General features: G+C 43.8%; 80 protein-coding genes, 4 tRNA genes, 1 pseudogene and 1 riboswitch. Of the genes and pseudogenes, 23 read left to right on the plus strand and 62 right to left on the minus strand.

Annotated features, from left to right (window positions below; all coding sequences use genetic code 11):
- Positions 1-78: 78 nt before the first annotated feature.
- Both D1136_RS11045 and D1136_RS08385 read right to left on the minus strand, forming a co-directional pair.
- Positions 79-204, minus strand: a pseudogene (locus D1136_RS11045) (type II toxin-antitoxin system HipA family toxin); the annotation flags it as partial.
- Between the two features lie 3 nt (positions 205-207).
- Positions 208-528, minus strand: a complete 321-nt coding sequence (locus D1136_RS08385) for a helix-turn-helix domain-containing protein (RefSeq protein ID WP_202623102.1) — start codon at positions 526-528, stop codon at positions 208-210.
- A gap of 688 nt (positions 529-1,216) precedes the next feature.
- On the opposite strand from D1136_RS08385, the gene D1136_RS08390 reads away from it, so the two are divergent.
- Positions 1,217-1,840 carry a CatA-like O-acetyltransferase, family 2 gene (locus D1136_RS08390; RefSeq protein WP_161877189.1) on the plus strand — a complete coding sequence of 208 codons (624 nt, stop codon included), beginning with the start codon at positions 1,217-1,219 and terminating at the stop codon, positions 1,838-1,840.
- Here D1136_RS08390 and D1136_RS08395 read toward each other — a convergent pair.
- Complete coding sequence (locus tag D1136_RS08395) at positions 1,837-2,733, minus strand: AraC family transcriptional regulator (RefSeq protein WP_161877190.1); 897 nt, start codon at positions 2,731-2,733, stop codon at positions 1,837-1,839. The genes D1136_RS08390 and D1136_RS08395 overlap by 4 nt on opposite strands.
- Before the next feature lie 184 nt (positions 2,734-2,917).
- Between D1136_RS08395 and D1136_RS08400 the strand changes: the two genes are divergently transcribed.
- Positions 2,918-3,733, plus strand: coding sequence for a carboxymuconolactone decarboxylase family protein (locus tag D1136_RS08400; RefSeq protein WP_161877191.1), 816 nt, complete (start codon positions 2,918-2,920; stop codon positions 3,731-3,733).
- Between the two features lie 122 nt (positions 3,734-3,855).
- Here the strand turns inward: D1136_RS08400 and D1136_RS08405 are convergent, their stop codons facing one another.
- Both D1136_RS08405 and D1136_RS08410 read right to left on the minus strand, forming a co-directional pair.
- Positions 3,856-4,893: a quinoprotein amine dehydrogenase gene (locus tag D1136_RS08405; protein ID WP_161877192.1), complete on the minus strand. Its 1,038-nt coding sequence runs from the start codon at positions 4,891-4,893 to the stop codon at positions 3,856-3,858.
- Between the two features lie 30 nt (positions 4,894-4,923).
- The gene (locus D1136_RS08410; protein WP_161877266.1) at positions 4,924-6,996 is read right to left on the minus strand and encodes a hypothetical protein; all 2,073 of its coding nucleotides are present in this window, start codon (positions 6,994-6,996) and stop codon (positions 4,924-4,926) included.
- 225 nt (positions 6,997-7,221) lie between these two features.
- On the opposite strand from D1136_RS08410, the gene D1136_RS08415 reads away from it, so the two are divergent.
- Positions 7,222-7,293 (plus strand) — tRNA-Thr (locus D1136_RS08415).
- Positions 7,294-7,338: 45 nt separating this feature from the next.
- Positions 7,339-7,410: transfer RNA gene (locus D1136_RS08420), tRNA-Glu, on the plus strand.
- A 10-nt stretch (positions 7,411-7,420) separates the two neighbouring features.
- Here D1136_RS08420 and D1136_RS08425 read toward each other — a convergent pair.
- The 6 genes from D1136_RS08425 to D1136_RS08450 form a co-directional block, all read right to left on the minus strand.
- Complete coding sequence (locus tag D1136_RS08425; RefSeq protein ID WP_202623103.1) at positions 7,421-9,787, minus strand: BamA/TamA family outer membrane protein; 2,367 nt, start codon at positions 9,785-9,787, stop codon at positions 7,421-7,423.
- Complete coding sequence (locus D1136_RS08430; RefSeq protein WP_161877193.1) at positions 9,787-14,487, minus strand: hypothetical protein; 4,701 nt, start codon at positions 14,485-14,487, stop codon at positions 9,787-9,789. Before D1136_RS08430 ends, D1136_RS08425 begins: the two co-directional genes overlap by 1 nt.
- 101 nt (positions 14,488-14,588) lie before the next feature.
- Positions 14,589-15,305, minus strand: coding sequence for a nucleotidyltransferase family protein (locus D1136_RS08435; RefSeq protein WP_161877194.1), 717 nt, complete (start codon positions 15,303-15,305; stop codon positions 14,589-14,591).
- Between the two features lie 7 nt (positions 15,306-15,312).
- The gene (locus tag D1136_RS08440; protein ID WP_161877195.1) at positions 15,313-15,978 is read right to left on the minus strand and encodes a response regulator transcription factor; all 666 of its coding nucleotides are present in this window, start codon (positions 15,976-15,978) and stop codon (positions 15,313-15,315) included.
- Positions 15,979-16,039: 61 nt separating this feature from the next.
- Entirely contained in the window at positions 16,040-16,981 is a 942-nt protein-coding gene (locus D1136_RS08445; RefSeq protein ID WP_161877196.1) for a sensor histidine kinase, read from the minus strand.
- A gap of 19 nt (positions 16,982-17,000) precedes the next feature.
- Positions 17,001-19,289, minus strand: a complete 2,289-nt coding sequence (locus D1136_RS08450; protein WP_237567034.1) for a BamA/TamA family outer membrane protein — start codon at positions 19,287-19,289, stop codon at positions 17,001-17,003.
- A 97-nt stretch (positions 19,290-19,386) separates the two neighbouring features.
- Between D1136_RS08450 and D1136_RS08455 the strand changes: the two genes are divergently transcribed.
- Positions 19,387-20,160, plus strand: coding sequence for an RNA methyltransferase (locus D1136_RS08455; RefSeq protein WP_161877198.1), 774 nt, complete (start codon positions 19,387-19,389; stop codon positions 20,158-20,160).
- A gap of 11 nt (positions 20,161-20,171) precedes the next feature.
- Positions 20,172-20,759, plus strand: a complete 588-nt coding sequence (locus tag D1136_RS08460) for a porin family protein (protein WP_161877199.1) — start codon at positions 20,172-20,174, stop codon at positions 20,757-20,759.
- 94 nt (positions 20,760-20,853) lie between these two features.
- On the opposite strand, the gene D1136_RS08465 is transcribed toward D1136_RS08460, so the two are convergent.
- A complete protein-coding gene (locus D1136_RS08465) occupies positions 20,854-23,019 on the minus strand; it encodes an alpha-N-acetylglucosaminidase (RefSeq protein ID WP_161877268.1) in 2,166 nt (721 codons plus the stop codon).
- Between the two features lie 196 nt (positions 23,020-23,215).
- A riboswitch (SAM riboswitch) is annotated at positions 23,216-23,321 on the plus strand.
- A gap of 269 nt (positions 23,322-23,590) precedes the next feature.
- Between D1136_RS08465 and D1136_RS08470 the strand changes: the two genes are divergently transcribed.
- The 6 genes from D1136_RS08470 to D1136_RS08495 are packed head-to-tail and all read left to right on the plus strand — an operon-like array spanning position 23,591 to position 31,262.
- Entirely contained in the window at positions 23,591-24,730 is a 1,140-nt protein-coding gene (locus tag D1136_RS08470) for a homocysteine biosynthesis protein (RefSeq protein ID WP_161877200.1), read from the plus strand.
- A 48-nt stretch (positions 24,731-24,778) separates the two neighbouring features.
- Positions 24,779-25,189, plus strand: coding sequence for a 4Fe-4S binding protein (locus tag D1136_RS08475; protein WP_161877201.1), 411 nt, complete (start codon positions 24,779-24,781; stop codon positions 25,187-25,189).
- A gap of 3 nt (positions 25,190-25,192) precedes the next feature.
- A complete protein-coding gene (locus tag D1136_RS08480) occupies positions 25,193-25,945 on the plus strand; it encodes a UPF0280 family protein (RefSeq protein ID WP_161877202.1) in 753 nt (250 codons plus the stop codon).
- A 25-nt stretch (positions 25,946-25,970) separates the two neighbouring features.
- Entirely contained in the window at positions 25,971-29,522 is a 3,552-nt protein-coding gene (gene metH / locus D1136_RS08485; protein WP_161877203.1) for a methionine synthase, read from the plus strand.
- Between the two features lie 29 nt (positions 29,523-29,551).
- Positions 29,552-30,508, plus strand: coding sequence for a methylenetetrahydrofolate reductase [NAD(P)H] (metF, locus tag D1136_RS08490; protein ID WP_161877204.1), 957 nt, complete (start codon positions 29,552-29,554; stop codon positions 30,506-30,508).
- Position 30,509: 1 nt separating this feature from the next.
- Positions 30,510-31,262, plus strand: coding sequence for a sulfite exporter TauE/SafE family protein (locus D1136_RS08495; protein WP_161877205.1), 753 nt, complete (start codon positions 30,510-30,512; stop codon positions 31,260-31,262).
- A 44-nt stretch (positions 31,263-31,306) separates the two neighbouring features.
- On the opposite strand, the gene D1136_RS08500 is transcribed toward D1136_RS08495, so the two are convergent.
- The 21 genes from D1136_RS08500 to D1136_RS08600 form a co-directional block, all read right to left on the minus strand.
- Positions 31,307-31,379 (minus strand) — tRNA-Trp (locus tag D1136_RS08500).
- 67 nt (positions 31,380-31,446) lie between these two features.
- Positions 31,447-32,496, minus strand: a complete 1,050-nt coding sequence (gene mnmA, locus D1136_RS08505) for a tRNA 2-thiouridine(34) synthase MnmA (RefSeq protein WP_161877206.1) — start codon at positions 32,494-32,496, stop codon at positions 31,447-31,449.
- A complete protein-coding gene (locus D1136_RS08510) occupies positions 32,496-33,725 on the minus strand; it encodes a nucleoside recognition domain-containing protein (protein WP_161877207.1) in 1,230 nt (409 codons plus the stop codon). Before D1136_RS08510 ends, mnmA begins: the two co-directional genes overlap by 1 nt.
- Before the next feature lie 43 nt (positions 33,726-33,768).
- A complete protein-coding gene (gene folD / locus D1136_RS08515) occupies positions 33,769-34,641 on the minus strand; it encodes a bifunctional methylenetetrahydrofolate dehydrogenase/methenyltetrahydrofolate cyclohydrolase FolD (protein WP_161877208.1) in 873 nt (290 codons plus the stop codon).
- 36 nt (positions 34,642-34,677) lie between these two features.
- Complete coding sequence (ffh, locus tag D1136_RS08520) at positions 34,678-36,003, minus strand: signal recognition particle protein (protein ID WP_161877209.1); 1,326 nt, start codon at positions 36,001-36,003, stop codon at positions 34,678-34,680.
- 44 nt (positions 36,004-36,047) lie between these two features.
- Positions 36,048-36,707, minus strand: a complete 660-nt coding sequence (locus tag D1136_RS08525; protein WP_161877210.1) for an aspartate kinase — start codon at positions 36,705-36,707, stop codon at positions 36,048-36,050.
- Between the two features lie 80 nt (positions 36,708-36,787).
- Positions 36,788-37,537: a 23S rRNA (guanosine(2251)-2'-O)-methyltransferase RlmB gene (rlmB, locus tag D1136_RS08530; RefSeq protein ID WP_161877211.1), complete on the minus strand. Its 750-nt coding sequence runs from the start codon at positions 37,535-37,537 to the stop codon at positions 36,788-36,790.
- A 20-nt stretch (positions 37,538-37,557) separates the two neighbouring features.
- The gene (abc-f, locus tag D1136_RS08535; RefSeq protein WP_161877212.1) at positions 37,558-39,501 is read right to left on the minus strand and encodes a ribosomal protection-like ABC-F family protein; all 1,944 of its coding nucleotides are present in this window, start codon (positions 39,499-39,501) and stop codon (positions 37,558-37,560) included.
- Positions 39,502-39,693: 192 nt separating this feature from the next.
- Positions 39,694-41,595, minus strand: a complete 1,902-nt coding sequence (locus D1136_RS08540) for a Calx-beta domain-containing protein (protein WP_161877213.1) — start codon at positions 41,593-41,595, stop codon at positions 39,694-39,696.
- 38 nt (positions 41,596-41,633) lie between these two features.
- Positions 41,634-43,532, minus strand: a complete 1,899-nt coding sequence (locus tag D1136_RS08545; RefSeq protein ID WP_161877214.1) for a discoidin domain-containing protein — start codon at positions 43,530-43,532, stop codon at positions 41,634-41,636.
- Positions 43,533-43,541: 9 nt separating this feature from the next.
- On the minus strand, positions 43,542-44,516 hold the full coding sequence (locus tag D1136_RS08550) for a PorV/PorQ family protein (RefSeq protein ID WP_161877215.1): 975 nt from the start codon (positions 44,514-44,516) through the stop codon (positions 43,542-43,544).
- An 11-nt stretch (positions 44,517-44,527) separates the two neighbouring features.
- Positions 44,528-47,338 carry a subtilase family N-terminal domain-containing protein gene (locus tag D1136_RS08555; protein ID WP_161877216.1) on the minus strand — a complete coding sequence of 937 codons (2,811 nt, stop codon included), beginning with the start codon at positions 47,336-47,338 and terminating at the stop codon, positions 44,528-44,530.
- A gap of 14 nt (positions 47,339-47,352) precedes the next feature.
- Positions 47,353-48,993, minus strand: coding sequence for a Calx-beta domain-containing protein (locus D1136_RS08560; protein ID WP_161877217.1), 1,641 nt, complete (start codon positions 48,991-48,993; stop codon positions 47,353-47,355).
- A gap of 24 nt (positions 48,994-49,017) precedes the next feature.
- Positions 49,018-50,937, minus strand: a complete 1,920-nt coding sequence (locus D1136_RS08565; protein ID WP_161877218.1) for a sialidase family protein — start codon at positions 50,935-50,937, stop codon at positions 49,018-49,020.
- Between the two features lie 17 nt (positions 50,938-50,954).
- A complete protein-coding gene (locus D1136_RS08570; protein WP_161877219.1) occupies positions 50,955-52,481 on the minus strand; it encodes a RagB/SusD family nutrient uptake outer membrane protein in 1,527 nt (508 codons plus the stop codon).
- 20 nt (positions 52,482-52,501) lie between these two features.
- The gene (locus D1136_RS08575; protein ID WP_161877220.1) at positions 52,502-55,312 is read right to left on the minus strand and encodes a SusC/RagA family TonB-linked outer membrane protein; all 2,811 of its coding nucleotides are present in this window, start codon (positions 55,310-55,312) and stop codon (positions 52,502-52,504) included.
- 30 nt (positions 55,313-55,342) lie between these two features.
- On the minus strand, positions 55,343-56,788 hold the full coding sequence (locus tag D1136_RS08580) for a fasciclin domain-containing protein (RefSeq protein ID WP_161877221.1): 1,446 nt from the start codon (positions 56,786-56,788) through the stop codon (positions 55,343-55,345).
- A gap of 27 nt (positions 56,789-56,815) precedes the next feature.
- Entirely contained in the window at positions 56,816-58,315 is a 1,500-nt protein-coding gene (locus D1136_RS08585) for a RagB/SusD family nutrient uptake outer membrane protein (RefSeq protein WP_161877222.1), read from the minus strand.
- A gap of 21 nt (positions 58,316-58,336) precedes the next feature.
- Positions 58,337-61,624: a SusC/RagA family TonB-linked outer membrane protein gene (locus D1136_RS08590; protein WP_161877223.1), complete on the minus strand. Its 3,288-nt coding sequence runs from the start codon at positions 61,622-61,624 to the stop codon at positions 58,337-58,339.
- A gap of 11 nt (positions 61,625-61,635) precedes the next feature.
- Entirely contained in the window at positions 61,636-63,666 is a 2,031-nt protein-coding gene (locus D1136_RS08595; protein ID WP_161877224.1) for a fasciclin domain-containing protein, read from the minus strand.
- Positions 63,667-63,686: 20 nt separating this feature from the next.
- On the minus strand, positions 63,687-64,805 hold the full coding sequence (locus tag D1136_RS08600) for a discoidin domain-containing protein (RefSeq protein WP_161877225.1): 1,119 nt from the start codon (positions 64,803-64,805) through the stop codon (positions 63,687-63,689).
- Between the two features lie 449 nt (positions 64,806-65,254).
- On the opposite strand from D1136_RS08600, the gene D1136_RS08605 reads away from it, so the two are divergent.
- Positions 65,255-66,760: a lipopolysaccharide biosynthesis protein gene (locus D1136_RS08605; RefSeq protein WP_161877226.1), complete on the plus strand. Its 1,506-nt coding sequence runs from the start codon at positions 65,255-65,257 to the stop codon at positions 66,758-66,760.
- 46 nt (positions 66,761-66,806) lie between these two features.
- Here the strand turns inward: D1136_RS08605 and D1136_RS08610 are convergent, their stop codons facing one another.
- Positions 66,807-67,367, minus strand: a complete 561-nt coding sequence (locus tag D1136_RS08610) for a cob(I)yrinic acid a,c-diamide adenosyltransferase (protein WP_161877227.1) — start codon at positions 67,365-67,367, stop codon at positions 66,807-66,809.
- Positions 67,368-67,380: 13 nt separating this feature from the next.
- Positions 67,381-67,953, minus strand: a complete 573-nt coding sequence (locus D1136_RS08615) for a hypothetical protein (protein WP_161877228.1) — start codon at positions 67,951-67,953, stop codon at positions 67,381-67,383.
- 143 nt (positions 67,954-68,096) lie between these two features.
- On the opposite strand from D1136_RS08615, the gene recG reads away from it, so the two are divergent.
- Entirely contained in the window at positions 68,097-70,196 is a 2,100-nt protein-coding gene (gene recG / locus D1136_RS08620; protein ID WP_161877229.1) for an ATP-dependent DNA helicase RecG, read from the plus strand.
- A 5-nt stretch (positions 70,197-70,201) separates the two neighbouring features.
- On the opposite strand, the gene D1136_RS08625 is transcribed toward recG, so the two are convergent.
- The 20 genes from D1136_RS08625 to D1136_RS10970 all read right to left on the minus strand — a co-directional run bounded on the left by D1136_RS08625 (position 70,202) and on the right by D1136_RS10970 (position 91,396).
- On the minus strand, positions 70,202-70,768 hold the full coding sequence (locus tag D1136_RS08625; RefSeq protein ID WP_161877230.1) for a DUF3332 domain-containing protein: 567 nt from the start codon (positions 70,766-70,768) through the stop codon (positions 70,202-70,204).
- Positions 70,769-70,937: 169 nt separating this feature from the next.
- Entirely contained in the window at positions 70,938-72,350 is a 1,413-nt protein-coding gene (gene aspA, locus D1136_RS08630; RefSeq protein WP_161877231.1) for an aspartate ammonia-lyase, read from the minus strand.
- Positions 72,351-72,660: 310 nt separating this feature from the next.
- Entirely contained in the window at positions 72,661-73,161 is a 501-nt protein-coding gene (locus tag D1136_RS08635) for a DUF4494 domain-containing protein (RefSeq protein ID WP_161877232.1), read from the minus strand.
- 63 nt (positions 73,162-73,224) lie between these two features.
- A complete protein-coding gene (locus D1136_RS08640; protein ID WP_161877233.1) occupies positions 73,225-74,337 on the minus strand; it encodes an acyltransferase family protein in 1,113 nt (370 codons plus the stop codon).
- A 3-nt stretch (positions 74,338-74,340) separates the two neighbouring features.
- On the minus strand, positions 74,341-74,661 hold the full coding sequence (locus D1136_RS08645; protein WP_161877234.1) for a DUF3467 domain-containing protein: 321 nt from the start codon (positions 74,659-74,661) through the stop codon (positions 74,341-74,343).
- Positions 74,662-74,850: 189 nt separating this feature from the next.
- Positions 74,851-79,104 (minus strand): DNA-directed RNA polymerase subunit beta', encoded by a 4,254-nt coding sequence (rpoC, locus tag D1136_RS08650; RefSeq protein ID WP_161877235.1) that lies wholly within the window; start codon positions 79,102-79,104, stop codon positions 74,851-74,853.
- Between the two features lie 73 nt (positions 79,105-79,177).
- Positions 79,178-82,990 (minus strand): DNA-directed RNA polymerase subunit beta, encoded by a 3,813-nt coding sequence (gene rpoB, locus D1136_RS08655; protein WP_161877236.1) that lies wholly within the window; start codon positions 82,988-82,990, stop codon positions 79,178-79,180.
- Positions 82,991-83,082: 92 nt separating this feature from the next.
- Positions 83,083-83,460, minus strand: a complete 378-nt coding sequence (gene rplL, locus D1136_RS08660) for a 50S ribosomal protein L7/L12 (RefSeq protein WP_161877237.1) — start codon at positions 83,458-83,460, stop codon at positions 83,083-83,085.
- Positions 83,461-83,507: 47 nt separating this feature from the next.
- Entirely contained in the window at positions 83,508-84,026 is a 519-nt protein-coding gene (rplJ, locus tag D1136_RS08665; RefSeq protein ID WP_161877238.1) for a 50S ribosomal protein L10, read from the minus strand.
- A gap of 29 nt (positions 84,027-84,055) precedes the next feature.
- Complete coding sequence (gene rplA, locus D1136_RS08670) at positions 84,056-84,751, minus strand: 50S ribosomal protein L1 (RefSeq protein WP_161877239.1); 696 nt, start codon at positions 84,749-84,751, stop codon at positions 84,056-84,058.
- 24 nt (positions 84,752-84,775) lie between these two features.
- A complete protein-coding gene (rplK, locus tag D1136_RS08675; protein ID WP_161877240.1) occupies positions 84,776-85,213 on the minus strand; it encodes a 50S ribosomal protein L11 in 438 nt (145 codons plus the stop codon).
- Between the two features lie 19 nt (positions 85,214-85,232).
- Complete coding sequence (gene nusG / locus D1136_RS08680) at positions 85,233-85,784, minus strand: transcription termination/antitermination protein NusG (RefSeq protein ID WP_161877241.1); 552 nt, start codon at positions 85,782-85,784, stop codon at positions 85,233-85,235.
- An 18-nt stretch (positions 85,785-85,802) separates the two neighbouring features.
- A complete protein-coding gene (gene secE / locus D1136_RS08685) occupies positions 85,803-85,991 on the minus strand; it encodes a preprotein translocase subunit SecE (protein ID WP_161877242.1) in 189 nt (62 codons plus the stop codon).
- A gap of 51 nt (positions 85,992-86,042) precedes the next feature.
- Positions 86,043-86,115 (minus strand) — tRNA-Trp (locus D1136_RS08690).
- A gap of 44 nt (positions 86,116-86,159) precedes the next feature.
- Entirely contained in the window at positions 86,160-87,347 is a 1,188-nt protein-coding gene (gene tuf / locus D1136_RS08695; protein WP_161877243.1) for an elongation factor Tu, read from the minus strand.
- A gap of 255 nt (positions 87,348-87,602) precedes the next feature.
- Positions 87,603-87,902, minus strand: coding sequence for a ribosome hibernation-promoting factor, HPF/YfiA family (gene hpf, locus D1136_RS08700; protein WP_161877244.1), 300 nt, complete (start codon positions 87,900-87,902; stop codon positions 87,603-87,605).
- Between the two features lie 19 nt (positions 87,903-87,921).
- Positions 87,922-88,842 carry a tyrosine-type recombinase/integrase gene (locus D1136_RS08705; protein WP_161877245.1) on the minus strand — a complete coding sequence of 307 codons (921 nt, stop codon included), beginning with the start codon at positions 88,840-88,842 and terminating at the stop codon, positions 87,922-87,924.
- A 173-nt stretch (positions 88,843-89,015) separates the two neighbouring features.
- Entirely contained in the window at positions 89,016-89,207 is a 192-nt protein-coding gene (rpsU, locus tag D1136_RS08710) for a 30S ribosomal protein S21 (protein WP_161877246.1), read from the minus strand.
- Positions 89,208-89,470: 263 nt separating this feature from the next.
- Complete coding sequence (locus tag D1136_RS08715; RefSeq protein WP_161877247.1) at positions 89,471-89,743, minus strand: tetratricopeptide repeat protein; 273 nt, start codon at positions 89,741-89,743, stop codon at positions 89,471-89,473.
- A 6-nt stretch (positions 89,744-89,749) separates the two neighbouring features.
- The gene (locus D1136_RS10970; protein ID WP_305081005.1) at positions 89,750-91,396 is read right to left on the minus strand and encodes a M23 family metallopeptidase; all 1,647 of its coding nucleotides are present in this window, start codon (positions 91,394-91,396) and stop codon (positions 89,750-89,752) included.
- Positions 91,397-91,496: 100 nt separating this feature from the next.
- On the opposite strand from D1136_RS10970, the gene D1136_RS08725 reads away from it, so the two are divergent.
- From D1136_RS08725 to rny, 3 genes are all read left to right on the plus strand, one after another.
- Entirely contained in the window at positions 91,497-91,787 is a 291-nt protein-coding gene (locus D1136_RS08725) for a hypothetical protein (protein WP_161877249.1), read from the plus strand.
- A gap of 2 nt (positions 91,788-91,789) precedes the next feature.
- Positions 91,790-92,059 (plus strand): cell division protein ZapA, encoded by a 270-nt coding sequence (locus tag D1136_RS08730; RefSeq protein WP_161877250.1) that lies wholly within the window; start codon positions 91,790-91,792, stop codon positions 92,057-92,059.
- Between the two features lie 370 nt (positions 92,060-92,429).
- Positions 92,430-93,899, plus strand: coding sequence for a ribonuclease Y (gene rny / locus D1136_RS08735; protein ID WP_370461327.1), 1,470 nt, complete (start codon positions 92,430-92,432; stop codon positions 93,897-93,899).
- 110 nt (positions 93,900-94,009) lie between these two features.
- Here rny and D1136_RS08740 read toward each other — a convergent pair whose 3' ends face one another.
- The 3 genes from D1136_RS08740 to D1136_RS08750 are packed head-to-tail and all read right to left on the minus strand — an operon-like array spanning position 94,010 to position 95,698.
- Entirely contained in the window at positions 94,010-94,408 is a 399-nt protein-coding gene (locus D1136_RS08740) for a DUF1573 domain-containing protein (protein WP_161877252.1), read from the minus strand.
- 8 nt (positions 94,409-94,416) lie between these two features.
- On the minus strand, positions 94,417-95,475 hold the full coding sequence (locus D1136_RS08745; RefSeq protein WP_161877253.1) for a BF3164 family lipoprotein: 1,059 nt from the start codon (positions 95,473-95,475) through the stop codon (positions 94,417-94,419).
- Position 95,476: 1 nt separating this feature from the next.
- Entirely contained in the window at positions 95,477-95,698 is a 222-nt protein-coding gene (locus D1136_RS08750; RefSeq protein ID WP_161877254.1) for a hypothetical protein, read from the minus strand.
- 399 nt (positions 95,699-96,097) lie between these two features.
- Here D1136_RS08750 and D1136_RS08755 point away from each other — a divergent pair, with 399 nt between their 5' ends.
- Both D1136_RS08755 and D1136_RS08760 read left to right on the plus strand, forming a co-directional pair.
- The gene (locus D1136_RS08755; protein WP_161877255.1) at positions 96,098-97,150 is read left to right on the plus strand and encodes a sensor histidine kinase KdpD; all 1,053 of its coding nucleotides are present in this window, start codon (positions 96,098-96,100) and stop codon (positions 97,148-97,150) included.
- Positions 97,147-97,842, plus strand: coding sequence for a response regulator transcription factor (locus tag D1136_RS08760; RefSeq protein ID WP_161877256.1), 696 nt, complete (start codon positions 97,147-97,149; stop codon positions 97,840-97,842). The genes D1136_RS08755 and D1136_RS08760 overlap by 4 nt, the downstream gene beginning before the upstream one ends.
- Before the next feature lie 20 nt (positions 97,843-97,862).
- Here the strand turns inward: D1136_RS08760 and D1136_RS08765 are convergent, their stop codons facing one another.
- Both D1136_RS08765 and D1136_RS08770 read right to left on the minus strand, forming a co-directional pair.
- Positions 97,863-99,953, minus strand: coding sequence for a hypothetical protein (locus D1136_RS08765; RefSeq protein ID WP_161877257.1), 2,091 nt, complete (start codon positions 99,951-99,953; stop codon positions 97,863-97,865).
- 1 nt (position 99,954) lies between these two features.
- A complete protein-coding gene (locus tag D1136_RS08770) occupies positions 99,955-101,811 on the minus strand; it encodes an O-antigen ligase (protein ID WP_161877258.1) in 1,857 nt (618 codons plus the stop codon).
- A gap of 140 nt (positions 101,812-101,951) precedes the next feature.
- On the opposite strand from D1136_RS08770, the gene D1136_RS08775 reads away from it, so the two are divergent.
- From D1136_RS08775 to tpx, 4 genes are all read left to right on the plus strand, one after another.
- On the plus strand, positions 101,952-102,842 hold the full coding sequence (locus D1136_RS08775; protein ID WP_161877259.1) for a nucleoside phosphorylase: 891 nt from the start codon (positions 101,952-101,954) through the stop codon (positions 102,840-102,842).
- A gap of 55 nt (positions 102,843-102,897) precedes the next feature.
- Positions 102,898-103,383, plus strand: coding sequence for a DUF4293 domain-containing protein (locus tag D1136_RS08780; protein WP_161877260.1), 486 nt, complete (start codon positions 102,898-102,900; stop codon positions 103,381-103,383).
- A 63-nt stretch (positions 103,384-103,446) separates the two neighbouring features.
- A complete protein-coding gene (locus D1136_RS08785) occupies positions 103,447-105,141 on the plus strand; it encodes a dipeptidase (RefSeq protein WP_161877261.1) in 1,695 nt (564 codons plus the stop codon).
- Between the two features lie 130 nt (positions 105,142-105,271).
- Positions 105,272-105,772 carry a thiol peroxidase gene (tpx, locus tag D1136_RS08790; protein WP_161877262.1) on the plus strand — a complete coding sequence of 167 codons (501 nt, stop codon included), beginning with the start codon at positions 105,272-105,274 and terminating at the stop codon, positions 105,770-105,772.
- Positions 105,773-105,828: 56 nt separating this feature from the next.
- Here tpx and lepB read toward each other — a convergent pair whose 3' ends face one another.
- Both lepB and D1136_RS08800 read right to left on the minus strand, forming a co-directional pair.
- Positions 105,829-106,671, minus strand: coding sequence for a signal peptidase I (gene lepB, locus D1136_RS08795; RefSeq protein ID WP_161877263.1), 843 nt, complete (start codon positions 106,669-106,671; stop codon positions 105,829-105,831).
- Between the two features lie 30 nt (positions 106,672-106,701).
- The gene (locus tag D1136_RS08800) at positions 106,702-107,436 is read right to left on the minus strand and encodes an ATP-binding protein (protein ID WP_161877264.1); all 735 of its coding nucleotides are present in this window, start codon (positions 107,434-107,436) and stop codon (positions 106,702-106,704) included.
- Between the last annotated feature and the right edge of the window lie 404 nt (positions 107,437-107,840).

Raw genomic sequence — 107,840 nt, forward strand, 5'->3', positions numbered from 1 at the left:
CCGATGAACAACTTTACACTTTTTTGAAGGAGGAACTTTAGGTGGTCACCTTCATCCGTTTTTAAGGGGGCAAGTTTTCCGTTTTTTCCACAAAAACGTAAAGCAATAGCTGTTCGAACCACGAAGTGATTCATAACCCAGCTCACCAATTAGTTCTACTTCCTTGAGCCAGTCAAAATCGGCATATACATATAGGGTCTTCATCGTTTACTCCTTTTTTGATGCACGTTCTCTTGTCTTCAAACTCAAATCCTGTAATGTTTTCCCTAGTTTGTCTTCTTTGGCCAACCACAGAATATCATCGTCAAGTTGTAAAGCATACAACACACGCAAATATATTCCGATTGCCACTGTCGGTGCACCTTTCTCTATTCGTGATACAGTCAACGGAGAACAGGTTGCACGTTCTGCCACCTGAGCCACACTCAGATTCCTGCGTAAGCGAGCCAGTTTAATCTGTTCTCCTACAATCGACATCTTCTGCTCCAATTTTCGGGGCAACTTAGTTCCCATTGTATTCTTTGCCATGTCAATACATCATATAATATGCAAAGATGCTACTTTTTATTTATTTAATGATATATTATACATGAAAAATCGCATCAAAACCATATAATTAGTCATAGACATAGCCATTTGGAATAGAATTTCAAAATTAAATGCCATCATATTATTCATAAGCACCGTATACATCTATTCCGAAATAAAATACTATTCGTTATACAGGCCTAACAAACACTCCTTGCTGTGTCTGTGTTAATATTAGTTTGCCCATTCAAACGAAAAGTAACTTTACTTTATCCTGTATTCATATATACACGCATTAAAGTAAAACTAAAAGAGGGAAGAAAAGAAATAGCTCTACCAAAATCGAAAGCCACCCAATTATAAGCTAAAAAATCCGTGAACTCATCTACGATTTTGCATCCATAATCGGCGAAATAATCACAGATAAGCTTTATCTTTGCGAACCGTAAGTTTCAAAGCAAACGAGGATTATTTTTCTCTTTTCCCTTCGTTTGAAGACAAACTAAGGTTAAAAACGTTAAATCTTCAATTTTCGGCGAAAAAACAAGTAAATTTTTGAGCAGTCTATCTTTTAAACCATAAACTACTGATAATCAAATATCATAATATGCTGCATCGGTTCTATACCCCAAACAAGACCTACAAATATTATATTTGACATTCTCCTATTACTTACACCCAAAAGCCCATGAAAGAAATTGATCCCCGAAAAACCACGCGTGCCTATGCATTTGAGATGTGGATGAAAGCTCCGATGCCGATGGTGACGTTCTTCAAGACGCTTGACGTGTCACGCCTCGTGCGGTTAAGCCGGAAGAAAGGTTTAAAATTTAATATGCTGATGTGCTGGTGCATCGGACAGGCGGCCAACCAGGTGAAAGAATTCTATACGCTTCCCGTGGGTGATAAGTTGATTCAGTACGACACCCTGGCCGTAAATACGATTGTAGCCAATAAAGCCGGAGAGGTCAGTTCGTGCGATATTCCCTTCTCCAAAGAACTATCCGCATTTAACGCCGACTATCTGCGCCTCACCCGTCAGGTAGTCGAAAGTTGCCAGAACCACGACCTCACTGAAAGTATGGTCATCGGCACTTCAGCGCTCGCTCAATATGACATAAACGGAGCGGTAGGTATGTATAGCGGCATTTTTAACAATCCATTTATGATTTGGGGAAAATACAAGAAAAGACTGTTCCGGACCACACTGACCGTGTCTTTCCAGTTCCACCACACACAGATGGACGGTGCTCATGCCGCCCGTTTCCTCAACTTGCTGCAAGAAGAGATAAAAAAGAAGTTTCCCGATTAATTGGTCAATCGGTATTCATGGGGTGACGTACCGGTCATTTTCCTGAACCACCGACTGAAATGTTGCGGGTACGGGAAACCAAGCTCGTAGGAAATTTCGCCGATTGTCTTCCGGCTGCCGACAAGGCGGTTTCGGGCAACATCTACCATCTTTTGCTGGATGTGCTTCAAAGCCGAGAAACCGGTTTCCTTTCGCAGCAAATCACTCAGATAATTTGCCGACATACAGAGTTTTTCAGCGCAATATTGGACAGTCGGAGAGCCATTTTCAGCAGGGACATCAGACGCAAAATAATCGTCGAGCAATTCTTCAAACCGCGCCAGCACATCGCTGTTAGCCTTCTCCCGCGTGATAAACTGACGGTCATAAAAACGGACACAGTAATCCAGCAAAAGTTTCAAATTGTCAACAATCAGTGACTTGCTATGCTTGTCTGCGGGATGCCGCAACTCGGCCCGGATTTTCGTGATACATTCAATGATGGTACAACGTTCCTGTTCGGAAAGGTGTAATGCTTCGTTTGCATTATATGAAAAGTAAGAATATTCCCTGATTATCTCAGACAGGAGAGTCCCATGCAAAAATTCCGGATGAAATGCCACAATCCAGCCCTGGGGTTGATGTAGCCGGTCATCATCTGCCGAACCCATGATTTGTCCCGGAGCCACGAAAAGCATTGTACCCTGCTGATAATCATATATACTGCGCCCATATTTCAAAATGCCACAATCAATGTCTTTTATAAATATACAAAAAATCAAAAAAAATTTAACGCTCAGACGCAACGGCTTGGCTTCACTTCCGTCTATCACGGTCATTAAAGGATGAAGAGTTTCCACCCCGAAATAATCATTGTATTGCTGTACGGAATCTATACGTTCTATTTCACTCATAGGGCAAAGTTATTCTTTTTCTGAAAAATCAGGTTATGCCACAAAAGAATCACCGATATAGATAAAATTGGTCATTTTATCTATAATTCTGATACACTGTATCAAAACAATCAGTTTTAATTTTGTTTCAGATAAAAACAAATCACGGTTCTAAAAAGGAAAAGCATTTATAATGTAACGGACTATGGACAGAATTTTTTTATTTACAATTTTCAGTTTGTTAACACTTCATGTTATGGCACAGAAAAAGATAGTACAGACGGCAGGGCGCGACCAACTCGGTGAGTTCGCCCCCAAATTCGCGGAACTCAACGATGATGTCCTTTTCGGAGAGGTATGGAGCCGCAACGACCTGTTGAATCTCCGCGACCGCAGTTTGGTAACCATCACATCGCTCATCAGCCAGGGCATTACAGACAACTCCCTGACATTTCATTTACAATCGGCAAAAGAAAACGGTATCACCCGAACAGAAATAGCCGAGACCATCACTCACATTGGCTTCTATGCGGGATGGCCAAAAGCATGGGCCGCGTTCAACCTGGCAAAAAAGGTGTGGGCAGAAAACATCACCGGAGAAGATGCCAAAGCCGCATTTCAACAGGAAATGATTTTCCCCATCGGCGAGCCCAATACGGCATATGCCCGATATTTCACCGGCAACAGCTACCTGGCCCGCATATCAGAAACACAGATACCTTTCTCTAATGTTACCTTCGAACCCGGTTGCCGCAACAACTGGCATATACACCATGCCACCGAGGGGGGCGGCCAGATGCTTATCGGCATAGCCGGACGGGGCTGGTATCAGGAAGAGGGGAAACCTGCGCAGGAGATTCTGCCCGGCACAGTCATCCACATTCCCGCAGGTGTAAAACACTGGCACGGTGCAGCTGCCGACAGTTGGTTCTCACACCTCGCTTTTGAAATCGCCGGCGAACATACATCAAATGAATGGCTTGAACCGGTAACGGAAAAGGAATACAATAAATTAAAGTAAACACTCCACTCATACAACCCCATTCCAGGCAGGCACCAGCAAACTTTCTACCAAAAAAAGAAGCCCGTCTGCTGATACAGACGGGCTTAAAATATCCATTCAATCAGTTGCAACTACAAACATTATTCGCGTATCTCTCCCTTATATACCGCCATTTTAACCAATGTACGCTTCGTATTATGCATGTCTGAAACCCAAAGTACGGAATCACACTGCGCATAGATACGCACGGGTTGGGAGAACGCATACCCTTTGATGGTTTTCAACTCTTTCACCCATTCTTTCTGCCAGCAGTCGTATATATTGATGGCATTATTATCGCCTGTGGCATACCAACGTTCATCACATAAGGCAAATGTTTTGGGCTTAAAACCGGAAAAAAGAATCTGGTCATCCACATCAATGGAAGTGCCATCCTGGAAATCATCATTGACCAATGCCGGATTCAGTACACGTATTTTCCTGCTTTCATAGTCTGTAAGCAGAATATTGCCTGCGGCGTTGACTTGCATATAGTGGGGTGCAAAAGCATTGTTTCCCGGACTGCCACTACTGGAAGCCTGATGGTAACGTTGTATTTTCTGGTAGTTTTCCGGCGTAACATCCGACTCTTTATAAATGCTGACATTTCCGTTTTTATCGCGTGCATAGATAAGCCCATCCTTCACAGCAAGCGCCTGGACTTGAAACACAGGCCCGAACCATTTCCCGTTGCCGATACAAGTAATATAAGTCAGGTCCGGCAATTGGAACACATGAATGCGGGACTGGCGTTCAGCAACGTACAATCGGTTGCCTGCCGGAACAATAGCCTCTATCTGACTGCTGAAAGTCTTTTCCTCGCCATTGAACTGCCACGATTTCAGTGCCCCGAATAATTCTTTTTTCTTTTGGCTGAACATCAGCAAATTGTTACCTGCTTTTCCGGTGTTTGCAATAAAAAGAGTATCTCCCAGATGAGCTACGGTATAAGGAAGAAAATCTTCCGCAGTTTCCATACCCAAAGTTTCTGCATCAAGCAACATGGCAGCTTCATATGAATAATACCAAAAACTGTTGTATTTTCCGTCATCGAAACCAGGTACGTGACCATCTTTTTTACTACATCGGATAGTCAGGCCTAAAAACAATATCAGCAGGATATAAATATATACTTTCATGTTCATATTCTTTTTTAAAGCGACTGTATTTTATTTCAATTTACTCATAGGGATAGCATAAACACACGGTCCGTTAATGGTCCGGTCAGTAATGAACAATGTATTGCGGCGGATACAAAACTTCTCCGGAGATTGTAAGGTAATGTCTCCGATAACCGTATGGTTTTTCAGAATATCCCCCGTTTCGGGATGAATTTCACAAAATTTCTCCTCTCCGCCAGAACTGACAAACAGTCTTCCGTTGCAGAAATCCAGATCATAAGGAACATTTTTATAAGCCATCTGCCTCATGCGCATGAGGGACATGCCTTCGCGGATTGTGGTAAGGTCAAACACATCTATACGCTTTGCAGGATGAACAGCATAGAGCCATCCGGATTGTTCGTCCACAGCCATGCCATAAGTACCTCTGGCTTCACCCACCCCTTCAAAACGGAGGTATATACGCGGTGCCTTCCCGGCTTCCAGAATCCGCTCTTCCACAGCAACGACACAGCGTTTGTCATGAATCAGAACAAGCCCTTTATAAAGCAACACATCAAAAGCGTGAACAGTTTGAAAAGGTCCCGTACCCCATGCGCCATTGCCAATACAAGTAAAGAACCGATGAGTGGCCGCATCAAAAATCTCTGTGCGGCTGTTTTCATGAGTAACAAAAAGTTTGCCATTGGCCCGGGTAACCCCGTTCGGGCGACCGGAGAACTTCTCTGTCTCCTCTCCCCGCTTCCATTCCCTAATACTTGCCACATGTTTTTTATTCCCGGATGCCACATTGAATATTTCTAAACTATAATGATTATCAGCATCATTCACAACATAGAGGGTATCTCCGTAAACATACACATCTTTAGGCCGAAATGTTGCCGCCGTAGCTCCGGGCACATCCGTATAGTCCAATCTGAATGTAAGTGGGCCTCCGCCATTTCCTCCCTGGTCCGTTTTTCCCTGCAACGGGGACAAGCCACCGTCCAGAGCATCCAGTTCCGGATCTTCAATGACGTGTTTTGAAGTCACATATATATCATCGAAATATCTGTTTTTATTTCTGCGGGTGTGTATGAAACGGCGGGAATAAACGGGAAGTTCCTTATCCAGCGACAAATCAACATACACATTATTGCACAGGGTAACCCATCCCGGCCCGGTTTGTTCGTATGTCATATTTCCGTTATGGCCATAGCCCACACAATGCGCAAATTCATGGAAAATAGTTTCCGTAATACTTCTATCGTCGGCATAATGTTCCAGATAACAAGACTCATGTATACCGAAAGTAGTTCCACCGCCCAAGCCCATCACTCCTGTCGTGTAGCCGAAAAGCAACCCGCTATGGTTCAACACTCTTGTCAGCAAAGCATTTTTATCAATAACTGTCTTGTTATTGTCACTATGCAGGGGACCGAAATCGTGCAATGCCCTTTCAAACCGTTCTGACGAAAACATATAACTCATATTCAGGGCGATTGCCACAGCTTCACGCGTATGTGACGCCATCATCTTGTACCGCCAGTTCTGATGGGTATCACTGTACCTGCCAAAAGCAATATACCATTTGCAACGGATGGATTGCAGGCGTTTCCAATAAGGGTCGTTACATTCAATGGTAAATGTCATATTCTCTTTCATCAAATGCGGATTTGCCATAATCTGAATCTTTTTCCCGCTACGGGTGTAAGCTGTCATGTCTTTAGTAGCAAAAGGAATATGTACCCGAAGTTGCTGGAACGGCATCACCTTTTCGAGCGACATAAACCTGAACTCTTCCTCATAGCCATCTATAGTTGCCCAGATCGTTACATTCCTCAAAGCCCTGGGACTGTAAAAACGGAGTTGAAAGTTGTGCTCGTCGTCCATCTGGATTTGCAACGGCTGAGTAACATAAAAGCTCCGCTGGCCGGCATCAAAAAAAACATCCGGAGATTCGTTGTCGTTCAGCAAATAATACGTGTTTTCCGAATTGTAGTCTGCCTCTGTCAAGGTAACGGGAAAGGCCTTGATATCCTTTTCCCCCTCTGGCGCCAATTCCTTATCTTTCTGACAACTGACCGCCAATAAAAAAATACCAGCCAAAACAAACAGGCCGGTAGAAAAAAATCTTTTCATCATTCCTCTTCGTTTAGAAAATATCATTTTAAATCATTCTTTTTTTTGAGGGGGCAAAGATATACATATCAAAAAATATAAACAAAGATGTCTTTCCCATATTAGCAGAGAAAAATCATCACATAAAAAAATTTAATACAAAAAATTTGTATTGTATCACAAAAGCATTACATTTGTACCGCTTTTCGATAGGATGTTTTCCTAAAGAAAACATTCGATGCAAATGCTGTTATAGCTCAGGGGTAGAGCACTTCCTTGGTAAGGAAGAGGTCGTGAGTTCAAATCTCACTAACAGCTCAGGATGGAAGTCTGCAAAAGCAGGCTTTTTTCAATAGACACTACGGCGCTATCGTCTAGGGGTTAGGACGTAAGATTCTCATTCTTAAAACAGGGGTTCGATTCCCCTTAGCGCTACAAATTCCCCTTAAAAAGGATATCCGATAGCCAGGTTCAATACCAGTCCTTTCCAAAAACTTCCCCGAATATTATAATAACCGCTTTTTCCGGTATCATAAGGTGCATGGAGAGGTATTCCCAAATCTGCCCGGATAACAATATAAGAAAAATCATACCGGATTCCTGCACCAGTACCAAGTGCTATTTCTTTTCCCAGACCTTTCAGCCTGAATTCTCCTCCCGGTCGCTGTGTTTCTTTTTTCAAGAGCCAAACATTACCGGCATCTACAAACAAAGCTCCTTTAAACCGTTCGTATATCTCAAAACGATACTCCATATTCCCTTCTATTTTGATATCTCCGGTTTGGTCGAGGTAAGCGTATTTACTTTCCACCGGATGATAACTGCCCGGCCCTATCGACCTGATGTGAAAAGCACGGATGCTATTTGACCCTCCAATATAGAATTGTTCGCTATACGGCATCACTTTGGCATTGCCATAGGCATAACCAATGCCTCCCATAATCCGCATAGCCAGCTGATTTTTCCTGTTTACGGTCTTATATCCTATCACTTCCGAAGTCAGTTTCAGAAATTGAGAATAACGGTTATTCAGGATTTTCTTCCCTTCTCCCTGATGATTTCCGGCCAGATATTGAATACCGGAAATGATATTGCCGGCCTGTGTAACAGAAGTCTGCCAGAACAAACGGTTCGGATTCCGGTAAGTGGCTTTCCGGTCATAAGTATAAGTATAGGACATGGAAGGGATAAACTGATTCCGGAAACTTTGGGCCACCGAAGGATTATGCATAGTAACTGAATCAAAAGCATGGGAAGTCCGAAGCAGGTAGGTATAATTCAATTTAAAGGGGACAACGGAATGATAATTCCGGTAGGAAGAATTAAAATCATAAGTAGCACTTCCCCAAAAAGAAACCATCCGGAAATAATTATGCCGGTTCAATAAATCGGTTCCTATCTGGAAATGCGTCTGTTCCCGTTTATCCCGCCCGGATTTCATAAAACGAGGAAGCAATAAACGGGGTACGGAGAGAGTAAAATTCAATCCCAATTCATAAGAATTGATTAATCCGGTATTTCCTGTAGTGCTTTTATTACCACCGACCTGCCACTCGTAAGACCCGGTAAGACGTACGGCAAAGGTTTCGGCCCGTTTAAACATATTCCGGTTTGTAACCCCCAGGGTCAATCCGGGTCCTAAAAGGTTATTGGATTTGGAGGCAACATCCACTTCCACTTCAGTTTCTATAGGCAAAGCAAACTCACCATTGATTTGCATATCCAGCACTTTGGGACCTGGCGTCGCCGGAGCATTAATCGAGAGATTGGCAAATTTAAAAACCCCCAGCTGAACAAAACTGGCCTGGGTCCTGCTTTGCAAGAAAGCCGAATAAGTCTGCCCCGGCCGCACTTTAATGGTTCTCAACAAAACATTGGGTTTTAAAGTAACTGGAGGCTGGAATAAAATTTTAACACTGTCCATCAGAACAGAATCCATTTGGCCGGTACCATCATTCCCACTCAAAACGACCTCCACATTCCGTACAGAATAGGGATAAAAAGCATTATCCGGAATGCCTTGTTTCAATCCGATACGGACATCTGCAACCTTCTGTCCGGCAGTCGTATCTACCAGATACTCTATATAATCGGGCTGAAAAAAGTAATATCCTTTATTCCGCAACAAATCCGAAATCTTCTGCCGTCCTTCATTCAAAAGATTCACATCATACTGGTCTCCGGTTTTTAGCCCCATATATTTCAGAAAAGGACGCACAATGCTGTCCAGTTCGGATTTCCATCCCCACAATTCAATGGTCCCGTAACGGAAAGGTTCGGGCAATTCCATCCAGTAACTAATTCTGGCTTTTTGGGGATTTCGTTTAGGAATAACTTCGTAACGGCTCCGGACGCCAAAGAATCCGAAATCCTTCATGGCATTCTCAGCCATTTTCAACCGCAATTCCGGTTGTACATCACTAATCAGCACCGGTTTCTTGGCCAATTTACGGTACAACCACCATTTTATCCCTTTCTCCTTTTTAATATTCCAATTATAAACCCATAACCCAACCGGAAAAGGTGAACGGATATAAGGGGAATACAGAGGATTATTCGGTTTGACCGAAAGAGGCCCCGTAGCTGCCGATTTCTGGTTACCCGTCAATTTCATTTTTTGAGGAACCTCTATCTTCATTTTTTTCACTCCGGTATAGAGTATTTCTCCTTCTGTCAGTTTCCGGGTAGTGGAACAGGACATTACCAGAAAAATACAAACCATAGGAAAGCAACAGGGAAACAAACGTTTCCATTTACCGGGAGTAATCTGCCGGTTTGCGTTTCTATTCTTTGTATTCCAGTTTTGTTTCATCACTTTTCCTCATTTTCTGTATCTTCTGTCATCCCCCCATCCGCTTTTTCCTGCCCACGGCGGTATTTATTTTTAAATAAGTCTTTAAATTTACGAAAATCTTTCCGCCAGACGACACCAACCCCTGTTTGAGTAACCTCTCCGTCCAAAACACTCTCATAATTAGAATGCCGGAATACTTTCAGAAACAGGTTCCTTTTTTTGGTAAACACATATTCTATTGAAATATCATCAACCAAATTATCCTGCAGATTCCCGTTATTGGAAGGATTATCACTGTTATCGGTGGAAATCCGGCCTCCGATTTTTATCCGGATCCTGTCATTAAAAAACTGTTTCGAAAATTCATACGTAACATCTGTCCGGACTGTATTTTCATCTGTATTATAGGAATCCATACCGACTGTCAGCCCAACCTTCCGGGTATATTTGTTCAATTCATTCTCTACGAAATTATATAAGGCATTGTTGGCTACCTGATTCCCTCCCTGTGATTTTGCCGCACCCGGAGCCGTGTAAGTATTATATATCATCAGGTTCAGGGCCTGGCGTGTTCTTTCCTCTTTTGAAAAAGTGTTCAGCTGATTCTGAATCACCATATCGTTGGGAGCAGAGAGGTCGAAAGTGATATCCGGCTGGTTCAAGGTATTCTGAATGCGGATAATCGACTCAAAGGTCACCAAACGGTTGCGGTCGCCATCTTCCACCGTAGCTTTCACTGCTTCTGACGCAGAAATATTCAGAATGGGATTGGCAACATTACCGGTCCACTCGACATAACTGCCGTTCCGGATGGAAAATTCCTTTTTCCCGGCAATAGGGACATTATACACAACCGTACCGCCGGAAAGGATATATCTTCCCGTCAAAGTCATACCGCTTTCAGGGCCTGTCACCAGCACCAGATTTCCTCCCCCCTGGATGGAAACGTAATTACTGCCGTCCTCCGACAAGGCAACGGTCGCACTCACCTGACTCCCGATTTCAATCAATAACCTCAATGAAAAACTTCCGGTTTCGACACGGTTAGTCAAATCGTCGGCTTCATTCAGGGTAGTATCCCGAAAAGAGACAAAACGCACCAAACCTTCACTATGTTCCGCCAGCTGAGGATCAGAATTCCGAAGAGTATAGACAATCGCCGTACGGTCTTGCAAACTGATGTTGCCCGACACGCTTAAATCGGAAAAAGTACCGGCAATTTGCATATCAATATCGGTATAGGCTTTACCATACACCAGAGATTCGGTGTTTTTCTTTACATTCACCGCTTCAAAATCCGCAGCTTTCACCGTGATGTTCATTCCCATACGGTCAAACGGTGTCAATGCCATATCTCCGTTGACTGCTAAACTGCTGCCATTGGGGGCCAGGAAGCGATAGCGGCGAAACAATACCTTGCCGTCTTGCACTTTCAAAGGAACAGAGTCCATACTGAAAGTAGTGCCAAGCATCAGCACATTGGCTTTTCCGTTGCGAAAGGCCAATTCTCCATTCAGTAAAGGCCTCTCCAGGGTTCCCCTCAAGTGCAGATAGCCGTTTACTTCCCCGCCTAACTTCAAAATACCGGAAGGCATAAAGGCATTTGCCACATACAACGGAAGGGAAGGAATATCCACATCCATCTCTAAACCACTTCCGTTTTCAGACGTAGAAAATGTCCCTTTGGCAACTGCCCGGCGGACACTGTCTATTTTCAGTTCAAAATCAACAGCATGTTCTGTGAAACGGTTCTTTCCGGCATACTCCAGTCCCAAATCCAGGGTACCAACCCTTTGTCCCCGGTAATACAAATCCCGCACTCCGACCTCTCCGGCCACTCCCATCAGATTCTCCCGGAAATACAACATCAAATCCGTATTCACGACACCGGCCAGTTCAGGCATAAAAGGCAGCATGCGGGACAGATTTTCCAATTGAATCCCCCGAATCTCCATTTGCAAACGTTCTTTTCCGTCCTCCTCAGGTTCCAGAGAACGAATCCCGACCAACTTATCCCGGTAAGCCATACGTAAATCGGCATTGACTTTCAAATCCTTACCCACCACGATTTTATTACCGGCATTCACCATCCAGCGGCTATACCCCAGTATCGGATTTACCGGAAAGAAACTGACAGCAAAAGCACTATCCAGCAAAGTAAGATTCAACCCCAGATCAAAACCGGTTTCTCCCTGGTTGTTCTTCTGCTTCAACTCCACCCGCAACTGATTTTCCTGTATTCTCCCGGTGAGGTTGATGTTAAACAAGCCCTTCCAACTCTCGGCCGAACTGCGCGCATTCAAATGATAGGCCAATCCCTTCCCTGTCTGCCAGGCCCCCAACTGTACGGAATCCAGGCGGACTTTTCCGAAATAAGGAGCTTCGGCCTCAAAACCCAGACGCACTCCCTGACGCCTTCTTGAAACTGCGTCAAAATAAATGTTTTTAAAACCAATATTCCGGGATTTCAAAAAACCGGCCACAGCATTCTCCCGGCCTCCCGTCAGTGAAAAGTTAAAAGGAGGTAACTCTTTTTTCACCCGGTTCATATCCACCTCTTTCTTCCCGACCAATTCATCCATCAACTGTACGGTTTTCTGAACCTGGGCAATAAAACCCATCAAAGCGGTATCAGAACGGAATTTCAGGTTCAGGTCACCGGACGTCAGAGTCAACCCGACCTTCTCCCTATCGCTTTGCATATCCAGTTCCAGACGGCCTAAAGCATAATTACGTTGCCTGTCCGTCATCCGCAGACTATCCAGGGACAAATTCAGATGATAAGCATTCTCAGGCGCCATTTCCGCCTGTACATGCAGGTTCATCCCTACCTTTAAAGGTTCCGCCACCAGGTGCAGTGCCTCCAAATCCACTTCATCAATCCTTCCCGTGACATCCATCCGATAGGCCGTTTCCACAGAATCCCCCCGAAAGAGCAGTTCTACTGGTGCCAGGCTATCTTTCGACTCAAGATAACCGCGAAGACGGGTGTGGTCCAAAGACATTTGCAAATCGATACCGTTATACGAATGTCCCCGGTAAAAAAAATCATCTATCCGGGCAATAACTTCCGCCCGCGCCTGAGGCCAGGAAAAACCTGTTCCCTTAAGGTGCATGCGGGCAGACACTTCGCCTAAGGAATCCCGGGGTAAAAAAGAAGATAACGGGAAATCAGCCCACTCGATTTCCCCTTCATAACGCTCTGGTTTCATCTGATAATTGCCGGAAAAATGTAACAGTCCATGCCTGCATTTCAAATCGGCACGGGCTGCCAAATCCCCCCGGTCGGCTTTCAGGGAAGCGGTAAGATTCATCTGCCGGGGAATATGAATCCCCTCCCTTTGCAAGTATTCCTGCATAAAAGTAATATCCTCCAATTCCGCCCGCAGGTCTACTTTTCCCCGTAGTCCGGACAATTGCCGGTAGGAAGCAGCCCTCCCGTTTCCTGTCACTTTAAAATGTCCCGGCATATCCAGAATCAACTGACCAAGCTGAATCCGTTCACCGGACAAAGCAAAAGAAGCATTCACCCCCATTGTTTTCTGCCGGATAACAAGCGGAATATTCTCATAAAAAGGAAGTATATCCTGCATACCTATACGGGCACTCAGACTAACAGTCAGAGGCATCTTTCCCATCAAATGCTGCAAGGAAGTATCCGCTTGAGCCTCGAGGCGAAGCCAGCTATAGGGAGTCTGCACATACATTCCGTGCAAAGCAGTGACAGCAGTATCAAGGTCAACCGCAGCCCTCATTGCCGTTACCTCAATTCCCCCTTCCTGCACGGCTTTCAAGTCTTTTAAAAGTGCCTTGATTATGCTTCCCCGGTTGTATATGCTATCCAACTGAATCCCAATACCTGCCAGAACTAAATGTGTTTGCGGCAGGTTCTGTCGCTCCATCTGAAATGCACTATTCTCCAATCGTACGGTACCTGCCCGGATAGTCCAGGGTACAGCCGGCACTTCCGGGGTCCAGGAGACTTGTCCGTCCCCGGCAACTTTTTCCCCGGACCTCATCCGGCACCACCCGCCCGACACAAAAACAGAACCGACACTGACAGCATTGCCTCCCAACACAACAATCCCTTCAGTAACCCTTCCTTCTTTTAAACCCGTATAAAAAAAAGAAAGGGAATCCTTTCCCATCCTGTAAGCGATTTGATTTAAATCAATATGGTCTATTTCAAATGTCCAGTCCGGTATTTTCGATGTAGCGGTGTCCTGCTCTGAATTGCTCCCGGGAAATAAATCAACTTCTCCCTCTTGCAGACGGATATAATCCACCATTACTTTTTTTTCGGACAGATTCACGCTCCTTGCCTCCAGACTCAACTCGCCAATTCTGGTGTCCAGCCGCATTCCGGTTGTATCATTCTCCACAACCATCCTGGCCTGTTTCAGCACCAACCCGTCAACCGAGAGTTCTCTCCGCAAAATCTTCTTCAATCCGATATTCACCTTCAGGGATTGTGCTGCCAGAAGAGTATCTGCCCCGGACTTCCTCGCAAAAACATTTTCCAACTCCAGTTTTAAAGGGAATCCCAACCGAAACTTCTCTGCTTCCAACGACAATCCATAATGAGAAGAAGCATAATCCAGAACCTTGTCAAAAACCATTTTCTGGACAGGAGGCAGGTAAATCAAAAAAACGACAAGAAGAAGCAACAAGAAAATTGCGCCTGTTATCCTCCCCAAATATTTCAGAATTCTCTTCATATTGCCGTTTTACACTTTCCGAAGATATGAAAAATATACTAAAAGAAAGTTATCTAATAACGCAAAAAGCCAGAAGAGGGTTGCGGGGAAATGGATGCTTTCTATAAAAAATTCTTCTCTACTTCACCCAAACTCCGGGGAGTTCCCAAATCCCGGAAAAGGCCTTCATAAAGATACATCCTGACGGGATGCAAACGCGCCTGTGAAAGATATTCATCTATAATGGAAAAGGCTCCTTCTCTTTCTATCCGGTGCAGGAATTCCGGACCTATCACCTGAACACCACAAAAACTGTAAATTTCCGCCCTCCAGAAATCTTCATCTACAATCTTCCGCTCGCAGAGCGACACGTTTTCCCATCCTTTCAGCAGACCTTCCGCATTAAATCTCAGCCCCCTGCCCCCGGAAAACGGACTGACCACCAAAGTGGCATCCGCCTTGCTCTGCCGGTGACAGGCCATAAGGTCTTTCAGATTGATTTGTGAAAAAATATCGACATTATGAACCAACACATCTTCTCCCGCCGTAAAAAGAGAAGAGGCCTTACGCAATCCCCCCCCCGTATCCAGCAAACCATCCCGCTCATCTGAAATCAAAATTTCTCCTTCCGGAAAGGGATAATGTCTCAGGAAATCTTCTATCTGACCGGCAAAATGATGCACATTCACCACAATCCGCCGGATGCCTGCCTCTCTCATGTTCTCAATCGCGTAAGCCAACAAAGGTTTCCCTTTCAGTTCCACCAACGCTTTAGGACGCTCATCAGTCAAAGGCCGCAACCGTGTTCCCAATCCCGCAGCAAATATCATTCCTTCCATAACAACACTATATGTTGATCATTTTATTTTTTATGGCATACATCACCAAAGCCGCCGTATTGCGGCAGCCCGTTTTGCTAAGCAAATTTGCCCGGTGTTTATCCACTGTCCGCTTGCTGATAAAAAGTTTATCGGCTATTTCCTGATTAGAAAGCCCCAGACAAACATGGTAAAGAATCTCCAGTTCCCTGCCGGAAATTTCATTATCGGGTACTTCCGGCTCCGGTTTTCCCCCTTCCCGCATATGATTCAGTATATTAACCAAAAGTTCCTCCGAGAAATAATTTTCTCCCGCAGCAACCCGATGAATGGCTTCTATCACTTTTTCAATACCCGAATTCTTTAAGACAAATCCTTTCACGCCGGCATCCACCATTTTATAATAGTACTGCTCATCCCCATACATCGAAAGCACTATCACTTTCAGCCCCGGCTTCACGCGCAAAGCAGCCCCGGTAGCTTCAATCCCGTTCATCTCCGGCATTTCAATATCCATCAGGACAATGTCACAATCCACAAATGAAAGGTTTTCAATAAACTCCTTTCCATTGGAAGCCTCGTAAATATGCCTCACAAATTCCTGATTAGACAATAAAAGTTTCAATCCCTCCCGAAACAATTTGTGGTCATCAACGATGTAGATTTTCAGTTTCTGTGAAGATTTGGTATCCATGAACTGTTATTTTAGTCGGATTTATCAACAAAGATATGGGTTTCTTTTTAATAAAAAGCGTTTACACCCGCATATATACATTTGCCCGCATTCCTTTCCCCTGTTCGCTTGTAATCTCAATATCCCCGTTTCCGGATTGCAGGCGGTAACGCATATTTTTCAGTCCCATACCTTCATGTGCAGGCAAAGTACCCAGGTCAAAACCGATTCCATTGTCTGTATATTCCAGATAAAGTACCTCCTCATCCAATTGAAGGTCTATGGTCACTTGTGTGGCATTGGCATGCCTCAAGGTATTGTTTATCAATTCACAGACCACCCGATAAAGCACCACTTCCACATTATATCCGAACCGTTCTTTTACCAGGTTTGTAGTAAAACAGACGTGAAAATTTTCGGACTGCCGCAACCGCTTTATAAAAGCCTCTATCGCATCTTTCAAACCGAAATGGTTGAGGATATGGGGACTGATATTGGCCGAAATATCCCTCACACTGCTAATAGCCTCATCCACAGCCTGCCGGAGATTACCCCGGATTTTCCCGTTCACTTCCACCGTATTCTTAGCATCAAGGCCGGAAACCAGCATCTTAATCACACTCAGCAAGGGACCCAAACCATCATGAAGGTCCTTTGCAAAACGCTGACGTTCCTGTTCCTCCGTTTTGATGACAGCGGCCAAAACCCTTTTCTCCGTTTCCCGGCGCAATTCATCCACCCGACGCAAAAACTGGAATATCTTCCGGATATAAAAAACTCCGGTCAGCAATACCAATGAAACGATAAAAGCCAGCCAACGCTGAATAATTTGCATTTGATCTTCCATTTCGGGATAAATCATCGGCCATAGTTCAAATACCCGGGAAACAGCCATCAATAAAAAACCGGTAGAAATTAATATCCACGAGGCATTGAACTTCGTCCGTTTGAACAAACTGATAGCAATAGCAGCCGCAGCTACCTGTAAAAAAAGAGAAATATACTCGACAATAATAGAAAGCATAAGCGCAACATTTAATGAATCAGAAAGGATAGCCTATGGCAATGTTAAATACGGATTCCCGGAAACCGCCATTATGATTCAACAACACAAACTTTTGCCCCCGGGGCAAGGAAGGGTCACGCATTTTCACCCCTAAATCAAACCGAAGCAGAAAAAAATTGGCATCCAACCGCAAACCAATTCCGGTACCCACCGCCAACTGTTGGTAAAAATCAGCGTTCAAGTGCGCACCGGGACGGTTTTCATATCTATTAATGTTCCAGATATTACCGGCATCCAGGAACAAGGCACCTTCCAACAGCCAGAACAGTTTAAACCGGTATTCTATATTTGCCTCTAACTTAAAATCTCCGACATTGTTAGGATAACTGTCCCCAGAGGAATAAGCCCCCGGTCCGAGCGTACGGGACTGCCAGGCACGGATACCATTGGCACCGCCGCAAAAATAAGCCTCCTCAAAAGGCAACGCCTTCATATTTCCGTAAGGATAACCACAGCCTAAAAACAAACGGTAAACTACTGTATTGGCTTTATTCACATAATGAGAAAAACGGTATTCTCCGTCTGCTTTTACAAACTGTGCATAACGGACCCCGAGCATTTTGTGAAACTTTTCCCCGTTCTGTACGGTCCGGGGACTGCCCAGTAAACGGTCAATACCCAACAGGAAATTACCGGAAGTTTCCACATTTCCCCTGAAATAATTATAGCTTGCAGAGGTATTAACCACCTGGTCCGTATAAGTAGCAGAAAAATTAGCAGACAGAATCATGTGGTCGGTATAAGCACTTTTTACATATTCGTTCTTGAGCTCGCTGATAAAACTGGCATCCATATAAGGCATCAAAACGTAATTCAAATCAATCAGGTCGAAATTATAATGCCATTTGTTGTCTGCTCTCCGCCAAAAATATCCGAATTTCGCACTGGCAATCCTCCGGCGGTAGAATCGTGTATTTTCCTGGCTGTAAGACAAGGAAACAGAAGTTTTGGGAGCAAAATTCCGCCGGAATTCCGCCATCCGGAATACAGGCATCCAGAATTGGGGGGAAATCAGTTTTAACTCCGTTCCCACTTCGGTTGCACTGAACATTTCGTTTTCTTTTAGCCTCTCCTTTTTCAAGGCACCCCAGAAACTCCACGTAATGTTCTCCCCTCCATGAAAAAGATTGCGGTGATTATAGGAAAAATTCCCCCCCACCCCGATATTACCGGAATTATTGGTTCCTTCCAGAAAAACATTATAGGACTGCCGTTTCATCGGTGTCAACTGAATCTCGCAATCTAAGGCAGGCATACCCTCCTCATCCCAGTGTTCCTTGAAAACAATATTGATAAATTTAAACAGATTCAAAGCTTGTAAGCGGGCGTAGGAACTGGATACTTTCTGAATGTTGTATAAATCCCCTTTTTCAAACTGAAGGGTTTCGAGGATAACCTTCGGTTTAATCTTCATCCTGTCAAAATAAACAACCTCATAACCTTCACAAGGGATAATCCGGCCCAAGGAATCCTTTCCTCCGGCTATCCGTAAGGGATCATAATCCAGATTCACCCGGATATGGTTAATTCTGTACTTCCGGAAACTCATCGTATCATAAGCATTACTCACGATACTCATGAGCAATCCGGCATGGTCGGAAAAATTGCCATTGAGGGTATCTGCATAATAATGGATAAATTTTTTCGAAAAATTAAAATACCCGTTTTTACGAAGCATATAAGCTATCCGTTCACGTTCATCCTCGAGCACCTCCACATCCAACGGCATCTCCTTTTTCACCAAACTGTTCGCACTATCGTTCAATATCATCTGAACCAAGCGATAACGGTCTCTTTTCCCACTGCTGAGCCAAACGGAATCCACCTGAAAATCAAACTCACCGATTTTGGTAACAGGTCCAGGTACAACCCGGTATTCCACATACGCCTTTTTCTTTTTAAACCAGACCGAGTCTGTGACCCGGGCTTTATAATACCCTTTATTATTCAGGTAAAGCTGCAATTGCGTTTTACTTTGTTCCGTCAGGAAAGGACTGTAAATGACAGGAGCCTCACCGATAGACCTCAACCACCTGTTCAGCCATTTTTCTTCTTTTTTACCACTGAGATTATACAAACCCAAATGGAAACGGGCCACCCCCAGGATACGGGTATTGGGACGTTGCCGGATTGCTTTTTTCAGACCGGAGGTATTGATACCCTGCTCTTCTACCTTCACTTTCACGCGATTCAGCAGAAATTCATCCTTACCGACATAACGAGTGGGCGAACACGCAGAGAAAAAAACAAACAGGCACAGAATCAAAAATATCTTATATGGAACGTGCTTCTCCAATTACCAAAAATGTTACTATTTTTGCAACTCCAAACTTAACCACACTGTCATATAGCCATCTATTCGCATGCTAAGCAAACAGGTAACAAAAATAGTCCAAAACCTTGAAAAAAAGAAATTCAGGGAGAAATATAATCTTTTTAAAACAGAGGGAGAAAAATTGGTGGATGAGTTGCTTCACTCTTCTTTGAAAATCCATACAATCATAGGTTCTCCCGACTGGATTGCCGCCCATCAATCCCTGTTGTCCGGCATCCCCGTCCACGAGGCCGACGAACGGGAAATGCACGGCATCTCCAATTTCCAATCTTTACCGGAAGTCATCGCACTGGCAGAAATTCCCCGGTACACGTTTCAGGAACCGGAAATCTGCCGTTCCCTTTCGCTGGTTTTAAACGGAATACAGGACCCCGGTAATCTGGGCACTATTTTAAGGGTAGCGGACTGGTTTGGCATACGCCATGTTTTTTGTGACCGGGATTGTGCCGGGGTTTATAATTCCAAAACCGTACAGGCAAGCATGGGAGCTGTATTCCGGGTCAAAACCTTTTATACGGACCTTTCCGTATTATTGAAACAATTCAAGGGAAAGGGAAACTTCTCCATCTTCGGCACATTTTTAGACGGAGAAAATATATACCGGGCTCCTCTTGCCAGACAAGGATTTATTGTCATGGGAAATGAAGGAAAAGGGATTTCTGCGGAAATGGAAGCTTTAACAGACTGTAAACTGACCATTCCAAGTTTTGCCAACACCCCGGAATCCACCGAATCCCTGAATGTAGGAGTAGCCACCGGCATTATCTTATCAGAATTTAAAAGAAGAACTATTGAACAATAAATGATGTAATTATGAAAAAAATTCTACTCTTTTTGTTTCTCTGTACCTGCGGGTACGGAGCAATGGCCCAGCTCCCCGTCAATGTCGGGATACACGGAGGCATATCCAGCAATCGCATTAAAGTAAAAGACATTCCTAATACACTGGGAACCCGTGCCCATTCCGGTTATATGGTAGGAGCTTTTGCACGGTTGAACTTAGGAAAAATCTATATAGAACCTGCCCTCAACTATTCTCATAAAGAAAGTATATGGGAAACCGAAGAAAGTATAAGTACAACGACCGCAACCGAGCAGGTTAACCACAACATCAAGCTAAATTCTTTTGATATTCCCGTTATGTTGGGATTTGAGGTACTCGACATCTCCGTACTGAAACTAAGGACCTATCTCGGACCCGTCGTTTCTTTTCCGAAACTGAAAGATATAAAACAACTATCCGATTCCGAAAAGACCAATTGGCACGGGAAACTGGGCGTAGGCATAGACGTATGGAAACTGACTTTTGACATAGATTACGAAAAGGCCTTTAAAAACCTGGGACATAACCTGAAAGCTCTCCGCTCATTCAATTTCACCTTAGGTTTTAAAATCATCTGATTTCTGCTTCCGCCTTTTCACAAACACAAAGAAAAACCGGCCTCTCTACATCCGTAACGTATGAAAGAGGCCGGTTTTCTTTTTTCCGTTTTCACTACATCCCACTCTTGGTTTTCGGAAATACTTTACGGAAAATTGCTTTTGCCGTAGGCACCGGGGCAGCCTGAGTTTTCACCGGATAATTTTTCCTTTCCAGGGTCCAGGGATTTTCCTGTTCATACCAATCTATGGCCGGCATTTCTTCCCCATCTAAGCGGGCCTGCATATTTCCAATCCAGGCTTCCCACCTCGGATAATAGAAATCCCGCAGCAAGCCGGCCCATTCGCGGTGAGCATAATCCCGCAAACCTCCTTTATCGGCAGCATGCTTGTTCCCCCAAACGGTAATTTGAGTACGGGCGTTCCATTCATACAGTTCTTTTGCCTTTTCATCCGCACCGATCTTCTTGGCCTGCTCCAGCCAGGGCCCTACCATAAATTCCGGACGGGTGGAAAGCAGACTGTCCTGCAATAGTATCAAAGCCAGGAATTCCCGGCTTTTTTGTCCGAAAGAACTTTTATCCCCCGCTTTGAATGCTTCCACCATCTCTTTCTGCAAGCCATTTCCATAGTCTGCAAGGGTTTGGCGTACCACATCTATCAAATCGTATTCAAAATTATTGTTTCCTTCATATTTCTCTGCCACCTGCAACATACACTCCGCAGCCTCACGGAAATCCCTGGCATTATAGAACATCTGGGCAGACCCCCAGGAGGAAACGCTCCGGATGGTTTCCCCCGGACGGGCACAAAACACAGATTCCGTAGTTCCCTGACGTATTTCAGGGCAGTTATAGGCCGTAGCAGCCATAATCTCCCACGCTTTCAACAACATCGGATCTTCCGTTCCATAACGGGCCTTCACATATCCCTTTACCCATTCTTCTTTTGTAAACTTTTCTTTTCTCCAGGGGAGTTCTAACAACAACTCATACATCACCGGGTTATTTTCTATTCCCTCCATCGTAATACCAACCCCTTGCATTGTTTTTCTGTTGGGATGCTGGCAGGCGTTATAAAAACTATTGATAACACGGTCCATACGTCCATACATGCCGACATTTCCTCCGTAATTCAACAGCATGCAATACAGCCAGTCGTGTTGCTTATACCCTTTTTCACGGTACCAGGGCGACTCAGCATCTCCCCACATGGGACGGTTCTCGGAAGACAAATCCAGCACCAACATATCTCCGGCCGGCAAACTGTCTATCATAGCCGGTCTGGGATTCGCCTGCCAGGCCTGAATGACCCAGACAGCCTCCGGATTGGCCTGTTTCATGGCTCCCCATATTGCTTTCCCCGCAGTCTCTAAGTCCACTCCGTCCGTGTTCCCTCCCTCATGAAACGGGTCCATGCTATAAAAACGGGCTTTGCCGTATAAACGTTCCATTTCCGCATAATACAAAGCAGCTATTTTACTGAAAGCAGGGTCTTCAGGCTGCAAAAAAGCAGGTCGCCGGAAACCGCACCATGTACCCGGATCCGCAACATTTAACCTTAATCTTTCAGCCGCATCGGCAGGGATCATACCGGCATATCCCGGAAAAACAGGTTCAATGCCAAACTCACGCATACGCTTCAGAATCTTATGCTGCAATGCCATCTGTTGTTTGTACCAGCTGTCAGGATTAGGGCCACCCCATCCTTCCAGGTTATTCATATACCACCAGGCCAGAAAACCCGGACCGGCAATGAAACGATCGATGGCCTCCCGGTCATACCCCAACTGCTTCAATACATTAAACCATACCATCTCCATGCCGGTAATCGCCAAAGGCATATTCACCCCATGCAAAGCCATCCAGTCAATCTCTTTTTCCCAACGCTCCCAATCCCAAAAAGCCATAGAATAAGAGTAGGTGCAATAATTTAAATTGTAACGGTAAGGCATCCGGGTTTCATGTCTTTCCTTCTGCATCACTGCCGGCAATTCTTCCGGCAATTCCGCCTGCATACCGTTCCAGGAAAGATGAATCCCGGCATAATATTTTAAATACCAATTAATCCCGGTAGCAATACTCACATAGTTATTTCCCCTCACAACTACCTTTCTCCCCTGTTGGTCCAACTCGAAAAAATCCACCGCCGATTCTTTCAGTTCCGTTTTAAATTTGGCAGAAGCCCCTTTATCTATTCTTTCCAACAGACGGTCCACCGGATTGCTTTTTCCGAACAGGCAAGCAAAAGTGCATACCACCACTAAAATCACATATTTCATCATCTTTCGTTTATTTTTTCATTAATTTCCACGATTTAATCCATACAAAAATAACCAAATTTGCAAACTCAGCAAAAAGCCGGCTGCTTTTCTCTATATCCGTACCAATACATCATTTTTCTCTTTCAACACTTGTTTTTTCAGATTTTTTACTTTTCCTTTGCAACATCAATTCAATCCTTAAGAAAGATTGTTTGAATTATAAAGAGGAGTTGAGAGACTGGGCTCTGTGAAACTCCGACAACCTCCGGGACTTTCCCGAAAGGTGCCAAAACCCGACCTGAACACAGGAGTTATAATTTAAAACAAAAAAAGATGAAAAAAACAGATGCCTTTTCTTATTCCATTTGCCTAAAACAGGATTTCAAATTTTTCTGTCCTTTCATATCTTCTATGGATATGCGCTGCATGCGCTAAATTCTTTTTATCTCCAGATCAAATCATTTGCTCAGTTACCAGGTAATTGAAAACAAATCACAGGATTAAACCTTGTTGTGTTTAACCGATTCCATAGCGGGTGCCTGATTTAAAGCCACCACCCGTATTGTCTAATCCAAGCCTGTTTGTAAAGATGAAAACATACGCAGAAATTAATGAAAAAATAAAAAAAGGAACAGCTGTCGTTTTGACTGCCGAGGAAGTTTCCGAAATGGCTAAAACGCTGTCTCCAAAAGAAATTGCAGAAAAAGTGGATGTCGTCACCACAGCCACTTTCGGAGCCATGTGTTCCTCCGGAGCCTTCCTTAACTTCGGACATGCCAATCCTCCCATCCGCATGGAAAGAATCGAACTGAACGGAGTCCGGGTCAGCGGAGGATTGGCCGCAGTGGATACTTATGTCGGAGCAACCGACTGCAATCCTTCCTCCCCTGCTTACGGAGGCGCCCACATCATTGAAGATTTAGTCAACGGCAAAGAGATTGCCCTGGAAGCCTGGGGAAAAGGAACGGATTGTTATCCACGTAAGCATATCAAAGCCATTATTACCAAGGACAGCATCAACGAAGCCATCCTTTACAATCCCCGCAATGCTTACCAGAATTACAATGTAGCCACCAATACCACCGACCAGATTAAATACACCTACATGGGTACTTTATTGCCAAAGATGCGAAATGCTTCTTACAGCTCAGCCGGAGAACTCTCGCCTTTGTTAAACGACCCGGAATGCCGTACCATCGGTTTGGGCACCCATATTTTCCTGTGTGGCACAGAGGGATATGTTACTTGGAACGGGACACAGTTTCATTCAACTAAAGCCGTCAACGAATACGGAATACCTACAAGCAATGCCCGGACAATAGCAGTAATCGGCGACTTGAAAAACATGACAACAAAATATTTGCGGGGTGCCTATATTGAAAAATATGGAGTCACTCTTTATGTGGGCATCGGAATCCCCATCCCTGTTTTAGATGAGGATATGGCCCGCCGGTTGTCTATACGGAACGATCAGATCGAAACTACGGTCGTGGATTACGGAAACGGAAACCAACCCTTAGGAAAGACAAATTATGCAGCTTTACAAAGCGGAACAATAGAGATAAACGGACACAAGGTGCGGACAGCCCCCCTCTCCAGCCTGGCTAAAGCCCGGGAAATCGCAGCTATTCTGAAAAGCTGGATCCGGAAAGGCGATTTCCTGCTTTCCGAACCGGTACGGCCGATGCCTGTCCATACCAGTTTAAAAGCACTGACAGGAGAAGATTAACTCTTAGTCCCATTTAAAATCTGTGTCGAACTTCGTAATCCAAAAAACATGATAAAAAAAGTTGTACTATCTTTTCCGGTAGACGCCACCGACAGGTCTTTAACCTATGATTTGGTTAAATTATACGATATTAAAATCAATATCCTGAAAGCAGAAATCCAGGCCGGAAAATCCGGGAACCTGCTGGTCGAACTGGAAGCTGGAGAAGATATGCTGAACCAGGGCATAGCCTATCTGAAAGAAAATGGCGTATCCGTCAGTCCGGTGTCCAGCAAAGTTTCTTTCGACGAATCTCTGTGTATTGACTGCGGCAACTGTGTATCGGCTTGTTTCTCACATGCACTGACCATCGGAGCTCCGGACTGGAAGCTGCATTTCAATCCGGAAAAATGCATCGCTTGCAAACTTTGCCTGAAAGCCTGCCCGTTAAAACTATTCAGAATTGAATTCGCCGAATAACGGATGGAATACGTCAAACGTACATACCGCCGGCATTTCAGCCAGGACCGATGGGCCTGTTTTGTTGTCCAACACAAGGAATCGGATTTGTGGATCGGCATAGATAAAGCCTCCTGGAATCCGGACATGGTTATTTTCTCCGAACGGTTCATCCGCCAACTAAGGCAAGAGATGGATCTCTGGATAGCAAAACACCCGGACTATGGTAGGGCTTTAGCCCCCTATCCTGCCCCTCCTGCAGCCCCGGAGATATTCGGGGAAATGTCTGCCGTGGCCGAAAAAAGCGGTATCGGCCCGATGAGTGCAGTAGCCGGAGCGGTAGCCCGCAAATTAGGCGAAGCGCTACAAAAACAATTTCCGGTCAGGGAAGTCCTGATTGAAAACGGAGGAGACATTTATGCGGTCTTGAACCAGGACATGGATATTGCCGTTTTCGCCGGCAATTCTCCGCTTTCGGAAAAAGTCGGATTGCACATAGAAGCACCATACACCCCCATCGGCATCTGTACTTCATCCGGCACGGTAGGCCCCTCCCTGAGTTTCGGGAAAGCGGATGCCGTGATGGTCATCTGCCGGGACGCATTGTTGGCCGATACCTATGCAACAGCTTTTGCCAATACCATCCAAACGGTTCATGACATCGCACCTTGTATCGGAAAAATCAGTAAACACCCGGATATTTTATCGGCAATTGCCATCAAAGAAGACAAAATAGGAATCTGCGGAAAATTTGAACTAAAACTATTTAATCAGTGACCAGCCAAACACTTACATACCACTTATGATAAAAAAAGAAATCCAAAAACGCATTCTCATTCTGGATGGAGCCATGGGAACGGCCATCCAGAATGCCGGACTGACCGAAGCCGACTTCCGCGGACAGGAATTCAGCCTTCATCCGGTAAATCTGAAAGGGAATAATGATATTCTGAACCTCACCCGGCCCGATTGCATTCGCAAAATCCATCAATCCTATATTGATGCGGGAGCAGACATCATTGAAACAAATACTTTTAACTCAAATGCCATTTCCCAGGAAGAGTACCGATGCGAAAAATTAGTATATCGTCTGAACCGGGAAGGAGCTGCGCTGGCAACGGAAGTCGCCGGGAATACCCACGGACGTAAAGTCTATGTTGCCGGAAGCATGGGGCCTACTTCCAAAACCCTTTCTCTTTCTCCGGACGTCAACCGCCCGGAATACCGCCCGGTGGATTTTGACACCCTGGCCGCCACATATGCCGAACAGGTCCGGGGCCTTATCGACGGAGGCGTCGACCTCCTGCTTGTCGAAACGGTATATGACGGCCTCAATGCCAAAGCCGCCTTATATGCCATCAGCAAAGTACAGGAAGAAAAAGGAACTTCTCTTCCGGTAATGCTTTCAGCCACCATCAATGATAAAAGCGGCCGGACCCTGACCGGACAGGACCTGAATGCCCTATATACTGCAGTTTCCCATTATCCGCTTTTGAGTTTCGGCCTCAATTGTTCGTTCGGAGCCGCCGAACTGCTACCTTTCATAGAACAGTTATCCCAGACACTGCCATGCCCGCTGAGCATTTACCCAAATGCGGGACTGCCGAATGAAATGGGACAATACGATGAAAGCCCGGCCCTAACTGCGGCCTGTTTAAAAGAAATGGCAGAAAAAGGATTGCTTAATATCGCCGGCGGCTGCTGTGGCACTACCCCCACCCACATCCGGGCCATCCGCGATGCCCTGGCCGGAACAGCCCCCCGACGCATCCCCGGAATCCACCCCCGCCTCGTTGTCAGCGGACTGGAATCCGTTGTGGTCGACAAAGAAAAAAACAACTTTATCCATGTCGGCGAACGCACCAATGTAGCAGGTTCTGCTAAATTCTGCAGGTTAATCAAGGCAAAAGCCTATGAAGAAGCGGCAGGCATTGCCCGCAAACAAGTAGAAGACGGAGCTTCCATCATCGATATCAATATGGACGATGCCATGTTGGACAGCGCAGCAGAAATGACTACCTTCATCCGTTATATCAGCAACGACCCGGACATTGCAAAAGCAGCGCTGATGATTGATTCGTCGGATTGGAACACCATCTTGGCCGGTTTAAAAAATGCACAGGGAAAATGCATTGTCAATTCTATCAGCCTGAAAGAAGGCGAAGAAGTCTTCCTGAAAAAAGCCCGGGAAATCCACCGTTTAGGAGCGGCAGTTGTCGTCATGGCTTTCGACGAACAAGGACAAGCGGTTACTTACGAACGAAAAACCGAAATCTGTCAAAGAGCCTGGCATCTGCTGATTAGCAAAGCAGGATTTCATCCGGAAGACATCATCTTTGACGTCAATATCCTGGCCATCGGAACAGGCCTGGAAGAACACAATAACTATGCTGTCGATTTTATCCGGGCGGTGGCATGGATAAAAAAGAACCTGCCCGGTGCACGCACATCCGGCGGAGTTTCCAATTTATCTTTCTCTTTCCGGGGCAACAATCCGGTCCGAGAAGCCATGCATTCCGTTTTTCTCTATCATGCCATCAATGCAGGCCTGGATATGGCCATAGTCAATCCTGCCATGCTTCAGGTGTATGACGACATTGACTCCCGGTTACTGGAAACTGTCGAAAATGTCGTTCTGAACAAGCACCCGGAAGCAACAGAACGTTTAATCGAAATAGCAGAACAGATAAAAGAAAACAAAACGGCAGACGGCGAACCGACCCAGAAAGAAGAATGGCGTCAGCGTCCGCTAAACGAAAAATTAACTTATGCCTTAGTCAAAGGCATCACCGAATATTTGCCCGAAGACCTGGGCGAAGCACTCTCCGTGTATGCTTCTCCCGTAGAAATCATCGAAGGTCCCCTGATGCAAGGCATGGAGAAAGTAGGAAACCTATTCGGGGAAGGAAAGATGTTCCTCCCACAGGTGGTGAAATCAGCAAAAGCAATGAAAGCGGCTGTTGCCATCCTGCAACCTGAAATAGAAAAACACAACCAGGCCGGAGGACGCCAGACGACACGCCATAAAATCATTCTGGCCACAGCCAAAGGAGATGTTCACGACATCGGTAAAAACATCGTCAGCATTGTCTTAACCTGCAACAACTTTGAAGTCATCGACTTAGGAGTCATGGTCGACAATCTCAATATCATCGCTGCTGCCAAAACCCATCATGCCGACCTCATCGGCATCAGCGGGCTCATCACCCCATCACTCAGCGAAATGGAAGCCCTCTGTGAACTTCTCCAAAAAGAACAGCTTCACATCCCCCTCCTCGTGGGAGGAGCCACAACCTCATCCGTACATACGGCAGTAAAGCTGGCTCCCAAATACGACTACTGTGTGGTCCACGGCGGGGATGCTTCCCGCACGGCAAGCCTGATTAAGCACTTGTTGTCCGACGGCAAAAATTACATACGTCAAATCAAAACAGAACAGGAACAAATCCGCCATCAATATTACAACAGACAGGAACAAATCCTCCCTTATCCGGAAGCCCGGTCACTTTCCCCGGCCCTGACTGCAACCAAACAACAGCAGGGAGACTTTTCTCCGGAAAGCTACCGTCTTCCCGTTGCTTTCGGCAGACACAACATTCTGGAACGCCGGATAAACCTGCAGAAGCTGACCGGTAAAATCGACTGGACTCCCTTTTTCCATTTTTGGGGATTCAAAGGAAAATTTCCGGAGATTATCCACCGCAACGAAGAAGCCAACCGCACCTATCAAGCAGCACTCAAAACTCTGGACAATGTTATTGCCGGACAGGAATTTGACGCTTCCCTGCTGGTTCAATTCTTTGATGCTTATTCTGAAAACGACGATATTGTCTTAGACAATGGCCACCGTTTACCCATGCTCCGTCAGCAAAAAAAAGACAGTGAACATTTAAGCCTCGCCGATTACATCTGCCCTAAGGCTTACGGGAAAAGCACCATCGGGGTATTTGCTTTAAAAGTAGCCGATTTGCATCCCCAATGCAACTGCCATGATTTCAACCATCTGTTGCGCGAAAGCCTGTGTGCACGTCTGACCGAAGCCCTGGCAGAATATATGCAGGAACAGTTAAGCGAAGGGATACATCTGCTCCGGCCTGCATTCGGTTACTCCGCCTGCCCGGACCACTCCTTGAAAAAAGATGCGTTTGATTTGCTGGACGCCCCGGCCCGAATCGGGGTGTCCCTGACCCCTTCCTATGCCATACAGCCGGTCACCAGCCTCTGCGGTCTCCTGATTGCACACCCCGCAGCCCGCTATTTCAGCATCGGCCGTATCGGAGAAGACCAACTCAGCGACTATTGCCGGAAAAGAGGTATCAACCTGGAAGAAGGGAAAAAATTATTAGGAATGTAACCGGTCACACAGCCTTAACCAGAAAAATTATGACAAAAGTAATCGATATCATCAACAAAAAAACAGCCCCGTTCGCCTCTTTTGAATTGGTACCTCCCCTGAAAGGAAGCGACATCAGCAAACTTTACCATGCCATAGAACCTCTGATGGAGTTTGCCCCGCCTTTTATCAATATCACCTATCACCGTGATGAAATAGAATACCGGCAAAAAAACGACGGTACTTTCGAAAAGATCATCCTGACCAAACGGCCGGGTTCAGTAGCCATTGCAGCCGCCATTATGAAACGTTTCCCGGTAGAAGTGGTTCCCCACCTTATCTGCGGAGGGGCCAGCAAACATCAATTGGAAAACGACCTCATCGACCTCAATTTTATGGACATTCAAAACGTAGTAGCCCTACGCGGCGATGCCATCCCCGGCCAGAAATACTTTACTCCCGAACCGGACGGCCACCGTTACAGTAATGAATTGGTAGCCCAGATTCACAACATGAACCAGGGAATATACCTGGACGAAACCCTGACAAATGCCGTCCACACCAATTTTTGCATCGGAGTAGCTGCCTATCCCGAAAAACATTATGAAGCGCCCAATCTGGATATTGACATTGAAAACCTGAAACATAAAGTAGAGGCTGGCGCCGATTATATCGTTACCCAAATGTTTTTTGATAACGCCAAATTCTACCGGTTCACCGATAAATGCCGGAAAGCCGGAATCACAGTCCCCATTATTCCGGGATTAAAGCCCATTTCCACCCAAACCCATATTGAAATGTTACCACGTGCTTTTAGTATAGATTTACCGCAGGACCTGATGAAGGAAATCCGCAAATGCAAAGACAACCAAGCCATTTACCAGGCTGGTATAGAATGGTGTACCATGCAAAGCAAAGACTTGCTGGCCCACGGGGCTCCGGCCATTCACTACTATACCATGGGAAAAGCGGACAATATACGTGAAATTTTAAAACACTCTTTCTAAAATGACTCTGCTCCAAGCTACCGGTCTGATTCTTTTAGGTATAATCGCCGGTTTTATCAACACATTTGCAGGAGGAGGCTCGATGCTTGTCGTGCCTTTCCTGATTTTTCTGGGCCTACCGGCTAATGTGGCAAACGCCACCAACCGGGTTGCCATTTTCCTGCAAGAAATTGTCTCGACAGCCACTTTTCATCAAAAGAAGATATTAGACTTCAAAACAGACTATCCCCTGTTATTGCCGACTACATTAGGCAGTATTGCCGGAGCTTTCACAGCCGTAGACATACAAGAAGAACTTCTCCGGAAAGTCATCGGCGGACTGTTAATCATCCTCTTTTTCATGATCCTGCTGGACCCCAACGGCTGGATAAAGGCAAATGCAGACCGGGCCAAAGCCCGCAATCCGTTTATTCGTTTCCTGGTCTTTTTCGGCATCGGATTTTACGGCGGTTTCATTCAAATTGGCGTTGGTTTTTTCATGCTGGCCGGTTTAGTGCTGGGATGCGGTTTTGACTTACTGAAAGCCAACGCCCTGAAAGTACTGCTCATCCTCTCCTATACCCTGATAGCCTTAGCGATTTTCATCTATTACGGCCTGATAGACTGGTCAACCGGTTTTATCCTGTCGTGCGGGAATATGCTGGGAGCCTGGTTAGGAACACGTTTAAGCATCAGGTGGGGTGCGAAATACATCCGGTACATCCTTCTGGTTGCCCTTGTGCTCGTATCACTTAAACTATTCAACGTCTTCTGACAGGCAAAAACAAAAAAAAGCTGTCCGGGATATGACAGCTTTTGCACGGAAGGAGAGGCTCGAACTCCCGACACCTGGTTTTGGAGACCAGTGCTCTACCAACTGAGCTACTCCCGTATCTTTTGTGGTGCAAAGGAAATTTTTTTTATTGAAATTTGCAACAGATTGCCGAAAAATTCCGGAATCAAAGACATTTTTTTCTTCGGATAATCCCGCCCCCAACCAATATCTCGCCCTTGTAAAAAGCAAGCGGTTGACCGGGAGCAACGGCCCAGGCCGGATCGGACAAATCCACCCTCCAGGCATTTCCGCCCAGATTCTGCACCCGGACATACCCTTTCGGATTTATGCCAAGCCCCCTCACTTTCACGGTGACATCCCCGGTCTGTAACTGGTCCGGGTCCGGAATGACAGCATTCTCTATTTCCAGCGACCAACTGTTTAAACCGTCTTTTACATCCACCACAAGCACATTCTTTTCCGGCTCCATCCCTGCAACATACAATTGCTGTCCCCTCCATAAGGGAATGCCTCGTTTCTGTCCCACAGTATAATTCAGCAACCCATCATGTTCCCCGATTTTCTCCCCCTCGCGGGTATAGATTCCACCACTTTGCGAAACAACACCCTCCCTTTGACGGATAAAATCCCTGTAATCCCTGCCGGCCAGGAAACAGACCCCCATACTTTCCTTTTTCTCGGCAATCTGCCGGAATCCCCGGCTCTCCGCCAAAGCTTTTACTTCTGCCTTGGTATATTTTCCCAAAGGCGTTACGGCATGCCTCAGGATATCCTGAGATACGCCCCATAAAAAGTAAGACTGGTCTTTTTTCTCATCTATTCCCCGGCAAAAGTAGGTATAACCGTTCCGCTCCGCAATATTCACATAATGGCCGGTAGCCACCTTATCCACCTCCAGCTCCAAAGCTGCCCGATGCAGCAACTCCCATTTCACTGCACTGTTACACAGACAGCACGGACTGGGCGTCTCACCGCTTAAATATCCTTCTACAAAGGCAGTAATCACCGTTTTACGGAAATATTCCCGGGCATCTTTCACACAAAAAGGAATATCCAATTGACGACATGCAGCACTGACTTCAGGCATAAACGGCTCCTGCCACAATTTCAGGACAACGGCATACACTTTATATCCCGCTTCTTTCAACAACAAAGCCGTGACAAAACTATCGACCCCTCCGCTCATTCCAACCACAACGCTTCCCCTGTCCATCAGCCGAAAAATAAATAAGCCACCACCACAGCAGTCACCATCCCGGCTAAATCGGCAATCAAACCGCAGGGCACGGCATATCGCGTCTTTTTAATTCCCACAGCTCCGAAATATACGGCAATAATATAAAAAGTAGTGTCGGCAGCCCCCTGGAAAGTACAGGCCAGCCGGCCGGCAAAAGAATCCGCCCCGAAAGTTTTCATCGTATCAATCATCATCCCGCGGGCACCGCTACCGCTTAAAGGTTTCATCAAAGCCGTAGGCAAGGCATCCACCCAATCCGCATTGAACCCCATGGCCTCCACCATCTGTTGCAGCCCCGACATCACAATCTCCATCGCTCCGGAAGCCCGAAAAACACCAATGGCTACTAATATAGCAATCAGATAAGGAATGATCTTGACAGCCGTCGCAAACCCATCCTTAGCCCCATCAATAAAAGCCTCGTAAACATTGATTTTTTTCCAGGCAGCCATGCCGATAAAAGAAATCATGATACCGAATAAAATTATATGGCTGAGCAAATTGGAAGCCACCGTTAACGCCTCTTTATCCAAGGAAGAAAAATACCAGATGACACATCCTATAACAGCGGTAAGCCCTCCCAAATAAGCCAATATGACTTTATCCCATAGCCGGATCCGCTGATAAAGGGCAACAGTCGTCAGGCCGGCTAAAGTAGAACAATAAGTGGATATCAGAATCGGTATAAAAATATCCGTAGGATTGGCGGCCCCCAATTGGGCCCGGTAAACCATAATGGAAACCGGAACAATGGTCAGGCCGGAGGTATTCAACACCAGAAACATAATCTGTGCATTTGAAGCCGCCTGCTTGTCGGCATTCACCTCCTGCATCTGCTGCATGGCTTTCAATCCCATCGGAGTAGCTGCATTATCCAGGCCCAACATATTGGCTGCCAGATTCATCATAATTGAACCATGAGCAGGACTATCCTGGGGCAGGCCCGGAAACAAACGCCGGAAAAAAGGGCTGATCAAACGGGACAACACCCCAACGGCACCGCCCCGCTCTCCGATTTTCATAATCCCCATCCACAACGTCAATACGCCCGTCAGGCCGAGTGAAATCTCAAATCCGGTTTTCGACATCTCAAAAGTAGCACCGATAATTGTCCCGAATACTTCCGTATCACCCGATAATAAACGGCATACAGCCGCCAAAAAAGCAACTGCAAAGAAAAATATCCAGATATAATTCAAAACCATCCTGATTCTGCTTTATCATAGGCCATTCCAGCCATAAAGGCTGCTAAAGACCCTTGCAGGCCTTTAACGTATTTTGCAAAAGCGACACAATAGTCATAGGCCCCACCCCACCCGGTACTGGAGTGATATAGGAACATTTAGGCGCAACCTGTTCAAAATCCACATCTCCCACAAGCCGGAAGCCCGATTTCGTTTTATCCGACGCCACCCGATGGATGCCGACATCCACTACGACAGCCCCTTCTTTTACCATATCCGCCGTTACAAAATGAGGTTTCCCCAGCGCAACAATCAGAATATCCGCCTGTAAAGTATAATTTTCAATGTGCTGTGTCCGGCTATGGCAAAGCGTAACCGTACAATCTGCATACTCGTCTTTCCTCGACATCAAAACAGCCATTGGAGTACCCACAATATTACTGCGGCCAATGACTACGCAATGTTTTCCACGAGTGGGAATCCTGTAGCGTCTCAGCAATTCCACGATTCCGGCCGGCGTGGCAGGTAAATAAGCCGGAAGCCCCGTCACCATCTTCCCCACATTGCAGGGATGAAAACCATCTACATCCTTTTTCGGGTCTATCGCCGACAATATCTTTTGCTCTGAAATATGACCAGGAAGAGGAAGCTGAACAATATAGCCGTCTACATCGGCATCCCGGTTCAGCTTATCCACTACTTCCAGCAATTGTGCTTCTGTCATATCAGCAGAATACCGCAATTCGGTACTTTTGAAACCCACTTCCCGGCAAGCCTTCACCTTGCTGGCTACATAAGTCTCACTTGCCGGATCATTTCCCACCAGAACGGCAACCAAATGAGGCACTTTACAACCGGCAGCTTTCATGCGGCCAACTTCATCGGCCAACTCCTGCTTCACCTGAGCAGCCACTTTTTTCCCGTCTATTAATTCCATGAAATTAAAAATTTATCATATCGTTTTCACCCGTTGTCAACGCCTCATTCCCGGCATTCTCCGCATCATTTTTCCGCCTCCCGACAACATCTTCATCATTTTCTTCGATTCTTCAAACTGTTTCAGCAACCGGTTCACTTCCTGTACGGTAGTACCGCTGCCGTCAGCAATCCTCTTGCGGCGGGAACCGTTAATAATATCCGGATTCTCCCTTTCCTTCGGCGTCATCGAATAAATAATGGCTTCCACTCCCTTAAACGCGTCATCATCTATATCCACGTCTTTCAAAGCCTTGCCCACCCCAGGTATCATAGAAGCCAAATCCTTGATATTTCCCATTTTTTTGATTTGCTGAATCTGACTCAGAAAATCATTAAAATTAAACTGATTGCGGGAAATTTTCTTCTGTAATTTTCTGGCTTCTTCCGCATCAAACTGTTCCTGGGCTTTTTCCACTAAAGAAACAATATCCCCCATGCCCAGTATACGGTCGGCCATACGTTCCGGATGGAAAGCATCCAAAGCCTCTAACTTCTCTCCTGTACCGACATATTTGATCGGTTTATTGACTACAGTACGAATAGACAAAGCCGCTCCGCCCCGGGTATCTCCATCCAATTTCGTCAGGATAACACCGTCAAAGTCCAAACATTCATTAAACTCCCGGGCCGTATTCACAGCATCTTGTCCGGTCATAGCATCCACCACAAACAAAGTTTCATTCGGTTCTATCGCTTTCTTGACAGCCGCAATCTCATTCATCATCTCTTCATCTATGGCCAAACGTCCGGCAGTATCGACAATGACAACATCACATCCGTTTGCCTTGGCAAATTTGATGGCTTCCCCCGCTATCCTGACGGGGTCTTTGGAAGCCTCATCGCTATATACCGGAACTCCGATTTGCTCTCCCAGCACTTTCAACTGCTCTATGGCCGCCGGACGATATACATCGCAAGCCACCAGCAACGGCTTCTTTCCTTTTTTATTTTTAAGCAAATTGGCAAACTTACCGGAAAAAGTAGTCTTACCGGAACCTTGCAATCCCGACATCAGAATAACAGCCGGATTTCCCTTGACATCCACCTCAACATTGTGCCCCCCCATCAATGCAGCCAGCTCGTCATGCACAATTTTTACCATCATCTGACCCGGTTTCACGGCGGTAAGCACATTCATCCCCAATGCCTTCTCTTTCACCCGGTTTGTAAAATCCTTGGCAATCTTATAATTTACGTCGGCATCCAGCAATGCCCGCCTCACTTCCTTTAAAGTCTCAGCCACATTGAGCTCCGTAATCTTTCCCTGTCCTTTTAATACCTTAAAGGAACGCTCCAGTCTCTCCGATAAATTCTCAAACATAGTTCAATATTTTTATTGTTGTTATTTTTTATCTGTAAAGCAGTTTACCGTTTTCCAATATTTTTCAATACGACAAACGTTTTGTCAATTAAAGAATTGTCAACCACCACCGTAAACTCGTTTGTAGAAGAAATTACTTCTGTGAGGTTTATTCCCTCCCATGACAACTCTTTCATAATCGTATAATAGAATCCGGGCTGCATGCTGTTTCCTTTCGGCAGCTTCAAAGTCACCGAAGAAAGACTGCCTTGTTTAAACAAACACAATTCATCTTTGAAAAAATCAGCAATCAAAGTTTCCATGGCATCGCTAATGACCAGATTGGTCTCAAACACCCCCTGTACCATCGTATAAAAAATTTCATCGTTCTTGACCAGATTTTTCAATACTTCGATGTGGCAATCCAGCAAAGTCGGAGAATTCTTAAAAGTGTAATCACACAAATTACTTCTAAGGATAATATCCCCCATGTTACTCAACAACTTATTCAACTGCACTTGTTCCCGCACCTGCAAATAGGGTGCCAACCGATTTAATGCCATAACAATAGCACCGGTATTCACCTCTTTTCTCAGTTTCCTTTCCACATCAGGTTGCAACTGGCGGGCCAGGGACGAAACATTAATAATACCTGCTGCCAAAGATTCCGACAGATAGGGGCGATGCTTTACAATATCTTCAACAACATGAGAAATACTTACCATAGAATATACAATTTAAATAAGCTGTTTAATTCTCAACAAAAATAATATTTTTCAAGCATTTTCCCGCACAAAATTTTAGTTTAATTCAAATCCCTTTGCCGGACCACTTCAAACATCAAAACAGCAGCTGCAGCAGAAACATTCAAAGATTCAATCTGCCCTTTCTGGGGAATCTTGATACATTCCGTAGCAATATTCAAAAGTCCCTCGTCTATTCCTTTATCTTCAGCTCCCATCACAACAGCCAACGGCACGGTGAGATCCGCACCGGTATAGAACTTTTCCGCCTTTTCCGTGGCAGCAAAAACCTGCATGCCACGCTGAAATTTCAGTTCCCGTACCACCTTCTTCAAGTTTAACACCCGGCAAACCGGCACCCGGTAAAGTGCCCCGGCAGAAGTTTTCAACGCATCCGACGATATTTTAGCAGAATTTTTATTCGGAATAACCAGGGCATGTACTCCGGCACATTCAGCACTCCGGGCAATAGCACCGAAATTACGCACATCCGTCACCCGGTCCAGGATGAACACAAAAGGAGTCCCCCCTTCGGATTCCACCCGGTCCAATACCTCATCCAGGTCCTGATAAGGCACCGGAGAAACCTCCGCCAGCACTCCCTGATGATTCCGGTCGGCAAAAGGTTTAAAAACTTCCTCCGGCACATACTGGAAAGGAATGTGATTTTCGCGGATTAAAGTGAATAACTGCTGAAATAATTCTCCGCGGCTTCCTTGCCTCAGCATCACCTTATCAATCTCTTTTTCCTGCTGAATAGCTTCGATTACAGCCCGTATACCGAATATGCATTCCTGCTTGTATTTTGCCATCTTGTATGCTTTATTATTGCTTAATTCTTATCTTTTTTCAATCTTTCCTCTGCTTCCGTCGCCGCTTCCCACTCACGCATGGCCGCTTCCATCTGTTTTTGTTTTTCAGCATAACCGGTCAGCAATTCCCCGTCCACTGCACCTTCAGCCATCCGCTTTTCCAACTCCGCCATTTCTGCTTCCAAACGGGTCACCTCCTGCTCTGCGTTTTCCACCCTTTGTCCGGCCTTTTTTATCTCACGGTTCCATTGTTTCCGCTCCTCAAACGAAAGCCGGCTACTCTTCTCCGGCCCTCCCCCACACTCCCCGTCCTCCGCTTTCCGTATGGTATGCAATTGTTCATATTCCCTGAAACAAGCCAATTTCTTCGCCTCCAAGAAATCAGTTATTCCCCCAAGGTATTCTCTAATATTCCGGTTGGCAAATTCATATACTTTTCCGACTAATCCCGTCAGAAAATCCCGGTCGTGCGAAACCACAATCACCGTTCCCTCAAACTTCCGGAGCGCCTCTTTCAGAATATCCTTGGTCCGCATATCCAGGTGGTTGGTAGGTTCGTCCAGTATCAACACATTATATGGTTCCAGCAACAAACGCACCATAGCCAAACGGGTACGCTCTCCTCCCGACAATACTTTCACCTTTTTATCCACTTCCTCTCCGGAAAACAGGAAAGCTCCCAGAATATCCCGGATTTTTTTACGAATCTCCCCTTCCGCCACACGGTCCACCGTATCCAGAACAGTCATTTCAGGGTCCAACAGATCAGCCTGATTCTGGGCAAAATATCCGATATGTACATTATGGCCTGTTTTTAATTCCCCCTCATAGGGTATCTGGTTCATGATCATCTTCACCAGTGTAGACTTTCCCGCACCGTTTTTTCCGACAAACGCTACCTTCTCACCCCGTTTGATATCCAACTGTACATCTTTCAGTACGACATGCTCTTCGTAAGCCTTGCTCAGATTGCGGGCAGTCACCACCACTTCCCCCGAACGGACTGCCGGCTGAAAACGAACAGTAATGCGGGCCGCATCTTCTTCTTCCACCTCTATGCGTTCTATTTTCTCCAGTTGCTTGATGCGCGACTGTACCTGCACCGACTTTGTCGCTTTATACCGGAAACGCTCAATAAAATCTTCTGTGTCCTTAATCTGGTTCTGCTGGTTCTGATAAGCCCGCATTTGCTGTTCCATCCGCTCCTTTCTCAGCTCCTCAAAGCGGGAATAAGGAACCTTATAATCATATACCTTCCCTAACGAAATCTCTATGGTACGGGTAGTGACATGGTCCAGAAAAGCCCGGTCATGCGACACCAATACCACCGCCCCGGGGTAGCTTTGCAGAAAAGATTCCAACCAGGAGATAGATTCTATATCCAGATGATTTGTCGGCTCATCCAGCAGAAAAACATCCGGACGTGCCAGCAAAATTTTAGCCAGCTCAATACGCATCCGCCACCCTCCGCTAAATTCCTCACAATGCCGTTCAAAATCCTCCTGCTTAAATCCTAATCCCTTTAGAATCACCTCTACTTCCGCTTCTATATTTCCTTCGCCCCGGACATTCAGCAGTTCCGTCTTCTCATGTATGCAATCCAGCAATTTCAGATAAGCCGGCGAATCATAATCCTCCCTTCGGGCCAATTCCATATTCAATTGCTCCACCTCTTCACGCAAAGCAAATAAATCCGTAAAAGCAGTTTTCGCTTCTTCACGCACTGTCTTCCCGTCCGTATAAACCTTTGTCTGAGGCAAATAACCAATCCGAATATCCGAAGCCATGGAAATATTCCCTTCTGAGGGAGCCTGCAACCCCGCGAGCATCTTAAGCGTCGTTGACTTTCCCGCACCATTCCGGCCGGTCAAACCAATCCGGTCCTTCTTATTGATCAGAAAAGACACCGTATCCAACAAATAAAAACCTCCGAAAACAACACTTACGCCATTGACCGAAATCATACCCCAAAAATTGAAAGTTAAAATATGGCTGCAAAGATAGCGAAATAAGCCAACATTCTTATTAAATACGAATTTTCTGGAAAAGGAGTAAAAATAGTATTCTTTAATAAATCCAAAAGAAAATGGGCACATTTGGAATTGTGCCCATTCTCTTGTTTAGTACAGGAATAAAACTATACTATTAAAACAAAATTAATTTCTTTTTAAAACGACATTGTTCATTAGCCACCAAGCAGTTCCACCAGCCCTGACATCACCATTCGGCCCCCACAACAAACCACCTATTTGCCCAACGTTAATCTCCTTCTCTGTCCACGACATTTTCACATTATCTGAAATATTCCCCCATTGCGAACCATGCTCTGCACGTATCCAATTCTCCCCAAGCTCTCCACCAAAATTTAAACGTGAACCATACGTAAAATTTCCAACTACAAAAAACAATTCCTCGGTATCCTTATTCCACTCAAACTTTAAGGTATTTTCAAAGCCTTGATGCGTAAATTTAACAGACAACTCTTTCTTCCATTCTAAAATACCTAAAGTCATTGTAGCTGGAAGATCTCCAGAACCAGCAGTATTCCACACTCCAGTCAATCTTCTAAATAAACAAGGTTCTGCCGTAATTGTAGCAATTACTGGCGTTTCATAATCAGAATCATCACATGCAACAAATTTAACCTTTAATTGCGGATTTTCAGCAGGATAATCCAAAGAATACCCCACAGTAATATCTATCTCAATTTCTTCCTGATTAGCAGGTATTTTAACCACGGAAGGGTAATCAATCGGAAAATAATTCACATTATTGGATTCATACTCTAAGTTTAAGACCCTCTCTCTATCCACCGGAGTAAAAGAAGCTTTTAACGCATATTTTCCCATGTCTTCCTCTACAACAAACTCTTTTTGACTCAAACGAACCTCCCAATCGTTATTAATGATATCAATTGTACACATTCCTGCAGTCTGAGACAAAGACACATTTTCCGTTGCGTTTTTCAATTCGAGTACAAGCGTCCTATCTGCATTCTCAATTTTATCTCCCAAAATTCTTACTTTAATTTCTCCTTTTTGAGTATTGCCAATAACAACCGTTTCAGTTTCCAAAATATAATCCTCACCTTCAATGGCAGTAGAGGTTGCAGCAACACCCACTGTTACTTCAACATTATTTACACAAGGCTTATCCAGAAGAATAGGGAGTGAAATTTCTTTTTCTACATCCTTTAGCGAAAGGGACGTTATCCCAAAAGCAACAGAACGAAAAACTTCTTCGCTGATAATTTTTACCTCACAAATATTGTTTTTTCCGATTTCAAGATTCCCCCCCCTGATTTCCTTTATTTTCAAAATGAAAATACGGTCATCATTTACTTCAAGATCATCTACCGGTTTGATTTCCACATTTACCGTAGTGGTTCCGGGAGTTACAACCAATTCTTTTTCCACAGAGAAATGAGTCGGTTCAATCGCACTGCTATCCGTTACTTCAAAAACAATGGTTGCCGGTTCTGTAATTTCACCGGTAATCGTCAAAGGGATAAAACGGCTATTCCGAACCTCTTCACTACTCGTTTCCACATTGGCACTTTCCCAGGTTTCCCATTTTGCTTTTCCAAATTCTACAAAAGCATTTGAAACAATATGCAATGAAGCAGAATGAGGAGTTCCCAGTTTTCCGCCATATACTCCCGTCATATTCAATTTAACCACCCGTTCATTATCCGTTTTGCCATTATCCAGCAAATCGACTGTTAAATGAGCAACCGTATCGCCAGCCGGAATAGTCACCACTTTTTCCGGAAGATTGAAGTCGATACCTTCACGGGCATCTGTGTCTCCTGAACCTTTCTCTGCCGCCACAGTTACTTTCACAGCATTGCTCACAGGTTTAGCCAATTTTACAGGAACCAACACCTGACCTGCATTCTTTAAAACGGTTTTTGCTTCATAGCCGAAACGTGCTTCCACATTCGTTTCAGAACCTCCCGCATTCCCTCCGTTTTCATTATCCGACCATTTTTCATCATCATCACATGCACCAACGAAAGCGGTCAACAGGAGTAACGATATTAATTTCCAAATTTTCATTGTATTCAGTATTTAGTAAATAATAATTTAGACAACCTTTATTCAGCATATCCATAAATAATCACCTCGCCTATCTGAGCATTATTACGGAATCCATCCGTAACATTGATTTTGATATACCCCCCCTTCTGCAGATGATTGAAATCCATATGCCGCAAATGCTCAGTTATATCAACACTCTTCGCCTTCTCCCATTCCAAAACTCCTTGCAGATCCCAACTTGACTTATCCTCGCTTAAAAAGACTTCAGCCAATTTATTATCACTATTGGAAGCAGCAATACGTCTGATTACATCTACTCCTCCCACATGGATATTATCCGGAACTTTTACTATAATATACTGAGGCAATACCGCAGAAGGCTCAGCCCATCTGGAGTGCCAGAAAGTATTAGGATCCCCGTCCACAGCCGCGGTTGCAAATCCGTTTGGAGCAGCTTCATTTTCTGCCTGGGAAGAATATTCTTCCACCGTCAGTCCCTGAGAAGCAGATATATCACCGAACTGACTGATTTGTCCCGTACGACCACTTGCCGTCGCTCCCTGTACATTTTGAATCTCCATTGTAAAATGAGAAGCTCCCATCCTACTCACTTTGACCAAAACAGTAGCAGAAGTCTCTCCGGCCGGAATAATCAAAGACTCATCTGCAGTAGCCTCTACACCCTCCGGCAAATTCAGATTTACAGTGAAAGACACGTCATGGGCCAACGCTTCCCCATTCAATACAACAGGAACTTCTATATTTCCTCTTGAATCTTTAATACCATATTCGGCATATTTAAAATCCAGTTCCGTATCCACATCCAAAATATTCACCTCACAAGTCGGTTGTTCTTCAAAAACCATCACATTATCCCCGACACTGGCAAATCCCAGAGTCAGCATACGGTCTGGCTCAATCCCTGCCTTATGGAGCAATTCCATCTCTACATCAATTCCTTCCTGACCGGCCGGTATTGTCCATTCTTTTGTAAGGTCATAATCAACACCTTCTTCCAGACCGGTAACGGAAAGTACAAAGGCGATATCGGTATCGGCAGCACCCGGAGTCAATTTTACCGGAACCTTTACCTTTCCGGCATCCTCATAAGCTTCTACCCGGGCCTCTCCGAAATAAATACCCATATCATTATTTTCAATCGTCACAATGCAACGTTTCTGTTCTGTATATACTTCCGCACCAACTACATTAACAATATCCAGAACGAAAACCCGGTCTGCATTCACCAGATCATCATCTATAATTTCCACCGGTACAATCACGGATTCCGAAGCATCATTAACAACGAAAACAGATTCCGGTACACGAAAATGTACGTTTTCTTCCGCAGCGTTAGATCCCTCAGCAGGCAGTACCACAACCTCAAATTGAACAGGTTTATGCATATTGCCGTAAATTTCTACCGGAATCTGGCAGAAATAAGTACTTGCAGTACTACCGGGCTCACGTTCTGCCACCTTCACTTCTGTATTTTTAAATCCGACGGCCACATCACTCTCGTCGTCCAGCACTTTTACCCGGACCTTTGAAGCCTGTGCATCCACCACACCTCCATTCACCGAAACCAGTCTTACAGAAAAACTGCGGGTATCATTGGATACATTATCATCCACCAAAGCATAACAGAACGCTGCACTTTTTTCTCCGGCAGCAACCGTTAACTCCTGAACAGGCAAGAAATAATCTTTCCCCTCCTGCATATTCTCTTCCTCCACAACACTCAGGACAACAGGAGTCTCCTCCTGCAAAACCTGGGAAAAATCCACATACAATGTATCTGTACCGATATTTTCAAAAACAGTCACGACCGTATCCCGGAATCCTGCCGTTAAAACACTTGCTCCGTCTCCGTTTCCGGAAACTTTCACCTCGTTACAGGAGGTAAGCGCCAGGATACATCCTATAATTAAACTGATATACCTCATCGTTTTCATTCTTTAAGGTTAAAAATTAACGCCTACAGAAAACGTAAACGTTTTGTCAAGCGGATCATAATCCTCTGTTGCCAACCGCCAGGATGCATCAGCAAACAAATGCCAGTATTTCACTCCAACTCCGAGACTGACATAATCGCCTCCGACATTCTTTTCAATGTCATTCCAACGATAACCGGCCCGAAGGAAACCAATTTTATACAATCCGTACTCTACACCCACACCCCCGCTACACACCCGGTCATCGGAAGGAGTAACCCGGTATGCAGCATTCGCCGCACACATCAGCGAATGATGCTCGGCCAAAGGTAAAGTTAAAGCAGCTCCGGCAGCCAGACGAGTGGGTAATGCGTACTCTGACTTGTCGTATTTAATACGTGTTCCCAAATCCGACATTGTCACACCAAAAGACAATTCCGACTGTTCTGCCAACAAAGCAACGTGAGTCCGGTAATATACACCCAAGTCAAAAGCCACGGCATTGGCAGGGTCAGCCCCTTGCAGGGACCCCATATCCGAACGGATATAACGGACAGTCGCTCCGGCAGAAAACCCTTTAAACAGACTGCGTGCATATCCTACCTCTAAAGCATATTCACGGGGATTTACTTCTCCGGCATATCCTCCATTCTCATTCGCCAGCTCAAACACTCCATTCGCAAAATGGCGAAAACCTGCCACGATTGCATCCTTTTCAGACAAACGCCAGAAACCACCTACCCGGTGTAAACGGCTCTCGGAACGGAAATCTTTCATCCAAGGACTAAAACTATAAGCAACTTCCACTTCCGATTCTGCAGCAACAGCTTTTGCTACGTTCCAATATACCGACCAGGCATCGGGCGAGAGTGCTGTTCCTGCTTCTCCCAAAGCCGTAGCCCGCGCATCCGGGGCTATCTCCAGAAAAGCTGCACTCTGACCTTTTACACTTGCGGCTGCAAGCAATATTCCGAATAGCGGAATTAAGGTAATTTTACAGTTCATCGTATATGCATTTAAATCTTAATAATATTTTTCTTCCACGAGCCTGCAGCATTTTCTACCACCAACACATAAGTTCCGGCCTGCATACCGCCCATATCCAACGTGTAACCCGCATCTCCGATAGTGACTTTCTCTAATTTCATCATACGACCCACAGCATTGTAAAGTCTCAGGGTAACCTCACCTCTCACAGAAGGCTGCAAAGTAATATGCAAATCCTTTTTCACCGGATTCGGATAAACACTCAAAGCCTTTTCCAGCTCACTGTCATCCGCCAGGATTACCTCAACCGTGAAACGCTGACTCACAGATAAGCCGACTTCGTTCTTCGCTCTTACTAAAATCTGAGTTTGTCCGACAATTTTCGGCTCTATCGTCAGATTATCCCCATACCGCTGAACAGTAGCCACCGCATCCGAACTGTTTTCCACCTCATAAATCAAAGTACGTCCTTTAGGATCTGAAAAATATTCGGTCATATTCAAAGTAGTACGTCTTCCGTTTTTAGCCAGTTCCATTCTCTCAAACGGCCGGATAATCCTGGGGGCAACTTCCTTATACAATATTTCAACCGGCATATGGACAGAAGCAGATTTACCATACTGGTCTGCCACTGTAATTTGCAGCCCATAAGCTCCGGCTACCAGATAATCCGGTCTAACCGTAAAATTCACTACTGTATCGCCGACATTTTCCGCTTCAATCCAATTCAAAGCAGGTTCTACTTTACAAATGATTTTCTGCCTTTCCGGATCATCAACCTTCAGACTGACTGTCCGTTCTGTCCCTTCGTTTACAATTACCGTTCCATTCCAGCCCGGAGTCAATACCGGTACCTGATTTTCAGTCACCGTCTTACTTACCTGCGGGGCAGCTTTACTCTCTCCCCCCCAACGGTCATAAGCTTTCAGACTGAAATAATAGGTCTGTCCCAACTCCAGTCCGGTAATAGTGTCCCGAACAACTGTTCCGGCAGGAACATACCGCACATTCACCGTTTTCGTCGATACATTTGCTTCCGTCAAGGCAGGTGCCTCCAAAGATTCAGTACTCCAACTAATAACATATTTACTCATAGGCCCGTCCGGAGCAGCCTTCACCGTCCATTCCAAAATAGCCCAATCATCATACGCATCAACAACAGTCAGATGGGAAGAATCCGGGACCTCAGCCGAAGGCGGAGTCAATGCCAAACCAACATCAATACGTCCAACCCCTAACAATCCCTGGAACTTCTGATTATAAGCATCTATCGAATGAGTCGCATTCATCAGGCGGTCCCACAACTCATCCGGCGTATATCCCTTTCCCTGAAATTTGGATAAAACCAAAGCTGCACAGCCACTAACGTGGGGACAAGCCATGGAAGTACCCTGCAACCAGGCATAAGTTCCATCCACAGAAGTACTCAACACAGCATAAATATCGCCATAACTCTGTTCTCCACCAGGAGCTGTAATATCAATCCAGGTTCCGAAATTAGAGTAAGAGGCCCGCTTAAAATTATGAGCCATAGAAGCCACTGTCATTACTTCGGAATAAGCGGCAGGCCACTCTTTCGCATCGCTGTTACTATTTGCAGCGGCAAAAATAACCAAACCGCCATTCATTGGACCATTCTGCTCTCTTGTGCTGGGGTCCTTACCCGCATACCGAATAAAATAATCTATAGCTGAACGCATAGCCGAATTCAAAAAAGCAGCTTCTTCATACGCCCCGCTAGTCCAGGAATTGGAAGAAATCACAGCTCCCATATCAGCCGCATACACATACATATTCGGATCAGCATAGGCTTTACTCTCACCGGTTGTGGCATCATTGTGGAAAATCTGACAGCTCATTAAGCGAACACCATCTCCCGCTCCGGAACCTCCGGCAATTCCACAAATACCTATTCCGTTTCCGTTGACAGCAGAAATAGTTCCGGCACAGTGAGTACCGTGCACATATTGGGTAATAGCACCATTTCCCATAATGGAATCCCCGACCGGCGCAGCCACTTTCTTTGCCGTTACGAAATTCCAACCGTAAATATCATCCACATATCCGTTACCGTCATCATCCACTCCTTCTGTGCCGTTCAATTCCGCTTCATTAATCCACATATTTGCTGCCAGGTCAGGATGATTGTACTGAATACCACCGTCCATCACGGCAACAATCACCTCCGGCGAACCCGTTTCTGTTTTCCAGGCTTCAAAAACACCGATATCAGCGCCTTCCAAAGCTCCCGACAACCCGTTCACACTCTCGCCCGTATTATGATAGTGCCACATTTCCTCTAAACGGGGATCATTAAAAGGCATCGGCTCGTCTGAGGCCGCTTTTGTACGGGACCTCTGTAACATGGAACGCACAGGTTCAAGCGGTTCCTCCACAACCTGATAGTCGCATAACCGGGCTTCATGTACCGGAGAAACGACTTCAATTTCAGGAATATCACCGTAAGCCTCCATTGCACTCCGGGTAGGCACTTTTTCGTCAAAATAAACATCATACCACAAATGAAGTCCCGCTTCCTTATGACGTTCTTCAAACTTTCCGGCATAAGGGAACACCCTCTCTATCCGCGTTACCCGTACATCCAGATTCGTTAAATCAATTCCTTCAATTCCTGTGGCAACCGCTCCGCTTCTGGTCTTCACAACCTGCAAAGCAGGAGCGTCCGCCTTCAACTTAATTTGAATGTGACCAGGAATCACCTGTGCCTGTTCCACTCCGGAAACAGACGGACCTTTAGCATCGTCCTTCCACGTTATCTCATCCTGCTGACATGATGAGATGACAAAAATAAAGGCGATGAGATAAAATATTTTTTTCATAACAAGTGACTTAATTATTTGATTTTAGTAAATACTAAATTCTGGAATCTGGTATTGCTGTCCCAAGTATTGAAAGGCTCCCAAGTGGTCCTGCTAACCAGCTGTCCGTAAATGTAAACATCAGTCTCAGATTCTAAATGGGTAAAATTCCGGTTATGAGTCATTCCCATTTCGCCCTCCACAAGTTCATCATCATCATTCATCATCATCATCCGTAAATCACAGCTTCCGTAAGGAGGATTATAGCCAAGATTAGCCCCCGATAAATCTCCCGAAGCCAAAAGTTGCATTTCTCCCGTATTCACATCAATTCTTATCCGAAGCACAATATCCGAACCGTGAGCAAGTCCACTTGCACTGAACCGAACCATAAAGACCCTGCCATAATTCTCCTCTTCCTCATCAGAAGTCTCTCCGCCATAAATCCTGGCAGTTGTGGTCAATTTCTTCGGGTTTCCTACAGCAGGAGCAGGCACCCAAACAAGCTCCAGATTGTACTCCCCAATCATATCATCGTACAAAGAATTTACATTCACATCATCATTTTCAATCAAACAACTCATCAACGTATCGTTCGAAGCAATCAGGGCCCCCTGTATGGAATCAAACCCAACCTGAAAACTCCGGTCTACATCATAAACATCATTGTCTATCAAATCAATCTTGACACTATCCAGTTTATTTCCTACCGGGAAAATAATATCCCTTTTTCCGAAAGTAAAATCAACACCTTCTTTGGCGGTTCCCTCACGCACACCTAACACCACTCTTACAGGCATTTTCGGATTACCCTTTATACGTACCGGCACCCAAATCGGTCCTTCAGCTTCCAGACAATTTGCAGAAACCCTGTCGAAACAAACAAATACCGGTTCCTCATCATCCTGAATAGTCACTTTCATGGTACGGATGGCTTCCGACAACTCTGCATTCCTGCAATCGGTCAATGCCAGTTCAAAATAACGGGCATCATTTTCTTCCAGGTCATCAATAATAGTTACCGGAATCATCAAGCTCGTATCCCCCGGCTGAATCGTATATACCTGAGTCGTATCTACCCGATAATGCACTCCGTAAACAGCTGTGCTTTTCTCAGGAAGAGTATGCAAATGGAAAGAAACTTCATCATTCCAAACCCGGTCCATTCGAACGAAAACTTCCAACAAAGGTTGTTCCTCACTGGTAGTTACCATCGTTTCAGAAAATCCAACCAAAGGAACTCCTTCATTACTGGTGATAGTCACTTTACAAACATCTAATTCCGAAGAAAGCTTCGCTCCTTTGGCCTCCAAAAGTTCAAACACAAATTCCCGGTCCGGAGTGTATTCCGGATAATCTTTCACGTCAACCTGAAAATACCCTACACTTTTTCCTTCCGGAATAACAATCCGTTTGGACATAAAGGTATAATCCACACCCTCCTTTGCATTGTTTTCCGACTTAATATATCCGGTTACCGTCACCTCATTAAGTGCCGGAACCGATAAAACAACGGGTATCTGAAAAGGAGTAATATTCTCGAGTGTCCTAAACTCTTTACTGCTCAAAGAAACTGTAATCTGTCCCGGAGCAAATCCATCCTCATTATCGTCATCACACGACCAGGTCAAACCAAGAAACAGGCAGCATATCAAAAATCCGAATAGCTTATTCATATTACACTGTTTTTATCATAAACATTAGTTAGCAGTTTCTCTGAAAATCAGTAAACCTTCATAAGGCACGGCAGTTCCTCCTTCCGTCACCGAAATAACTGTATTTCCGGAAATAACCGCGTCCATCGCCCCAACCGGATAAATGTAATTTTCATAACATTTTATCCCTGCCAGATCCTTCACCTCCCAGGACTGACCACCATCTCTGGATACTGCCATAGTCATTCCATTTCCCATAAGCTCTATATCCGGCTTATAGATGTATAGCCTTTTCTGATTTTTCGGACCATAAACCGGATCCTGATTCACGGAACTACCGGCAAAGGAAGAAGTCTTCTCAGCTCCTGTCGGAGTAAAATGATAAATGGTTCCGTCAGCTCCGAGCACTGTCGCACCGCCAACTTGCTGACCGCCGGTTCCTGTAGGAATGGTTGCATCAACCGGTTGACTCCAGTTTGCTCCACCGTCCGTACTAACGACCATCTTACGGGAAGAACCAGAAGAAGAATGAGTAACATACATAATCAGTTGATTATCCTGTTCAATGATGCTGGCTGAATTGTTGCGCAATCCACCAACCACATTTCCTATCGTCCAGGATTCCCCGTTGTCCTCTGAAAACAGTGCAGCCACAGTCCCACGGGTTCCGACCTGGCACCGTAACGGCATAATCAATCTTCCGTCGGAAGTTTTAATTCCATGCCCGGACAAAGTAGATAAAGTATAACCGCTCAAGGTCACATCTACTGCTTCTCCCTCTGTCCAGTTTTGTCCGCCGTCTTCAGACACCAAGTATTCTATACGGTAATCTCCGTCTTGTTTTCCGTTCAAATCCACCGTATAAAACAAATAAATCTTATCACCGACATTGATTACCTCCGGCCGCATATAAACTCCATTGTCTCCTCCTTTCAACACCGTCCAGCCACTCCAATTTTTTCCACCATCAGTAGAACGTTTCATTAAAATATCGGTTGCATTGGACCGGATTGAGGCCAACCGGGAAGTCTGCATCATCACTTCATGACGTCCTTCAGCAAACAGCAAGGTAGTACCATTTACATCCGTCAAAGCCGGAGCCTGAATCGTCATGTAATCATTTTCCCGTTGTACACCAACAGGCTCCTGCATCACATAATCCCCTTCGATACTCAATTCATAAAAACGGGCGGCCCCTATCCACGGATGAAACATCAACGGGAAGACTTGCTCTTCAACATCTTCTGCTGTAAAGGCCCATAACGTCTTACCATCAATCTTGACATAAAAGAAGTTATTTACACAAGCCAATACCAATTCAAAAGGCTCACACGGAGTAACATACTCCTGCATCGGGTCATTATTGATACCTTTCAACGAATTCACCAAACCTCCTCCACGCGCCCAATAAAACACAGAAGACGACCAATCCAAACCGAAAAGAGAACGGTCACTCCAACCTTTTCCTCCTTCAAAAGAAAAATGGCTTAATGAATTACGTCCCATGACCTCAGTAGCCATCCGGACAGTAACTTTCCAGTTCTTATTCGGACCGTTCTGCAGATATACACGGGACTGAAGAACATTGTACATATAACTCAATTGATTTCCGCCATAATTATCTGTATTGTCCAAAGCATCGAGAATTGAATGCTGACGGACTCCAAAATAAAGATTTCCGTTGCGGTCTACTCCGTGTATCCAGGATAAGGTATCCCAGACACCGGGCATCTCCACCGCAAAATCAGTAAATCCCATGACAGACATCTTTGTAAAATCAGGTTGACCGTCCTTGATCAGATACACCGCATTCGAACCGTCAAAAGGATTCGGCATCGAATCGTCCGTAACAAAAATCCCCTCTCCGGTTCCAGGCATATCAAAGTGCTGTTCCTTGTAACAGCCTGCCAAAAGCAAACTGAAAACTGCTCCAATGGCTATTGTAAGTTTTAACCTATTTCCCATATTATTCATTCTTAACATTATTTCCAACGTTCAGGTTCTATCGGCAAGTACCAGTTAGCAGGATTAGACAACCGGCTGTAAACCTCATTCTTCTGATTCTCATCATCATACTTGGCAGATACAGTACGAGCTATGATTCCGGATTCTCCCAACCTGGTTTCCCGAAGTAAAAGGTCATACCATCTCTTGCCTTCAAAAGCATCTTCACGCGCTTTTTCTTTAAAAAGCTGCTCTTTCATGTTCGCTTTATCAAGAGCGATATCATCCCGTTTGTATTTTTGCAAGCCACGGGCCACTCTGACTACATTCAACATTTCCAAAGCCGCTCCCGTATTTCCCAGCTCATTTTCAGCAATTCCCCGGATCAGGTATACATCGGCATGCTTAAGAATATACCAGTTCGCAATACTTTCATACGGCTTGCGCATAGATTTGCCTTCTTCATCCAAACCGATATACTTCCAGATTACATCTTTCCGGTTGACACGCATGTAGCTCACCTTTGAACGAATATCCAAAGGCTCATTAAACAATTGGCTACAAACCGTCATTTTAGGTTTAACTAAGTATCTTCCACCATCCGCTTCTATCGGAGAAGTAAATTCTTGTAACCGCTGGGTACGGAACCCTTGTTCAAAAACATACATAAATCCAAAAGAATTATAAGTCGTGGCAGAAGCCGCCGCCGTAGTCGTATATTGTTGCGGCCAGGTAGATGCTGCTCCCAATTTGCCCTGTTTGATAAAAAACTCAGCATAAGCAGAAGCTTCCTGATACAATCCGTTCCATAAAGCCACCTCAGCAGATAAAGCATAAGCTCCAATCCAGCTCGCCCGAATCAAAGGTTCCTCTGCAGGAGGAGCAAACCCTAAAGCATATGAGGTTCCGTTGATCAACACCCTCGCCTTGGCCAAATCACTCATAATCGCTTTCCAGACCTCCTGTTCCTGAGCCGGCTGTAACACAACAGCCCGTAACTCTTCATCAGTCATGGTAATGGTATTCATCTTCACAATGTTACCCTTTTCATCCTCGAAAGTAACGTCATCAGCCACTTCTTCCAATACCAAAGGAACCTGCCCGAAAGTACGTACCAGTTGGAAATAACACCACGCCCTCAGGAAATAAGCTTCCCCGTAAAATATTTTTAAACGGGTAGCTGTCACTTTATCCCCATTCGGTTGCATCCTCGGCAGATTCTTCAATTGGTGATTACACCGGGCGATGGATTTATAAAGAAATCCATAATCAGTATAAGGATTCAATGTAGAAACCGTATTATTTATAAATTCACTCACGTAAACATCCTTGGTCTCCCCCTCCGTTACCAGGTCTGCACGGGCCGACCCCCACAAAAATAATTTATGCACTTCCGGAGACAATGGAGCATACATACCGTATGCTACGGAGTTTAACTCACTGTTATTAGTGTAAAAATCATCTGGCGAAGCTCCATCTATCGGATCCACGTCAAAGAAATCACCACAAGCCGTCAGCATAACACAACATGCAACCACTGGCAATTTCCATTTGATATATCTCATTATCCTCATCATTCAACAGATTAAAATGATACATTTAAACCGAATATATAAGAACGGGGCGAAGGAGTCGCACCACAATCCACACCTCTCATCAAAGGATCCAAGCCTGAAAATACCTCAGGGTCAAAACCACTGTATCCGGAAAGAGTCCACAAATTGTTACAGTTTACCGACACACGTACGCCTTTGATAAAGCCCATCCGGTTTTTCATCGGAACATCATACTGAACCGCAATACTCTTCAGACGCAAATAACTGCCATCTTCCACCCAACGGTCAGAAGTAACAAAGTTATTGGAAGGATCACCATACGCAGACCGTGGCAACCAACCATTTCCGGGTTGTTCAGCCGATACCCAACGGTTCAGTACATCCCGGCTCTGATTACTGTAATCAGACATCATGCTTAACCGCTGACGGAAAAGATTATAAACATCATTGCCATAGCTATAAGTAAATAATGCTGCAAAAGACAACCCTTTCCAGGTCAGATTAGTTCCGAAACCACCATAAAATTCAGGGATAGGCGAACCGATAACCTGCCGGTCCAGACCGTTGATTTTATGGTCACCATTAATATCTTCCATCTTATAATCTCCCGGCTGGTACTCGGAACCATCGGATTTCACCACATCAATCTCTGCTTTAGTGTTGTAAATTCCTTTTACTTTATAACCGTAGAAAGCTCCTAATTCTTCACCTTCTTTAGCCACAGCAGTAAACTGGTCCATTGTCCGTACAATCTCTCCGTTTTTCAAACTCTTCACTTCATTTTTCAGCGTGGAAATTGTAGCAAAAATGCTCCATTTCAAATCATTTTTCTGTATGGGATTAACAGCCAAAGACACTTCCACTCCCTGGTTGACTACATCCCCGTTATTCTCATACTGCGGGTCCAAACCGATTTCAATCGGTAAAGATTTTTGGGTAATCAGTCCCACAGTCTTCCGGTAATAATAAGAAGCACCTACTTCCAGCAAATTTCCAAACAACGCCGCATTCACACCGGCATCATAATTATGCGTATACTCTGGCTTCAAATCATCATTACGCACATTGCCTAAATAAACGCCACCGTAAATATAATAAGCGGCAGGCTTGTAAAGCCGGGCATAATATCCGCCGCGTACATCATTATTTCCCGTACGTCCATATTGACCAAACAATTCAACCCATTCCGAAGCTGTTTGCAAGGCTTTCCAACGAACCTCGGCTCCGGCATACAAATTCCATGCTCCGTCAGCTCCGAAATTTGAAGAACGTTCCAGATTAAAGTTTGCTCCCAAGTTCAGTTTATTCCGCCAGTTCAATCCACCGGACAAATACACATTCATCATATTGTGTTCATACCGGGTATTGGCCAAAGAATCCACAAATTTACCCTTGTCCAGAGATTCCATTTCATCACTCGCAGCATTCACAGTCCGTCCGAAAATCATCTTCTCCTCATACATATCCATGGATAAACCTGCATTGGCATTATAGGTCAAATCTTCCAAAATATTCCCATGACGATTCACCAAAGCTTTCCATCTCATCAGATACTCGCTGTATGAACGTTTGGCACTCTGCCGCTCAATATAACGGTCCATTGCTATTCCTTCTGCCGGCTGATGCAATTTTTCGGTCATGGAATTATAACTAACCATTACTTCCGCATTAGCCGAAGTCTTCGAATTAATCGTCCAATCGCCCCGGATCAATGCATCCACTTTATTACTCAATCCTTTATTATTCAATCCTTCCACCAAAGCCGCAGGATTGGTCATGCCCAAAGCATCCACTCCGGCCAACTGCTCCACTTTGATCCCTTCAGCAGAATAATAATCCTTGGACATAAAAGGAGCTTTTGCAGCCGATACAAACAAAGGATTCTGTTTCCAATTACTTCCCTCTCCAAAGAAACGATTGTTTCCATAATTATAAGCAAACAAATTCGAAATCTTCACTTTCGGAGATATTTTGAAGTCCAGGTTAAAACGCATATTAATGCGCTGGTCTTTTACCTCTTTCAATACTTCACTTTCAGAAGTATAACCGATACTGAACAAATAGTGGGTATCACCGTCACCACCCTTCATTTTCAGATACACATCCGAAAAAAGTCCCTTCTGACTCAACTCACCGGGCCAGTAAGTCTCATGGCTGTATGCAGGTTGGGAAGGGTCGAAAAGCGGATTCTGTTGCAACTCACCAGCTGAATACCCCCTGTCTGACATCATCTGGTACAGATAGGCACGATATTCCGCAGCATTCATCAAAGAAGGTTCAAAATCTGCATCCATAAATCCCACCCGCACGGCTGCATCAATAGTTGCCGTTCCGGTAGTACCTTTATCGATCTCCATCTCGATAATTCCGTTCCCGGCACGTCCACCATAAAGCACATTGCTATACCCATCCTTTACAATTCGCATGGAAACTATATCCAACGGATTGATAAAAGTCAGATTGGAATGAAGCACTCCGGAAGCAAAAGGACCCACGTTCGGAGCCTGGCGGGCAGGCAATCCGTCCACAAACACATAAGGAGACGTATTCAGATTCACCGAAGTCACACCACGAATCATCATCAGACCGGCATTACCGACAAAACCATTGTAAGCCGTATAAACTCCGGCTTCTTCCCCCATCAATCCCCGGTCAAACAAAAACATCGAACGCATGGAATATATGTCATTCCACTCTTTTTCTTTCGGCGACACGGCCAAAACAGCTTGTTTGGTCGTATCGGCCCTCTCTTCCGTTTCCTCCTGAGCCAACGCCAGACGCGGAACATTCAGCCCCAGGAAGCAAAAGAAGAAAATCTTGTATTTATTAAACATCTTCATATATATTACTTTTTCTGATCAATACATTTATTAGAAGGTGACATTCGGAATCAAATCAAGCCGGTCTATCAGTAAACTGCTATACTCATCCATAATAAATTTCAATTCAATGTCTCCCCGCTCCTTCACTTCAATCGTTCCGCAATCCTTGTATTTCAAAACAGTGTATTCGGAGAAATCCCCATCAGCACTTCCCATGTTAATACCGGATGTAATTGTTGCATTTTCATAAATTAACCTTAAGGTCGGCGTATAAAGATTATTATATATTATCCGCACCTTATATGATCCCCGGGCTACATCCGGCACAGTTATCCGAAATGCATCCCCCGTCTGGGCAGCAACAAACCAACAAATGGGCGGCTGGGGTTCATCAAGCAATAACTGATGAGAACTGGCCACGGTCATATCTTCTTTCACCATGGCTGGAGCAACAGTAAATACATTCTGCTTATACCCTTTCATAGCGTTAGTTGCCCCGTACAAATTAGTCACAATCGTACCAGCCGTATGATCCGACAACTGAATTACATTATACATTTCGTGCACTACGCCATTCAATGCATTGCGGTCAGTACGGGTAGACACCCGGAATTGCTGATTCAGGAAAATAAAACCTTTACCGTCATCTCCCACTGTCTTCTTATTGAAAGTCACCACATCTCCTTTAAAGAGAGGCTGCAACATTTTTTGATCAACATCATTGATAAAATAACGGTTACCCGGGAAAATATGGTATTCCAACCACATTTTCAGAGAATCGGCAGACAACTCTTCAGGATGGAAAGTAACCTCTTCATCCTCCAAAATAATATCCGGCTCTACAAATAAAGTAATCAAACTATCAGTCAGATAGGAAGTCATTTCAGCCTTTTCAAATAAACCGAGCATGATTTCAAAACGTCCGTCCTCTTTCAACAATTCATAAACCGACTGGATTGGCGGTTCCAACACAGCATCTATCAGATTCAGATAGCCGTTTTTCAATTCAATATTATATTCTTTTATTACAGCCGAATTGTTCAGTTTCATCGCCGTATAAGAAGTCACATCCACAGATAAAAAGTAATTCTTATCCAACATCGTATACTGCGTCATTTTTCCTCCATTCAAGGAATTGGTATGAATCTGGGACTCCAGGGCCGAATATTTCAGGTACATTAACCAATACTCAGGAGCTTTCTCCTTATAATTCTTAATCTTCAATTGCCCGAACAAATTATTCCAAGCACTGTCTACCGGAGCAAATACCGTATAAGTACCAGCCGTAGAAATCTGGCTGTAGAAACCGGAATAATCACATATCTCCTTGTATACGGAAAGTTCAGGACGTGTCTTGATATAATCGTATATCTGCATATACTCCTCGTCCACATCATATTGCCGGCCAATAAAATTTTCTTCACAGCCCGTCAGCTGGGTTAAAGCCAATAGAACAATGACAGGAATGATCCATTTATAAATTACTGTTTTCATGTTTCTGATATTTCAACGGTGTGAATATTATTTCTTTCCTTTATAAAATTCCTTTTGCCTCAGCAACAGGTTATTCTGCACCTCTGTATCCCAGTAAGGCAGAAACCAACTTTCCGGATCATCCAGATAAGCTTTTAAAGTCTGTTCTTTAATGGTTGATGCAGAATATTCACTGACACGGTCTACCAACAAACTCTTATAATCGAAATTCCGGGCTATACGAACTAACGTAAACCAGTCCTTTCCTTCATAGGCCAATTCTGTCCTGCGTTCACAAATAATCTTATCCATAAAACTCTCATCAGTACCCATTTGTTCCGGAGTCACTGTTTCCATCGAGGTGGCCAGACGAATCTCATTGATAGGCTCGACAGCCTCTCCATAACGTCCTAAAGCCCCCAACGCCTCAGCTTTCATCAACAACACTTCACGGTAACGGTAGAATATAAAATTCACTTTCCCCAGTCCCGTATAGTCCCTGTTTACATATTGTCCATTATCAGCCGATATACCCAGGTATTTAAAAGCACCCCAATATATAGACGTACCTACCGCAATTGTCCTGACCGTTCTTTGAGGCCGGATAGTGTCGATGGTCTCATAAGCACCGGACTGAGGATATACTTTTCTTACATTGTAATAATAAGCCGTTCTGTTCGCTGTAATTACACCATTAAATAACGTTCCTACAGCACTGTACAGACCTTGATCCAGGTATTGATATTCAAAAATAGATTCCTTGGAATTTCCGGTAGCAAACATAGAATACCACGTCTCCCAAGTGGTCATATTTCCTTTATAGTCCTTCTCCACTTCTTCACATAAATCAATACATTCCTGATATTTTTTTCTCCACAACTTAACGTCTGCCCATAAAGCCCGGACTGCATTCTTCGTGATATACCCCCGGTTTTCCTCAGGATTCGCATAACTTTCCGGTGCCATGATCAAAGCCCGGGATAAATCCGACTCAATAGAATCCAAAACCACCGCTTCCGGCGTTGCAGCAGCATAAGGCAACTGGGTATCCGACTCATACGGCTCTGTGTGATAAGGCACATCTTTAAATGTCCGCACCAGATAAAAATAATACAATGCCCGGATGGCATAAGCCTGCCCTAACATTTCCTCCATCTCTTCCTGAGTAAAACTACGGTCGTTATCCATCACCAAATGCACATTCTTCAACAGAGAATTAGTCCAATAAATTCCTTGATAAACAGTAGCCCAACTACACAAAGAATTAGTAATCCGGAGGTCCTGATTGAGAAATTGCCGGTACGAAGCCTCGGCAGACGCCTGCAAACCATAAATTTCAGATCGTAATCCACCCCATACAATAAATTTTTGAATATTGTTGTTCAGACTCGTATATACTCCATCCAATGCCGCCTTGGCATGGTCCTTGCTTTTCCAATATTCTTTTTTTGTCAAAGAATCCGGTATATCCACCGTAAGGAAATTACTACACCCCTGTAAACCCAGGAGAATGACAAAAAATATAGTAATTATTATATTCTGTTTCATATCTTTTCGTCTTTACTACTATTAAAATGAAGCCCTGATACCAAAAGCAATCTGAGCAGAGGGCGGTGTAGCACTCACGTCAACAGCAATCTTTGTTAAAGTACCCTTGTTCAATCCGATTTCCGGATTCAATCCCTTATACTTCGTCCCACACCACAAATCCATGGCTGTCATCCAAACCGAACATTGCTTCAAATGCAATTTGCGAACAAAATTCAAGGGTAAATTGTAAGTCAGACTCACCTCTTTCAGTTTAATGAAAGACGCATCTTCCACCCACCGGGAAGAAGCCGCATAGTTCCAGTCAGCATAATCATAAGCCCGTGGCATATCCGTTACATCACCCTGCCTGCGCCAACGTCTCATAATGGAAGTAGCCTGATTATTATCACTTCTCATACTTTCCAGGTCGTAACGTTGTCCATTGATCACATCCTGCTCCAGACTATAATAGAAAGATACTCCCAACGACCAGTTTTTCCAACTAACATTATTCCGGATCGTACCGAACATACCAATATTGGCATCTCCGATCTGTACCACATCCAAAGCATTAATCACACCATCGTGGTTAATATCTTCATATATCATATCACCGCCTTCAAAAACATGTCCGACAGAAGAAGAATAACGCATTTTTTTCGGAGTACCGTTAGCTTCATACACCACATTTCCATTGAAATCCCGAACAACAGCATCTTCATCACGGGCATATACTCCCTTAGCTTTATAACCGTAAAAACCTCCGATAACAGAACCTTCCTCCAATTTAGTTTTAAAGCCGTTGTATACATCCTCAGTATATCCGCCGACTTCACTATCCTTCACATAGTCCGGCATTTTCAGGATCTTCTGACGATTGCGGGTTGCACTGACATAGAGACTCCATTGGAAGCCCGATTCCAGACGAACCGGAACAACCGTAATTCCCACTTCGACACCAGAGTTCTTCAAATCACCGAAATTGGTATAACGCCTGTTTACTCCATCACCATCAACATAACCGATTGAGTTGGAAATCATCTCCCTCAACAATAAATCCTTGGTTTTCCGGGTATAATAGTTAAACTCTCCGGCAAAACGACCGTTAAACAAATCCCAGTCAACACCACAGTTATACTCCGTAGTCCGTTCCTCATGAATATTGTCATAAGCAAAACCGCTGATGTAAGAGTAAGGATAGTTCATATAACCTCCGGACGAACTACTGTAAGTAACATCCAACATATTGGTAATATTGGGAAGTTTACCGGTTTGTCCCCAGGAAAAACGAGGTTTTAACATACTTACCCATTCTTTTTCCTTCAGGAAAGGCTCCTCCTCCATTCTCCAGGCCAAACCTACCGTCGGATAGATTGAAAAAGGATTTTCCTTACCGTATTGGGAAGAACCTTCCGTCTTTAATGAAACATTCAGATTATACCGGTTCAGCAAACGGTACTGTGCATCCAAAACCACACTGATACTCGTGCTTTCCGAATTAGAACCTTTCGCATAGTCATACATGGCAGCACCCCCACTCTCCGTCATATTAGATGAACCGCTCCGGTTGTAACTCATGTCTGTAGAACCTCCGGTATTGTAAATTAAATCAAAGATTCCGTTCAAAGCCACATAGTGCACATCGTTATTTATCGGACGATAGAGAAGTCTGTTTTTATTCATCAACAGCATATTGTAACTATTGTCACGAACACCGCGGTTAAAATAAGAAGCATGTCCGAACAATCCCAAAGCTTCCGACGGTACAAAAAACTCATTTCCCCCCTCCTTGTAATCCACAGACACCATAGTAAAGAAATTCAGGTCCTTGTTAATATTAAAATCCAGGGACAAAAGAGAAGTAAACTGATTTTCACGACTTTCAAAAGTAGCATTGTCCACCATTGCAATCGGATTATACATCTTCGTACCAATACTCGGAATGGAATGACCACCACTTCCTTCATCGTCAATGAAATATTCATTACCGTCCAAAGTATAGACAGGCAAGAAAGCTGCTCTACGATAAGCAAAACCACGAGGGTTTATCAATTCATTTGACCATCTGTTCAAACCATAAAGAGGCCATTCCCAGGAACGCTTATCTTTCATCTGATTGTTATACTGGAATTTCGCAGAAATCTTCAGTTTATCTGACATCCGGTAGTCCAGGTTAATCATCGTATTAAAACGATTAAAACCACCACCCTTGGTTGTTCCGTATTCCGTATCATAACCCATACTCCAATAATAACTCAAACGGTCGCCTCCTCCTCTCAAAGAAAAATTGTATTTCTGTTGAAATCCGGTACGGGTCAACATTTTTACCATATCCGTGTTATTATTATAAATCCACGCATCCGTCCGCGTCAAATCGCCCCGCAATTCTTTCATATCACTTTGCCTGTCTTCCCCCACTGTGTTTGCGCGTGATTCAATAACATACATACGCTGTTGGTCACCGTTCAGCAAAGGAATACGGTCCGGCTTCAAGACAGCTGTCCAGGTTCCTGAAGCTGAAAACTGAGGTTTTCCGCTCTTTCCACGTTTCGTACGAATGACAATTACACCGTTGGCACCACGGGAACCGTAGATAGCAGTAGAAGAAGCATCTTTCAAAATATCTATGGATTCAATATCCGCAGGGTCCAAACCAGCAATCGGACTGGAACCGAAATTATTCAAATCAGATACATTATAATCTTCTCCCAACACTTCAGCACCGTCAATCACCCACAACGGTTTGTTGTTTCCTTCCAGAGAAGTCACACCACGAATACTCATGGATGCACCAGCCCCCGGATCACCGCTATTAAAAGTCACCTGCAAACCCGGAGCCGCACCTTGCAACAATTGATCGACCGAAGATACCGGCTGGTTTTCCAGCACCTTCATATCTACAGCAGTGATCGCATTGGACATATCTTTACGGGATTTGGAAATCATACCCATATCAGCCTGACGCTCCCGTTTTCCGTAAACCACAACCTCTTCCAATTGCTTGTCATCACTCTTCAGAATAATCTCATAATTTTTACCCGCTTCAAAAGGTAAGGTAATTGTTTTCAATCCTACAAAAGAGAAAGCGATCTGGGTAATACCTTCCGGCACCAAAACCCGGAACTTACCGTCAATATCCGTTGTCGTACCACCAAACACACGATTGTTGGCATTCAACATAATCACCGTCGCCCCAATCAAAGGATTTTCTTTGCTTTCCTCGTAGACAACGCCCTGAATATAATTCCCCTGCGCTGCAACTTCTTCAGCACACCATATCGTTAATAGTGCGAGTACACTGATATACTTTAACCATTTTATCCACATAATTTAGACTTTTAAATTTCCAGAAGTTTATCTACAACATGCAGCACACCATTAGAACCTTGTCGGTTACTTTTTTCCAGTATAATATTGGCTCTGTTAGCACGCGGTGTTTCCAAAATACAATTCTCCCAGGAACCTTTTAACAGACGAGTAGAACCATCCATCATCGTGATAACACCTTCAGAGAAACCATCAGTATATAAACGGCTCCCTGAGACTATACATTTCGTCAACAACTTGGCAGCCTCCTCCTCCTCCATGGTCGCAACATTTATGTTGCTGTTGCTAAAAGCATCATTTGTCGGCGCAAAAACCGTGTAACGGATAACACCGGTCTTATCCAGCAAATCCACACGGTCTGCTTTTTCTATCAATGTCTTAAAAGTACTCAGGTCATCGTCCTTAGCAATATATTTCCGAAACAGCAATTCAGTAGAATCGGTATTCAGCAAATGATTAAAAATTCCGTCCACTTCAAACAACGCACCATTATCTGCAACCCACGCCGCTTCTGGAGAGGTCAAATGTACTTCTTTGCCCTTAAAATCTTTGAATACAGGCGTACCACTCTCTACTTCACACAAAATATCTCCAAAAGCACCCGGATAATAACGGTGTTCAAACTGGCCTTCATTCAAATCCGCCATCAATACGCCGGCATTCAAACGCATAACCAACGTATCCAGATATTCCGGCTCGTATCCGTCAATTCCTTTCTCCTCTCCTTCTCCATTATCCCACGCTTTAGAATCATCAGCCTGTATCAAAACAATACGGGAGCTGTGCTGATAAGAATTATCCACACCAAACCACCCATCCGTAACAACGGATTTCCGCTCAATCAGTTTTGCCCATTCTTTATAACGTTTATTTTTAATCAGATATCCCGCCTTTACGCTGGTAAACAAAGGAATATCAGGCACCTTGTTTATTTTATAAATCATACTGTTGGAACTAAAAATAGCTCCCACATACATGCTGGCAATATCATTCTTTAAAGTTAAAAAATCTCCGGCATAAGACCTCCAATAAGGCATATTCCGGGCAATATCGCTTAACCCCCAGACATAGGGCGTATTTGCCGACACAATAGCCTTAAGGAAAGGAACAACCAGTTCATTCGGCACAGAATCAAAAGACACCAGCAAGTCCGGAGTAAAATAAGGCTCAAAAAAAGTTCTCATAGCCTCATCCGTAGGCAAAAATGCTGTATTAAAGAAATCCTCATCAGCAATATTCAGAGATTGTCCACTTCCTGTTTTCTCCGTTACATTATAAAACTTTATTAAAGTGGTGTCCACTTTATCATTTTCAATACCAACCGTGGTATATCCACTGAAACGGTCGAACCATTTGTTAATGACGGAAAGTTGCGGGTCAGCAGCAATGGCTTCATCCATACGCGGAGCAAGCATCAACGGACCATCCAGCACATGGACAACTCCGTTGGAAGTCGGAATATCACGGTCCGTAACAGATACCGGAACATTCTCTACCATAAAATCCCCCGGTTCAACCCCCATCATTTTACGGTAATCATCACCTCTGACTGACAAATAAGAAGAAGTAAACAAACGAATATGTTTGGACGGATGAGCCTTCCCTGATGTACGGGTATCCTTCTTCACACCCAAAGCATACTGAGAAGGGGTCTTGTCCCAGTCATCCGAATATTCATAATACTTCTCCAAATCATAGTAATAAACCATTCCCAACATAAAATGATAATTGATAAAATCAATCATTTTACGCTCCGGCATATTAGCCACAGTCCATCCGTTCTCATCCAGCCATTTCTGCACATCTTCATCTTTAGGCGCAAAACAGGTATATAAACCGGACTGGCTTAATGTCCGCTCCAAATCCGCACGCCGGATCATCTGCAAAAACAATTCAAATCCGCCTTTATTCTCCAACACCTGCGTAACACTCATTCCGATAGAGGCATCATTCACCTTATTATAGTGGTCGTCGAACTCCTCCCGGCAACTGCCGAAGAGAAGCACCACCCCACATATCCATAACAGAAGCTTTGTATTCATATAGATTTGATTAGATTTAATTATTCATCAACAACATCCGAACCATAAAAATTCAGAGTAGCAAAACCGGCGCATAGCTTATCACCACCATCCGAACCGCAAGGTGTTACAAACATCATCTTGATATACCGGTAAGTCACCACATCAGGGAATTCAAAAATCTGTTCAGCCTGACTGACAGCCACATCGAAGGCATGAAACAATGACCATTGTTTTTCGTCAGACGGAGTAGCAGAAATATTATTACCATAAATTTCCACTCCCCTCAGTAATTGAGAAGATTTACGCTGTTGGATACCTACTTTCTCCAATTTTTTCTTGGCTCCTAAATCCAGAATAAACCAATGGGGGTAGTCAGGTTTGCCTCCTTGCCACTGACTATGCCAGATTGTATTGGGATCATCATCCAAAAGATTGGTCACAGGAGAATCATTGTTCTGCGAAGAATAGGACATTACCCGCCATTTGCTGCGGTCCAGTCTTCCTGCCTCCTTCTTATAGAAATCCAATACTTTCCGATCAGATTCATTACCGTTTTCATCCACCACACTGGCATATACTTTAATACTTTGAGAACCACTTATCGAAGAGCCGATTTTCACAAACTGTCTTCCGGAAGTATAAGCACCGGCCACCACCTCTTCTTTATAAGTATTCCCATTCAGATCCGTATAGGTCAGCTCCACATAAAAAGTTTCATTATAATTGTTCTCCCAAATAACATTTATACCGGAAAAATCCACGCCAAGGCTGACACGGCCATAAAACAGATTCACCGTAGATTCCAAAGCCGAAGCCATGATCTCTACCGGTTCAGAAGCTTTGCCCTCCGTATTATAAACCAAAAAACGGAAATAATAAGGACTATTGTCGGCAATACCCTCTATCACTTGCTGAGTCAACCCACCCTTGGTAAGGCAACGGTGCACAACTCCATCTTTATCCACATAAGAAATTTCTACATAAGCCAGATTGTTCATCTGGGGATTATCCCACTGAAAGAGAATTGACCCGTTGGCAGCGGTATAAGTCACATTCGACACCGGCGCCACTTTAGCCTCTCCGGTATTGTCATCCTTGCAAGCAAAAAACGACAATAACAGGATTAAAATTGCAATACTGCGCATAAATGATCTCATTACTATAGTTTATTAACGATTTATATTTAATAGAATTTTTGTACACCTCCGCATTGTCCGGAAAAAATCCTTAAGACAATTCTAAAATATTTAATTTTTGTTTAAATCCTGGTTTCACAAACGATTCCGGGAGTAATTTAAATGACCCGGATTTATTACAAACACGCTATAAATTTACTATATATTCTGAGCAAAAGTAACTAACAAAAACGAATAATTAGCGATTTTGTCCAAAAAATATTCCCCTATTTCCGTTTTTTTCACACTCTCTCCTCATTCTGAGAAAAATACATCTTAAAATTTAACACTATATGTATTGTTTTTTTATCGTTAAAATAAGTTATATTTTGTTATTTGTTTTATTTTTTAAATTCTTTTCTAATATTCCTTTTTCATTTCCGTCTTTCCTCTTTTAAAGTTATCTTTGCCGGAACTTCAAAACAAGAAATATGGCAGGAGTAAAAAGTCTGGCTAAAGACACAGCCATTTACGGTATGAGCAGCATCGTCGGAAAATTCCTGAACTGGTGTCTCACACCCCTTTACACCTATTTACTCGTTCCCGAAGCTTACGGACTCGTTGTCAATTATTATTCCTGGATTGGCTTAATGCTGGTGTTGCTTACATACGGACTGGAAACCGGCTTTTTCCGTTTTGCCAACGACCCTGCAAAAGGAAAACCGCAAACCGTATATTCCACCTGTATGACTTCCTTAGGAAGTACAACATTGTTATTTCTCGGCATAATATTCTTGTGCTTCACCCCGCTTACCCGGGCTTTGCATTGCGAACAAAATCCCGAATACCTGGTTCTGGTAGCCCTGATCATCTGTTTTGACGTTTTCAGTGCCCTTCCCTTTGCTCACCTGCGTTTTTGCCAACGCCCGCTTCGGTTTGCCTTTCTTAAATTGTTCAATATTGCACTAACCATCGGATTAAATCTATTTTTTCTGGTCCTGTGCCCCATGATAGCCAAACACGCACCTCAATGGATTTCATGGTTTTACAACCCAACCTACGGAGCCGGTTACATCCTGGTGTCCAATGCAATAGCTTCTTTTATTCTGCTATTGACACTCCTGCCGGAAATTTTCCGCATCCACTGGAATTTCCGGTTTGACTTACTAAAAGAAATCCTAAGGTACTCTTTCCCTTTGTTAGTGCTCGGTCTGGCCGGAACGATGAACCAGAATCTGGATAAATTACTGTTCCCATACCTTTTCTCCGACCAGACAACAGCCATGGACCAACTGGGCATATACGGAGCTAACGCGAAAATTGCAGTCGTTATGATTATGTTCACTCAAGCTTTCCGCTACGCTTACGAACCTTTCATCTTTGCAAAGAACAAGGGAGAAGATAAACGGAGCACTTATGCCCTGGCCATGAAATTTTTCATTATCGTCGACCTTTTCATTTTTCTGGCAGTAATGTTCTTCTTGGATATCCTTCGATATTTTATTGATCCCGGTTATTTTGCCGGTCTGAAAGTAGTACCCGTTATCATGCTGGCCGAATTATTTTCCGGCATTTTCTTCAATCTTTCCCTGTGGTATAAATTAACGGACCGCACTTCCTGGGGAGTTTACTTCTCCCTGATCGGTTTAGCCATCATTGTGACTGTGAACATCATCTGGGTTCCCCGCTTCGGCTACATTGCCTGTGCCTGGGCTGCCTTTGCCTGTTATTTGGTCATGATGGTCTTATCCTGGCTTATCGGGCAACATTATTACCCCATCAATTACAATCTCCGTTCCATCGGTAAATATACGGTCCTGGCCCTGTTGCTGTACGGGATTGCCTTCTGGGTACACATCGACCATATTGTACTCCGGTTGGGGTTCCGGACCATCCTGTTAGGGATCTATCTTTTTTATTTAGTTAAACACGACCTTCCGTTAAGTGAAATTCCAGGCATAAACCGTTTTTTCAAACCCCAAAAACAATCCCTGTAGTCCCTTCTTCTTGTACTGCCCCTGGAATTTATCCTGTCCCCGATGCTCACTCATCATGCCGGCCGGGAATCCATTTTTTTTCTTCCACCTGCTGGTCATGGGACAGTTTCCGCGATAGCATAAACAAATAATCCGACAACCGGTTCATATATTTTACTACCAATTCGTCAACTTCCGCCTCTCCCGTTAAATCCAGAATACGGCGTTCGGCCCTCCGGCAAACTGTACGGGCAATATGGCAAAAAGAAACAAGCTGATTTCCTCCGGGCAGCACAAAATATTTTAGCGGAGGGACCTGTGCCTCCATCCGGTCGATTGCTTCTTCCAATTTTTGAATATCGGATTCCCGGATTTCCAACCGTATCTTTACCTGGTCAGCCTGAGGTGCAGTAGCCAAATATCCCCCCACATCAAACAGGCGCGACTGAATCTCAACCAATTCCCCGGCCACCAAAGGGTCTACCGGATAAGACCGGATCATCCCCAAATAACTATTCAACTCATCCACTGTCCCGTAAGATTCCAAACGAATACTATTTTTAGGAACCCGGACGCCTCCGATTAAAGAAGTCATTCCTTTATCTCCGGTTTTCGTATAAATTTTCATATATATTTACATCTTAAATCATCAAATTATATTTTCCCGGCTGAATCTTTTCATCGAAAAGAAGCAGTCCATACCACATCATGTCAACGGAAACAGTAGCCTTATCCCGGTATTGCCGCCATAACCTTCCATTAAAGGAATCTTTATAAATATCGGCAATCACCATGTATTTCGGTTTGTTTGACAACATCTCCCCAAATGAGAACTCAACCGGCAATATCTCGCTGGTTTTCCGGCCCAGGCAGATAAAATCAGCAACCGGTAACTCTTCCAATACATTACTTTTCATATATACTTCAGGATTCGTATGCTTCAAATAATCCACTAACATTTCCGCATTCCGTCCGATGCAAACAACACGATGAACACGGAAATATCGGATCAAACGGGACAACAAACGAAACACCTTCCGTTCACGACGCCCCGGAAAATTCATCTTTATCCCTGTTTCGGGATAGGTAAATTGTTTTCCCTTATCCCGAAGCACATTCAGTATGAAATAAAACATAAAAGGAGAATGTACACCATATCCTCTTTTATGCCGGAAACGCACTGCATGCTTTAACCGTTCTTTCAAATAGCTCATAATCAAACACTATTTATAAACAGCATCTCATCCTTTATTCAGGAATCTTTTCAACGAAAATAAAAAAGATATATATAAATACCAAAATTCATTTGCCTCTGTTTTGTCCTGCTTTATCCGTTTTTATTATCTTTGTTACACTTATGGAATTATCAGGTCTGAACATAAAATTCCTGCCGGGCGTGGGAGAAAAAAAAGCTGCTGTATTATTGGAAGAACTGGGCATACAGAGCTATGAAGATATGCTGTATCATGTTCCCTATAAATACATTGACCGTTCCAGAATCTACACCATCAGCGAACTGACCGGCCGTCTCCCTTACATCCAGGTTAAAGCTAAAATCAAAGACCTGAAAAGCGTCGGAACCGGCAAAAGCCAGCGTATGACGGCCATAGCTTACGACGATACGGGAACAATAGAACTGATTTGGTTTAAAGGATTCAAATATCTTCCCGGACAATTGGCTCCCGACGTGGAATACCTTATTTTTGGCCAACCTTCCGAATTCAATCACAGACTGAACATTGTCCATCCGGAAATAGATAAATTTGAAAAAGCTTCTCCCCTTTTAGTCGGTTTCCAGGCCATATATCCCACAACGGAGAAAATGAAAAAAGCCTTTCTGAATTCAAAAGCAATCGGCAAAATTCAGGATACCATTTTTAAAACCATTCAGGGGAAAATTTCGGAAACCTTACCGGCATGGTTCATCCAGCAACACAAATTCATGTTTCTGCATGAAGCGCTTTACAACATTCATTTTCCAACCTCTCCGGAAATGTTGAAGGAAGCTGTTTTCCGGCTTAAATTCGAAGAGTTGTTTTACATCCAACTGAATATCCTTAAACTGAAATACAAACGGAAAACTTATTTTCAGGGGCATGTTTTCCAAAATATAGGTACCTATTTTAATACGTTTTACCAGCAATATCTTCCGTTCGAACTAACCAATGCCCAAAAACGGGTGATTAAGGAAATTCGTCGGGACTGCGGTAGCGGCAAACAAATGAACCGCCTGTTGCAGGGAGATGTTGGCAGTGGCAAAACACTGGTGGCCCTCATGTGTATGCTGATATCATTGGACAATTGTTGCCAAACCTGCCTGATGGCACCGACAGAAATTCTGGCTACCCAGCATTACGACACCATCAGCCACCTGCTTGAAGGTATGAATATCAAAGTTGCCCTGCTAACCGGCTCTACCCGTAAAAAAGAACGGGAAGAAATCCATCAGGGCCTCCGTGACGGCTCCCTTCAAATACTCATCGGCACCCATGCTTTACTGGAAGACGTCGTCACTTTCCAAAACATCGGATTGGTGATCATCGACGAACAACATCGCTTCGGAGTAGCCCAAAGAGCCCGGCTATGGCAAAAGAACAAGGTACCTCCCCATATACTGGTCATGACTGCCACCCCTATTCCGCGTACCCTGGCGATGACACTCTACGGTGACTTAGACGTTTCGGTAATAGACGAACTGCCCCCGGGACGGAAACCCATTACCACATTGCATACTTACGACCGGAAACGCATGGATGTATTCCAATTCATTGAAAAAGAACTGAAAAAAGGACGTCAGGCGTATGTGGTATATCCTTTAATTTCTGAATCTGAAAAATTTGATTTCCGGGACCTCGAAGCCGGTTTTGAACAATTAAACAATTACTTTTTGCCCAAAGGCTACAAAGTCGGAATGGTACACGGTAAAATGAAGCCGGCAGAAAAAGATTTTGAAATGAAACGCTTTCTGACAGCCGAAACCAAAATTCTGGTCTCTACAACTGTCATCGAAGTTGGTGTAAACGTACCCAATGCATCACTCATGGTCATAGAAAGCGCCGAACGTTTTGGCCTTTCCCAGCTCCATCAATTGCGGGGACGTGTAGGACGGGGAGCAGATCAGTCTTATTGTATTTTAATGACTCCTTACAAAATCTCCAATGATTCCCGCAAACGCATTGAAACCATGACCTCCACCAATGATGGTTTTGAAATTGCCGAAGCAGACTTGAAACTTCGCGGTCCCGGCGATATTGAAGGAACTCAGCAAAGCGGACTCACCTGCAGCCTGAAAATAGCTCATTTAGGAAAAGACATCCTCATTCTGAACGAAGCTTCCCGGATAGCCAATGAAATATTAGCCAGCGACCCCGAACTGCAAAACGAACAGAACCAACTTTTTGCTACTCAGATCAAACGGCTTTTCAAAACCCGCATTACGTGGAGGTACATCAGTTAAAAGCATTAAAAGTTTTCGGATTTCACTGCTAAAGCTTCTGCCATCTCCGGTTCAATGCAACCCAGGGTATGTTTGTCAAATACCAGAGTCTTCTGTTCCGGCAAATAAGCAAATACTTTTTTCCCTTTCAGTTCCACGACTTTCACTTTGTTTTCTCCCTCCATCTGATACCAGGCTTTTTCTTCCGGGAAATACCGGAAAGCTACCTGGCGTCCGCCATTTTCTTCTGCTACTACCAGGTTATTCCGGGTTTTAATTACCTGGTAAGTAAGGCCATTGTGAACCAGTCTTGTTTCTTCCCGCTGACCGTCTTTCATTGTAATAGGATTCCGGCCTCCCCACCATTCGATAGAGTTAAATATCAAACCGTCGCCTAAGATACAAATTTCATAAACCGGAAGAATACACATACCGAGAAATACCAGTTCATTCACAAATTTCTTCTGGGAAACCCGGCCATTCCAGTCGTGCAATTTACTTGTCAAACGGAAAGGACCGTAACATCCGGTGGCCATAAATCCCATCGTTCCAACTAAAGCAATAACCATTGCCTTTGTAATCATTTTTTTCATCTTGTTCATTTTTAATTCATTATTATTACTCTCTTTCCTTTCTACGCTATGAAATTAAAAATGATTAGAAATTTGCCGGAAAATTCCCGGATATTTCCCCTCTCACCCCTAAAAAAAACCGGAAGGCTTTTTTTAAAAGGCCTTCCGGTAACCGTTTTTTCTTTTCTTATTATTTCTTCTTATAGAACTTATGCGGTTTAATCATATTTTCAGGTTTCAGCAATTCATCCAGTTCCCCTTGGGACAACAACCCCTCTTCAAGCACCAAATCATAAACGCTTCTGTTTTCCTTCAAAGCCCGCTTGGCAATCCGGGAAGAATTTTCATACCCTAACGTAGGATTTAAAGCGGTCACAATGCCGATGCTATTCAAAACCATTTCACGACAACGGTCCGGATTCGCTGTAATGCCTTCCACACACAGGACTCTCAAACGGTCCATTCCTTTCTGCATCATTTTGATGGAAGAAAATATAGCGTGTACCATAACAGGCTCCATCACATTCAATTGCAATTGCCCCGCTTCTGCCGCAAAGGTAACAGTCAGGTCATTGCCAATAATCCGGTAACAAATCTGGTTAACCACCTCCGGAATGACCGGATTCACTTTTCCCGGCATAATAGAAGAACCCGGCTGCATCGGCGGCAGGTTGATTTCGTTCAATCCGCAACGGGGACCACTCGACAACAAACGAAGGTCATTACATATTTTGGATAATTTGACAGCAAGTCGCTTCAAAGCTGAAGAATACATAACCGAAGAACCTGCATCCGGAGTTGCTTCTATCAGATTGGATGCCAATACAAACTCTTCACCACTAATGATACGCAAATTCTTAATACATTTGGAAGAATACTCCGGTTCGGAATTGATACCGGTACCGATAGCCGTAGCTCCCATATTCACTTCCAGGAACAATTTGGCATTCTGATTCAGCCGGTCCACTTCCTCTTCCAAATTAGCAGCAAATGCTTCAAACTCCTGTCCCAGAGTCATCGGCACAGCATCCTGCAACTGGGTGCGTCCCATCTTAATGATTTCCTTAAACTCTTCCCCTTTAGCCCGGAACGATTGGATTAACAGCCTAAGATCAGCAACCAACTCTTCGTTCATAAAAATAAAGGCCAGTTTAAAAGCCGTAGGATAAGCATCGTTGGTGGACTGAGACATATTCACATGATTGTTGGGGTGGCAATATTCATATTCGCCCTTTTTATGCCCCATCAATTCCAGAGCACGATTGGCAACCACCTCATTGATATTCATGTTGGTGGATGTTCCTGCTCCACCCTGAATCAAATCTACCGGAAACTGGTCATGCAACTTGCCATCTATAATTTCCTCACAAGCCCGGGTAATAGCGTTGGCTATCTCATCCGGCAAAATACCTAATTCCTGATTAGCCTTGGCTGCTGCCCACTTCACCATAGCCAAGCCCTTCACATAATTAGGATAATCACCGATTGTGATTCTGCTTATATTACGAAAATTTTCAATTCCCCGGAGAGTCTGTATCCCGTAATAGGCCTCTGCCGGTACCTCTTTTTCACCTAATAAATCATGTTCAATACGTGTTTTCATAGAGTTATCATTTTTAGGGGGCATATGAAAGCTCCACTTTATACATTAAAATTTATCTAACGTTTTCCTACTTTAAAAGTTGCAACTAAAACCATACAACCCTTATTTCAAAACTTTTCTCAAAGTTAGGAAAAAAACAAAGTAACAGAAACTTTAATAGAAAAGAAACAGAAACTGCCAACCTTTCCAAAGATATACAACACAAACGTTTACGACAAGTTAAGAAAACTTTAACACTGGAAAGATTCCCATTCCCCCCAATTTTCAACGTTATTTTTAAATTTTTCCGGTCCTTATGAAAACATCCACCCTATTCCGTCTCTTCCTTGATCTCATCCAACGGTTTCAAATGATCTGCAACCTGTCCCTCTCCTTCCCCGAAATAAGGGAACACATCCATAAAGGAAGTATCGGAAATACTCGCAATCTCATAAGGAACAACAAAAGTGGAAAGGCTCTTCTCCAGATTTTCCATAGCCCGTTTTATATCAGAAGCAGCAACCAAATAATATTGGAAAGTAGATTTTTCCTTCCCGCTCACTTCATCTGCATCAATAATCGCCACTTTAGCTTTATACCAACGGTCGTCATGCTCATCCTCCGAAGGCACAACTTCAGTTACATTGGATTTTTTCAGACTACTGATATAATAATCTCCCTGGATAACCGATTCCATTTCGTGTAAAATCCGGCTCTCCGCTTCCGTATAGGACATCGCATCCAGCAGATAAGCTTCATTTACTTTCTTTTCACGGCCGTCCTCATTGACCTTCATGTATTTCACTTTCGCTTCAAACCAATTTGCTGTCATATCTTCTCTGTTTAAATTTATTGCTACACCTAATGAAACCGCAAATGTACAAAAATTATCTGCTTATAATTTTATAAATATCTTTTTACGATAGAGCGGATAAGTAACTGCCCAACAAAACAATAACATACACATCCCCCACAACAAACCGCTCAATGACGGCATTGCAAAAATGGAAAAAACATGCTCCGTCAGCCATCCACAAAGAGTAATCCGCTCCCCGCCGACCGTCATCCACTGCCAACGCCACAACACCACAGCCAATACACCGGACAGAAAATAAGTGAACAAAGCATTTGTTCCGAAAACGGCAAAAAATACTGTCCATCCTTTTATTTTCCAGAAATCAATCACATACAACAAAACCGACCAAAGTAAAGCTGCCCAACCACAAGTATATAAAACAAAAGAACTGGTCCACAAGCGTTTATTGTAGGGAAAAACAAAATTCCACAACCAGGCAATCACAAGGACTCCCGCAGCCATTCCCATCAACCGCAAAGCTGCCTTTGGTTTGTTTTCTGCCTGTCCCAACCACATAGCAGCCATATACCCCAACAACATATTGACAAGTGCAGGCAAAGTCGCGGGTATTCCTTCCGGATCAAATCCTGTCCCAGTGCGTGCATTATACACATGAATATGGTCCTGACCAAACAAAGCCACGTCCACCTGCCCCGGAAGATTATTCCAGGGGTCATTGAACCCGGTAGTTGACAACAAAAGCCAATAACCGCACAGAATAACCAAACTGGCCAGCGAAATCCGCAGATAACTTTTCAAGCCCAAAGCCAAAAAAGAACCCACCACATACACCAGGGCTATTCGCTGAAGAACCCCCATAATCCTCAAATGAGAAATGGAAAAATCAAAAGGCAACCAGTTATACACCAATCCCAATCCAAAAATGCAAATACCACGCTTCAAAATTCTCCAAACGACACCGGCATTCAATTGATGGCCCGTCTTCCGCATGGAAAACCAACAGGAGGCTCCCACCACAAACAAAAAAAACGGATAAACCAAATCTGCCACGACACAGCCATGCCACGCAGCATGCCGAAGCCATGAAAAGCACTCGCCACTGCATCCGGGATTATTTACTAATATCATCCCTACCACTGTCAATCCTCTCAGAACATCCAGTGAAAAAAAACGTTTATACTGTTCTTGCATCTTCTAAGCCTGACCTTTAGGTTCCAAATCCATCGGAAATACATTCCCTCCGCCAACTCCTCCCTGAGGAAGGACAATGCTCCCATTATCCTGTTCAAATTTCCGGATATTATCCTGTAAAGCCAGTAACAAACGTTTGGCATTTTCCGGAGTCATGATAATCCGGCTTTTTACCTCCGGTTTGGGAACTCCCGGCATCAACCGCACAAAATCAATAATAAACTCGGAAGTAGAATGAGCTATTATAGCCAGATTTGCATAGGTTCCCTGAGCTATCTCATGATTCAAATCTATTTCCAGTTGGTTGTTTTTTTGCTCTTCCATTATCTCTGATTTAAAACAATAATATTTCCTTGCATTTATTTCACAATATTACACAATTTCAAAATCATTTTCTATCATTCACACCGATAATTATGCTGGAATATTACAGAGACAAACCGGACGGAACCTAAACCCAGGTTTAAATTCGAATACCTAAAAAAAAATGCCACCCTTTGGGTGGCATTTTCATTATTTCTGTATCCTCTCCATCTCCTCTTTCGAACCGACAATCAAGCCCTGAAGTTCTTTCATTCCGGTTCCCACAGGTATCAGGTGACCACAAATCACATTCTCTTTCAACCCCTCCAACGGGTCTACCTTTCCGTAAATAGCAGCCTCGTTCAACACTTTCGTTGTTTCCTGGAAAGAAGCAGCCGAAATAAAGCTGGAAGTCTGCAAAGCAGCACGGGTAATCCCTTGTAATACCTGGGCAGAAGTAGCAGGAACTGCATCACGTGCCTCCACCGTCTTCAAGTCCCGGCGTTTCAACTGAGAATTAATATCCCGGAGCGTACGTGCAGAGATGATTTGTCCCGCTTTTACCCGATCAGAATCACCCGGATCCATCACGACTTTCTTGCCGAACATTTCGTCATTCTCCTCCATAAACTCAGTCTTATCGACAATTTGACTCTCCAGGAAACGGGTATCTCCGGAATCCTGAATCAACACCTTGCGCATCATCTGATGAACAATGATCTCAAAATGTTTATCGTTGATCTTCACACCCTGCATACGGTATACATCCTGCACCTCATTCACGATATATTCCTGCACCGCAATCGGTCCCTGAATATTCAGAATATCAGTAGGCGTAATGGCTCCGTCGGACAGTGGTGTACCGGCACGTACATAATCGTTTTCCTGTACCAGAATCTGTTTTGACAAAGACACCAGATACTTCTTCACCTCTCCGGCTTTAGAAGTAACGACAATCTCCCGGTTACCCCGTTTGATTTTACCGTAAGTCACCTCTCCGTCGATTTCTGAAACGACAGCAGGATTAGACGGATTACGGGCTTCGAACAATTCCGTTACACGAGGCAAACCTCCTGTAATATCCCCTGCCTTACCAACAGCTCTCGGAATCTTCACGATAGTGCTACCGGCCACGACTTCATCTCCTTCTTTCACCACAATATGTGCACCTACCGGCAAGTTGTAACTTTTTACGACATGGCCATTTTTATCTTCGATAACCAAAGCCGGTGCTTTCGTCTTATCCCGGAACTCAGTAATGACTTTTTCCCGGAAACCGGTAGTTTCATCTGACTCTTCCTTATAAGTCTCTCCTTCAACCAGATTCTCAGAAGCTATTTTACCTCCGAACTCTGTAATAATAAGTGCGTTGAACGGGTCCCACTCACAAAGCAAGTCATTCTTCTTGATTTCCTGTCCATCCTTGACAAACAACTTGGCACCATAAGGAATATTATGCGAAATCAGAACGATATTTGTATTCTTGTCAATGATTCTCAACTCAGTCAAACGTCCGACCACGACATCGCATTTCTGACCGTTTTCCTGAACATACTCAACCGAACGCAATTCTTCAAATTCTACATAACCGTCATATTTCGCCTTCAAAGAATTTTCCGTGGAAATATTTCCGGCAGTACCACCCACATGGAATGTACGCAACGTCAACTGAGTACCCGGTTCACCGATAGACTGAGCCGCGATAGTGCCGACAGCCTCTCCCATCTGCACCAATTTACCGGTTGCCAGATTACGGCCGTAACATTTGGCACATACCCCTTTCTTAGCCTCACAAGTCAACACAGAGCGGACCTCTACACGTTCAATCGGGGAATTTTCTATCACAGCGGCTATTTCCTCCGTAATTTCTTCTCCCGACTTCACCAGTAATTCACCGGTATGGGGATGATAAATATCATGTACCGAAACACGTCCCAGAATGCGCTCATACAAAGAAGCGACCACCTCCTCATTATTCTTGATGGCAGCAATCGTTACTCCTCTTAAAGTACCGCAATCCTCTTCCGTAATCGTAATGTCATTGGCAACATCCACCAGACGACGGGTCAGGTAACCGGCATCTGCCGTTTTCAGGGCCGTATCGGCCAAACCTTTACGGGCACCGTGAGTAGAAATAAAGTACTCCAATACCGACAACCCTTCTTTAAAGTTTGCCAAAATCGGGTTCTCAATAATCTGTCCTCCTGTCGCCCCGGATTTCTGCGGTTTCGCCATCAATCCACGCATACCTCCCAACTGACGGATCTGTTCCCGGGAACCACGGGCTCCGGAGTCCAGCATCATATAAATAGAATTGAATCCCTGGTCATCCTCAGCCAATTGCTTCATCAATGTATTCGTCAATTTGGCATTTACATGCGTCCAGATATCAATAATCTGATTGTAACGTTCATTGTTAGTAATGAATCCCATATTATAGTTGGCCATCACCTCTTCTACCTGGTCATATCCCTCTTTCAGCAATTCGTCTTTTTCAGCCGGAACAATTACATCGGCCAAGTTGAAAGACAAGCCCCCCTCAAATGCCATCCGGTAACCCAAATCCTTAATATCATCCAGGAATTTGGCCGTTACATCTACGCCGCAGCGTTTGAAAACATCACTGATAATATCACGCAATGATTTTTTCGTAATCAACGTATTGATATACGGAAAATTCTTCGGAGTAAACTGGTTCAGGATTACCCGTCCGACCGTGGTATCAATCATGTGGGTATATTCCTTTCCTTCCTGATCCACATCCTGGATTTTCACTTTCACCTCAGCATGCAGGTCTACAGCCTTTTCATTCAGTGCAATAATCACCTCCTGGGGAGAATAGAACTTCAACCCTTCTCCTTTTACTCCCTTCCGGGGTTTGGTGATATAATACAACCCAAGAACCATATCCTGTGAAGGCACAGTAATAGGAGCACCATTAGCAGGATTAAGGATATTATGGGCACAAAGCATCAAAATCTGAGCTTCCAGTATCGCTTCATTGCCTAACGGCAAATGTACAGCCATCTGGTCACCGTCAAAGTCTGCATTAAATCCGGTACATGCCAGAGGATGCAAACGAATGGCTTTTCCTTCAATCAATTTCGGCTGGAAAGCCTGGATACCCAAACGGTGCAGAGTCGGCGCACGGTTTAATAAAACCGGATGACCTTTCAATACATTCTCAAGAATATCCCAAACAACGGGGTCTCGGCGGTCTACAATTTTCTTCGCACTTTTTACCGTCTTGACGATACCGCGTTCAATCAATTTACGGATAATAAAAGGCATATACAATTCAGCAGCCATATCTTTCGGAAGACCGCATTCATGCATTTTCAAACCGGGACCAACAACGATTACCGAACGGGCAGAATAATCCACACGTTTACCCAACAAATTCTGGCGGAAACGTCCCTGTTTTCCTTTCAAACTGTCCGACAATGATTTTAGCGGACGGTTATTTTCAATTTTTACAGCATTGGATTTGCGCGAATTATCAAACAAAGAGTCCACAGCTTCCTGCAACATCCGCTTCTCATTCCTCAAAATAACATCCGGAGCCTTGATTTCAATCAAACGTTTCAGACGATTATTCCGGATAATGACCCGACGATACAAATCATTCAGGTCGGAAGTGGCAAAACGTCCGCCGTCCAAAGGTACCAACGGGCGCAATTCCGGCGGAATCACAGCCAGAACCTTCACAATCATCCATTCCGGTTTATTCACCTCTTTACTCTCACGGAATGCTTCTACCACCTGCAAACGCTTCAATGCCTCGTTCTTCCGCTGCTGTGAAGTCTCTGTATTCGCTTTATGACGCAATTCATAAGACAAATCATCCAAATTCAAGCGTTCCAGCAACATCTGGATAGCTTCGGCTCCCATCTTGGCCACAAACTTATTCGGATCATCATCCTCAAGATGCTGGTTATCAATAGGCAGAGCATCCACAATATCAAGATACTCCTCCTCCGTCAGCAGGTCCATCTCAGCAATCCCCTTTTCCCCCATAATACCGGGCTGCACCACAATATACCGTTCATAATAAATAACTGCATCCAGTTTCTTAGAAGGCAATCCCAGCAGATAACCGATCTTATTGGGCAGAGATTTAAAATACCAGATATGAGCCACCGGAACAACCAATTGGATATGTCCCATTCTTTCACGACGTACTTTCTTTTCAGTCACCTCTACTCCACAACGGTCACAAACAATCCCTTTGTAACGGATCCGTTTGTATTTACCGCAATGGCACTCATAATCCTTTACCGGTCCGAAAATCCGTTCACAAAACAACCCGTCCCGTTCTGGTTTATAAGTACGGTAGTTAATTGTTTCAGGCTTCAATACCTGACCACTGGAATGTTCCAGAATCTCTTCCGGGGATGCCAGACCGATTGCAATTTTTGTAAAGCTCTTGGGCTTATTGGTATTATTATCTTTTCTAAAAGCCATATTTTCAGATTTTAGATTTTGGATTTACGATATACCGGCGTCAGCCTCTATACCGTAAATCGTAAATCACAAATTATATAAGGTTTACACTCAGACCAAGTCCTCTCAACTCATGCAACAAAACGTTGAATGATTCCGGAAGGCCCGGTGTCGGCATAGGCTCTCCTTTTACGATATGTTCGTAAGTTTTGGTCCGTCCCATCACATCGTCCGACTTCACCGTCAGGATTTCCTGCAAGATATGGGCAGCTCCGAAAGCTTCCAAGGCCCAAACCTCCATCTCACCAAAACGCTGACCACCGAACTGAGCTTTACCACCCAACGGTTGCTGCGTAATCAGCGAGTACGGTCCGATTGAACGGGCATGCATCTTATCGTCAACCATGTGTCCCAGTTTCAGGAAGTAAGTAACTCCCACAGTAGCCGGCTGGTCAAAACGTTCTCCCGTGCCTCCGTCATACAAATAAGTCGTACCGTAACGCGGCACTCCGGCCTTATCCGTATAAGAATTAATATCATCCAAGCTGGCACCGTCGAAAATCGGAGTAGCAAATTTCAATCCCAATTCCTTACCGGCCCATCCCAAAACAGCCTCAAAAATCTGTCCTAAGTTCATACGGGAAGGCACACCCAACGGATTCAGGCAAATATCAACCGGAGTACCGTCTGCCAGGAAAGGCATATCTTCAACACGGACAACACGAGACACAATACCCTTGTTACCGTGACGCCCTGCCATCTTATCTCCGATTTGCAGTTTACGTTTCTTTGCCACGTAAACTTTGGCCATCTTAATGATACCGGAAGGCAGTTCATCCCCTACCGTAGCATTATATTTCTTACGCTTCATCTGACCCTCGATTTCCTTATACTTAATCACAAAATTGTGAAGCAAATCCCGGATCATATCATTTTTCTGTTTATCGGTTGTCCATTTATTCGGATTAACCTCCAGATAATTCAGATTTTGCAGCGTTTTCAGAGTAAATTTCACTCCCTTCGGAATAACATCCTCATTCAGGTAATTTTTAACGCCCTGAGAAGTTTTACCATTGGTCAACTCAAACAATTTATCCACCAGCAAATCAGTCAGATCACCTACTTTCCGCTCAAACTGTTCGTCAATTTCAGCCAGAATAGTCTTACCCGCCGCTTTGGATTTCCGGTCGCCAATCATCCGCTGGAACAATTTCTTGTCAATGATTACACCACTCAGAGAAGGTGATGCTTTCAGTGAAGCATCCTTCACATCTCCGGCCTTATCACCGAAAATAGCACGTAATAATTTCTCTTCCGGACTGGGATCCGATTCCCCTTTCGGAGTAATCTTACCAATCATGATATCTCCCGGTTTAATACGGGCTCCGATGCGGATAATACCATTCTCATCCAAATCCTTGGTAGCATCCTCACTCACATTGGGTATGTCAGCAGTCAACTCTTCCAGTCCCCGCTTGGTTTCCCGAACTTCAAGAGAGTACTCATCTACATGCACGGAAGTAAAAATATCATTACGAACGATATTTTCAGAAATCACAATAGCGTCCTCATAATTATATCCTTTCCAAGGCATATAGGCCACTTTCAGGTTACGTCCCAATGCCAGCTCTCCGCCTTCCGAAGAATAGCCTTCGGTCAGAATCTGACCTTCCTCCACTCTCTGACCTTTACGCACAATAGGACGTAAAGTCATTGTCGTACTCTGGTTAGTACGCTTGTATTTCGGTAAAAGATATTCTTTCGTATCTCCGTCAAAACTAACAAAACGCTCTTCCTCCGTTTGGTCATATTTAATAACAATACGACGGCCATCTACAAAATCAACAACTCCCGGACCTTCAGCCACAATCTGAGTTCGGGAATCCTTAATCAGATTGCCCTCCAGACCGGTCCCGACAATCGGAGCCTGCGGTTTAATAATAGGTACAGCCTGACGCATCATGTTAGATCCCATCAATGCACGGTTGGCATCGTCATGTTCCAGGAAAGGAATCAAAGAAGCTGCAATGGAAGCAATCTGATTCGGAGCCACGTCCATCAAATCCACATTCGTCACTTCTTCTAACGGGAAATCACCGTCCTTACGGGATTTTGCCCGTTTGTTGGCAAAATGCCCGTTATCGTCAATCTTTGCATTCGCCTGCGCAATCACCAATCCTTCCTCCTCTTCTGCAGACAAATATTTCACACCTTCCCGGGACAAATCAACCACAGCCTCATTCACCTTCCGGTAAGGAGTTTCTATAAATCCCAGATCGTTGATTTTCGCATATACACAAAGCGAAGAAATCAAACCGATATTCGGACCTTCCGGAGTTTCAATAGGACAAAGACGACCGTAATGAGTATAATGAACGTCACGCACCTCAAAACCGGCACGATCACGGGACAAACCACCGGGACCCAATGCAGACATACGACGCTTGTGCGTAATCTCAGCCAACGGATTGGTCTGGTCCATAAATTGCGACAATGCATTCGTTCCGAAGAAAGAATTGATAACAGAAGATAAAATCTTCGAATTAATCAGGTCTACCGGAGTAAATACCTCATTATCACGAACATTCATCCGTTCGCGAATCGTCCGGGCCATACGGGCCAAACCAACACCGAACTGATTGTACAACTGCTCGCCCACCGTACGCACACGACGATTGCTCAAATGGTCAATATCATCCACATCTGTTTTTGCATTCAGCAATTTAATCAGATATTTTATGATCTCGATCATATCCTCTTTGGTCAGCACCCGTACGGAAGGATCGGTTGACAGCCCTAATTTTTTATTCAGCTTATAACGTCCGACATCCCCCAAGTCATAGCGCTTATCAGAGAAGAACAACTTGTCAATCACATCCCGCGCAGTGGCTTCGTCTGGTGGTTCGGAGCTACGTAATTGCCTGTAAATATGCATCACTGCTTCCTTCTCCGAGTTACACGGGTCTTTTTGCAGTGTGTTATATATAATGGCATAATCTGCCAGATTTTGTTTTTCCTTATGCAATAAAATCGTCTTCGCACCTGAATCGACAATTGCATCAATATGTTCATTTTCCAGAACAGTTTCCCGGTCTACAATGATCTCGTTACGTTCGATGGAAACAACCTCTCCGGTATCTTCATCTACGAAATCTTCTACCCAGGTCTTCAAAACACGCGCAGCCAAACGACGGCCAACGACTTTTTTCAATCCCGATTTGGAAACATTTACTTCATCTGCCAGGTCAAAAATCTGAAGAATATCCTTATCTGTTTCAAAACCAATAGCACGCAACAATGTAGTTACCGGCAACTTCTTTTTCCGGTCAATATAGGCATACATCACATTGTTGATGTCTGTGGCGAATTCAATCCAGGAACCTTTGAAAGGAATAATTCTGGCAGAATAAAGTTTGGTACCATTCGCATGAACACTCTGTCCGAAAAATACACCCGGCGAACGATGCAACTGAGATACAATCACACGCTCGGCTCCATTAATCACGAAGGTGCCTTTGGGCGTCATATACGGAACATTCCCCAGATATACGTCTTCAATCACCGTGTCGAAATCCTCATGCTCGGGATCCGTACAATACAACTTCAGTTTGGCCTTCAACGGAGCTCCGTAGGTCAATCCCTGCTCCAGACATTCGTCTATCGTATAACGGGGCGGGTCAATGAAGTAGTCCAAAAATTCCAGAACAAAATTGTTCCGGGTGTCGGTGATTGGGAAGTTCTCCTTGAAAACAGTATACAGGCCTTCGTTCTTTCTGTTTTCAGGCGTCGTACCCAATTGAAAAAAGTCCTTGAAAGACTTTAATTGCACTTCAAGAAAATCAGGATATTCCAACTGATTTTTCGTGGAGGCAAAGCTTATTCTTTTGTTTGAAGTATTTGAAGACATCTATTAATTTTTTGGAACCTAAACAATATTAACAACAAAATGGTTTAGAGTCAAAAATGACTCTAAACCTTGAAACCCACAGGGTCTATGACTTATTTAAGTTCAACTTCAGCTCCTGCTTCTTCCAGCTGAGCTTTCAATTGTTCAGCTTCTTCCTTAGAAACTTTTTCTTTCAAAGGAGCCGGAGCTTTATCAACTAATTCTTTAGCTTCTTTCAGTCCAAGACCGGTCAGTTCTTTCACCAATTTTACAACGCCTAATTTAGCAGCGCCACCTGATTTCAGGATTACGTCAAACTCTGTCTGAGCAGCACCACCAGCTTCAGCGCCACCAGCTGCAGGAGCAGCAACAACAGCAGCAGCTGCTGCAGGTTCGATTCCGTATTCTTCTTTTAAGATGTCAGCTAACTCTTTTACGTCTTTTACTGTCAGGTTAACTAATTCTTCTGCAAGTTTTTTCAAATCTGCCATTTCGATAAGTATTTAAAATGTTTTTATTCAAATAATAATAATGTAAATTATGCTCTATCTTCAAGAGTTTTAAGCACTCCGCCGATAGTATTTTTCCCTGATTCCAAAGCAGAGATAAGTTTTTGCATCGGTGACTGCAGCAACAGTACGATATCTCCCAGCAACTCTTCCTTCGATTTGATGCTAACGAGAGCGTCCAGTTGATTTTCACCTACATAGGCACATTCTTCCACGAACGCAGCCTTCAGCACAGGTTTATCATGACTCTTACGAAACTCTTTGATCAGTTTTGCAGGAGCATTCCCTGTTTCAGACAGCATCACGGCACTGGAACCTTTCAATACACTATAAATTTCATTATAGTCGGTATCCAGACCATCCAACGCTACCCGCAACAAAGTATTTTTTACCTGAATCAATTTGATATTAGCGTCGAAACATGCCTTACGCAATTCCTGCGTAGCAGCTGCATCCAACTCAGAAATATCACTGATATAGATATGCTTGTGTGCTTTAATCTGCTCGGTTAAATTGTCTATGATTACTTGTTTTTCTTCCCTTTTCATTCTACAAATGGTCCTTTAAAGGTTAATAATTAATCAAGTAATGACTTAAGGTCTAATTTAATACCGGGACTCATTGTACTTGACAGGAATACACTCTTCACATAAGTTCCTTTTGCAGAAGAAGGTTTCAGTTTCTGGATCGTGGCCATGAACTCACGGGCATTATCCTTAATTTTCCCTGCATCGAAATTCACCTTACCGATTGAAGTGTGTACGATACCAAATTTGTCAACTTTAAAATCAATTTTTCCCTGCTTTACCTCGTTTACGGCTTTACCAATTTCCATGGTAACGGTACCGCTCTTCGGGTTAGGCATCAATCCACGCGGACCTAAAATTCGTCCTAAAGCACCTATTTTACCCATGATGGCCGGCATTGTAATGATAATATCAATATCAGTCCAACCTGATTTCAATTTCTCAATATACTCATCCAATCCAACATAGTCGGCTCCGGCAGCTTTGGCCTCTTCCACCTTGTCAGGCGTACAAAGCACCAATACACGTACTTCTTTACCGGTTCCGTGAGGCAGGGTCACAACGCCGCGAACCATTTGATTGGCTTTACGCGGGTCTACCCCCAGACGAACGTCCATGTCAACTGACGCATCAAACTTGGTAAAAGTAATCTCCTTCACCAGTTGAGCAGCTTCCTCAATGGTATAAACTTTACCATTTTCGATTTTTTCTAAAGCTAACTTCTTATTTTTTGTCAGTTTACTCATTACGTTTGAAGTATTACAAATTCATTAAAAAGGTTTTTCACCATCAATGGTGATACCCATACTTCTGGCAGTTCCAGCTACCATGCTCATTGCTTTTTCGATCTCGAAAGCATTCAAATCGCTCATCTTACCCGTAGCAATTTCCCGAACCTTATCCCAGGAAATAGAAGCTACTTTCTTACGGTTAGGCTGGTCTGAACCGGATTTGATCTTCGCTGCTTCCAAAAGCTGAATAGCAACAGGAGGCTGTTTGGTAATGAAATCAAATGATTTATCACCGTAAACCTGAATAATCACCGGAATGATCTTTCCTGCCTGGTCCTGAGTTCTTGCATTAAATTGCTTACAGAAGTCCATAATATTGACTCCTTTAGAACCTAAAGCGGGACCTACTGGAGGAGAAGGATTCGCAGCACCAGCTTTAATCTGTAGCTTGATAAGAGCTTCAACTTCTTTTGCCATGATTTTTTAATCCAATAAATTAATTATCTTTTTCTACCTGCATGAAACTCAATTCGAGCGGTGTCTGACGACCAAAAACCTTGACAATTACTTTCACTCGTTTTTTGTCATTATTCACCTCCTCTATCACACCGGTAAAACCGTTGAACGGACCGTCTGTAACTTTTACGGATTCGCCAACGACATAAGGTATGTTTATCTCCTCGGGTTGTTCCGCCAGCTCATCTACCGTTCCGAGAATCCTGTTAATTTCCGATTGACGCATCGGAACCGGATCTCCTCCTTTGGTTTCCCCCAGGAAGCCTATCACGTTCGTAATATCACGAAGCATGTGGGGAATTTCACCAACAAGAGCTGCCTCTATCATCACATAACCGGGAAAGAAATTCCGCTCTTTGCTGATCTTCTTACCATTACGTACCTGATAGATTTTCTCAGTAGGTATCAAAACCTGTGAAACATAATCCTGCAGCCCTAAACTGGCAACTTCATTTTCAATGTACTCCTTGACCTTCTTCTCTTTTCCGCCGATCACACGAAGTACATACCATCTTTTCTTAATTTCTGCCATGTCTGTTCTGAGGATTAATTACAACATACCATATATAAAATCCATAATGTGTCTGAACGCAAAGTCCATAACAAATATGCCTACAGCAATAATGACGGAAGCTATCATCACAATAGTAGCACTACTTTGGAGTTCAGCCCATGATGGCCAGGAGACTTTATTAATCAGCTCGTTATAAACGTCTGCAAAATAAGCTTTTATATTCATCTTAAATCGTAGATTGTAATTTTAAATTACCTGAATTTAAAATATATTCAGCACGGGTGGAGAGGCTCGAACTCCCGACACCTGGTTTTGGAGACCAGTGCTCTACCAACTGAGCTACACCCGTAAAACAAGGCGGTTTTTCATAGCCCGCCTTGCCAATATGGAATCTTATTCTAAGATTTCAGTAATCTGACCTGCACCTACTGTACGTCCACCTTCACGGATTGCGAAACGAAGACCAAGTGAGCAAGCTACCGGAGTCAACAATTCAACCGTAATGGTTACGTTATCTCCCGGCATTACCATTTCAGTTCCTTCCGGCAGGGTAATTTCACCGGTAACGTCCATAGTACGCAGATAGAACTGAGGTCTGTACTTATTGTGGAACGGAGTGTGACGTCCACCTTCTTCTTTTTTCAGGATATAAACCTCAGCTTTAAATTTCTGGTGCGGCTTCACAGAACCCGGTTTTGCTAACACCATACCACGTTTGATTTCATTTTTGTCGATACCACGCAGCAACAGACCAACGTTATCTCCGGCTTCTCCTTCGTCCAACAATTTGCGGAACATTTCAACTCCGGTACATACCGTTTTCTTTCCGTCAGCACCCAAACCGATGATTTCCAATTCATCACCGACATGCACGATACCTGTTTCAATACGACCAGTAGCAACAGTACCACGACCCGTAATAGAGAAAACATCCTCAACCGGCATCAGGAACGGTTTTTCGTTGTCACGCGGAGGAAGCGGAATCCAGTTATCAACAGCATCCATCAACTCCATTACTTTTTCTTCCCATTTTGCTTCACCATTCAGTGCACCCAATGCAGAACCCAAAATAATCGGAGTATTGTCACCATCATATTGATAGAAAGACAACAATTCACGAACTTCCATTTCAACCAGTTCCAACATTTCCTGGTCGTCAACCATATCCACTTTATTCAGGAATACTACAATTCTCGGAACGTTCACCTGACGAGCCAACAAAATGTGCTCACGAGTCTGAGGCATCGGACCGTCAGTTGCAGCACAAACCAAAATAGCACCGTCCATCTGAGCAGCACCAGTAACCATGTTCTTTACATAGTCGGCGTGACCCGGACAGTCAACGTGTGCATAGTGACGGTTTGCCGTCTGATATTCTACGTGAGAAGTATTAATCGTAATACCTCTTTCTTTTTCTTCCGGTGCATTATCGATAGAATCGAAAGAACGCAATTCAGAAAGACCTTTCTTTGCCAATACAGTAGTAATTGCTGCAGTCAAAGTGGTTTTACCGTGGTCTACGTGACCGATAGTACCGATATTTACGTGTGGTTTTGACCTGTCAAACTTTTCTTTAGCCATGACTTAAAAACTTTTTTTTATAATTAAACATTTATCTCAAAAAATAATCTGCATTCACATCTCGAAATTATTGAAACTCAATACATTATTCACAATATGAGTTATCAAGCCCATTCTTTAGAGCGTGCAAATATAATTAAATAATTCTGATCCACAAAATTATTTGCCTGAAAGTTGAAAGTTTATCCTTTAAAGATGAATCTCTTACCCTCACCTTTCAATCTCCCGTTTTTGCTTATTTTGCCCCGAACCGGTTCAGCATTCTCTTTCTTTCTCTTTATTCTTCACCAGCTGACGCTTCAGCACATCATACAACTCATCTACAGCTTCCTCAAATTTCTTAGCATTTTTCTTCGCAAAAATATCCTGCCCTTTCACATTTACAGTCACCTCAACGACTTTATTTTCAAGATGATCGTCTTTTTCCAACTTTAGGGTAACATCCACACCGATAATCCCATCGTGATATTTATCCAGCTTGCTTAATTTCTTCTGTACAAAATCTTCCAACTGGGAACTGGCAGAAAAACCTACTGCATTGATTTTCATTTCCATAATACGTCCTCCTTACATTTTAAGCCCGAGGATGAGCTTGATTATAAACTCGTTTTAAACTCTCAAAAGAATTATGAGTATAAATTTGTGTCGCAGAGAGTCCTGAATGACCAAGTAGTTTACGGATAGCCTCTATGCAAGCCCCGTTATTCAGCAAAGCAGTCGCAAAAGAGTGGCGCAAAATATGGGGACTTCGTTTGGCCGAAGAGGTCACTTCTTCCAGGCATTTTTTTACATGCCTGTAAATAAATTTTTCATTAGCAGGTGCCCCAACATCCGTAATGAAGAAAAAAGAATGCCTTCCGTCCACCTTGCCATTACGCACCTCCAGGTATTCCCGGATTTCCTCAGACAACTCCTCAAGTATCGGAACAAGCCGTTGCTTATCCCCTTTCCCGTTCACCAGAATAACACCGCCGCTCAAATCTATATCAGCCAACTTCAGCCCGACCAACTCAGAACGGCGCATTCCGGTACAATAAGCCATCATCAAGATCATCAAATCCCGGAAGACGGAAAAATCATCCCTGGCTGCTCTTTTCTTATCCAGCAATTCACTCATTTTATAGTCCGGAACAAAAACAGGCAATTTCTTACCTATTTTAGGGACAACCACCGACTCCGTCGGATTTTCTGTCCGTATTCCCTCATGCATTTGATAACGAAAAAACGCACGCAAAGAGCTCAGTTTCCTACGCACCGAACGGGCAGACATCGGCTTCAACTTCCGCTCCTGCCCTCCGGCAACAAATCCTCCGGACATCAAACCAGACTCAAAGCGTCGGACCATCCCGGAAGTAACCTCTTTCCAATCACAAACCAACTCAACCTTTTCACAGAACTCAACAAATTGATTCAAATCCTCTTCATAGGCAGTTACCGTATGAGGCGAATAACGCTTAACACAAGTCAGGTACTGCAAAAATGAATCAATCTCCATACCCATTCTCCTTTAAACGAATCTAATTTAACGTATTCATCCGGGAAAAACAAATCCCGGACGAATTATTTTCAGACAAACATCTCGTCTGTCTCAGAAAAACTGCCTTAGAATAAACCAAAACCTCCGACCCCGCAGCTCACCTCACCGTTTTAGTCCGTTTCCACCGTCAATTAATCCTCAGCCTGCTGCAAGCCTTGCTTATAAATAGCCTTAATACGTTGAGCACGGTTGCGGACAGAAGGCTTAGTAAAAGCCTGACGGTCTCTTAATTCTTTTACTACACCTGTTTTTTCAAATTTTCTCTTGAATTTTTTTAAGGCTCTCTCAATATTTTCGCCTTCTTTCAGAGGTACAATAATCATGATTTTTTATTTTTAAATTATACGACGCATGAATCTGTTGCATTACGACCCTGTTTCAGCCACATACAACCCAGAAGTCCCTACAACGACTTCCTGTTTTTGGATTTTCACTTTATTTTCTGGTTTTCAGACAAGCCTCCACTTGTCCCAACTAACATCCTCCTTTCAAAGTGTATCGATTCTTAATGCGTTAAATACAATTAAATTTTGGACGACAAAGGTAAGAAAAAAGACAAAAAGGACAAAGTGAAAAGTGAAAATTTCTACGGATTCAGCAAATCCTTACAATAGTACCCCAGAATGGAATTAATCATAGCTACATAATTCCGGGCTTTACGGTTTTCCGGATTCAAACGAAGGACAGCATTAAATTTATTTAATGCTTCAGACAACCTACCAGTAGCATATATCAATTCTCCCAACCACAACAACCCCTGTTCGTCCTGACCGTTTTCTGCCAACCAATCTTGCAACATCCGGATAGCTTCCTCCTGCCGGCCAGCCTCCCACAAAGCTTTTATCTTCTCTTCTTCCATTGTTTCCTATTTTTTTACTTTTACAATCAATTCATTTTTATTGCCCGCCCGGTCAACAGCCTCTATCCTCACTTCATTTATCCTGCCTTTCTGAAATACAGGCTCCTCCAGACTACACTGCAACAAATCCACACGAGGGTCATAACTAAAAAGACACCACTTCCCATTGACTTCCCCCCGATAAGTCTTTATTCCAGACAATTTATCTTTTATCCGGAAACGCAAAGCCCGCTCCTGAAATTTCCCTAAAAAAGTAATTTCAGGGGCCTGCTCATCTTTCACCACCGTATAACGGCTCAAATAGTTTATTTCAGCCTTCAGTCCGGCATCCGTATGGACTGTTTCCACCACATATTTTCTACCGTCGGAAGCAACCTCATAAATCAGATCCTGCACACCGAAATCTCCCAACAAAAACAAATGAGCTTTATGAAATAAAGGCACCTCCCGTTCTGACAACACAAAAATATCCCGCCCCGTCAAAGTATCTTTTTCCACCCTTAATCTCTTCCTGACCGAACTGAATAAAGAACCGGCCGGCAATTCCACCCGACACCCCGGCAACTCCAGCAATTCATCTTTGTCATACTTTACAATTCCGGCTTCAGCCTCTCGCCGGGCCTCCACCCCTTTCAAAAGCAGCGACACCTCACTCCGATTCATATTCTTATCTTCCAGAACAACATTCACTTTTACCAAACTATCTTTCTCCACCTCTATATACCCGCCATTCCGATTACGAATCCCCAGAAAACGATGCTGGTAATTTCCAAAACAACGATAAACGGTTTCTTTCTTTTTATATGCATCAAAATCTTTTACCTCATTAATCAGACAAGCTTGTTCAAAAGAACAGGAATCCATACTTAACTCAAATAAAGTATCCGAATCAGCCACAAGCGTCATTCTATACACCCCCAGCTTATTCCAGGAATCCTCCATATAATCCGTAACAAACACCCCCACTCCGACTTTCCCTGCCGGCACACCCACCGTACCAGCACCATATCTTCCTCCTCCCTGCACTTTTACCCCGACCCTTTTCAATAAGTCTGCACATCCGCCCCCGGAAACCGCATACAAATAAATGGATTTCACCGAAGGAGCCTTTCTGTCGCGAATCGAATAAAAAGACAAAGGGTTGATGGCCCGTTCACTGGCCGTATTCCGGATCTCAAAATGCAGATGCGGTCCTCCGGACGAACCGGTATTTCCACTGTATGCAATGGTATCACCCTGTTTAAAAAACAACCGGTATTCCCTAAAATCCTCGTCCACTTGAAAATGCTCTTTTTCATACTGAATACTACGGACAATCTCCGCAACCACAGGGACAAAACGTTGCAAATGCCCGTATACTGATGTAGTCCCGTCCGCATGTTCTATATACATAGCCTGCCCATAACCGACAGGCGAGACACTTACCCGGACCAGATACCCGTCCTTGACACATACCACCGGCAGTCCTTCCACCCCTCCCGTACGAATATCAATACCGGAATGGAAATGAGTGGCACGCAGCTCTCCGAAATTTCCGCTCAACAAAATACTCTTCCCGACCGGCACCATCCATTCCTGCCCGCAGCTTCTTAACGGAATCAAAGCCAAACTATTAAACAAAACGTAAAATAATAAAACAACCGGTATTCTCATTTCCCTGTACAAAAAAAACACAATTTTTAAGATGCAAATATATCAACACTCTTGATAATTTAAAGAATAAATTTTATCTTTGTCATGTAAAGATTGAGTTATGGCAGCAAAACACGATGCCGTTATAAACGAGCTGAATTTTAAAATAGATAAACTAATAAAATTATATACATCTTCCCTTGAACAAAATAGAAGATTGGAAAAACAATTAAGCGAATTGCAATCCGAACTGGAACAACTCAAGGGCGAGAACAAAGAATTAAACGAAAAAATTAAAACAACCAGAGTGGCGAGCGCAATTTCAGGAGGAAATGGAAGTTATGAAGCAAAAATGCGAATCAACCAACTGGTGCGGGAGATTGATAAATGTATTGCTCTTTTGAATAATTAACTATGTCAGAAAAACGTAACATTAACCTAACGATTGCCGATATACCTCTTAATTTGAACATTACAGCAACAGACGAGGAAATTATCCGGAAAGCGGCTAAAGAGATTAATGAACGCGTTTTAAAATATAAATCCGGGAATTCAGAACCGGAACCTTTTTATTTTTTAGCTTATGTTTCCTTGCTGCATACTATCAAAATGCTGCAACAAGAACAAAAGTTTAATGAAATAGAACAGATTAATTTGAAACTTGATGAATTTATCAAGGAGTAAACCAAAAAAGCAAAACGTTCTTTGAACATCATATTCCCGCATTATTTCGACTTTAAGCGAAAAACTCAACACTCAAACAATTAGAGCAGACGCTTATATTTGCACAAGACAGGCCTCAACTCTTCGGAGTTCCTTTAGGGACGGTGGAAGTCTGAATCAAATGGCAGCTCTACCCGTGTCATTCAGGGGTTTTATTAAAAAGAAATAGTGCGGGTTTTTTATGCATAAATAAAAAACGAATAAGATAAACGAAAAAATACAACAATATATTAACCTTTAAATTATAATTAATCACAAGAATATGACGACTATAGGAATAACTGCATCGGTGGTGGCTTTAGTAATCGGTATTGCAATTGGCTGGTTTATTATGCGGCTGGCTATGAAATATCGGGCCCAAAACATCATCAAAGAAGCAGAAGCGGAAGCAGAAGTAATCAAAAAGGATAAAATCCTGCAAGCAAAAGAAAAATTTCTGCAAATCAAAGCAGAACACGAAAAGCAAGCCGCTGCCCGGAACAACAAATTGTTAATGGCAGAAAACAAGCTCAAACAACAAGAAACCGATATCTCCAGGAAATTGGAAGAAATCCAGCGCAAATCCAAGGATATACAAACCCAACAAAGCAATATCGAAGTACAGAAAGAATTACTGGAAAAAAAGGTGGGCGAGTTGGATAAACTAAAAAAACAGCAAATCGAACAATTGGAGGCCATCTCTGGAATGTCCGGAGAACAAGCGAAAGAAAAATTAATCAATTCTCTGAAAGAAGAGGCAGAAGCTGAGGCCATCTCCTATGTAAATGAAATCATGGAAGAAGCTAAAATGACTGCCAACATGGAAGCTAAAAAAATAGTCATTAAAACCATACAGCGCGTAGCTACAGAAACAGCGACCGAAAATGCCGTTTCCATCTTCCACATTGACTCCGATGAGATAAAAGGACGTATCATCGGAAGAGAAGGACGAAACATCCGGGCTTTAGAAGCAGCTACAGGAGTGGAAATTATTGTAGACGACACACCGGAAGCTATCGTACTTTCCGGATTTGACCCTGTACGCCGGGAAATTGCCCGTCTGTCCCTGCATCAACTGGTTACCGATGGCCGTATTCATCCAGCAAGAATCGAAGAGGTTGTTAACAAAGTGAAAAAACAAATCGAAGAAGAAATCATTGAAACCGGAAAACGTACCACCATAGACCTCGGAATCCATGGATTACATCCCGAACTGGTACGCCTGATCGGAAAAATGAAATACCGTTCTTCCTATGGACAGAACCTTTTACAACATGCCCGTGAAACAGCCAATCTTTGCGCTATCATGGCTGCCGAACTGGGATTAAATGTCAAAAAAGCCAAACGGGCAGGATTACTTCATGATATTGGTAAAGTGCCAGATGATGAACCGGAATTGCCACACGCAATTTTAGGCATGCAGTTAGCAGAAAAATACAAAGAAAAACCGGACATCTGTAACGCCATCGGAGCCCATCACGAAGAAATTGAAATGACCACCCTCATCGCCCCTATTGTACAGGCCTGCGACGCCATCTCCGGAGCACGGCCGGGAGCCCGCCGGGAAGTGGTGGAATCTTACATCAAACGCCTCAAAGACATGGAAGACCTGGCTTTATCCTATAACGGAGTAGTAAAGACCTATGCCATCCAGGCAGGCCGCGAATTGCGGGTTGTAGTAGGAAGTGAAAAAATTTCCGATACGGAAGCAGAAAAGATTTCATTCGATATAGCTAAACGCATTCAGGATGAAATGACCTATCCAGGTCAGGTGAAAGTAACCGTCATCCGTGAAACCCGGGCCATTAATTACGCCAAATAAATACAAACAATCAGGATAATATCTGAAAATGCTCCGGAAAGTTGTGATACACAATTTCCGGAGCAATTTATTTATAAAAGAGAAAAAAAATAATATCTCAAACAAATATTTTACTCTACCACCGTCCCCTTCAAATTCAATTGATGTATATGTTGCCGGGTATTACATACTACTTCAATGGATTTCAAAAAATGCCCCAATGAACACGGCTCAAATCCAACTGTAATCTCTACCTCCTGCCCCGGATTAACCGGACGTTTATTCCAGCTAACACTGGTACAACCGCCCGAAGGCCTTACATCCACAATCAAAAGAGGAACATCTCCCGTGTTCCGGATGTGAAAAGTTACCATTTTCGTTTCTCTGCAACGCATGGTTCCCAGCGAAAGAGTATCCCGGGCAATCTGAATGGTTGTCGGAGCCGAATACAATAACTCATCTACACATCCGGTCTCCAATACAGCATATCCGAAAGATAAGGAAGTAATTGCAATAAACGAAAATATCATAAAATCTCTTATTCAAAGATATCCGGCAATTGAATACGCACCAAAGAACTGGAGGGCGTATAACCTATTCCGTAAAGTTCTTTCTCTTGAGAGTCATAACAAATATGCGTCAGGTCCGTATCTACTCCGTACGTCATACGTATCTCCCCGTCCCAGCCAATGACCAACAAAGTCCGGCAATGTTGAAAAGTTTTACTGTCTTCCGCAAAAGTACGACCCGAATAAAGGGCATAAACAGCATCCGAAGCCGCACATACATCCGTAAAACCAAACCGATTCTTCCTTGAATAAACAACAAGCGATTGACCGTTTTGTTTCCGGATACTCACTCTCGGAGAATGGAAGTTTAAACGACGGACCAAATGAATTTCTCCATTCTCAATCCGGCAAATATCCATAGCTCCACTATACATATCGGCACAAACAAAAGCAGTACCGTCCGGACGGACTTTCAGCACATTACTGGCAAATAGCTTAGCTTTTATCTCTGTTTTCAATTCCGGAAAACATGCATGTTCCGGATAATCCAGAAAATAACAGCCTTGTTGATTATCCGGAGAATAAAGCATATACCGACCTTGCTCATATAAACCGGTAGAAAGGATATAATTCCCTGCACGGACAGCCCATAAATGCTGAACACCCGCAGGCAATTGGATTGTGGATTCTCCACCAGCCTTGGTTACCGGTGTATTGGCCACACTCATTTGCCCTGTCCGGAAATCAAACACTGTCCATCCGCCATTTCCATCGGAAGAAAGCGAATTTACCTGGACAGCACCGCCACTCCGGGTCCGTACACGAGGGAAATATTCCTTCTTCTGCCGGTTTGATAAATTAATCCGATAAATATTATCAGTATTTTTTAAATCCCCCACAATCACTTGGTCGCCATCTTTTACTAAACCTGAGGGCGTACGAATCCCATAGGCCTTCAAATTTTCTACCACAACAGCCTTTACCGACTCATCCTGCTTCATGTCAGGCAAAATATCTGTTATTTCCTCCTGCCGGAACGAACAAGCTCCCAACAGAAATAAACTTGTGAATAAAACTACACTTTTCATATCAGTCTTTCGGAGGCATTGAAATTCCACCATATCCCATATCGCCAACAAAACATATACCCCCCGCCTCAGGACAATAAATTAACTCATCTCCTTCTTCTATTACATCTGTATTCTCAATCTCCACACTTTCTACCCCACACACAGAAAATGAGATCAAAAAAATGCAAACTATAAACAGTCCCCATTTTAAAAAAATTAATTTCTTTTTACACACAACCATTATTTTTATAATTTTGTAATGGCAAAGATAGGGAGAGTTTGTCTGCATGAAACGGGAAACAGTGGCAAAAACAGTGACAGATTTTTATAATTTATGGAGAACAAACAGTTGAAAATTGGGGGATACATCACTCTTTGCATCGTCTTCTTACTATTCCTCCTACAGGTTAATGTTCTTCATGAAGTACATTCACATGAAAAAGATACTTTTAAAGAAGCAATTCAAAGCTCTTTATTGACCTACATAGACAAATTAAATTCTGATAAAAGTATTTATACTTCTCGTCCAAGAGCTACTTTTAATTCCAGTAAAAAATTCGTTCGTATCATTCGAAACAAAACAGACACAACTATTTATGTAAAAAATACAACGAATCCTACACATATTTTATGCAAACTAATGTATGATATACGAGACACAACCAAATGGAATCTGGATTCACTTCATAAAATCTTAAATCCTTATTTACAAGAGCATGGTTTTCTGGTTCCTTACCAACTCACTCTGCTTGATTCCAACCATAAAATATTAGACCAATATTTTTACCAAGCCTTTGAATATGAGAACAAAGGCATAAAATTATCTATCCCTTTAGGATTTTTGGAAAAACATACGCTAAAAGCAGAATTCAGTTTTCCATTTTTCTTATTCTTTCAACAGGCATGGGACCGTTTACTGACTACCCTGGCACTTATTCTTATTTTACTTCTTTGCGCAACAACCCTATTCCTGCAATTAAAACAGGAAAAAAAGATCGGAGACAACCGGAACAAGTTTACCCACGCCCTGGTTCATAATCTCCGTTCTCCTATACTTACCCTTAAACGCCAGTTAGAGGTATTGCAAATCCAGTTATCCGAACAACTGGATCCGGTCCAAGCAGCAAGTATCGAACATTCAGAGAAAAACACGAAACATCTCCTGGAGGATATTGATCACTTGCTCTTTTTATCTGTAAATTCCTGCAATCTGGTTATCCATCCTGAATTCTGCTCAATGGAGGAAATACTGAACCAATTAGTTGCCGACAACCAATATGGCCATAACTATAAAGAAATCAGCATTCCCATCCAAAATCTGCTTCCCTCAGATTATGTATATGCCGACCCATTGCATTTATACGGAGTTCTGAACAACCTCATCGGAAATTCCATCCAATATTCGGGAGACAAAGTGGCAATTTTACTGCTCTGCCGAAAAGAACAACAAAAAGTATTTATTTCTGTAAAAGATAATGGTTTCGGCATTCCGCCGGAAGAACAAAAACATATTTTTGAAGAACACCGTCGAGGCAAGCGTTATGAAGGAGACCGGGAACGCCAGGGATACGGATTAGGCCTGAGCTATGTCCGGGCAGTTATCACAGCTCACCGGGGGCATATCCGTATCGTCAGTGACGGCCGGCACGGAACAGAATTTATCCTTGAAATACCACAACATAAAAAGAGATGAAAGACATTCGCATTCTGTATGTAGAAGACGACCTCGAATTCGGACGTTTAACCAAAATTTTACTGGACCAGGAGGAATTTTATGTAGAACTGGCCAGAGACCTGGAAAAAGCCCGTACATCTTTCCAAGCCAAACGCCCCGATCTCTTGCTGGTAGACTTAGATTTGGCCGGTCTGAAAACTGGCTTAACCCTCATCCAGGAAATTAAAAAAGCCATCCCCTGGTTTCCTATTGTCGTTTACAGTTCACACGTTGACCCCGCCACTGTAGTGGCAACGCTGAATTTGGGCGTGATGGACCATATCGGCAAAGATTGTGAAAAGTCTGTTTTCGTGGCCAAACTTCAGAACATTGTCCGGCAAGCCTATCATCGGACGTCCGGCCAAAGCCCCGTCTATGAATTATCTCCGATGACAACTTTCAATTATAATAACTGTACCCTGACCATCAACAACAAACCGCACAAATTACCCGGGAAAGATGCCGACATGCTGAATATCCTTTGCGTCCATTGCAATGAATGGGTCGCTCCAAAAGAAATCTGTTTCTTTATGTGGAAAATAGATAAGAATATCGAAAACCTGAAACGCTATGCCGTCAATCTAAGAAAACACCTGGCTCCCGATACTTCGCTTTCTATCCAGAATCGTCACGGTGGATATTACATGCTGAAAACTCCACTAACGCTCTAAAGGACAAAGCAAACAGAAGCTTATTTTATCATATCATAATACAAAAACAATTGTTTGCCATCTTTGAAGAGAAATGGAAGTTCTTCTTTTCCGGTGGTGTGATTTCTCAACCACATCAAGGCTCCTTCGGGAATATCCTTATACTCCAAATGCTCGTATCTTGCTACTTGTTCACCGCAACTGAGCCATTCATCATCCCAATACCATAATTCATAACGATGTCCCCTCTTGATACCATTATCAGCATTCCACGGAGCAAAACGGATGCGCTCCACCACCTGGGGTTGCTGCAACCACAATGTCACCGTTTTGTATGCACCAGGAGCTGTCTGCATATTACCGTCATATTCTGCCTTCCATTTCATATCATCCCACGACGGAGCATCCAACAACTTCACCCGTTCCGAATCTGCCCGTTCCAGTAAAGTATCTTTGGGTGAAAGGACAGCTGCCGGGGTCGGAGGCAAAACATTACTATATCCCCAGCGACGCGATGTAATAAACTCCAGCATAGCCACATTGGCATGAGGATGTTCGTCCGATGCTTCAAAACGATAAAATTGATAAGCCCCGGGCCGGGGAATGATGAAATCCTGCAAACACGGACCGGGAGCTGCCGTTATCTGATAAATCAGGCGGGCATCAGCAAAATCCCTCCGATTGGCTCCCACAAAAGTTGACCCGACCAAATCCTCTGCAACTTTTATCATATTGGGCTTCCGGGGAAATTTACGGGTCAACACTACCGTTCCCCGATTGGCTGTATCTTTATGAAAATATTGTACCCTGTACCCTTCTGCACAAGCAGTGTCTTTTTCGACATAAAACGGCTCTCCGAAAAAACGAAGTTCTTTTCCTTCGTAATAGGCCGGAAAATACAAACGCCCAAATAAGGCATTCTCAAAAGTAACTTCCTGATGAACCGTATCGATCACCCCCCAGGTCACCGGCGACATTTTCCGCCGCGCCTGAAAAGCAACTAAATAAGCCAAACGGTTGGAGATCTTTGGAGGGAACGGTAAAGTCAAACGACATACCTCCGCCCGCTCGGCCGTAACGTCCCGCATACAAGGACTGGCAAACAAGGGAGGCAAATATTCCCCCTCCCGACGCAAGTAATAAGGCGTACCCGGCTGAGGTGCGTAATATTGCCGATAAAGGTTCATCGGTACCCCCAACACCCATCCCCCTTCTCCCGGTAAAGAACTTTCCGGATTAAACGTCTGCCAACGACGGTTACTATCCAGGGTAACACAGTAAAAATGACGTCCGGCAAAATCCCTGTAAGCATCACAAAATTCAATCATCACGGGAATACCACATGCCCGAAGCACAGCACACCCATAGGCTGCGTGGTCCAGACATTCATGCCCATGAAAAAAAAGATTATAAATACCTATATCCTTTTGAGGGGCATCTCCTAAAATATAACGCATCTCCACAACCCTATTCTGATAAGCGCTGATTCGTTTCTTCAAAGAAGCGGCGGTATCAGCATTCACATATTTCCCAAACCGGCGGCGAAGTTCTGCCCCGGAATACATAAAAGGATAACTGCGGGCCGGCCGGTAAGGTAGTACATACTCACAAAACTCCTGAAAACTCAGGTGTTTTGCAAAAGGGGATTGTTCCCATACCTCAAAAGCATTATCAATATGGGTAATCAAAAAATTACTTTTCATAGCCTGCAAATCTGCAACGCTCCCCCATTCCACCCGGGACGGCTGAAAAACATAACGATGAATTGAGTCTTTTAACCAGGCATAAGTCTGTTTTAAACTCCGGCCATAAGCCTGCAAAGAATCCAGACATCCCCCCGTCTCTTGCCATCCGGCATAAAACACAGAATCCGCATACTCACAAAAACGTTCAAACTGAGGGTCTATTCCATCCACTTTTCGGGCACTGAAATGCCATTTCATGTTTTCAATCAAAAAACAAGCAGCCCGGTATTTCAAAGAATCCCGTTGCCGCCATCCGTAATGACGCAACACCTTTTTCAATTCCCCTTTATTTGAACCGGACAACACAAGGGCATCCTCCACTCCCTGGGGTACCTCCCGGCATCCCCCAAGCAATCCGACCAGCACACATATAATCACAATCCGCATATCACTGATTTTTATTTATCCATTCCCGTATTTCACTTTTCATCTCTTTCACTGCCTCCGACATCACCTTAGGCTCTTTATCCAGCACCACTTTGCCCAGTTCCATCCCCCGTTGTATCTGCCCGCTCTCAAAATACATCTGACAAAGTAAATACAAAGGATAGAGACGCGTGGGAACTGTTGCAGCAGCCCGGCGAAAATAATCAGCCGCCAGGTCAAACCGCTGCAAAGCCTGTTGGTTTTTTCCCATAATATTGAAAAACATAGGATCTGCGCTTAAACAAGTAGCCTCTTGCATGAGCCGGCTGCCAGCCTCATATTGTCCGAGCCGGGATAAACATAACCCGTACTCAAACAAAAAACGGGGTTGCTGGAACAAAAAAGGGTAAAGCTTTCCATAATTTTCTTCCGTTCCCTTATATATTTCCATTTTAAAATAGCTCTGTTCTTCCCGCCAATGCACATAAGCCCTCCTTTCCTCCTCTTTTCCTCCGGTAATACTCCATATTATCCCGGCAACCAATAAAGCCAGACCCGGAATACACCATTTTCTCCACAACTCATTCCCACTTTTCTCTTTACAAAAAGAGTTCTCTTCTCTCCGGGTTGCCGCCATTGCCAGCAACATGACAAAAACGATACACAAAGGCAATACTCCCAACGGATAAGAGAAAAAAGCAAAAAAAACGAAGGCCGTCAAACTTCCCAGAACGGCCCTTCCCTCGGGCTCGTCGGAAGAGAAAAGCCGAATCAAGGCTCCCAATAGAATCCCTGTCAACAAGGCCAACCCTATCAAACCTCCCTCCACTCCCATCTGTAAATATTCATTAAAGCCGTATTCAGGAACCCCCGCAACCCATTCTTCCCGGGGAGTAGCTTTCCCGGATAAAAAATAAGTAGCCTGTACCTCACCATAAGCCCCACCGAACCGACCGCTTCCCACTCCTATCCAAGGATGCTCCTGCATAGCCAACATATCCATTTTCCAAATGAGCATCCGCCCATCTGCAGAATCTTTTTTCAAACCATACATCCCCACGACTACAACCAAAAAGAAAATGACTGCTGCGACAATCCCTCCGATAAATACATGCCTCCGCCCCGACACCAATCTGCCTATCCGGCCTCTTACCCCGTAATGTTTTCCCAATACCACACCCGTTCCCGCCAAAGCTGCAAGCCAGCTCCCCCGGCTCATTGTTACCGGTAAAAGCATCACAGACAGCAACAAAACACCTCCTGCCAGACAACGCATTCCATAATAAACCCACTGCTTCCCCCCAGAAAACCGCACATTCTCCCTCCGGACTAAAAAGAAAGCCAATGCAACCGGTAATCCCATAGCCAAAAAACCGGCATACGGACCAGGGTTGAAAAAAGAACCCGTCAACCGATATAAAGCATGCCCGGAAGCAATCCCTCCATATAACTGTCCGGCTCCCAAAATACATTCCACCCCTACCGCTCCTATAAAAGTCAGCAACACAACCTTTAAAGCTCCATCATAAAGAGAAAACAGGACACGCAAAATAAAATATAACAAAAACAGTAAAAGTATCAGCTCCACACGATAAACAACCGGTTCCCCAGATAGCCAATTTCTCCCCACCAAATACCCTCCAAACAAAAACACCACTCCATCCAGATAATGGAAACGGAATCCCTTCCAGGCAAAACAAGCCACCCCAATGCCACACAAGGCTTCTACTCCCATCACCCGATAAAAACCGAAACGCACAGCTGTTACCTGCTGGTTAGCTAACTCCCAATCTTCTTGCCAGAATACCGAAAACAATAAAGCTACCAATAAAAACACAACAAATCCCCACATTCCTTTCATCAAAAAATTTCCATCCATGCACCTTGATTCATTAAATATGCAGTAAAAATGCAAAAGAATATTTATTCCTAAAAACAAAAAGCGACAAAAACCGTGGCATATTTTGCGAATAGCACAAACATCGTTAAATTTGGCTGTTACATTCATAAAAACAACACATGGAAGCGATAAAATCTTCAGAATTAATCACAAATCCGGACGGAAGCATTTTTCATCTGCATCTTTTACCGGAAGATTTGGCCGACGATATTATCCTGGTAGGTGATCCGGGAAGAGTCGAAACCATTACAGCTCATTTCGACAACATTGAATTGAAGAAAAGTAACCGCGAATTTTATACCGTAACCGGCAGCTACCAAAAACATCGTTTTACAGTCATTTCCACCGGTATAGGTCCGGACAACATCGACATTGTTATGAATGAATTGGACGCATTGGCCAACATTGACTTACAAACCAAAGCCGTCAAGCCGGCCAAACGTTCTTTAAACATTGTACGGATCGGAACTTCAGGGTCTGTACAAGCTGATATTCCTGTCGATTCATTTGTTATTTCCGAAAAAAGCATTGGTTGCGACGGAGTATTAAGATTTTATGCCGGCAACGAAAAAATCTGTGATACGGCCTTCGAAGACGCTTTTATCCGCCATTGTGGATGGATTCCCACAGCTGCCCGTCCCTATGTCGTAAACGCTTCTCCTGCATTGGTCAACCGCCTGTACGATCCAAAGTATACCCTAAAAGGAACTACCCTCACAGCTGTCGGGTTTTATGGTCCACAAGGGCGCGTACTCCGTCTGCCCTTGGCCATGGCAGGAATCAACGACCGGATTACCACCTTTGGTTATCAGCAATATAAAGTCACCAATTACGAAATGGAAAGTGCCGCCATTACCGGCCTTTGTAATCTTCTGGGACATCATGCAACAACGATTTGCCTGATTATTGCAAATCGCATAAATGGCCACGCCTCAGCCGATTACCATAATCGTATGGAACAACTTATCCGGTATACACTGGACAAACTATCCGCCTCCACTATGGCATGATGATTTAACAACTAAAACGACAATCTATTTTTCATACACTTCATAATTTTTTAATATGATACAGCGTATCCAATCTGTTTTTCTGTTGTGCACAACTGTTGTCACAGCCTTATTATTTTTCATGCCCGTAGCCACTTTAGTCGCTCCGGACCATCATACCTATGAATACTTCACAACCAAAGTCATACTTACCGGAAATGCTCCTGAGCTGATTACCTGGAACTGGATGTCACTCATTCTGAACCTATGCATCACAGGACTGGCTTTCTTAACTATTTTCATCCGCAAAAAGAAATCCAAAACAGTAAAGCCGACCTTACTGTTGCAACTCCGTCTATGTTTTGCCAATATCATTCTCCAGATAGGCTTAATAGTATTGCTATGGCTTCAAATCCGTCAGATAACAAACGCAATCAACGCCCTCTGGTCTTTCAATCTTAGCTTTATCTTCCCCGTAATAGGAATCATTTTTACCTGGATGGCTATCCGGGGTATCATTAAAGACATCGCTTTATTAAAATCTTTCGACAGAATCCGGTAAAATCTCATATCATCCGTTCATTTTATTGATTCCATCGATTTAATCCGTTTAATACAAATTATCATGTACAAACTTTATCTGGCCGCTTTATTATTGGCAACGGGCATTTTCAGCAAAGTTTCCGCCTGCACTAATTTCCTGTTCACAAAAGGAGCTACTAAAGACGGCTCTACAATGATCACTTATTCAGCCGACTCCCACGTTCTTTATGGAGAACTATATCACTGGCCCGCCGGAACATGGCCCGCCGGAACCATGATAGACGTCTACGAATGGGACACCGGCAAATACCTGGGCAAAATACCCCAGGCCCCCAAAACTTATAATGTCGTCGGAAATATGAATGAGTTTCAGTTAGCTATCGGTGAAACAACTTTCGGAGGACGGGAAGAATTATGGCACCAGGAAGAAGCAATTATTGACTACGGCAGCCTGATATACCTAACCCTTCAACGCGCCAAAACAGCCCGGGAGGCCATTCTGGTCATGACTGAACTGGTTGAAAAATACGGATATGCCAGTGAAGGAGAATCTTTTTCCATTAGTGACCCCAACGAAGTATGGATTATGGAAATGATCGGCAAAGGAGCAGGAGAAAAAGGAGCTGTTTGGGTTGCCCGCATGGTTCCGGATGGATATGTATGCGCACATGCCAATCAAGCCCGCATTACCACCTTCCCTTTAGAAGGGAAAACTTCCATATCTTCCGACCAAATGAAAAAAATTTATGACAAAGACATCACAACTGTCTATTCCAAAGATGTCATTTCATTTGCTAAACTGAAAGGATTCTATCCTCAGGACGCCAAAAACACCGAATTCAGCTTCTCAGATACCTATGCCCCGGTGGATTTCAGTGGGGCTAGGGCTTGTGAAATCCGGGTATGGGCCTTCTTCAACGCCCTTCATTCCAATATGTCCCCTTACTGGGATTACGCCAAAGGAAAAATCCAACGGGATGAAAAAGGATATGCCACCAATCGCATGCCCCTATGGATTAAGCCCGACCGCAAAGTAGATGTCCTGGAAGTCATGGATTTCATGAGAGATCATCTGGAAGGCACAGAACTTGATATGAGTAAAGACCCTGGCGCCGGCCCTTACGCCTGCCCCTATAGATGGCGACCAATGACTTTTACAGTGGACGGTAAAAAATATGTGCATGAACGCGCAACAGCCACACAACAGACAGGATTTACCTTCGTCAGCCAAAGCCGCAATTGGTTACCCAATACCATCGGAGGAATCCTCTGGTTTGGCGTAGATGATGCTGCCAATACCGTATATTTTCCTATGTATTCCTGCGCCACCCGCATTCCTCACGCCTATGCTGTCGGTAATGGAAGCATGATGGAATTTACTACAAAAGCAGCCTTTTGGGTATTCAACCAAGTCAGCAACCTGGCCTATACACGTTATGATGCCATCCACCCTGAAATTCGCACCAAACAAAAGGCTCTGGAAACCCAATATTCCCATTTTGTACAAATCGTTGACGCAGGAGCCAACGGCATGTATGCACAAAATCCGGAATTGGTCGTTCATTTCTTAACTGACTTTTCCTGTAATACTGGCGAAGAATTAGTCAATACCTGGCGGAACTTTTACGGTTATCTTTTCTGCCGTTTCATGGATGGTAACATTAAAACAACTATCCCTGGTCAAAAGAATCCCAAAGTAGAAAATCCCCAACTTCCGGAATGGTATCTGCGTACCATCATTGAAAAAGCAGGCGATAAACTACAAGTGATCGAATAAATTCGACCTACCTTCAAAACCTCCCCTCAGGGCTCATTCCTATGAATTACTCTGAGGGGAGATTTTTTATACAGAAAAATAACCCTCGCTTTCTGTATTTGCGTATAACAAAAATATTAAAACTATCATTATGGCTACAGTAACATTAAAAGGAAACCAGGTTGAGGTAAAAGGACATTTCCCGGAAACCGGAGAAGCAGCAAAAGATTTTACCCTCGTCAAAAGTGATTTAAGTGAATTTTCGCTCCATGAGTTGAAAGGGAAAAAAGTAATACTCAATATCTTTCCCAGTCTGGATACACCTGTATGCGCCATGTCCGTCCGTAAATTCAACGAACTGGCCTCCCAGACAGACAATACTGCAGTGCTGGCTATCTCAAAAGACCTTCCTTTTGCCCATGCCCGTTTCTGCACCACGGAGGGTATTCAGAACGTCACAGGCCTTTCTGCTTTCCGGAATACGGATTTTGGAGAAAACTATGGCGTAGCACTGGTGAACGGACCTTTAGCCGGCCTGCTGGCTCGGGCTGTTATCATACTTAACGAACAAGGACAAGTGCTTTATACCGAATTGGTACCGGAAATCACAACCGAACCGGATTATGAGAAGGCCCTCTCAGCCTTGAAATAATCTGTTCTCATCATCCTGAATTCAACATTCAATCGGCTATCAGGATGATGTATCTGTCATTTCACTTTTGTAAAAAAACGCTTCCATTTATATTTTCCCGTAACCGGGTCTTTTGCCGTAAGAACCAATCTGGCTTTCCCGATAATAAACTCTTCGGGAATAAGTCCCAGATAACGGGAATCCTGAGAATTCCAATGATTATCTCCACCCATAAAATACCAATTGGTCCGAAAACGATATTCCGTTATTAAAGAATCTCCGCAATATAACCGATTTCTCTGAAAATTCAACGGTTTGCCCATTTCATACTCCATCATCTTCCGGTACAGCACAACTGCCGAACTGTCCAGCCGGACCACAGTCCCCCGCTGAGGAACATACAAGGGACCCATTTCCAATATCGTCCATCCCCAGGAAGGCTCAAAAGGAATAGTCCGATAAATACCCTCCGGGAACTCACCCCGAAAACCGGAAATATAGTCCTGACCGGCCACATTTCCTATTCCCCCGATTCCATTCACCTCATAAAAACCATCACGAATAACCAAAGTATCTCCCGGCAAACCAATACAACGCTTTACATAAAAGCGGGCCTCATTCATCTGTAACTGCCCCCAATCGTTATTCCGATAAGGAAAATTAAAGACAAGCACCTCTTCCCGCCGAATCGGAGCAAAACCTTTCATTCGCCAAAAACGGGTATTACGAGATAAACGAGCACCAAAAGCCATCTTATCCACCCAGATAAAATCTCCGGGTTCAATGGCAGGCAGCATAGACTCTCCGGGAACTACATAAAAATCCACCACAAATATCCGTAAAAGCAAAGCTACACAAAAAGCACTACCAACTCCTATCCCGTAAAACAAAACACCCTTAAAAAAATTTCTCACTTTCATAAAAGAAAAATTACTTGAAAAAGAAATCATTCAAGGCAGATATTCCGTCTGAATATTTTTCATAGAAGCAAATAAATTTCCTTTTACATGAGGAGACAAAGTTTCCATTTGCCGAATAATTTCAGCCACAGCATTCCGGTTCGTTGCTTTCTCATAAGGACACTTTTTTTTCTGATTTTTAAAGTCTCGGTAAACAGCATACTGCCGGGTTTCCTCATTCGTCAGATAAATAAAAGGACGAATTAGAGTAAAAGCATGCTCAAACATATCCAGTTTTGGAGGCATACTCGCAATAGTCCCGTTAAACATCATACTCATCAGCAGGCTTTCAATAGCATCATCCCGATGATGCCCCAAAGCCAATTTATTGCAACCGGCTTCCCTGGCTATTTCAAACAAAGCTTTCCGGCGATTCCACGCACAAACAAAGCAAACAGGTTTTGCAGAACCTTCATTTACCTCTGACTGAATAGTACGCTGTACCAATTTTACTCCCAAGCGCTCACAAAAATCCGCAATATACTTTCCATCTACCTCATAAGCAACATTTTCCACAGCAATATGTGCCGCCACAACTGAATACTCCTGCTTGGGAGCGCGAGCCCTTAAAGCCAGAACTTCCAATAAGGCCAAAGAATCTTTTCCTCCCGAAACTCCAATCAAAATTTTATCCCCTGATTGTATTAAATCATAATCATAAATAGCCTTCCCTGCCTTACGGAAAAAATCCCGCATAAATAATTTTTCTTTTTTCTTATTCTCCATCTTTAAGCTCTTCATTCCCATTGAAAACCCGCCATACACACTTGGAGACAAAAATAATAAAATCTTTATTCCCGAACTTTCACAAATCACATAAAGATGCTGACATTCCGGTTAATTTTCAGTTCATAGTTACAAAATACGACCCACCATCCGCATAATACAACCTCACTCTCTTCCATCTCTCTTTCCCTTCTTTATTGTATACCAGTTTTTTATCTGCAAAACTTTTATTGTAATCATCACAGTCTCTATTTCCCCATCCGGAAAGTATCTGTATTGAACAAAAAAAGAACTCTTTTTTTTGTTCATATCATAAAAACCTATACCTTTGTACCCGCAAAAGAGACAATCGTTCTTTACAATCATGGGCAGTTACCAGAGTGGCCAAATGGGGCTGACTGTAA

The organism is Odoribacter sp. Z80 (assembly GCF_009935865.1).
In the GTDB taxonomy this organism is placed as follows: domain Bacteria; phylum Bacteroidota; class Bacteroidia; order Bacteroidales; family Marinifilaceae; genus Odoribacter.

What these genes read in the sequence shown, in the direction of transcription:
- D1136_RS08385 (WP_202623102.1), bottom strand. Translation starts at nt 528, where the DNA reads ATGGCAAAGAATACAATGGGAACTAAGTTGCCCCGAAAATTGGAGCAG.
- D1136_RS08390 (WP_161877189.1), top strand. Translation starts at nt 1,217, where the DNA reads ATGAAAGAAATTGATCCCCGAAAAACCACGCGTGCCTATGCATTTGAG.
- D1136_RS08395 (WP_161877190.1), bottom strand. Translation starts at nt 2,733, where the DNA reads ATGAGTGAAATAGAACGTATAGATTCCGTACAGCAATACAATGATTAT.
- D1136_RS08400 (WP_161877191.1), top strand. Translation starts at nt 2,918, where the DNA reads ATGGACAGAATTTTTTTATTTACAATTTTCAGTTTGTTAACACTTCAT.
- D1136_RS08405 (WP_161877192.1), bottom strand. Translation starts at nt 4,893, where the DNA reads ATGAAAGTATATATTTATATCCTGCTGATATTGTTTTTAGGCCTGACT.
- D1136_RS08410 (WP_161877266.1), bottom strand. Translation starts at nt 6,996, where the DNA reads ATGAAAAGATTTTTTTCTACCGGCCTGTTTGTTTTGGCTGGTATTTTT.
- D1136_RS08425 (WP_202623103.1), bottom strand. Translation starts at nt 9,787, where the DNA reads ATGAAACAAAACTGGAATACAAAGAATAGAAACGCAAACCGGCAGATT.
- D1136_RS08430 (WP_161877193.1), bottom strand. Translation starts at nt 14,487, where the DNA reads ATGAAGAGAATTCTGAAATATTTGGGGAGGATAACAGGCGCAATTTTC.
- D1136_RS08435 (WP_161877194.1), bottom strand. Translation starts at nt 15,305, where the DNA reads ATGGAAGGAATGATATTTGCTGCGGGATTGGGAACACGGTTGCGGCCT.
- D1136_RS08440 (WP_161877195.1), bottom strand. Translation starts at nt 15,978, where the DNA reads ATGGATACCAAATCTTCACAGAAACTGAAAATCTACATCGTTGATGAC.
- D1136_RS08445 (WP_161877196.1), bottom strand. Translation starts at nt 16,981, where the DNA reads ATGCTTTCTATTATTGTCGAGTATATTTCTCTTTTTTTACAGGTAGCT.
- D1136_RS08455 (WP_161877198.1), top strand. Translation starts at nt 19,387, where the DNA reads ATGCTAAGCAAACAGGTAACAAAAATAGTCCAAAACCTTGAAAAAAAG.
- D1136_RS08460 (WP_161877199.1), top strand. Translation starts at nt 20,172, where the DNA reads ATGAAAAAAATTCTACTCTTTTTGTTTCTCTGTACCTGCGGGTACGGA.
- D1136_RS08465 (WP_161877268.1), bottom strand. Translation starts at nt 23,019, where the DNA reads ATGAAATATGTGATTTTAGTGGTGGTATGCACTTTTGCTTGCCTGTTC.
- D1136_RS08470 (WP_161877200.1), top strand. Translation starts at nt 23,591, where the DNA reads ATGAAAACATACGCAGAAATTAATGAAAAAATAAAAAAAGGAACAGCT.
- D1136_RS08475 (WP_161877201.1), top strand. Translation starts at nt 24,779, where the DNA reads ATGATAAAAAAAGTTGTACTATCTTTTCCGGTAGACGCCACCGACAGG.
- D1136_RS08480 (WP_161877202.1), top strand. Translation starts at nt 25,193, where the DNA reads ATGGAATACGTCAAACGTACATACCGCCGGCATTTCAGCCAGGACCGA.
- metH (WP_161877203.1), top strand. Translation starts at nt 25,971, where the DNA reads ATGATAAAAAAAGAAATCCAAAAACGCATTCTCATTCTGGATGGAGCC.
- metF (WP_161877204.1), top strand. Translation starts at nt 29,552, where the DNA reads ATGACAAAAGTAATCGATATCATCAACAAAAAAACAGCCCCGTTCGCC.
- D1136_RS08495 (WP_161877205.1), top strand. Translation starts at nt 30,510, where the DNA reads ATGACTCTGCTCCAAGCTACCGGTCTGATTCTTTTAGGTATAATCGCC.
- mnmA (WP_161877206.1), bottom strand. Translation starts at nt 32,496, where the DNA reads ATGGACAGGGGAAGCGTTGTGGTTGGAATGAGCGGAGGGGTCGATAGT.
- D1136_RS08510 (WP_161877207.1), bottom strand. Translation starts at nt 33,725, where the DNA reads ATGGTTTTGAATTATATCTGGATATTTTTCTTTGCAGTTGCTTTTTTG.
- folD (WP_161877208.1), bottom strand. Translation starts at nt 34,641, where the DNA reads ATGGAATTAATAGACGGGAAAAAAGTGGCTGCTCAGGTGAAGCAGGAG.
- ffh (WP_161877209.1), bottom strand. Translation starts at nt 36,003, where the DNA reads ATGTTTGAGAATTTATCGGAGAGACTGGAGCGTTCCTTTAAGGTATTA.
- D1136_RS08525 (WP_161877210.1), bottom strand. Translation starts at nt 36,707, where the DNA reads ATGGTAAGTATTTCTCATGTTGTTGAAGATATTGTAAAGCATCGCCCC.
- rlmB (WP_161877211.1), bottom strand. Translation starts at nt 37,537, where the DNA reads ATGGCAAAATACAAGCAGGAATGCATATTCGGTATACGGGCTGTAATC.
- abc-f (WP_161877212.1), bottom strand. Translation starts at nt 39,501, where the DNA reads ATGATTTCGGTCAATGGCGTAAGTGTTGTTTTCGGAGGTTTTTATTTG.
- D1136_RS08540 (WP_161877213.1), bottom strand. Translation starts at nt 41,595, where the DNA reads ATGAAAATTTGGAAATTAATATCGTTACTCCTGTTGACCGCTTTCGTT.
- D1136_RS08545 (WP_161877214.1), bottom strand. Translation starts at nt 43,532, where the DNA reads ATGAAAACGATGAGGTATATCAGTTTAATTATAGGATGTATCCTGGCG.
- D1136_RS08550 (WP_161877215.1), bottom strand. Translation starts at nt 44,516, where the DNA reads ATGAACTGTAAAATTACCTTAATTCCGCTATTCGGAATATTGCTTGCA.
- D1136_RS08555 (WP_161877216.1), bottom strand. Translation starts at nt 47,338, where the DNA reads ATGAAAAAAATATTTTATCTCATCGCCTTTATTTTTGTCATCTCATCA.
- D1136_RS08560 (WP_161877217.1), bottom strand. Translation starts at nt 48,993, where the DNA reads ATGAATAAGCTATTCGGATTTTTGATATGCTGCCTGTTTCTTGGTTTG.
- D1136_RS08565 (WP_161877218.1), bottom strand. Translation starts at nt 50,937, where the DNA reads ATGGGAAATAGGTTAAAACTTACAATAGCCATTGGAGCAGTTTTCAGT.
- D1136_RS08570 (WP_161877219.1), bottom strand. Translation starts at nt 52,481, where the DNA reads ATGAGATATATCAAATGGAAATTGCCAGTGGTTGCATGTTGTGTTATG.
- D1136_RS08575 (WP_161877220.1), bottom strand. Translation starts at nt 55,312, where the DNA reads ATGAAGATGTTTAATAAATACAAGATTTTCTTCTTTTGCTTCCTGGGG.
- D1136_RS08580 (WP_161877221.1), bottom strand. Translation starts at nt 56,788, where the DNA reads ATGAAAACAGTAATTTATAAATGGATCATTCCTGTCATTGTTCTATTG.
- D1136_RS08585 (WP_161877222.1), bottom strand. Translation starts at nt 58,315, where the DNA reads ATGAAACAGAATATAATAATTACTATATTTTTTGTCATTCTCCTGGGT.
- D1136_RS08590 (WP_161877223.1), bottom strand. Translation starts at nt 61,624, where the DNA reads ATGTGGATAAAATGGTTAAAGTATATCAGTGTACTCGCACTATTAACG.
- D1136_RS08595 (WP_161877224.1), bottom strand. Translation starts at nt 63,666, where the DNA reads ATGAATACAAAGCTTCTGTTATGGATATGTGGGGTGGTGCTTCTCTTC.
- D1136_RS08600 (WP_161877225.1), bottom strand. Translation starts at nt 64,805, where the DNA reads ATGAGATCATTTATGCGCAGTATTGCAATTTTAATCCTGTTATTGTCG.
- D1136_RS08605 (WP_161877226.1), top strand. Translation starts at nt 65,255, where the DNA reads ATGGCAGGAGTAAAAAGTCTGGCTAAAGACACAGCCATTTACGGTATG.
- D1136_RS08610 (WP_161877227.1), bottom strand. Translation starts at nt 67,367, where the DNA reads ATGAAAATTTATACGAAAACCGGAGATAAAGGAATGACTTCTTTAATC.
- D1136_RS08615 (WP_161877228.1), bottom strand. Translation starts at nt 67,953, where the DNA reads ATGAGCTATTTGAAAGAACGGTTAAAGCATGCAGTGCGTTTCCGGCAT.
- recG (WP_161877229.1), top strand. Translation starts at nt 68,097, where the DNA reads ATGGAATTATCAGGTCTGAACATAAAATTCCTGCCGGGCGTGGGAGAA.
- D1136_RS08625 (WP_161877230.1), bottom strand. Translation starts at nt 70,768, where the DNA reads ATGAAAAAAATGATTACAAAGGCAATGGTTATTGCTTTAGTTGGAACG.
- aspA (WP_161877231.1), bottom strand. Translation starts at nt 72,350, where the DNA reads ATGAAAACACGTATTGAACATGATTTATTAGGTGAAAAAGAGGTACCG.
- D1136_RS08635 (WP_161877232.1), bottom strand. Translation starts at nt 73,161, where the DNA reads ATGACAGCAAATTGGTTTGAAGCGAAAGTGAAATACATGAAGGTCAAT.
- D1136_RS08640 (WP_161877233.1), bottom strand. Translation starts at nt 74,337, where the DNA reads ATGCAAGAACAGTATAAACGTTTTTTTTCACTGGATGTTCTGAGAGGA.
- D1136_RS08645 (WP_161877234.1), bottom strand. Translation starts at nt 74,661, where the DNA reads ATGGAAGAGCAAAAAAACAACCAACTGGAAATAGATTTGAATCATGAG.
- rpoC (WP_161877235.1), bottom strand. Translation starts at nt 79,104, where the DNA reads ATGGCTTTTAGAAAAGATAATAATACCAATAAGCCCAAGAGCTTTACA.
- rpoB (WP_161877236.1), bottom strand. Translation starts at nt 82,990, where the DNA reads ATGTCTTCAAATACTTCAAACAAAAGAATAAGCTTTGCCTCCACGAAA.
- rplL (WP_161877237.1), bottom strand. Translation starts at nt 83,460, where the DNA reads ATGGCAGATTTGAAAAAACTTGCAGAAGAATTAGTTAACCTGACAGTA.
- rplJ (WP_161877238.1), bottom strand. Translation starts at nt 84,026, where the DNA reads ATGAAAAGGGAAGAAAAACAAGTAATCATAGACAATTTAACCGAGCAG.
- rplA (WP_161877239.1), bottom strand. Translation starts at nt 84,751, where the DNA reads ATGAGTAAACTGACAAAAAATAAGAAGTTAGCTTTAGAAAAAATCGAA.
- rplK (WP_161877240.1), bottom strand. Translation starts at nt 85,213, where the DNA reads ATGGCAAAAGAAGTTGAAGCTCTTATCAAGCTACAGATTAAAGCTGGT.
- nusG (WP_161877241.1), bottom strand. Translation starts at nt 85,784, where the DNA reads ATGGCAGAAATTAAGAAAAGATGGTATGTACTTCGTGTGATCGGCGGA.
- secE (WP_161877242.1), bottom strand. Translation starts at nt 85,991, where the DNA reads ATGAATATAAAAGCTTATTTTGCAGACGTTTATAACGAGCTGATTAAT.
- tuf (WP_161877243.1), bottom strand. Translation starts at nt 87,347, where the DNA reads ATGGCTAAAGAAAAGTTTGACAGGTCAAAACCACACGTAAATATCGGT.
- hpf (WP_161877244.1), bottom strand. Translation starts at nt 87,902, where the DNA reads ATGGAAATGAAAATCAATGCAGTAGGTTTTTCTGCCAGTTCCCAGTTG.
- D1136_RS08705 (WP_161877245.1), bottom strand. Translation starts at nt 88,842, where the DNA reads ATGGAGATTGATTCATTTTTGCAGTACCTGACTTGTGTTAAGCGTTAT.
- rpsU (WP_161877246.1), bottom strand. Translation starts at nt 89,207, where the DNA reads ATGATTATTGTACCTCTGAAAGAAGGCGAAAATATTGAGAGAGCCTTA.
- D1136_RS08715 (WP_161877247.1), bottom strand. Translation starts at nt 89,743, where the DNA reads ATGGAAGAAGAGAAGATAAAAGCTTTGTGGGAGGCTGGCCGGCAGGAG.
- D1136_RS10970 (WP_305081005.1), bottom strand. Translation starts at nt 91,396, where the DNA reads ATGAGAATACCGGTTGTTTTATTATTTTACGTTTTGTTTAATAGTTTG.
- D1136_RS08725 (WP_161877249.1), top strand. Translation starts at nt 91,497, where the DNA reads ATGGCAGCAAAACACGATGCCGTTATAAACGAGCTGAATTTTAAAATA.
- D1136_RS08730 (WP_161877250.1), top strand. Translation starts at nt 91,790, where the DNA reads ATGTCAGAAAAACGTAACATTAACCTAACGATTGCCGATATACCTCTT.
- rny (WP_370461327.1), top strand. Translation starts at nt 92,430, where the DNA reads ATGCGGCTGGCTATGAAATATCGGGCCCAAAACATCATCAAAGAAGCA.
- D1136_RS08740 (WP_161877252.1), bottom strand. Translation starts at nt 94,408, where the DNA reads ATGATATTTTCGTTTATTGCAATTACTTCCTTATCTTTCGGATATGCT.
- D1136_RS08745 (WP_161877253.1), bottom strand. Translation starts at nt 95,475, where the DNA reads ATGAAAAGTGTAGTTTTATTCACAAGTTTATTTCTGTTGGGAGCTTGT.
- D1136_RS08750 (WP_161877254.1), bottom strand. Translation starts at nt 95,698, where the DNA reads ATGGTTGTGTGTAAAAAGAAATTAATTTTTTTAAAATGGGGACTGTTT.
- D1136_RS08755 (WP_161877255.1), top strand. Translation starts at nt 96,098, where the DNA reads ATGTATGATATACGAGACACAACCAAATGGAATCTGGATTCACTTCAT.
- D1136_RS08760 (WP_161877256.1), top strand. Translation starts at nt 97,147, where the DNA reads ATGAAAGACATTCGCATTCTGTATGTAGAAGACGACCTCGAATTCGGA.
- D1136_RS08765 (WP_161877257.1), bottom strand. Translation starts at nt 99,953, where the DNA reads ATGCGGATTGTGATTATATGTGTGCTGGTCGGATTGCTTGGGGGATGC.
- D1136_RS08770 (WP_161877258.1), bottom strand. Translation starts at nt 101,811, where the DNA reads ATGGATGGAAATTTTTTGATGAAAGGAATGTGGGGATTTGTTGTGTTT.
- D1136_RS08775 (WP_161877259.1), top strand. Translation starts at nt 101,952, where the DNA reads ATGGAAGCGATAAAATCTTCAGAATTAATCACAAATCCGGACGGAAGC.
- D1136_RS08780 (WP_161877260.1), top strand. Translation starts at nt 102,898, where the DNA reads ATGATACAGCGTATCCAATCTGTTTTTCTGTTGTGCACAACTGTTGTC.
- D1136_RS08785 (WP_161877261.1), top strand. Translation starts at nt 103,447, where the DNA reads ATGTACAAACTTTATCTGGCCGCTTTATTATTGGCAACGGGCATTTTC.
- tpx (WP_161877262.1), top strand. Translation starts at nt 105,272, where the DNA reads ATGGCTACAGTAACATTAAAAGGAAACCAGGTTGAGGTAAAAGGACAT.
- lepB (WP_161877263.1), bottom strand. Translation starts at nt 106,671, where the DNA reads ATGAAAGTGAGAAATTTTTTTAAGGGTGTTTTGTTTTACGGGATAGGA.
- D1136_RS08800 (WP_161877264.1), bottom strand. Translation starts at nt 107,436, where the DNA reads ATGGAGAATAAGAAAAAAGAAAAATTATTTATGCGGGATTTTTTCCGT.